Here is a 115343-nt window from a genome sequence, read left to right as displayed (position 1 = left end):
CGCGCGTTTCGGGCTCGTTGCCGTCTGTGGTTCCCAGCTTGTCGGGGAAGACCCGCTCCACGGCCAGTCCGGGCGCTTCGGCCAGGGTCCGGTATACGGACTGCCAGCCGAGCGCGGACAGGGCCGCCTTGTCGCCTCCGGGAATGGTCAGCGCCACGGGCAGCCGACCGCCGAGGTCGGGCGCCAGGGGCTCCGACACGCCATGATACAGGGTACGGGTACCTATGACAGCACCCCCTTACACGCGCTGCATAGTGCGTCTAATCCACGTTTTTGCGAATAAACGCGGGGACGTCGAGGTTGTCTTCCTCGAAGATGAACTCCTCCTCGCCGGGACCGGCCACGGCGCGCTGGGAAACCTGCCGGGTGGGCAGCTCCGTGGTGTTCAATTCGCCGCCCGCCTTGCGCAGGTAGGCCGGGATGTTGCGGTCCGTGTTCAGGACCCGCTGATGCCCGGAGCGGCGCGGCTGTTCGACGGTCTTGTTCACGCCCCGGGGTCCGAGGAGCAGCAGCTTCTGCTGCTCGGCCTTGGACAGGGCCGGTTCCGGCTCCTCCATGGCGGGCTCGATGCCCGTGGCAATGACGGTGATGCGCATTTCGTCGCCCGCGTCCGGGTCGAAGACCGTGCCGAAGAAGATTTCGGCGTCGTCGTGGGCTTCCTTGTAGATGATGTCCGCGGCCTCGGAGACCTCGTCGATGAGCATGTCCGGGCCGCAGGTGATGTTGATGAGCACGCCCTTGGCGCCCTCGATGGACACGTCTTCCAGCAGCGGGCTGGTGATGGCCTTCATGGCCGCTTCCTTGGCCCGGGATTCGCCCGAGGCGATGCCGGTGCCCATGAGCGCCATGCCGGAGCTGGACATGGCCGCCTTGACGTCGGCGAAGTCCAGGTTGATCAGGCCGTGCACGGTGATCAGGTCCGCGATACCCTTGACCGCGTAGTACAGGACTTCATCGGCCTTCTTGAGCATGTCGGAGAAGGAAGCCTTCTTGGCGGCCAGTTGCAGCAACCTGTCGTTGGGGATGGTGATGATGGAATCCACCACGTCAGCCAGGGCGCGGGTGCCTTCCTCGGCCTGCTCCAGGCGGCGCTTGCCCTCGAAATAGAAGGGCTTGGTCACGACGCCCACGGTCAGCGCGCCCAGTTCCTTGGCCACCTGGGCCACCACCGGGGCGGAGCCGGTACCCGTGCCGCCGCCCATGCCGGCGGTGATGAAGACCATGTCCGAGCCATCCAGGGCCTCGCGAATCTGGTCCATGGACTCCATGGCCGCGGACCGCCCGATCTCGGGGTTGGCCCCGGCGCCGAGACCCTTGGTCAGCTTCTCGCCGATCTGGATCTTGTGTTCGGCCAGCGACTTGTGGATGTCCTGGGCGTCCGTGTTGGCGACGATGAATTTCACGCCTTTGAGTGCGGATTGAATCATGTTGTTGACGGCGTTTCCGCCGCCGCCGCCGCAACCCACGACCTTGATTTTGGCGTTGGTTTCATGCTCGATCTCGAAATATTCCATTTCCATGTCCTCCTCAGTTCGTTCCCTGTTGAGTGTTTCCCTGTATCCTCGAAATTATTCCCATCTATGCGATGTCCGAAAACCACTTCTTCATCCGGCCGACGATGCGGTCGAAACCGGAATCGTCGCGGATCTTGAAGGGCCGGACCCTGTTGTGCAGTCCTTCCTCCTCGGCTCCGTGGAGCAGCAGTCCCACGGCCGTGGCGTACTTGGGGCTCCTGACTTCCTCGGCCAGGCCCCCGATGCGTTCGGCGGGCACGCCGATGCGGACCGGCAGGTCGAAGATCTGCTCGGCCAGCTCCTGCATGCCGTCGATGAGCACCGTGCCGCCGGTCAGGACCACGCCCGCGGCAATCATGTTCTTGAATCCGGACTTGATGAGCTCCTGGTCCACCAGGGCCAGGATTTCCTCGCAGCGCGGCTCGCAGATTTCCGCCAGCACGCGCTTGCTCATGCGTCGGGATTCCCGTCCGCCGACGCTGGGCACCTCGATGATCTCCTCGGAGGTGACCAGATCGGCCATGGCGCAGCCGTAGTCCATCTTGATCTTTTCGGCGGACATCATGGGCGTGCGCAGGCCATAGGCGATGTCGTTGGTCAGGTTGTGGCCGCCGAGCGCCAGCACACTGGTGTGCTTGATGGAATCCTTGGAGAAGACCGCGATGTCCGTGGTTCCGCCGCCGATGTCCACCAGGGCCACGCCGATCTCGCGTTCCTCGGCGGACAGCACGGCCTTGCTCGACGCCAGGGATTCCAGGACGATGTTGGACACGTCCAGGCCCGAGCGGTTGCACGAACGGATGATGTTTTGGGCCGAGGTCACCGCGCCGGTGACGATGTGGACTTTCACTTCCAGCCGGACGCCGGCCATGCCGAGCGGGTCGGCGATGCCGCGCTGGTCGTCCACGATGAATTCCTGGGGCAGAGTGTGCAGCACTTCCCGGTCCATGGGGATGGCGATGGCCTTGGCCGCTTCGATGACCCGGTCCACATCGCGCTGGGTGACCTCGCCGCCCTTGACCGCGATGACCCCGTGGGAGTTGAAGCCCTGGATGTGGCTGCCCGCGATGCCCGCGTATACGGTGCGGATGTCGCAGCCCGCCATGAGCTCGGCATCCTCCAGCGCTTTCTTGATGCACTGGACCGTCTTTTCGATGTTGACGACCACTCCCCGGCGCAGCCCCGTGGAGGGAGCGGTGCCGATGCCGATGATGTCAACGCCGTTGTCCGTGGCCTCGCCGACCACGGTGCATATTTTGGTGGTGCCCACGTCCAGGCCCACTATGAGATCGTTTCTAGCCATACTGACTCCTCTGTTGTTCCCGGTGAAATATTTTTGCCGCGCCTAGCCCGCTGCCGGGTTGTCGCGTTTCTGTATCCATATCTTGTCGCCGCTGGCCGCGATGATGGCGGCAGCGTCGAATTCGTTGCGGCGCATGAGGTCGCGCCAGACCACCTTGAGCCGTTCCAACTGGACCTCCCATCGGTCCATGGACAGCTTCACGGTCAGTCCCTTGCCGTTGCCCGCGCCGTCGATGAAGATTTCCAGTTCGTGGGCGCTGGTCAGCTTGACCCAGGCGGTCTGGGACTGGGTGAAGGGGGTCTGCCGTTCGGCCATTTTCGCCAGGATGCCGGAGAGCACCTCGGGGCCGTCGGGCAGGTCCTCGGCCACGCTTAAGACCGGCAGGGACGCCTGCTCGCCGGGGTGCATGGGCGCGATGACCCGGCCCTTGGCATCGGCGAAGTACAGGCCGTCGCCCTGGCGAATCCAGAAGGCCGGAACTTTTTCGCGCACGTCGATCAGCAGCCGATTGGGCAGTTCTCGCCGCACGATCACGGAGTCGATCCACGGGTTGGCGTCCAGCCGGTTTTTGACCTCGCCCACGTTCATGTCCAGGCAGTTGAGGCCGAGGTTTACCTGGGCGGTCTTGAGCACGTCCCCGTAGCTTAGCCGATCGTTGCCCGCCACGCGGATGTCCTGGAGGTCGAAATAGGGGTGGGCGGTGATGTACCGGTACCCGTAGAGCAGCCCCACGCCGAGCACGGCGATGAATGACAAGACCAGGCTGAGCATGACCATCCGGAGGATGAACTGGCCCGCCCCGATCAGACGGCGCGGCGATCGCTCCCTGGCCAGCAGGGTGTTGGCCGGTTTTCTGCGCTTACGGCTGTTGCCGCGGGCGGTGCGCTTCCCGCCGATGTTCAGGCGGCTCTGTTTGCCCATGGTCAGGGTGCTCACAGTACGATGACCTCCGGTTCGAGAGTTATGCCGAATTGTTTCTTGACCCGTTCGCGGCCCATGTCCATGAGCGCCAGCGCGTCGGCGGTCATGCCGTCGCCGAGATTGACCAGGAAATTCGCATGCACTTCCGAGAAGGCCATGTTTCCGAGCCGCATGCCCTTCATGCCCGCCTTGTCCAGGAGTCTGCCCGCGCTCTTTTCGGCCGGGTTGCGGAACACGCAGCCCGCGCTCTGGGCCGTGACCGGCTGGGAGGCTTTCTTTTTCCCGTAGACGTCGCGCATGGCGGCGCGCACCGCCTTGGGGTCGGACTCGCGCAAGGCCAGCTCCACTTCCCAGATCAGGCACTTGCCCGGCCGTTTGATGAGGGAGAAGTGGCGGTAGCCGAAGATGCAGCGGTTGCGGTCCAGCCAGGTCAGCCCGCCGGACGGTGTCCAGACACGCACCCGGGTGACCATCTCGCCGATCTCCACGCCGTAGGACCCCGCATTCATGGCCACGGCTCCGCCCACGGTGCCGGGGATGCCGGCCAGGCCCTCCAGGCCGGAGAAGCCCGCTTTCTGCGCCCAGCCGAGCAAGCCGGGCAGTCGGATTTCCGCACCGCAGCGGACGATGATGGACGATCCGGACCGCTCCACCCGCTCAGGGCCGGGGCAGTCGGCCACGCGGACCAGGGCCAGCTCCAGTGGGCCGTCCGAGGCCAGCAGGTTGCTGCCCGCACCGATGACGAAGGGGGGCAGGGTCTCCCCGGTTAGGAACGTGGACAGTTTGTCCAGATCCGCTTCGTCGCGCACCACGGCCTCAACCACGGCGGGGCCGCCGAGGCGCAGGGTGGTCCGCTCCGAGAGCAGGGGGTTGGCGATCAGTTCCAGGGGCATTTATTGCTCCTCATCTCCATTGTCGGTTTCGGGTTCGTCGGCCTGTTCGAGCCAATTTTCGCCGATGCGCCAGATGGAGCCCGCGCCTTGGGTCATGAACAGGTCGCCGGGCTGTAAAATATCCTTGAGCCGTTTTTCCAGGGACTCGAAGTCCTGGAAGAACTGAACCTTGGTTTCGGAGACCTGCTTGATGCCCTGGGCCAGGGACAGGCCGGACACGCCCGGAATGGGTGACTCCGAGGCCGGGTAGATCTCGGTCAGCAGGAGGATGTCCGCGTCGCCGAAAGCCTTGCAGAATTCGCCGAACAGCGCCTTGGTGCGCGAAAAGCGGTGGGGCTGGAAGGCGACCACCAGGCGGCGGTCCGGGTAGCATTCCTTGGCCGTGCGCAGGTTGGCCATGATCTCGGCCGGATGGTGGCCGTAGTCGTCCACCACGATGACGCCCTTTGCCTCGCCCTTGCGTTCGAAACGCCGTCCCACGCCGCCGAAATTGCCCAGGCCCTGGATGATTTCCTTCTTGTCCAGGCCCACTTCGAGCGCCACGCCGATGCAGGCCAGGGCGTTGAGCACGTTGTGGGTGCCGGGCTGGGCCACGGTGACCTCGCCCCATTCCTCCCCGTCCAGAAAGACCTTGAACAGGGAGCGCAGGTGGGAACTGACGATCTCGCCGCGCAGCTTGTTGTTCTTACCCAGGCCGTAGGTCAGGTAAGGGCGCTTTATGAGCGGAAGCAGCCGCTGCACGCCCGCGTCGTCGCCGCAGACGACGTTCATGCCATAGAAGGGCGTGGAGTTCATGAAGCGCATGAACGACAGGTCGATGGCGTCCTGGTTGTCGTAGAAATCCAGGTGGTCCTTGTCGATGTTCGTGACCACGGTGATGATCGGCGCCAACCGCAGGAACGAGCCGTCCGACTCGTCCGCCTCGGCGATGAGATAGTCGCCCTCGCCCAGGCGCGCGTTGGCTCCGTAGGTGTTCAGCTTGCCGCCGATGATGACCGTCGGGTCCAGGCCCGCCTCGGTGAAGATGGTCGCCAGCAGCGAGGTGGTGGTCGTCTTGCCGTGCGTACCCGCCACGGCGATGCCCGTTCTGAGCCGCATGAGTTCGGCCAGCATCTCGGCCCGGGGGATGACCGGGATGCCCCGTTCGCGTGCCTCGATCAGCTCCGGGTTGGTATCCGGGATGGCCGTGGACTTGATGAGCACGTCGGCCTCGCCCACGTTCCCGGCCCCGTGGCCGATGTAAACCGTGGCCCCGAGTTTTTCCAGACGCCGGACCGCCGCCGACGCGGACAGGTCCGAGCCGGTGATGGTGAAGCCCATGTTGATGAGCACCTCGGCGATGCCGTTCATGCCCGAGCCGCCGATGCCGACCATGTGAATGTTGTTCACTCTGGCCCGCATGGCCGGGCAGGCTTCGCCGCCCACGGTGAGGTAGGGTCCCTGTGCTGCCATATCTATATCTCCTGCCCGCCGGCCATGACGGCCAGCCCGGCCACGATGTCCCGGGCCGCGAACCGCCGGGCCATGCCCTGGGCTGCCGTTTCCATGGATGCGAGCCGCTTGCGGTCGGTAAGCAGCCCGAGTGCCCGGTCGGCCAGCGCCGCGCCGCTCAGCCCCGACTGGGGCAGCAGCATGGACGCGCCGAGGTCCGCCATGGCGCGGGCGTTCATTGTTTGGTGGTCGTGAGTGGCCTGGGGGAAGGGCACGAAGATGGCCGGAACCCCCGCCGCCGCTATTTCGAAGACCGTGGACGCCCCGGACCGGCAGACAACCAGGTCGCAGGCCGCATACTCGGTCCCCATGTCCTCGATGAATTCCCGAACCTGCGCCGGGTCCGCGCCGGCCGCTTCGTAGGCGGCGCGCACGCGTGAAAAGTCGATTCGGCCCGTCTGGTGAATCAGGTCGATCCCGGCTTCCATGAACTTCGGCAACGCCTCGATGACTGCGTCGTTGATGGGCCGGGCCCCCTGGCTGCCGCCAAAGATGAACAGCCGCTTGCCCGGCGTCCGCCCGTGTCGCCGGTCGCCCGCTTTGAATATCTCGGGCCGCACCGGGTTGCCGGTCAGATAGGTCTTTTCCGGGGGGAACGCGCCCAGGGTGTCCGGGAAGCTCAGGAAGACCCGCCGGACCATTTTGCCCAGGACCTTGTTGGTCATGCCGGGCACGGAATTCTGCTCGTGCACGGCCGTGGGGACGCCCAGGATGCGCGCGGCCAGCACCGGGCAAAAACCCGCGTATCCGCCGAAGCCGATGACCGCGTCGGGTTGGAAGCGCCGGACCTCGTACAGGGCCTTGGGTATGCCCGTGCCGAGCCAGCCCAGGCCCGCAAGGACGCCCGTGACGCCCTTGCCCATGATGCCGCTGGCGGGCAGTTCCAGGAAATTCAGGCCGTGCTTGCGGGCGAGTTCGCCCTCGGGGCCGGGGCCGCCCATGAACAGGAGGCGTATGCCCTTGTTGTATTCGCGCAGGGCCGTGGCCACGGCCAGGGCCGGGAAAATGTGGCCGCAGGTGCCGCCGGTGGTCAGAATGACGCGTTCCAGGGTCATGCCGTTACCCTCCGGGAGAGGTTGAGCAGGATGCCCGCGCAGAGGAAGGACACGAGAAGGGACGATCCGCCGTAGGATATGAACGGCATGGCCACGCCCTTGGGCGGTACGGTGCCGAGCACCACGGCCAGGTTCAGGATCATGCCCAGCGCCAGGATGCAGGTCGTGCCGAAGGCCGTGAACCGGTCCTGGAGGTCTTCGAGCTTCATGGCGATACGGAAGGCGCGGTACAGGAACAAGCCCACCAGGATGAAGAACAGGGACATGCCCACGAAGCCGAGTTCCTCGCCGACCACGGCCATGATGAAGTCGTTGTGCGCCTCGGGCAGGAAGAAAAGCTTGCGCTGGCCCGCGCCGATGCCGGTGCCGAAGATCTTGCCCGAACCAAAAGCGTACAGGGACTGGACCAGTTGGTAGCCTTCGTTCTGGGCCGAGGCGAAGGGGTCCAGGAAGGCGGTCCAGCGCTTGAAGCGGTAGGGCGAGGAGGAGATGAGCAGCCAGCCAGCGCCGCCCGCGAAGATCAGCGAAATGAACAGGTAACTGAATCGGGTGCCGCCCACCAGGCACATGAAGAAGAGCAGGCCGCACATGACCACGGCCCCGCCGAAGTCCGGCTGGAGCAGGAGCAGGCCGCACAGGAATCCGGTCACCAGGAAGGGCGGCAGGAAGCCCACGGAAAAGGTCCGCACCATGTCCTGCTTGCGGGCAAAGAAGTAGGCCAGGTACAGGACCAGGGCCACTTTGGCGTATTCCAGGGGCTGGACGTTGACCGGTCCGATGCGCACCCAGCGGCTGGCTCCGTTGACGCTGGCCCCGAGCGGCGAGATGCACAGGGCGAGCAGGACGATGGCCAGCCCCACCCAGAGATAGGTCAGGGAGTAGATGACCTTGAGCGGAACCCGGATGCAGATCATCATGGCGACGAGCCCCGCGCCGGTGAACATCAGTTGGCGCTTGAAGAAATAGTAGGTGTCGCCGTAGATCCGCTCGGCCATGATGCCCGAAGAGGACAGGACCATGATCAGGCCGAATCCGGCCAGGACCAGGGTGGCCGTCAGCAGCCAGTAGTCCATGCGGCCCCGGGCTCCGTCCTTTCTGCCATTGAGGGAATTACTCATGGAGTCCCTCCACCGCGCGTTTGAAGTCCGCGCCGCGCTCGGCCATGTTGGCGTACTGGTCGAAGCTCGACGTGGCCGGGGAGAGCAGGACCACGTCGCCCGGCGCGGCCATCGCGGCCTGCCGCCTGACGGCCGCTTCCAGGGTTTCGTCCCAGGTTACGGGAAAATGCTTGGCCAACTCCGGCTCCAGGATGTCGCGCGAGCCGCCGAACAGGCCGACCGCCGTCACGCGGCCCTCGATGTCTCCGGCGAATTTGGCCACGTCGCCCCCCTTCCACACGCCGCCCATGAGGATGCGCACCGGGCGCTCGAAGGCATGCACGGCCGCTTCGGCCGCGTCCAGGGTGGTGGCCTTGGAGTCGTTCACATAGAGCACGCCGCCCTTCTCGGCCACGGGTTCGATGCGGTGGGGCAGGGGGCGGAAGTCCCGGATGGCCTCGGCGGCCTGCTCCTCGCTTACGCCGAACCGTTTCACGGCCTGCCAGGCGGCCTCCACGTTGGAGCGGTTATGCTCGCCCATGAGGTGCGGGGCCTCGAACCGGTCCGTGGGCCCGAACCATTCGATGCGCGCGGAGGTGAAGGACCGTCCGTCGAGCAGCGGGTGCAGGGATTCGTGCAGCAGGGCGGTGTCGTCCGGGGTCATTTGGCTGAACAGGTGCAGCTTGGCGTCCAGGTATTCGGCCAGATCCTCGTGGTAGTCCAGGTGGTTGGCCGAGAAATTCAGGAACAGGCCGACGTGCGGCTTGAACTGGCGGCAGTTCTGCAACTGGAAGCTGGACACCTCCAGCACGATGATCTCGGCGGGCTCCATGTCCAGGAGATATTCGCACAAGGGCACGCCGATGTTGCCCCCGGTGAAGACGCGGCGGCCCGATTTCTCCAGGATTTCGGAGATGAGCGTGGTGGTCGTGGTCTTGCCGTTGGACCCGGTCACGGCCAGGATCGGGGCTTCGATGAACCAGGAAGCGAACTCCAACTCCGAGACCAGGTTTTGCCCGGGCAGCCCTTTGAGCACCGGGGCGAGCTTCTTGACCGGCACGCCCGGGGAAAAGACGACGATGTCCGCGTCCTCGAAATGGCGTTTCTCATGGGGGCCGGTGACCAGTTCCGCCTTGCCCGCCAACGGGCCGAGCCTGTCCTCGGTGATGGACTCGTCGCGGTCCGCCACGCGCACCCGGGCTCCGAGCGCGTCCAGAAGACGGGCGGCGGCCAGGCCGGATTTGCCTGTGCCGACGACCACGGCCTGCCTGTCCCGGAGGACGGCGTCTTGGATGAATTTGCGGACGGTGCGGTTCACGGTGCTCTACCTCAGTTTCAACGTGGACAGGGCCATCAGGGCCATGAGTATGGACAAGATCCAGAACCGGACGATGATCTTGGATTCCGGGATGCCCTTGAGTTCGAAATGGTGGTGCAGGGGGGCCATCTTGAAGATGCGTTTGCCCCCGGTGAGCTTGAAGTAGCCCACCTGCAAAATGACCGACAGGGTCTCGAAGACGAACACGCCGCCCACTATGGCCAGGAGCAATTCCTGCTTGGCCAGCACGGCCACGAAGCCGAGCGCCCCCCCCAGGCCGAGCGAGCCCACGTCACCCATGAAGACCTGGGCCGGATGGGCGTTGAACCACAAGAAGCCCAGGCCCGCGCCGACCATGGCCCCGCAGAAGACCGTGACCTCGCCGATGCCCTGTATGTTCTGCACCTGGAGGTACTCGGCCATGGTCGCGTGCCCGGACACGTAGATGAAAATGGCGAAGCAGGCCATGGCCACGACCATGGGCCCGATGGCCAGCCCGTCCAGCCCGTCGGTCAGGTTGACCGCGTTGCTGGTCCCCACCATGACGATCATGGCGAAGGGCAGGTAGAACCAGCCGAGGTCCGGGTTGAAATTCTTGAAGAACGGCACGGACAGCCGGGTGGAGTAGGCCGGTTCGTTGATGAGCAGGGCGATGGCCGCGGCCGCCACCAGGCATTGCAGGATGAACTTGGCCTTGGCCGACAAGCCCTTGTTCCGCCGCTTGACCACCTTGATGTAGTCGTCCGTGAAACCGATGGCGCTGAACCCGGCGAAGGCCAGCAGGGTCAACCAGACATAGACGTTGGTCAGGTCGGCCCAGAGCAAGGTGGACACGGCCACGGAGAGGAGGATCATGATCCCGCCCATGGTCGGCGTGCCCTGTTTGGCTTGGTGCTTGGGGCCGTCCTCGCGGATGTACTGGCCGCACTTGATCCTGGTCAGCCAGCGGATCATGGCCGGGCCGAACAGGATGGAGATGATCAGCGCGGTCAACAGCGCCCAGACCGAACGGAAGGTAATGTACCGGAAGACGTTGAGCACGCCCACATCCGTGCTGAACGGAACGAGCAGGTTATAGATCACTTACCGCCTCCTTGGGCTGCCGCGTTCAATTCCCGGCACAAGGCGTTGGCGTGCAGTTCCATCCTGAGGGAGCGAGAGCCCTTGACCAGGACCACGCCCTCGGAGATGCACAGCTCCCGCCACGCCTTGATGAATTCGTCCGCGCTTCCGGCCGTGCGCATGAAGGCGCCGAAGCCGCGTTCCACGTCGAGGAAGTGGTCGCCCTTGTAGAAGACCATGGCGGGCGCGACCTCGCGGATGACCCCGCCCAGTTCCTCGTGGCACCGGATCGCCTCGCCGCCCAGTTCGCGCATGTCGCCGAGGACCAGGACCAGGGGGCCGTCTCCGGCCATTTCCCTGGCGGTGCGGATGGCGTTTGCCATGGACAGGGGGTTGGCGTTGTAGGTGTCGTCCACCACCGTGATCCGGCCGCCGGTTTTGCAGCAGAACCGTTGCGGATCGACGCGCATGTCCTGCACGCCGTTGACGACGTCGTCCCGGGTCAGTCCCAGACAATGCGCCGCGGCGGCCACGCAAGCCAGATTCTCGGCGTAGTGGGCCCCGCGAAACGGAGCGGTCAGTTCGCCGTCGCCGTCCGGCGTTTTCAGCCGGAAGCGTCCCCGGCCGTTGTCCAGGGAGCCGAGATAGACGGCGTAAAAATCGGTGTCGGCGTCCGCCCGGCCCGAGAAGCCCACCGGCGCGTCCACCAGTTCCAGGGCCGCGTTCCAGAGCAGGGGGTAGTCCTTGCAGACCACGGCCCGCCCGCCCTGGCGCAGATAGCGCAGCAGGGAGGTCTTGGCCTGGGCCACGCCCGCCTCGTTGCCGAGGCCTTCCAGGTGGCCTGGGCCCACATTGGTGATGACGGCCAGGTCCGGGCTGGCCACCGGGGCCAGCTCTTCCATGTCGCCCTGTCGGGAGATGCCCAGTTCCATTATCCACAGTTCTTGGTCGGCCGAAGCCTTGAGCATGGACAGGGGCAGCCCGATCTGGTTGTTGAGGTTGCGGTAGTTCTTGGCCGTGGAAAATTTTTGCGAGGCCACGGCGAAGAGCATCTCCTTGACCGTGGTCTTGCCCGCCGTGCCGGTCACGGCCGCGAGCTTCGCCCCGCAGATGTCGCGCCAGCAGGCGGCCAGCCGGCCCAGGGCCGCCCTGGTGTCGCGGACCATGATCACCGGCGCGTCGATCTCGCCGATCATACGCGAGGTCACCACGGCGCAGGCGCCGCCCGCGGCAGCCTGGGCCGCGAACTCGTGGCCGTCGAAATTCTCGCCCGTGAGGCAGAAGAAAAGGTCGCCGCGCTCCACGGTACGGGAGTCGGTCTTCACTTCGGAGACCATGGTCTCCTGGAAGCCTTCATCGGCCAGGGTGCCGAGACAGCGTGCGACTTCAGCCAGGGTCAGGTTCACGAATACACTTCCTCGATGGCCTTGAGCGCGGCTTCCCGGTCCGAGAAGTGGCGCTTGGCGGTGCCGATGATTTGATAGTCTTCATGCCCTTTTCCCGCGATGAGCAGGGCGTCGCCCGGCTCCATCTCGGCCACGGCCATCCTGATGGCCTCGGCCCGGTCCGGGTTCTCCATGATCCGCTTGGCCCCGGCCAGTCCGGGGCGGGCGTCGTCCATGATCGCGACCGGGTCTTCGGTGCGCGGGTTGTCCGAGGTCAGCACGGCCACATCGGCGTAGCGGGCCGCGGATGCGGCCATGAGCGGGCGTTTGGTCCGGTCGCGGTCGCCGCCGCAACCAAACACGGTGATCAGGCGCTTGAAATTCAGTCCCTTCAGGGTTCGCTGCACGTTTTCCAGGGCGTCCGGGGTGTGGGCGTAGTCTACGAAGATGTCCAGGTTTTGGTCGTTCATTACCCGTTCCAGCCGTCCGGGCACGCCGGGGAAGGTGGACAGGGTGCGCATGTCTTTGCAGCCCAGGCCCAGTTGCAGCCCGACGGCCTGGGCGGCCAGCAGGTTCAAGGCGTTGAACGAGCCCACCAGGGGCGATTGGACCACCCAGGTCTTGCCCTTCCAGGAGGTCTCGATCTCCATGCCCTGGCCGGTCATGGACAGGATGCGCCCCTGGACCAGGGGTTTGTCGCCGATCTCGCCGCGCACGGCCTCGGCGTCGCCGATGCCGTAGCCGACGCCGCCTTCGCACTCGGCCAGCAGCCTTCGGCCATAGGGATCGTCGTAGTTGATCACGCCCGCCTTGTTCAGGCGCGGATACTCGGCGAAGAGTTTGGCCTTGGCCCGGAAATAGGTTTCCATGTCGCCGTGATAGTCCAGGTGGTCCTGGGTCAGGTTGGTGAACACGGCGGCGTCGAAGTCCAGCCCGGCCACGCGGTACTGGTCCAGGGCGTGGGAGGAGACCTCCATGACCGCAACGTCCACGTCCGCCTTCTTCATGTTGAAGAGCAATTCGTGGATCATCCAGCAGTCCGGCGTGGTCAGGGGCGCGTCCATCATGAAGCCGGGCCAGCGGTAATTGACCGTGCCGAGCACGCCCACCTTGAGCCCGCTTTGGGCCAGCAGGTGCTCGATGATGTAGGAGGTGGTCGTCTTGCCGTTGGTTCCGGTGATGGCCACCAGTTTGAGGTCGCGGTCCATGACGTGGAAATGGGCCCGGGCCAGTTCGCCCAGGGCGACGGCCGGGTTGTCCACGTACACGGCCACGGCCTTTTTCTCGATCACCGGGGCCACCAGGTCGCGGGCCGCGTCCTGGACCACGATGTAGCGCGCGCCGTTTTCCAGGGCGTTCGGAATGTAGTCGATGCCGCGCACGGCCGTGCCGGGCATGGCCACGAAGCATTCGCCGTCCTGGACCTTGCGCGAATCCGTGTGCACGACCAGTCCCTTTTTCGCTTTTTCCAACAGGGTCTCGAAATCCATGATGCCCCGTACCTTTTCCTTTTCGCTATGAGAGCCAGAGAACAAAAACATCATCCGTCCCCTCCTTGGTGCGGTTGCCGGGCCAGGGCCGCCCCGCGGCGGGTTCCTGGCGCTTGACCGTCATCCCCTGCCCCTTGAGCACGGGAACGATCCCCATTCCCGCCAGGGTCTCCAACGCCCGGCGCACGGGCAGCCCGGCCACGTTCGGGACCGTGCCGTCGTCGGCCCGGGCCAGGGGCGCGGGCACGGCCTCGGTCAGGGGGCCGTCGGACGCGACGTCCTCGGCCATTCCATCCGCCGCGTCCGCGTGCAGGGTCTCGGACAACTGGCCGTGGTAGGCCAGGGTGCGCACGGTCACCTCGCGGCAGACCGGGGCCGCGACCATGGAGCCGTAGTTGGACTTCTGCGGTTCGTCGATCATGGTGATAACCAGCAGTTCCGGGTCCTGGGCCGGAACCAGGGCCACGAAGGAGGACAGGTATTGGTCGCCGTAACCGCCTTCCTTGGATGCCTTCTGGGCCGTGCCGGTTTTGCCCGCCATGGTGATGCCCTGGATGCGGGCGCTGCGTCCGGTGCCGTCCTCCTGGACGACCTCTTCCATCATCTTGAGCACCGTGGCCGCGGTCTCGGGGGTGAAGACCTGGATGGAGGCGTTCCTACGTTCGCTTTTGGGGCTCAGGATCAGATTCAGATCGCGGGTGGACCCCTGGTTGGCCAGGCAGAGGAAGGCGTGGGCCAACTGCACGGCGGTCACGCCGATGGACTGGCCGAAGCTGATGCAGGCCAGGTCCACGGAAGTCCAGGTCCCGGCGGGACGGAGGATACCCGAGGACTCGCCCGGCAGGCCGAGGTGGGTCTTCTCACCGAATCCGAGTTTGGTCAAATAGTCGTGGTAGACCCCGGCGCCGAGGTTCATGCCGATCTTGGCCATGCCGATGTTGGAGGAATAGCGCAGGACCTTGTGGGCGGGCAGCCATCTCGCGGGATGGGTGTCCCGGATGACCCGGCGGGCGACCTTCCAGCGGCCGTTCTCGCAGTCGATAAGGGTGTCCGGGGTGATGGTCCCTTCCTGCAAGGCGGCGGCGATCAAAAACGGTTTCATGGTCGAGCCGGGCTCGTAGATGTCCGTCAGGGGACGCAGCCGGCGCTGGGAGGGCTTGGACGAGCGCACCGTATTCGGGTTGAAGAACGGTTCGCTGGCCATGGCCAGGATGTCGCCGGACTTGGCTTCCACCACCAGGACGATGCCCGCCCGGGCCTCGTATTTGGCGATGGAATTGGCCAGGGCCTGCTCGGCGGCGTGCTGGATATGGGTGTCGATGGTCAGACGCACGTCCGCGCCGTTGACGTCGATCTCCCGGCCGTGGGCGTCGAGGTAGAGCAGGCGGCCAGTGGCGTCGCGCTGGACCACGAATTCGGCCTTGCTCGGGGAAAGCATCTTGTCGTAGACGCGCTCGATGCCCTCGCGGCCCCGGCCGTCGATGTCGGTGAAGCCGAGCAGTTGCCCGGCCAGGTGTCCGTTGGGGTAGATGCGCGCGTGTTCGGTGGTCAGCCGGACGCCCTTGAGATCGGCGCGGCTCAGGGCCGCGGCCTCGCGGTCCGAGATCTGCCGTTTTATCCAAACAAATTTTTTGCGGGATTTGAGCCTGCGGTAAACCTCGCGGCGGGACAGCTTGAGGTCGCGGGACAGGACGTCAGCGGCCACGTCGATGTTTTCGATGTCAAAAGGACGTGCGAAAACGGACTGGGCCTCTACCGAGGTGGCCAGCATTTCGCCGTTGCGGTCGAGGATGCGTCCCCGCTCGCCGTATTCGTATTCGGCGGCCAGGCTTTGCCTGGAGGCCTGATCGGCCAGGGCGTCGCCCTCATGGAGCTGTACCCAGCCGGTGCGTACCCACAGAGCACCGAGCGCGATCGAGAAGAGGGCCATGACGAACCCCATCTTGATCCCGCTGTGATCCGTGCGCCTTGCGTTGTCCTTTGCCATCGTATTCCCTGTTTCCCACTATGGCGGCGCGTTATATGGCGTAAAGCGCGTCGCTATTGCGAAGCTATGCGCCGTATCTGGCCCGGCGCCGCCACTCCCAGGCCGAGCTGGCCCGCAAGCTTTTTCAGTCTGTAGGGCGAAACCAGATTGTTCCTCTCAACCGTCAGTTTCGCGGCCAGATCCTCTTTCCGGCCCAGGCTCTGCTCCATCTTGCGCAGGTCGTATGCCAGGTCCATGCGCTCGATATTCAACCAGACCGCTCCCAAACCGAGGAACAGCGCCATGCCCAGCAGGCTCAGCACCATCCAGAGGAGCGTCTTGTCGGTCTTGCTCATGCTTCTTCTCCGTCGGGTCCAAGCCGTTCCGCCACCCGGAGCTTGGCACTCCTGGCCCGGGGGTTGGCGTCCCGCTCGGCGTCCGAGGCGGCCACCGGTTTCTTGGTCAGCACTTTCATTTCGGGCACGCCGCCGCAGGTGCAGTGGAGTTGATGCGGGGGGCATTTGCACCCTTTGGCGGCATCCCGAAATGCGTGCTTCACGGCCCTGTCCTCCAGGGAGTGAAACGAAATTATGGCCAGCCTCGCGCCTGGTTTCAGGCGTCCGACTATCGTTGCAAGGTAATGTTCAAGTTCCTCAGTTTCCCTGTTGACCGCTATGCGCAGTCCCTGGAAGGTCCGGGTCGCCGGATGGTTGCGGGCCGTGTGCCGCATCTTCGGCGGGTAGGCCAGCCGCACTATCTCGGCCAGTTGAAGCGTCCTTGTGATCGTTTCCTTCTCCCGTTCCCTCACTATTGCCGACGCGATCTTTCCGGCCAGGGGGTCCTCCCCGTACACCCGGATGATCCGCGCCAACTCTCCGTGTTTCAGCGTATTGACCAGCACTTCGGCCGAAGGGCCGACGTCCGGGTCCATGCGCATGTCCAAGGGCCCGTCGTGGATGAAGCTGAATCCTCTTTCCGCTTCGTCCAGTTGCAGGGAGGAGACGCCGAGGTCCAGGACCGCGCCGTCGATCGTCTCCCAGCCGATCTCGTCCAGGGCTTCCTCGTACCGGGAAAAGGGCAGGTGGAAGAGGTGCGCGCGGTCCGCGAACGGCTCAAGCCGTCTGGTTGCGAGCGCCAATGCCTCCCGGTCCCGGTCGAGCCCCACGAGCTCGGCCCCTTCGCCCGCCGCTTCGAGAAGCGCCAGGCTGTGGCCGCCCATGCCCAGGGTGCCGTCCATGTAGCGGCCGCCGGGGCGTGGCCTGAGCCACCGAACCACTTCATGTAAAAGAACCGTGGTGTGGAGCGAGGCGGGGCTGACTTCTCCCGGCTTCATTTAGAAGGGCAGGGAGACGTTGTTTTCGGCCAGCTCCATGGACACGTCATAGTCCTGGTCGAGCAGGTCTTCGAAAGCTTCGGCGGACCAGATTTCCAACCGCCTGCCCGCGCCGATGACCACCACATCCTTGTCGAGCTTGCCGGACTTGCGCAGGTGCGCGGGAATGGCAATGCGCCCCTGCTTGCCCACCGGGGTTTCGGTGTACCCCAGGTTCAGCAGCCGTATGGTGTTCTGCAGCGCGCGGCTGGGCGATTTGATCGACTCCAGTTCGCGTTCAAGCTTGTCCCATTGTTCGGGGGTGATGCCGATGACATGCTTGTCGAAGATGGTCAGCACAATGACCCCGTCCGGCAACTCCGAACGGATCGCGTCCCGGAACTCGGGCGGCAGAATAAGCCGACCCTTGTCGTCCAGGCTTCTATGTGCGTGACCTCTGAACTTCATCAAATCCCCCGGAGCCTCATCTTGCTCCACATCTTTACACTATGTCTACACTAAATTCCACTTCTTCCCACCTCTGCGCGAAATTCAAGGGAAAGTCAACCGTCCCGGCGGTAAGCGGCAGGCGAAATTCACCGAGTTTCATTGATTTTTTCGCGTCCCGCGCCTAGACTTGCACCAATTCCGAATAAGGGCCATTGCCTATTGTTCTGTAAATTCAAACACAAGAAGAGCTTCGGCGGGGGCGCTCCCATGGGGGGCGGGCCGGGGCGGGGAGGCTGTCATGGACAGGCATATAAAGATAATATCCACCTTGGGCCCGGCCACCGGGTCCTATGAGGCGGTCAAGGAACTGGTCGAGTCCGGGGCCAAGATCTTCCGGCTCAATTTTTCTCACGGCGGCACGGAGTTCTTCGCCCAGATGGTCCAGGTCATCCGACAGCTGGAAGAGGAGACCGGTCTGACCCTGACCGTGCTCCAGGACCTGTCCGGCCCCAAGATCCGCACCTGCGACGTGGGGCTCGGGGCCTTTGAGGTGACCAAGGGAACCGAGGTCATGCTGGGTACTCCGGACAAGGTCGAGGGCATCAAAGAGCCGTTCATCTGTCTGGACATCCCCGAAATGTTCCACGGGCTGAAGGTCGGCGATCCCGTGGCCCTGTCCGACGGCATGATCCGTTTCAACGTGGTGGCCGTCGAGGACGAACACCTGATCCGCCTGAAGGCCACAAACTCGGGCATGTGCCCGCCGCGCAAGGGCATCACCTTCCCGGGCACCAAGACCCCGCTGGCTCCGCTGACCGACAAGGACAAGAAAGACCTGGCCTTCGGCATGGAGCTGGGCGTGGACGTGGTGGCCATGAGTTTCGTGCAGAAGCCCGAGGACATCCGCAGCCTGCGCCGGGAGATGGCCCAGCATGGTCGGCAGCTGCCCATCGTGGCCAAGCTCGAACGCACCGCGGCCCTGGACTGCCTGGACGAGATCATCCAGGAGGCCGACGGCATCATGGTCGCGCGCGGCGACCTCGGCCTGGAGTTGGATCTGGCCGAACTGCCCGTGGCCCAGAAGCGGATCATCAAGTCGTGCAACGAGGCGGGCAAGCCGGTCATCGTGGCCACCCAGATGCTCCTGTCCATGGTCAACTCGCCCATGGCCACGCGGGCCGAGACCACGGACGTGGCCAACGCCATCCTGGACGGGGCGGACTGCGTCATGCTCTCCGAGGAAACCGCCATCGGCAATTATCCCGGCGAGACCGTCCGGTTCATGCGCAAGATCGCCTACCAGATCGAGGCCTTCATGTTCGAGCCCGGTCACGCCGAGCTGGACCGGGGCAGCGCCCGGGAGCATCCCTCGACTTTCCTGGCCTACGCCGCGGCCTTGCTCGCGGGCAAGACCAATGCCCGGGCCATCGTCTGTCATTCCACTTCCGGAGCCACCTCGCGGCTGCTCTCCTCCTGCCGTCCCAAACAATCCATCTACGCCCTGTCGTCGGACAGCACGGTCAGGCATTTCACGAACCTGTCCTGGGGGGTTATTCCGGCCATACCGCTGGACGTCATTCATGACCACCAGGAGCGGGCCGAGGTCTTTGTCCGCCAATGCACGGACTTCGTGGAAGGGGACATCGTCATCATCACGGCGGGACAGCCTGAGCGGGGCAAGTCCACGACCCAGACCAACGTAGTCAAACTGTACCAGAAACTGAGCAAGGAAGAGGACTAGCCGACCTATGCGAGCCGACCAGAAGCACGACATCCCCGATGGGCTCAACGAAGAGTACTACCAGGTCAGCGCCGACATCCTGGGCAGCTTCAACAAATACCGCCCCCCTCTGAACATCTTCACCTTCAAAGAGGACGTGGCCCGGGTTATTCCCTATTACAAGGTCGGCGGCAGGCTCTCCAACGACCAGGTCGCCGAGCTGACCGACCTGACCAACCAGGGTCTGGTCTTCGTCTCGCGGGAGGACCATCCTGTCTACGTCAAGCACATCAGCTACCAGTTGGACCTGGTCCTGGTGGACGGGAATCTCAAGGAAAAGGAAATCGCGGACATCTTCACCCAGGCCCTGACCCGCCGGCTGGCCGAGTTCTTCGAGCAGCCGGTCAAGGCGGTTTTCGATAAGCTCTGGGTGGACCTCATGGTCCTGTCCGAATACCTCTACAGCGACATGAGCCGCTCCCGGGCGCTGGTCCGGCGGCTGCACAAGGAGCATTCCCTGGAGAACCACTCGATGAACAGCGGCTTTCTCGGCCTGGCCCTATGGGCCAAGACCAAGGAGAAGGGGTTCGCGGAAGGGGTCAAGCGGCCCACTTTCGACCGCGTTCTGGCGGGGCTCTTCCTGCACGACCTGGGCATGGCCAAGGTGCCCCTGTTCATCCGCACCAAGGACAAGCCGCTGACCGGCGAGGAGCGCGCCAAGGTCAACGGGCACACCAAGGTGGGCTTCGAGATGCTCGGCAAGCTCGGCCTGCGCTACGCCGAGATGGACCAGTGCGTGACCGAGCACCACGAACGGCTGAACGGCTCGGGCTATCCGCTCAAATCGGTCAAGCAGGAGTTTCCCGGCAGACTGACCGCCGTGGCCGATTCCTTCTGCGCCATGGTCACCAAGCGTCCGTATGCGGAGCCCATGAGCCCCGTCCAGGCGGCCACGTCCCTGGCTCAGGACCCCCGCTACGACCCGGAGCTCACCAAGGCCTTGCAAATGCTGCTTTTGATCGACCTGAAAATGAAGTAGCCCGCGCCGTCCGTTTCACGCCGAAGCGCCGAAAAAAAGGCCCGCTCCAATCGGAGCGGGCCTTTGGCGTCGTATTGCCCGGATCATTAGCCCTTGAATATCTGGACCATGTCGCGGGTCATGTCGCGGTAGACGTCGGTGACGTAGACCACGCCCATGACCTTGTCGGCCTCCACCACCAGGGCCCAGTCGCGGCGGGATTTGAGAAAGACGTCCAGGACCACCAGGATGGGATCGTTGGGCCGGAGCAGCGGCGGGTTGGGGATGATGTACTCGTCGAGCCGGAGCTGGGTGCAGATGAGGCAGGCGTTGGCGAACTGCTGGTCCCAGTCCACCTCGCCGTCCATGGTCAGGTTTTCGTCCTTGAGCACCGACTGCTTGACCGCCTTGAACAACTGCCACAGGTTGATGGTCCCCTTGAGCTTGCCGCCCTTGGTCTTGACCACCACCACCTGTGAGTCCGGGGCGTCCACCATGGCCTTGCGCATGACGCGGATGGCCTCGGCCAGGCTGGCGTCTTCCTGTACGGTCGGGTATTCGTCGCGCATCATGTCCCAGGCGCGCTTTCTGAGCATCATAGGGGCTTTCCTCCGGTAACTTGCTGTGAGTCGGGGCTTCGTCTTTCCCTTCCCTATCGCGTGCGCGGGTATTTGTCCATAACAACGGCGTGGTTAGAGGCTCTCTCCTTGACTTGCCCCCGGTTGATGGCGATTATGGCATATGCGCAAAATCCTTTTGGCCGTCCTGTTGGTGATGTTCCTGGTCCTGCCCGCCGGGTCCGCCGGGGAACCGTCCCCGCCTTTCGGGCCGGGCGAGACGCTTTATTACGACATCCATTGGACCGTGATCCACGCGGGCCGTGCCGAGTTGCACTGCCTGGACGACACGGAGATGGACGGCGTGCCCGCGCGCTATTTTTTCGCCAAGGCGCGGACGCTGGGCTGGGTGGATACCTTCTACAAGGTTCGCGACACCATGGAGGCCTGGACCGACCTGGGGGTCAACTACGCCTTGCGCTATCGAAAGGACCAGAACGAGGGCTCCTACCACAAGAAGGTGGATCTGGTTTTCGACAAGAAGACCGACAAGTCCTACCGCTACGCCCGGGGCAAGTTGCAGCATACCCTGGACCAACCCAGGGACGTCTTTGACCCCATGTCCATCCTGTTCGCCTTTCGCAAGGAGGCCCTGTACAAGGGTATGGAGTTCGATGCCAATGTGTCCGACGGCAAGGTCTCCGTGGTGGGCAAGGCGTTCGTGGAGGACCGGGAGACCGTGGAAACCGGCATAGGCGATGTGGATGCCTACCGCGTGCGCCTGGACATCCGGCATCTGTCCGGGGTCTTCAAAAAGTCCAAGGATGCCCGGCTGTACGTGTGGTTTTCGGCCGACGACCGGCGTCTTCCGGTCAAGGTCCGCTCCAAGGTGGCGGTCGGTTCCTTCACCATGACCCTGCGCGAATACCGTCCGCCCGTTCGGGGCTAGGCCCGACGCGTGGCCTCCCGGTCTTCCAGCAGGTGGACCTTGTTGGATCGGGGGAACTCCCGCTTGAGCACGGCCTTGAGCCGTTTTTTGAGGCCCGCCGCGTCTTCTTCGACCGTTTCGTTCCGGTAGCCGAATTCGCGGATCTCGAATCCTTCGCCGTTTTTGCGCACGGCCACGCCACGGTCGCGCTTGAAGGTCAACAGCGTGAGGACTGCGCCGTCGGGCAGCCGTTTCAGGCGGGAGAGGAACGTGGGCAGGGCCGAGCCTAGGTCGATCATATGACCTTGCGCCCCGTGGGCAGGTCCTGGCCGTCGGCCGCGCCCAGGTCGTAGACCCGGATTTTCGTGGAGCGGGGAAATTCCCGTTTGAACAGGACCTTGAGCAGCTTTTTCAAGTCGGAGAAGGGGACCTGGAAGACCTCGCGGCGGAAGCCTTCCTCGGTTACGTGGAACCGGTCCGCGTCCGTGCGCCGGATGAGCACGGATCGGTTGCGTTTGTAAGTGCGCAGGTCCAGGGCGTGGCCCATGGGCAGGCCGCTCAGGCGGCGCAGCAGCGCGGGCAGGGCGGTGGCCTTGTCGAGCATGGCGTAAACCATAGACAGCCGGGAGAATCCGTGTCAAATCCCATTTCCACAACCTATCATTGTATACCGCGTCCCGGCGTGCCATGGTGTGCGCAATCGGAACCGAGGAGGCTTTTATGCCCTTGCAGAAAGACGATATCATAGAATGTTCCATAGAGTCCTTGGCCTTCGGTGGCCGGGGCGTCGCCCATGTGGACGGCATGGCCGTGTTCGTGGCGGGCGGGCTGCCCGGCGACACGGTTACGGCCCGCGTGGTCAAGGCCAAGAAACGGTTCGCCGAAGCCGTGCTCGAAACCGTGGTCGCGCCCTCGCCCCATCGGGTGGAGCCGAAGTGCCCCCATTTCGGGCAATGCGGCGGCTGCGCGGTCCAGGATCTGGAATATGCCGAGCAGGTGGCCCAGAAGGCGGCCCAGGTGGAAAACGCGCTCAGGCGCATCGGCGGGGTGGAGGATTTCGTCCTGGACGCCCCCGCTGCCTCACCCGTGGTCTGGAACTACCGCAACAAGATGGAGTTCGCCTTCGAGCAGCGCGATGATGGTCCGCACCTGGGGCTGCGCGCCGTTCTTCCCGCCGGGGACAAGGGGTTGGCCCCGGTTCTGGACATCGAGGAATGCCATCTGTGCGGGCGGCGGGACATGGAGATTCTGCGCACGGCGCGCGATTTCGTCCGCGCCTCGGGCCTGCCCGCCTACGATCCTGCCGCCGACGCCGGGTTCTGGCGGCATCTGGTCGTCCGTCACACTGCGCTGAACGAGATCATGGTCCACCTGATCACGGCCGAGGCCCCGGGCGACTATGGCCGGGCCGAGGAGTTGGGTGAAATCCTGGCCGACCGCTTTCCGGATCTGACCGCCTTTGTCCACTCTTCGAGGGCCCGCCGTTCCCTGGCGGCCACGGGCGAGAAGATGGTCTTCCGCCTGGGCGCCCGCGCCGTGACCGAGATGGTCGAACACGGCGACCGCCAGGCTCGCTATCATCTCGGACCCAACGCCTTTTTCCAGACCAATACGGCCGGGGCGGGCGAACTCTTCGGGACCGTGCGCGAGTTCGGCGGGTTCACCGGCAGCGAGACCGTGCTCGATCTCTACTGCGGCATCGGGGCCATCGGCATCTTTCTGGCGGATGCGGTGAAGAAGGTCGTGGGCGTGGAGGTCAGCGAAGAGGCCGTGTCCAAGGCATGGTCCAGCGCCAAGTTGAACAAGCTGGACAATTGTGGATTTACCGCCGCTTCCCTGGACAGCCCGGCCGCCCTCAAGGGGCTGCCCAAAGTGGACGTCCTGGTGGTCGACCCGCCCCGCGCGGGCATCCACGAGAATACGGCCAAGGCCATCCTCGCCCTGGCCCCGAAAAGGATCCTGGCCGTGTCCTGCGACCCCACCACCCTGGCCCGCGACGTCAAGCGCCTTTCGGAACGATACGCCCTCAAGCGCGCCAGGGCCGTGGACATGTTTCCCCATACCCATCACGTGGAGACCGTGGCCCTGCTGGAGTTGAAGTAAGGGGAGCTTCCTCTGGGGCGTGGTGCGGCCGGGCGGATCGCGGTGATCCGCAACGCCGGAGAGGGCAGGGCCGCATACAGTCTGTCGGCCGTCATGGCCGGTAAAGGAGTTGGTACCGGTATGCGCAGGATGGCGCTGTTTTTCGCAGCTATGTCCCTCTGGAGCCTTCTGTGGTGTTTTCAGCCTTCGGCGGCTTTCGCCGAGGAGCTGCGCGTATTGGTCGTGCCCAAGGTGGAATCGGGCCATTATTGGCGGCAGGTCCGGGAAGGCGCCCTGGAAGGGGGGGCCGACCGAGGCGTGCGGGTGATCTTCCGGGGGCCCATGGACCATGAGGACCCCCAGGCTCAGGACGGGATCATCCGGGACGGGGTGGTGGACAGGGTCGATGCCCTCGTCATCGCGCCCACCCACGCCACCAAGCTGGCCGAGACCGTGGCCCGGGCGCGGGCGGCAGGCATCGCCGTGGTGATCATTGATTCGCCTTTGCAGGGGGATGCGCGCGACAGCCTCATCGCCACGGACAACGGAGTCGCCGGGCGCACGGCCGCGGACTTTCTGCTGAGCAAGGTGCAGCCTGGCCGCGACCCCATCCTGTTGCTGCGTTTCAAAGAGGGCAATGAATCGACCGTCGAGCGGGAGCAGGGTTTCGCCCACAGGGTCGTGGAGAAAACCGGGGGCAAGGGACTGATCGTCAGCGATTACATCGGCGTGAGCGAGGGCAGCGCCTATCACCGGGTTCTGGGCCTGTTGCGCACCCATCCCAAGGTCCGGGCCGTGTTCGCCCCGGCGGAGGTGGTCACTCTCGGCTGCATCCAGGCCATCGGCGAACTGGGCCTGGCGGGCAAGATTGCGGTCGTGGGCTTTGACTCCACGCCGGAGATACGCGAGGCCCTTCGGGGGGGACTGCTCAGCGCCGTCATGGTCCAACAGCCCTATCGTATGGGCTACCTTGGAGTTTCCACGGCCTGCGACATCCTCAACGGCAAGTCGGTCCCCAAACGCATCGTCACCGAGGCGCGCTTGGTCACCGACGCCGACGACGCGGCATTGGGCGGGGAGCCGTGCGGCAGTGGGGGGCCCCGGCCCTAGTCGCAGTCTCTATCGGGGAGCCCCGGTTCTCCCGGGGGATTACGGCGGTTGCTTCCTAATCAAAATCCGCCAGCAGGGCGCTGACCTGGACACCGGCCACGACCGGACGTTTCCGGTATGTTTGCTGGATGCGGTAAAGCGCGTGGTGGAGCTGGCCCGAGGAAATGCCGTTCTTCAGCGCGGTATGCGCCTCGATGTAGGCGGCGAGGGAGTCCGAGACCTTGAGCAGGGGGCCGTCCTTGGGGTCCAGGGTGTCGTGGTTGTACCGGCCCGCCAGATCGGCGTCCGAGGCCTCGGTGATGACGCCGTCCACGACCGCGGTGGCCTTGAATTCGCTGCCCGCCTCCAGGCCGAGGAAGTATTCCAGCCGGTCGGCAATGTCCGTGTAGCCGCCTTCCTTGAGGGGGTTGAGGACCACCCGGTGCAACTCCAGTATTTCATACTCGTGGATCAGGTCGCTGATGTCGCGGGAGGCCGCCTTGACCGGGGAGATGATGTCCCGGGTGAGCAACTCGGGCAGGTCGTGGAACAGGCCGGAAAAGAAATTGTTCTGGCTGCGGGCGCGGCACGCTCCCACTTCCATGGAGAAAAACCAGGAGTAGGCGGCCACGATGAACATGTGCCCCAGCACCGAGGTTTCGGGTACGCGCGGGGTCTGGGACCAGCGTTTCTGGAACCTGAGCCGTCCGCACATGCGCGCGAATCCGCCGAGGACCGTGCCGTCCTCGTCGAGCAGTTCGGCCACGCCGTTCAAGTCGCGCATGGCCTCCAGCCGGTCGATGAAGCTCTGCTCGATTTCGATCAGTTCGTGGTCCATGCGGTTGATGGACTTGAGCAGCTTGAACTCCGAGTAGCTGGCGTACAGATGGGCGGCATGGAGAATGCGCCGCGCCAGTCCCTTGTCCTCGGGGTGCATGAGGTACTGGCCCATGCGTCGGATGAAGTCCTCGCCCAGGGGCATGATGCGCGGGGTCAGCTCTTCGAGCACCCAGTTGGTCAGGGTCCGGTAGTCCTCGGCATTTTCCTTGATGCGGTAAAAGACCGGCGGCTTGATGTCCGTTATGACCAGCCGGTAGAGGTAGTCGAAGATGCCGCCCTCGATGATGGCCTCGCCCAGGGCCCGCTTGCGGGCCACGTCCATGTCCCGCGAGTTGAGCAGGAAGAGCAGCCAGGCAACGATCATCTTGTGCCCCTGTTTGTCCACCTCCACCAGCTCCATGGGCCGCAGCTTGTCATTCCAGCGTTTCATGAACGCACCGGAGAAGATCAGTTCGAGCAGGCTTTTTCGGATGATGACGGACATGGTCGCTCCCTTTGGTTACCGTGCCGGGCAAGAGTGCCGAAAATGGCCGGGGAAGGCAACACGCCGCTTGCCGCGCCGGGCGCAAACTCCGCTTGTAAAACCAATATGGCGGGTGTATACAAATTTCCAATTGTTAACACGTTGGCGGAATCTCCCTGAAAGTCCGTGGGTTGATTCGTCCGCGATGACGCAAAGCGGGATCTATGCACATATCGGAAGGGGTTCTTTCGGGACCGGTTCTCCTGGGTGGGGCGGCTCTCACCGTGGTCGGCACGGCCATAGGCCTGAAGAAGATCGACTACGACCGGATCATGTCCGTGGCCATCCTGTCCGCGACTTTTTTCATCGCCTCGCTCATTCACGTACCGATCGGCCCGTCCAGCGGGCACCTCATCCTGGGCGGCCTGCTCGGAGTGGTTCTGGGCTGGGCGGCGTTTCCGTCCATACTGGTGGCCCTCACCCTCCAGGCCGTGCTTTTCCAGTATGGCGGGTTGACCTCGCTCGGCGTCAACTGTTTCGACATGGCCGCGCCCGCCGTGCTCTGCTATTATCTTTTCCGGCCCATGCTCATGCGCGGCGCCGGCCGCCGATTCGCCGCCGCCTTCGCCTGCGGGTTCCTGGCCATGCTTCTGAGCGCCACCCTGACCGCCGGGGCCCTGGCCCTGTCCGGCGACGAGTTCGTCGAAGCGGCCCAGGTGCTGTTCATCGCGCACCTGCCCATCATGGCCATTGAGGGCGTCATCACCGGCTTCGCCTACGCCTTTCTGGCCAAGGTCAAACCCGAGGTCCTGAGTTGTTGAACCGGCCCGCAGTTTTCACCCGACAAACCGAGGAGTTGTCATGAACCGCCTGATCATCGCCGTGTGCCTGGCCTTGGCCGCGACTCTCTGCCTGACCGCCGTGTCCGAGGCCCACAAGGTGAACATTTTCGCCTACGTGGACGGCGACCGCATCGTCACGGACAGCGGCTACAGCCGCACCAGCCGCGTCCACCAGGGCGAGGTGGAGGTCTATGACGCCGCCACCGGCATTCAACTTCTGAAGGGCACGACCGACGATCAGGGCCAGTTCGCCTTTGTCATTCCCGAGGCGGCTCGGGAAAAGAAGATGGACTTGCGGCTGCTGCTCAAGGCCGGACAAGGCCATCAGGCCGAATGGACCGTCAAGTACGATGAATTCGCGGACGCCCCCCGGCCCGTGTCCGACATGGTCGCCGAAGAGGCCCCGGCCGCTTTGCAGCCCGCCGCGCCTTCGGCTTCCGCAGCGGCTCCGGCGACCGGCCTGACCGCCGACCAGGTGGAGGCCGTTGTCAGGCGTGAGGTTGAACCCCTTAAACGCATGCTGGCCGAGATGCACGATGCCGGGCCGTCCATGGTCGAGATCCTCGGCGGTATCGGCTGGATTTTCGGCCTGTTCGGCGTCGCCGCCTACGTGCAGAGCCGCCGCAGGCCATGATTCGCCGCGCGCGTTAAGAATCAGACCTGAAAGGTCGCGATTGTTGTCGCGGCCTTTTTTTTGTGCTAATTCCCCTACGGCAAGATACGGGATTACCCGGATGGATGGTTCGGAAGGGGACGGACAGGGGGCTGATTGCGTCCTGCATTCCCATGTCCATTGCCGTGGGCATCCTGCCGTGACGCCCCTGTTCGGGGCGGCCTGATGTTTTTCATGACCGATTGAAAATATATTGGATCACAACCACAGGAGAGGGCACATATGAAATTGACCACACGGAGCCGCTACGGGACCCGCATGATGCTCGACATCGCCCAGAACGGGCAGGACGGCCCGGTGCGCATTCAGGACATCGCGGACCGCCAGGGAGTTTCCGCCAAGTATCTGGAAAAACTCATCCGCAAGCTCAAGGATGTGGGCTTCGTCAAGTCCAAGCGCGGGCCGCGCGGCGGCCATTCCCTGGCCAAGCCCGCGACCGAGATCCCCATCGGCGAGGTGGTCCACGCCCTGGAGGGCGATGGCTCCCTGGTGGAGTGCCGCTCCGGCGACAAGGGCTGCGCCCGCATGAAGGAATGTCTGACCCGCCGGTTGTGGCAGGAGGCGGCCGACGCCATGTACGAGCGGCTGAATACCTTCACCCTGGCCGACCTGATCAACGACGCCGAGCAATGTGGGAGTTCTTCCGTGGAGCCGTGGAGCCGGGGCGGATTCTGACCGGGCCCGCGGATTTCGGCTCGCCGGTCGCCGTGAAACGCTTGTTTGCCGTGAGCAAGTGTGCGATAGTGGCTACATGGCTGAAAAAGCCGAGGAGCCCTTATGACCTTTTCCCTGCGTGATCCCGTCAGCGGCTTGACCCACTGCATCGGCGCGGCGTTGGCCGTGCTCGCCACGGTGCTGCTCATCGTGCGTTCGGTCAACCCGGCCCTGCCGTGGCACATCGTGACCTTCTCCATCTTCGGCGGGGGCATGATCCTGCTCTACACGGCCTCCACCCTGTACCATTGGCTGCCGGTCAGTGAGTATTGGGTCGGTGTCCTGCGTCGGGTGGATCACTCCATGATCTTCTTCTACATCGCGGCCACCTACACCCCCATTTGCCTCATTCCCCTGCGCGGGCCGTGGGGCTGGTCCATGTTCGGGGGCGTCTGGGGATTGGCCCTGGCGGGCATTCTTATGAAGGTTTTCTGGATGAACGCCCCGCGCAAGCTGTCCACGGGCATCTATCTGGCCATGGGTTGGCTCGTGCTGGTAGGCATCTATCCCCTGGTCAAGACGATGTCGCCCGCGTCCCTCGTCTGGCTGGTGGCGGGCGGCCTGGTGTACTCCGTCGGCGCGGTCATCTACGCCATCAAGTGGCCCGACCCGTTTCCCCGGCTCTTCGGGTTCCACGAGATCTTCCATCTCTTCGTCATTGGCGGCTCGTTCTGCCACTTCGTCGTCATGTACTGGTATGTGTAGCGGCGGCTTCCGATAGCGGCGCGTCGGCGCATTCTCCGAGGACACGGCCGATCCTCCCGTATGCAACAATACGCTGCGGCGGCCACCCCTCGAAAAACGCACCGCCACATCACGCTTAAAGCCTCCATGCGTCGGGACGCGTCGGGGCCGCTTCGCTGCGGACGCTGAAAGGCGTGGGGAGGTGACGGTGGAAAGGGAGTTCCCGCCGGAGTCTTTTGGGGCGGTTGGGCGTGCGGGACCGAAGGTGGAGCGGGTCCCGACCGGGGCGGAAAAAAGAAGGGCCGGAACGATGTGCGTTCCGGCCCTTCTTTTGCGTGTGTGTGATTGCCTAGTGGCGGTTGTTCCTGATGGCGAGGCGGACACAGAAGGCGGCGCCGCCCCAGGTGACGCCGAGGCCGATGCACATCATGATAATTGCAGTAGTGGTCATGGCGGGACTCCTTAGTTTTGGCGGGCGAAGCCGTAGGCCGGTTGGCGTCGGCTCAGAACCAGGGCGAGGACGAAGGTCACGGGCAGCAAGCCCCAGCCGAGCAGGACGAGGTCGGGTTGCGCGTAGCCGCCATAGGGGGTGCCCAGGTCGGTCACGATGTTCATGACGAAGGTGTAGCCGAGCACGGCCACGGTGATGAGCTTGAGGCAGAGCCGCCACGCGGTGCCGACATTGAAGTCCGAGACCGCGTTGATGTGGGCGTTCATCTCGTCGAGGCCGATGATGTAGCTCATGAGTATGATTTCGGCCAGGGCCATGCCGAGAATGCACAGGTTGTTGATGAAGTGATCGACGATGTCGAGGATGAGCAGGCCGCCGCCAGTGGTGAAGGCCAGGGTCACCAGGAAACCGAATCCGCAGACCAGGGTGGCGGCCCGCTTGCGGTTGATACCGAACTTGTCGATGAAGGACGAGCTGACGGCCTCGACGATGGAGATGTGCGAGCTTACTCCGGCCATGGTCAGGCAGAGGAAGAACAGGGTGCCCACGAAGGTGGGGGCGGGCATGGTGTTGATGGCTGCCGGGATGGTGATGAAGGCCAGTCCAACGCCCGCTCCGGCCACGTCGGACACGTCCTGTCCGGTGGCGTGGGCCATGTTGCCGAGCACGGAGAAGATCATGATGCCCGCCAGCAGGGAGAAGCCGCAGTTGATGAACACGGTCATGGCCGCGTTGTTGTTGATGTCGGAGTCCTCGGGGAGGTAGCTGGAGTAGGCCAGCATGATGGAGAAGCCGATGGACAGGGAAAAGAATATCTGACCGTAGGCGTCGGCCCAGACCGAGAAGTCGGCCAACTTGGAGAAGTCGGGGTGGAACAGATAGTTCAGCCCGGTCATGGCTCCGGGAAGGAAGATCACGCGGGCGATGAGTGCGAGGACCAGGACGAAGAGCAGGGGGATCAGAATCTTGCAGGCCCGTTCGATGCCTTTGCGCACGCCCGAGGTGATGGCCAGCCAGGTGATGCCCCAGGCCAGGGTGCAGGAGGCCAGGATGGGCCAGCGGATGCCGCCCAGGTGCAGCGGGGCGTCGCTCAGGCCCAGGTAGTCGCCGAAGAAGAACGCCTTGGGATCGGCCCCCCAGGACTGGTTCAGGGCGAAACCGGTGTAGTTGATGGTCCAGCCGATGACGGCCACGTAGTAGATGGAAATGACCAGGGCAACGAGCACCTGCATCCAGCCGATCCACTCCCACTTCTTGCCCAGGGCGCGGAAGACCTTGGGGGCGGAGCCCCGGTATTTCTGTCCCATGCCGAATTCAAGAATCATGAAGGGGATGCCCGCCGTCAGCAGGGCGAAGATGTAGGGGATGAGAAAGGCACCGCCGCCGTTCTCGTAAGCCATGTAGGGAAAGCGCCAGATATTTCCCAAGCCGATGGCGGACCCGACCGCGGCCAGAACGAATCCGGCACGGGAGCCCCATTGTTCACGTTGAGCCATGTTTCACCTGCGTTTTGTTAGCGTGCGCCGCACTGTCATCGCGCGGTTCCGGGGCGGGTGCCTGGACGGACGAACCCGTCACGCCCGGAATGAGGAAAAGAGAATGGGACTCCCCTTGCGGGTGTCCCTTCCCTTAGTCCGCGAACGGATACTGCTGTAAAAGCGCAATATCCGTATGCCAAAATTCCCCGAATGTCCACTTAGGAAAGTCGATTTTTCCGGGGTAAATTCGATTTTTTCGGGGGATAGGTGAACGTTTGCCGGTTATTTGGGCAAAAATGCCGGGAAAAATACGATTCGGCCGTGCGCGCGGCGCGGTCGCGCCGCGCGCCAACCGCGCGATTAGAAGGTCAGAATGGTGTAGCCCTTGGCCAGGTAGGCGGCCATGGACGGGTGCCCGGACATGTCTGCGAGCAGGGGCAGCCCCGCCTTTTCCACGGCGTCGAGCACCCCGAGCTTGGCCGAGCACGCCTTGCATGCGCCCGCCACCAGCCCCGCGTCCTTGGCCTTCCGATAGAGCGCATGGAACGGATTGTCCGTCTTTTCCAGCTCGGGTACGAGGGTGACGGCCATGCCCTCGAAGACGATGATCGCCTCATTGCCCCTTTCCTTCATGTCCAGGGCGTTGAGCAGGACGTGGACGAAGCACATGAGTTCGCCGTTGAATGCGTAGAGACAGTACATGATCGCTCCTTGTGTTGGTCGGACCCCGAAAGGACAGGCATCCGACCGTAGCCGGAGGGCCTGCGCTGCGTCAACCGGGCCGGCTGATCGGGAGCGCGGCGGCCTTCCCGTCCTTTGGGGCCCTGTCCGCCTGTCCTTCCGCCCGGTTGGTTACGACGGCGTGTTGCGGACCGCCTTGCGCAGGCCATTTGCAGGCGGAATTTCGGATTTCAGACCGGCTGCCTTCTTCTCTCCTGCAATGAGCCAATCGCGGGGGTGATGCGGTAACCAACAACGGGCGTTGTGCGAAATATGGTGTTGACATGTGTGTATAGCAGCTATACATAAAGGCATGTTCGTTTACGGAAAAAAGACGGAGCACCTCAGCTACGCCATCTTGCGGGTGGCATGGAAGCTGGTTGAGTCCGAAAAGAAAAAAGGCTGTTACGGGACGGACAAGCGGCTCTATGAAGCTGAAATCCATATGATCAAGCATATCAAGGAGAATCCGGATTTGCATGTCTCGGCCCTTGCGGAAAGGCTCGGCGTCACTCGGGGGGCCGTTTCCCAGACCATCATGAAATTGGAACGAAAAGGGATGGTGGTCAAGGAAAAGGATCTCCGCAACCAGTCGCGGATTTTGGTGCGGTTGACGCCCAAAGGTGAGGTGGCCCATGCCGAGCATGAGCGGCTGCACCGGGAATTTGACGTACAAGTCGAGGGCCTTTTGGCCGGTGCGTCGCCGGAGCAGAGAGCCTTCCTCCGAGGTGTCCTGGCAAAGCTTGAAGAAGTCGCGGACAATATGTGAGCCGTGTTTTTTTTAATCGAAGTGTATAGCTGCTATACAGACAGAAGAAGGAGCTCCCATGTATTCGAATGAAGATAGAGTCAAAATTATGCGTGATGACGCAATCCCGACGGCATTGCTGAAATTGGGGTTGCCCATGATAATGGGGATGTTGATAAATGCGCTTTACAATGTGGTGGACGCCTATTTCGTCGGCGGTTTGGGCACCAGCCCGATGGGCGCGGTCTCGGTCGCGTTTCCCCTGGTGCAGGTCGTCATTGGGGTCGGATTGATCTTCGGATGCGGCGGGGCCATGTGCATTGCGCGGCAGTTGGGGGAGGGCGATTGGGAGCGGGCGAGCCGGACGGCGTCCACGGCGGTGTTCGGCAGTCTTGCCGCCGGATGCGCGGCGACTGTTTTATCGCTCCTGTTTCTCGATGACATCCTGGCCCTGCTCGGCGCGACGGGGACCATCCTCCCGTATGCCCACCTCTATGCCGTTGTATACTTTTCCTTTTGCCTTCTGCATGTGTTCTGCATCACTATGAACAATGTGGTCGTCGCGGAAGGCGCGGCAAACATGTCCATGTTCGCCATGCTTCTGGGGGGCGGGTTGAACGCTCTCCTGGATCCGCTTTTCATCTATGCCTTCGGATGGGGGGTGGGCGGAGCGGCCGCCGCGACCGTCGTGGCCCAGGGAACGACCGCGCTGGTCTATCTCTGGTATATAGTGGGCAAACGGGGGTGCCTGAAGATATCCCCGAGGCTCTTCACGTTGCGTGGCGGCACCTGCTGGGAGATAGTCAGGCTGGGGGTGCCGATCTTCGTCTTCCAGCTCCTTTTCGGCGTCGCCATGGGAATGACCAATACCGCTGCGAGCCGATATGGCGATTCCGCGGTCGCGGCGATGGGGATCGTGTTCCGGGTGCTGGCGTTGGCCGCGTACGTTCTGTACGGGTACGTCAAAGGGTTCCAGCCCGTGGCCGGTTACAACTACGGGGCGAAAAATTTTGCCAGGCTCAATGAGTCCATCAAGGTCTCTCTGCGATGGGTCCTCGGCTATTGCCTTCTTGTCGCGATGCTGCTGCTGGTTTTTCCCGGCGTCATCATGCGCGCGTTCAGCACGAATGATGCGCAGCTTGTGGCGCTGGGCGTCAAGACCTTGCGGGCGAATGCCCTGGCGTTTCCCCTGTTCGGCATGGTCATGGTGTATTCCACACTCTTTCTGGCTATGGGCAAGGCCCGGGTGGGCGGGCTTCTCTCCGTCGCCCGCCAGGGGATCTTCTTCATCCCCGCCATTCTTATCCTTCCCGGGGTGATGGGATTGGACGGTGTGATCTACTCCCAGCCGCTGGCGGACGCGTTGTCCTTCGCCCTGACGATTCCCTTTGTGATCCCGTTGGTGAAGTGGTTGCGTGACGCGGGCGGCCAAGAGGGGGCGCTGCGCGTCGTGGCCGTTGCGGAAGGCGATGAATAGGTCCTGACGCTCCGCCGATGGAGTGGGCCGGGGGATCTTGGGGGTTAATCGGCCCGCCATCCCGGCTGCGCCGCTTGGAGCATCCTCCGTCTCCCGCTGGAAGGGCCCTGCGTTTCGGTCGGCAAGCGCGCAGGGAAAAGGCCCCGAACCGAGGTCCGGGGCCTTGTCTTGCTGGTCGGAGTGGAGGGATTTGAACCCCCGGCATCCTGCTCCCAAAGCAGGCGCGCTACCAGTCTGCGCCACACTCCGTCTGGTGGCTGAGGATTATCCCTGGCTGCGTTGCCGCGAAAAGATCAGCCCTTTGCGTATTGGAATACGCGGTAGTCCTGCCCTTTCCCGGATTCCTGCCGGGGAAAATCCTCATTCTCCGGCAAGGTCCGCCGCCGTAGGCGGCGTTCGCACAAGGTGTGCATACCTACTGAAAAAGCGGGCCGTTTGCAAGCCGGTCAACCCAGGTCCACGCCATGAAGTGGCTGCCCGCAGGCAGCGCACTTGCCGTCCCGGATGCCGTGCACGCGGGCCGAGAAGCCGGTCCGGTCGATCAGCTTCCTGCCGCAGCCCGGGCAGAGGGTGTCCTGTTTGTCCGAGCCCGGCACGTTGCCGATGTAGACGTACAGGAGCCCCTTGGCCTTGCCCATGGCGTAGGCCGCCTTCAGGGAGTCGCCGGAGGTGGGGGGCGCGTCGGTCATCTGATAGTCGGGATGGAACCGCGAGATATGCCAGGGCGTGTCCGGGCCGATTCCGTCGGCCAGAAAGCTCGTCAGCCGGTCCAGCTCCTCGGGCGAATCGTTCTTGCCCGGTATGAGCAGGGTCGTTACTTCGAGCCACCACTTCAATTCGTGCTTGATCTGCCTGAGGTTGTTCAGAACGGGCTGGAGCCGGGCCCCGGAAATGTCCTGGTAGAATTTATCGGTGAAGCATTTGAGATCCACGTTGATGGCGTCGATGTCGGGCCCCAGCGCTTCCAGGCATTCACGGCTCATGAATCCGTTGGAAACCATGATGTTCTTGAGCCCGGCCTCGTGGGCGAGCCGGGCCGTGTCCTGCATCAACTCGAAGAAGATGGTCGGCTCGGAGTAGGTGTAGGAGATGGACGCGGCCCCCTGGCGCACGGCTTCGGCCACCAGTTCTTCGGGCGTGGCGTCCTGCCCCCGGATGGGGCCGCCCGAGCGCGGCGGTTGGGACAGGGACCAGTTCTGGCAGAAGGAGCACGACAGGTTGCAGCCCATGGTGGCGAAGGAGAAGGTCATGGACCCCGGCTGGAAGTGGTAGAGCGGTTTTTTCTCCACCGGGTCGAGGTTGAGGGCCGCGATCTTGCCGTAGTTCAGGGCGTACAAGGTGCCGTCGCGGTTTTCGCGTACTCCGCACTGGCCGCGTTCGTCCGGCCTGATTTTGCAGAAATGGTTGCAGAGGCGGCATTGCACCGCGCCGTTTTTGAGCGGCTTCCAGAGTCTTGCTTCGATCATGACGAAAACCCTCCTGAAGGTTTTGCGGCGGCAGGGCCGGGCTTTGTCATGGAAATGTTCACTCGCTCGATGCGGGCCATTCCACCTTGGGATCCACGGCGATGATCACCTTGTCGTACCAATCCACCTCATCCTTCTTGGGCTGGTGCGAATCAATGGTCGTGTCGCCCGCCTCGTTGATGCCGAAGGAGGTCGTCGGCGCCTCGCCCTCCACGGGGCGGGTGCCCAAAGAGTTAATCCGTCGATCCTTGGCCGTGTCTTCGTTTTTGAATTTGTTTTGGGCCAGGCCCAGGCTCGGCGTCAAAAGGGCAACGGCCAGGGTCAGGGCGGCTATGACGCTGAAATGGCGCATGGTTTCCTCCTCGGCATTGCGGTGCTGCCACATTCCTACAGTATAGGCACCGGATACTCCCTTGGCAATGCAAATGGCGGGTCGCGCACTTGTTGCTTGAACTTGGTCCGCCTTCCATCTATAAGCGACCAAAGTCAATTGAGGAGACACCCATGAGCGACAGCGCCAAGCGATCCCAGGCCTACACCGCGGCCGGTGTGGACATCGAAGCGGGCAACGAGTTTGTCCGCCGCATCAAGGACATGGTCAAGTCCACTTTCACCCCCGGCGTGGCCACGGACATCGGCGGCTTCGGCGGACTGTTCAAGCCCGAGATTTCCGGCATGCAGGCCCCCATGCTTGTGGCCGGGACCGACGGCGTGGGCACCAAGCTCAAGCTCGCCTTCCTGTTTGACAAGCACGACACCGTGGGCATCGACCTCGTGGCCATGTCGGTCAACGACGTGCTCGTCCAGGGCGCGACCCCACTTTTCTTTCTCGACTATTTCGCCACGGGCAAGCTCGAACCCGGCGTGGCCGCCCAGGTGGTCTCCGGCGTGTGCGAAGGGTGCCGCCAGTCGGCCTGCGCCCTGCTCGGCGGCGAGACCGCCGAAATGCCCGGCTTCTATCCCGACGGCGAGTACGATCTGTCCGGCTTTGCCGTGGGCATGGTCGATACGCCCAAGCTGGTGACCGGCAAGGACGTCGCGCCCGGCGATGTGCTCATCGGCTTGGCTTCCTCGGGCGTACATTCCAACGGATGGTCTCTGGTGCGCAAGATCCTGGCCGAATCCGGCCTGGACGGGGACGACGCCTTCCCCGGCACGGACAAGACCGTGGCCGAAGTCCTCATCGAGCCGACCAAGATCTACGTCAAGCCCGTGCTCGAACTCCTGGCCACCCTGCCCATCAAGGGAATGGTCCATGTCACCGGCGGCGGATTCTACGACAACGTGCCCCGCGTCCTGCCCGACGACGTGACCGCTTCGGTCCAGTTCGGTTCCTGGTCCATGCTTTCGGTCTTTGACTGGATCAAGGCGCAGGGGGATCTTTCCTGGCCCGAGATGCTCCAGATATTCAACTGTGGGATCGGCTACATTCTCATCGTGGACCCGGCCTACGCCGACGAGGCCTTGGAGCGGCTTGACGCCCGGGACGACGTGGAGGCTTACCGCATCGGCGAGATCGTCAAGCGCCGGGAGGCCGCTGAACAGGTCCAGGTGCTCTTTCCGTAGACCGTTTTTCAGCCACTGATCGAACCCCTGCCATGTACGCGCGGCAGGGGTTTTTCTTTGGAAAGTACCCCGGTAATTCCCCTAAAAAGGAAAACGGACGTCGAACGCCGCTTGGCGGCAAGAATGGCGGCGGATCGCGCAAGGCGGTTTACCTGGCCGGGCCGGTGGGGTAACCAATCTTATTGGCCGCGCGCCGGGCCGCATCAAGCCCGGCGGCTGATGCCGGATTGTTTCACCCAGGCCTTTTGCCGTTACAGCGAGGTTTGCCATGAGCCAGAAATCCTCCCCCCGCCGGTCGCCTTCACTGAAGCCCAAGCCTCGGCACGTCTGCCGGATCTGCGGGCAGAGCAAGGCTAATATGCTCCCCGTTTCGACCATCCGTCCCGCGATCTTCGACGAGATCGTCAAGGAGCGGCCGGACTTCACCGAGTCCGGCTATATCTGCACGGACGATCTGAATCATTTTCGGTTCAAGTACGTGGAAGACATCATGCTTTCGGAAAAGGGCGAGTTGAGTGAACTGGATCAGGAGGTCTTGCAAAGCCTGCAACGGCATGAGCTTTTGGCCAGCAATCCGGAAGAGGAGATGGACCGGATGCGCACCACGGGCGAGCGTCTGGCCGATCTCATCGCCGATTTCGGCGGAAGTTGGAAATTCATCATCCTGTTCGGCGTGTTCATTCTATTCTGGGTGCTGGTGAACACGCTGCTTCTGGTCTTCCGGCCCTTCGATCCGTATCCCTTTATCCTGCTCAATCTGCTACTCTCGCTGTTGGCCGCCATCCAGGCCCCGATCATCATGATGAGCCAGAACCGGCAAGAGGACAAAGACCGGGCCCGGGCCGAGAACGACTACAAGGTCAACCTCAAGGCCGAGTTGGAAATCCGCCATCTGCACGAAAAACTCGACCATCTCATCTCCAACCAATGGGAACGCCTTCTCGACATCCAGCAACTGCAACTGGATCTGATGACCGAGATCATGGCCGCCCGCACCCGCAAGGGGACCGGCAAGTAACGGTCGGAGGACCGTTCCCGGCGATCAGGACAAGGCTGCGGCTTTACGCGTTCGCACGCCTTTGCCGCAGGCACACAAAAAGTTTGGGAGAGTCCAGAGAGCCCTTTTCAAAGGGTTCCCTGGCCGCCGGAGGCTCCCCGCCTACCCGAGGTACGGGTTGAAGTAGCCGTACTCGATCCAGGGGAGGGCTTTTTTGAGTCGTTTCTTGAAGTTGTTGAAGCCCATGGACGGGGAGTGCCCGAAGGGTTCCATGAGGCGGAGATAAAGTTCGGGGTCGAGGTTGAGATTGCGCAGTTGGATGAAGTCGTAGCGGCAGGTCTCGCCCAGCTCGACCAGGGCGTCATACTCCTCCTCGGTGTCGGTGATGCCGGGGAAGAAGAGCAGGTTCAGGGAGACGTACAGGCCGACGTCGTGGGCCTTGAGGATGGTCTCTCGCACATCGTCGAAGCTGTAGCCGTGGGGACGGTAGTAGGCCTCGTAGGGGCCTTTGCGGGCGGAGTTCAGGCTGACGCGGATGGAGTTCATTCCGGCGATTTTCAGCGCGGGCATGGCCTGGTGGCGTGAGCCGTTGGTGTTGACGTTGACCGTGCCGGTGCCGCCTTCGTGGCGATACTTGGCCACCGCCTCGCAGAGAAGTTCGGCCTCGAGCAGAGGTTCGCCCTCGCATCCCTGGCCGAAGGAAAAAATGGGGCGGCGTTCGCGCGACTCGTGGCGGCGCATGATCTGGACGATCTCGTCCGCCGTGGGCCGGAAGGCGATGCGGCATTGCGGCGAGGGGAAACCGGAGTCCTCGCGCTGGAGCGAGATGCAGCCCACGCACTCGGCGTTGCACGTTCTGGAGGTGGGCAGAGGGCATTCGAACCGGCCGAGGGCCAGGTTCTTGGCCGCCGGGCAGCCGCTGGTCAGGGCGCAGCCCGCCAGATGGTTGACCAGCCGGTTCTCGGGCAGCTCGGACATCAATTCGTGCGCACCGGCCTCAATGCGGTCGGGCTGGATGTGGGTGAACACCTGGCGCTGGTCCTCGTCCACCTTCTTGGCGCAGACCCAAAATTTGCCGTTCGCGTAGCCGATAGCGGCATAGGAGAGCAGGGGCAGGACCGGCGCGTCCTCATCGGACTCGTAGGCGGCCACGCCGGTGACCGTGTGGCCCGGGCAGACGAAGGCGGCTACGGCCAGCTCTTCCATGACTTCGGCCTGTCCGTCCTCCTGGCTGTAGCCCATGGCGTGGCGGCCGGGCAGCATGAAAAATTCGGACTCCTCGGGCAAAGGCATGATCTCATCGGGCCGGGGCAGGCCGAATTCGTCTCCCCGCCGGATCATGAGCAACAGGTCCGGGTGGTCGTAGATCTCTCCGTCGGGCGAAGCGAACAGCATATGCGGCTGCGGTTTTTTCTTGGATGGCATGGTGGGGGCATTCTATGGAGAAACCGGCGTCCGGGCAAGAATTGAATGGTTTTTTGTGGTGATGGGCCACGCTGGACGGGGCTCGCCGCTCGAGGAAGGCCCGGCGGGCCGCCCGGAGCGGAGGGAAACGAGAAAAGGCCGGCACCCTGAGGTACCGGCCTGAGTGGACTGAATGTCCGGTTCTCGGCTTAACGCTTGGAGAACTGGAAGGAAGCGCGGGCGCCGCGAAGGCCGTACTTCTTACGTTCCTTCTTACGGGCGTCGCGGGTCAGGAGACCGGCGGGCTTGAGCACGGCGCGCAGTTCCGGGTCCAGGGCGCACAGGGCGCGGGAGATGCCGTGGCGCAGGGCTTCGGCCTGGCCGGACACGCCGCCGCCGGTGCAGTTGGCCTTGATGTCGAAACGCTCGAGCATCTTGACCAGCTTCAGCGGCTGCTGAACAACCATCTGCAGGCTCTTGCGGGGGAAATAGTCCTCGAAGGGACGACCGTTGACGGTGATCTGCCCGGTGCCGGCGTACAGGCGGGTGCGGGAGATCGCATTCTTACGTTTGCCAGTGGCGTAGGTGAAATCGCTCATGATAATCCCCGATTAGAAATCCAGAGGTTTGGGAGCCTGGGCCGCGTGCGGGTGCTCGGAACCGGCGTAGACCTTCAGCTTCTTAAGCTGCTGGGCGGCCAGCTTGTTCTTGGGCAGCATGCCCTTGACGGCGGCGGTGATGACGTTCTCGGGCTTGATGTCCAGCATCTGCCGCAGGCTCTTTTCCTTGAGACCGCCGGGATGGTTGGTGTGCTTGTAGTATTTCTTGGCGTCCATCTTTTTGCCGGTGACCTTGATCTTCTCGGCGTTGATGACCACCACGAAGTCGCCCATGTCCATGTGGGGGGCGAACTCCGGCTTGTGCTTGCCGCGCAGACGGGTGGTGATCTCGGTGGCCAGGCGGCCCAGGATCTTGTCCGTGGCGTCGACGATGAACCATTCGTGGTTCGCGTCTTCCGGCTTCGGGCTATATGTCTTCATAAAAATGCTCCTTGCAAATTCTCAAGAAGGGGACCTTTACGGGCATCTCGCCCGCCTGTCAACCCATTTCAACTATATATGAGTAGTCACGCGACCAGGCCGCCGAACCTGGGAGAACAGGGTTGTAACGGGGGTGTTCTCCAAAGCCGGTGGTGCTGACCGGGAGGACGTACTTACCTGAAAAGCGGAAAGCCCACAAGCTTTTTATTGCCCCGTGCCGAGCGGTCGGGCCAGGCCCTTCCCGTTCCCGCCGGACGCGTGAAGAAGCGCTTTGCTTGTGCCGGAGGGCGTGATAAGGGAGGCTCGCTCCACGGGACATCCGGTCTCCGAGTCAAGCCATCTGCCTGCGGGCATGACACGAATCCACAATGCGAACCAATTCAGCCGCCGTGCTTTTCTCCCTGTCCGTGGCCATCGGCGTGACCATGGTCGGCCTCGGCATCATCTGGCCGTTGCTGCCGATCCTCGCCGTCCAGATGGGGGCGGGCGGATTCGTCGTCGGCGCGATCATCGCCAGCTTCAACGTTTCCCGCACCGCCTGCGCGCCCTTTATCGGGCGCTTCTCCGACCGCATGGGGCGCAAGGCGTTCATCCTCGTCGGGCTTGTGCTGTATGCGCTCGTGTCCTGCGCCTATCTGGCGGCCGACAGTTCCCGGGCGTTGATTCTCGTTCGCCTGGCGCACGGTTTCACTTCGCTGCTGGTGGTGCCCATCGCCATGGCCCTGGCGGCCGACATCGCCCCCAAGGGGCAACTCGGGGCCTATATGGGCACCCTGAACATGGCGGCCATGGTCGGCCTGGGCCTGGGCCCTACCCTGGGCGGAGTGATCCAGGAGCATTTCGGCATGGCCATGCCCTTTTACACCCTGTGCGCGGTGTCCGTGGTTACGGCCGTCTTCGTCGCGTTCTTCGTCCCCTCGGACCGGGAGAGCGGCGCGGTCACCCGCAAGGGGGGAACGGCCACCTTCCGGCAGATATTGGCCAACCGAACCGCCTTCGCCATTGTCCTGATGCGGTTTTTCAGCGCTTCCGGCCAGGGTGCGGTCTATACCTTTCTGCCCATCTACGCCCATCAGGTCGGCCTGTCCGGTTCCCAGTTCGGCTTCCTGCTGTCCGCCAACGTTTTTCTCATCGCCCTGATGCAGCGGCCCGTCGGACGGCTGGCCGACCGGACCAATCCCAAGCGCGTGGTCATCCTGGGCATGTTCGGGGTGGCCGTGGCGGTTTTCTGCATGCCGTTCAGCACGGATTTCCTCCCGCTGCTCGGCTTGAACATCCTCATGGGCGCGTCCACCGGCTTCATCCTGCCCGGTAGCCTGGTCATCACCGGCTATCTCGGCCAGACCATGGGCATGGCCTCGCTCATGAGCGTGACCGATGCCGCCTACAGTTTCGGCATGATCGTTTCGCCCATCCTGTCGGGGATCATCTTCGACACCCTGGGCATAGCCTACGTCTTCACGGCCGGGGCCATTCTCATCGCCGTGGGCGGCGTCGTGGTCGCCGTATTGCTCCGCAACTACCGGCCTCCCGCGGGGGAGGACGGCGACGGTGAGTGACGGTCCGCTCCGGCTCGTCCGCGCAGCACGGAAAAGGGTCCCCGCACGTCAGTGCGGGGACCCTTTTATTGTTGATAATGAGCCGCGAGTTTATGCCGCGACGAGCTCCCGGAGCTTGGCGAGTGCGTTGTCGATGCCCGCCGGATTGGAGCCGCCCGCGCGGGCCAGGTCAGGACGGCCGCCGCCTCCGCCGCCGACTTCGCCGGCCACGGGTTTGATCAGGTCGCCCGCCTTGAAGCGGCCGTGCAGGTCTTTGGTCACGGACAGGGCCACCGAAACCTTGCCGTCCTCGTGCGGAGCGATGAGGCAGATGATGCCCGAGGGCAGCTTGGAGCGCAGGGCGTCCATCTGTTCGAGCATGACGCCCATGTTCGGGGCGTCCACCCGGGCGGCCAGGACTTTGACGCCGCCGATTTCCTCCACCTCGCCCATCATGTCGCGGCCCGCGCCCGAGGCGAGCTTGGCCTGGAGGGATTTCATTTCCTTCTGCATGTCCTTGACCTGCTGCTGGAGGTCCTTGACCTTTTTGGGCAGATCGGCGGGCTGGGCCTTGAGCATGGCTCCGGCCTCGGTTGCCGCTTCGCGGCGTTCGTTCAGCCAGGCCACGGCATTGTGGCCGGTGGCGGCCTCGATGCGCCGGATGCCCGCGGCCACGCCGGATTCGGAGGTGATGACAAAGGATCCGGCGATGCCGGTGTTGTCCAGATGGGTGCCGCCGCAGAATTCCATGGACACGCCGGGCACTTCGATGACCGAGACCGTGTCGCCGTACTTCTCGCCGAACAGGGCGGTGGCGCCCTTGGCCTGGGCGTCCTGGATGGACATGACCTCGCGGGTCACGGGAATGGCGTCGAAGATGGCCTGGTTGACCAGCTTCTCGACCTCGGCGATCTCCTCGCCGGAGAGGCCCTTGATGTGGGTGAAGTCGAAGCGCAGCCGATCCGGTCCGACCAGCGAGCCCGCCTGCTTGGCGTGGTCGCCGAGCACCTTTTGCAGGGCGGTGTGGAGCAGGTGGGTGGAGGTATGGTTGCGCATGGTGGCCAGCCGCCGGGTGCGGTCCACATTGAGGAAGACCGGGGCGCCGGGCCTGAGCTCGCCTTCGGTGACGGTGACCTTGTGCGCGGTCAGATTCTTGGACGGCTTGACCGTGTCGAGCACGTCCGCCTTGCCCCCGGAGGCAGCGATGGACCCGGTGTCGCCCACCTGGCCGCCGGACTCGCCGTAAAACGGGGTGATCTCGGCCACCAGCCAGCCGGAGTCGCCCGAGGAGAGCCGGTCCACGACCGCGCCGTCCGGGGTCAGGACATAAGTGACCGAGGACTGGTCGGCCATGGTCTCATACCCGGAAAATTCGCTGGTCACGTCCTGTTCCAGCAGGGTCTGGAAGATGCTGGCCACATCCTTTTCGCCGGATCCCTTCCAGGCGGCCTTGGAACGCTGTTTCTGCTCCTGCATGAATTTGTCGAACTCGGCCTCGTCCACGCCCATGCCGTGCTGTTCAGCCACGTCGCGGACGATGTCGATGGGGAATCCGTAGGTGTCGTAAAGCTTGAAGGTGGTCTCGCCGGGGACCACGGCCGCGTCCGCCTTCTTCAACTCGGCCAGTTCCTGCTCAAGCATTTCGAGACCCTTGTCCAGGGTCTTGGCGAAGGACTCCTCCTCGCCTCGGACCACCTCGACCATGAAGTTGCGGGTCTCCTCCAACTCCTTGTAGTGGCCGCCCATGTCGTCGATGACCTTGGAGGCGGTCTTCCACAGGAAGGTGCCGGTCAGCCCCATGAGCTTGCCGAAACGGTAGGCGCGGCGGATCAACCGGCGCAGGATGTAACCCCGTCCCTCGTTGGACGGGAGCACCTGGTCCGGGATGAGGAAGGCGATGGCCCGGGAGTGGTCGGCGATGACCTGAAGGGCGGTGTCGATCTCCTCGCTCTCACGATACTTCACGCCCGCCAGGTCGGCGGTGTACCGGATGATGCTCTGGAACAGGTCGGTTTCGTAGTTGGAATGCACGCCCTGAACCACGGCCGCGATGCGTTCCAGGCCCATGCCGGTGTCGATGCTGGGCCGGGGCAGGTCGGTGCGGGTGCCGTCTTCGGCCTGGTCGTACTGCATGAAGACCAGGTTCCAAATCTCCAGGAAACGGTCGCAGTCGCATTTGCCGATGCCGCAGTTCGGGCCGCAGCCCACTTCCTCGCCCTGGTCGTAGTGGACCTCGGAGCAGGGGCCGCAGGGGCCGGTGTCGCCCATGGACCAGAAGTTGTCCTTTTCGCCCAGGCGGTAGATGCGGTCCTCGGGGACTCCGGCCACCTTCCGCCACAATTCGCCCGCCTCGTCGTCATCCTTGTAAATGGTGATGTACAGGCGGTTTTTGTCCAGCTTGAGCTCCTCGGTCAGGAACTGCCAACAGAAGCGGATGGCGTCCTCCTTGAAGTAATCGCCGAAGGAGAAGTTGCCGAGCATCTCGAAAAAGGTGTGGTGGCGGGCGGTGCGGCCCACGTTTTCCAGGTCGTTGTGTTTGCCGCCCACGCGCAGGCACTTCTGGGCCGTGGTGGCGCGGATGTAGTCGCGCTTTTCCTGGCCCAGGAAGAGCTTCTTGAACTGGACCATGCCCGCGTTGGTGAAGAGCAGGGTCGGGTCGTCCTTGGGGGTCAGGGGAGAGGATTCCACAATGGTGTGGCCGTTCCTCTCGAAGTACTCAAGGAACCGTTGGCGGATTTCGTTGGCTTTCATCGTTTACTGTTCTCCAAAGAAGGGTATTGCCGAAGAAAAACGCCCCGGGGCTGTAGGCCCGGGGCGCTCGTTTCGGGCTGAAAATCAGACTATTCGTCGGCGTCTCCGGCATCCTGCGTCGGTGCGGCGGGGGCCTCGGGAACGTCGCGGAATCCGAGGTGGGTCATCAGGGCCTCTTCGATGGATCCGGCCAGATCCGGGTTGTCCATCAGCAGGGCGCGGACGTTCTCCTTGCCTTGGCCGAGCTTTTCGGAGCCGAAGGCGTACCATGCGCCGGACTTCTCAATGATGCCGTTCTCCACGCCCATGTCGATGATCTCGCCCATGCGCGAGATGCCCTGGCCGTAGAGCACGTCCACCTCGGCCTGGCGGAAGGGCGGGGCGACCTTGTTCTTGACCACCTTGATGCGGGCGCGGATGCCGTAGGCTTCGTCCTTGTCCTTGAGGGTCTGGATGCGGCGGATGTCCAGCCTGCACGAGGCGTAGAACTTGAGCGCGTTGCCGCCCGAGGTGGTCTCGGGGTTGCCGTAGCCGGTCATGCCGATCTTCATGCGGATCTGGTTGATGAAGATGACCACACAATTGGATTTGTGGATGGTGCCGGTCAGTTTCCTGAGGGCGTGGGACATGAGCCGGGCCTGGCTGCCCACCTGGGTCTCGCCCATCTGGCCTTCGAGCTCGGACTGCGGGATGAGCGCGGCCACGGAGTCGATGACGACCACGTCCAGCGCCCCGGATCGGACCAGCAGGTCGGCGATTTCGAGGGCCTGCTCGCCGTAGTCGGGCTGGGAGATGAGCAACTCGTCGGTCTTGACCCCCAGCCGCTTGGCGTAGCCGGGATCAAGGGCGTGCTCGGCATCCACGAATGCGGCCCCGCCGCCCGCCTTCTGGGCCTGGGCGATGATGTGCAGGGCCAGGGTGGTCTTGCCCGAGGACTCGGGGCCGAAAATCTCGATGACGCGGCCGCGCGGCACGCCGCCGATGCCGAGCGCGATATCCAGGCCTATGGACCCGGTGGGGATGAACGGAATGGAATGGGACGCCTCGTCGTCCAGACGCATGATCGAGCCTTTGCCGAATTTGCGTTCGATGGTGGTCAGGGCAGTGCCCAGCGCTTCCTTGCGCAGGACGTCGGGGTCAACGGCTTTACGAGCCATGGGGTATCCTCCGGGATTTGACTGGCGGCAACAAATAAGCAACATGTTCCGATACCAGATACGTCCTTCGCGGGCAACACCCATCATATATGGGAAAACAGGCCGTGCGCGCAAAAGGTTGCCCCTTTCAGGGCGGCCCGGGCGGGCCCACGGAATTGTCCGGCCGCGTGTAGGCTTTTCGGCACGGAACAATACGGAGACATGATGAGAATTCTTTTTGCACGAATCGGCGGGCTGTTGTCCGCAATGGCATTGATCGTTTGTTTGTTCGGAGGGACGGCTCGGGCGGCGGGGCCGGTTTTTGAGGTGGCCGCCTATCTGCTGCCGCCCATGTCCCGGCTGGACCAGGGCGGGGAGCCGGGCGGGACGGCTGTGGAAAAGCTCGGGCGGATCTTGTCCGCCATGGGCTATACGCCGAAGTTTCATATCCTGCCTTTTCGGCGCTGTCTGGAAGCCATGCGGACCGGGGCCATGCCCCTGATGCTTCCTTGTGTGGTCGACATTGAACGGCAGCGCTTCATGCGTTTTTCCGATCCCATGGAGTACATGCACACCGTGCTCTGGAAACTGCGCACGAACACACGGCCTTGTTGGAAAAGCATGGACGACCTGGCGGGATTGCGCATCGGCGTGATCGATGGATACCGTTATGGACCGGAATGGCAGGAGGCCGTGGCCGCCGAGAGATTCCAGTTGGAGGGCAACATAGGGCGAAATCCGAATCGGGCCAACTTCCGTATGCTGCTGGAGGGGCGTCTGGACATGGTCGTTTGCGACCGCCGCCTCGGGGAATACCTGAAGAAAGAGAACGCGCCCTTGTTCGACAATGTGGTCGCCTGCCCCGGCACGATCGGTGAGGATACGCCCCTGTGCGTTCCGGTTTCCCTCCTCTACTTCAAGAATCACGGCCTGTCGCCCGAGGAATTCCTGGCCCGCTTCAACGTCTTGCTCAAAAAGTCGGCCCTCTAGGCGCGGTCCTTCCGGCGCTTGCTCTCGGCCGGAATCTCACATAAGGGTCCCCTCCATGGCGGAACGAAACTCTTACGACGCGCTGGCCCTGCTCTCGGGCGGCTTGGATTCCATCCTGGCCATGCGCACGGTCATGGATCAGGGCCTGACGGTCCTGGGGCTGCACTTTGTCACGCCCTTTTTCGGCAAGCCCCATCTGATCCCCTTCTGGCGGGATCACTACGGCATCGAGGCCGAATCCGTGGACATCCGGCAGGCCTATGTGAACATGCTCCTGGACGGCCCGTCCCAGGGGTTCGGCAAGTGGCTGAACCCGTGCATCGACTGCAAGATCATCATGCTTGAACACGCCCACGGGCTCATGCGGGAATACGGCGCGAAGTTCCTCGTCTCCGGCGAGGTCGTGGGCCAGCGGCCCATGAGCCAGCGCGAGGATGCACTCAACGTGATCACCAAGCGGGCCGAGGTCCGCAACGTGCTCCTGCGCCCCCTGTGCGCCAGGAATCTTCCGCCCACGCCCATGGAGACGTCCGGGCTGGTGGACCGGGACAGATTGCTCGACTGGCGCGGCCGGGGACGCAAGCCGCAATACGCCTTGGCCGAGCGGTACGGATTCACCGAGATTCCCACTCCGGCGGGGGGCTGCTGCCTGACCGAGACCCACGGCGCGGCCCGGTTCGTGCGGCTTCTGACCCATCGCGGGAGGCCTGCCCCCGGCGATTTTTCCCTGGCCCGCGCCGGACGGCAGGTCTGGGCCGGTCCGCATTGGCTGGCCTTCGGCCGCACCGCCGCGGACAACGACCAGATCGCGGCCCTGGCCGAGGACAGCGACTATCTTTTCAAATTGGTTGATTTCCCCGGGCCCCTGGCCCTGGGCAGGCCGCTTTGCGGCGATTGGACTCCCGAAGTCGTCCGGGACGCCGCCGCCCTGATCAGCTCTTACTCGGGCAAGGCGCGCAAGCGGTTTGCGGCCACGGATGAACCCGTGCGGGTGAGCGTCGGACGGCGGGGCGGGACCGAGATCGTGGCCGTCATTCCGGCCCGCGAGACCGCGCTGCGCTGGTCCGAGCCCGTCCCGGACCTGGTCCGCGAATGGAAGCGGGAACAGGCCCAGGCCCAGGTTGCGCCGGTTCGCGCCTTCACATAGAGTCCGGTAATGTTCATCGACATCTTCTCCTTCGCCGCTTCGGCGCTGCTGCTCTGGTTCGGAGCCAACTGGATCGTCACCTCGGCGGCGCTCATCGCCCGCAAGTACAATGTTTCGGAACTGGTCATCGGGCTGACCATCGTGGCCTTCGGCACCTCGGCCCCGGAGTTCCTGGTGACTGTGAATGCCGCCTTCCGGGGGCAGAACGACCTCTCCCTGTCGAACGTGGTCGGGTCCAATATTTTCAACCTCGGCTTCATCCTCGGGCTCATGGCCGTGATCAAGCCGCTGGTTTCCAACCGAACCATCGTCTACCGGGACGGGCTGCTCCTGTTCCTGACCACGGCGGGTATTCTGGCCGTGTCCTTCACCGGCCAATTGAGCCGCCTTTTCGGTGGCTGCCTCGTGGCCCTGCTCATCTGCTACCTGGTCTATCTGGGCGTGAAGCGCGAGGCCGTGGGCGCGGAGGAACTGGAAGAGACACGGGGCCGGGTTGCCACCTGGCGGGATGGGGTCTGGCTCGGGGCCGGGTTCGTGGCCATCGCTGCGGGCGGCGACCTGATGGTCTCGGCGGCCACGTCCATCGCCACGACGCTGGGGGTGTCCTCCTGGGTCATCGGCGTGACTATCGTGGCTGCGGGCACCTCCCTGCCCGAACTGGTCACCTGTCTGGCGGCCTCCGTCCGGGGCAAAAACGAGATGCTGCTCGGCAACCTCATCGGCTCGGATTTCTTCAACTTCGCGGGCGTGCTCGGGCTGACCTGCCTGCTCAAGCCGCTGCCGGTCTCGTCCGAGGCCCTGTCCGGCCTGATCGTCCTAGTCGGCATGGTCGGCCTGGTCCTGGTCATCCTGCGCACGGGCTGGAAGGTCCGCCGCTGGGAAGGGGCCCTGCTCATCGGTATCAACCTGGTCCGCTGGGCCCACGATTTCATGCAGTAGAACGGGGACGGCCTTTCCCCGGCCGCCCCGTCCCGTCCGCGCGCCCGCGGCGCGTCAATAGACCATGCCCATCCGCTCCTTCACCTGGGCGAGGGTTTCCGCCCCGATCGCCCGGACCTTGTCCCGTCCCCTGTCCAGAATCTCGCGCAGGTAACCGGGTTCCTTTTCCAGCTCCCTGCGGCGGGTTCGGATGGGTTCCAGAAAGGCGTTGACGCTTTCCGCCAGGGCGGGCTTGAAGGTCCCCATGCGTTCGTTGGGCTCAACGCCGAATAATTTGCCGTAGGTGAAGAGGGCGTGCCCCTCGCCGGAGTACGCTTTTTTGATTCTGTTGTTCACCGTGGCCTCGTCGTCCGTGAGGTTGATGACGTTGTTCAGCGATTTCGACATCTTGTTTTGACCGTCAAGGCCCGGCAGCCGGGGGGAGGTGGAGACGAGATAGTCCGGCGTGGGAAAGGTTTCGCCGAAGAGCGAATTGAACCGGCGGGCGATCTCCCGGGTCTGTTCGATGTGCGGGATCTGGTCCTCGCCCACGGGCACCAGGTCCGCCTTGGGCAGGAGTATGTCTGCCGCCTGGGACACCGGGAAGGAGAGGAAACCGAGGTTCATGTGCTCATAGCTGGTTCCGGCCTGTTCCATTTCCGCCTTGACCGTGGGGTTTCGCTTGGCCCGGCCAATGGACACCAGGAAGGTGAAGAACATGGTCAGTTCCGCGAGCTCGGGAATTTCGCTCTGTACGAAGAAGGTCACCTTGTCGGGGTCCAGCCCGACGGACAGGTTATCGAGCAGGGCCCGGTACACGTTGTCGCGAATGGACTTGCCTTTTTCATCCTCAAGGTGGTCGTAGAGGACCTGCATGTCCGCGAGGATGATGAAGGTTTCGTATTCGTCCTGCAATTTGACCCGCGATTGCAGCGAGCCGAAGTAGTGGCCGATGTGCAGGTTCCCGGTCGTCCGTTCTCCGGTTAATATTCTTTTCATTGCCGTGTCTCCTTTCCGATGTCTTCGAATTGTGGATGAAGAAAGGGCTGCCGGAAATGCCGACAGCCCTGAAAAGAGACGATGCCGCCGGCCATGCATGCCGACAGCTTGATACCTTGATACTCTATGCTGGTGGCATACTCCGTAAAGTCTGCCACCACCAGCGACGTGTTTTCGTATGATGTTCCGATGAACGCATGGCCTCTCTTAACGGGTGGGCGCAGTCGATGTCAAGAAACGGGCCGCCCTGGGCGGCATCCGGTTCAGGCCGCCCGTTTGTCCCAGATGAGCAGGTCGATCTTGTATTCCGTGCGCTCCAGGAAGGAGCCGGGCGTCTCCTCGAACGCGGACAGATAGGCGCGCAGATGATCCGGCTCGGCGGCCACGCCGTACTGGGAGAGAAACGTGGAGCAGGAGTCGGTCAGTTTTTCCAGGGAGCTTCGGACCTGCCAGACGCCTTCCACTGGGTAGGCGGCGTAGGGGATGCCCCGTCCGTCGAGCCAGTCGCGCATTTCGGTGCCGTTGGCCAAGACCCGGGGCGTCACTCCGTAATGGGCGTACAGGCCGCTCATGACGTCGGATTTCATCAGCCCGGCGAACCCCATGAACACGGTGGCCCCGGCCACGTGACGCAGCAACTTGAGCCGGGAGGCCTCGCTCTGAATGGCCGGAGTCATGGAGCAGAAGACGATGTCGAAGGTTTCGTCGCCGTCGTACTCCATCCATTCCGAGCGCACGTAGTCGATGTTGTGAAGCCCCCTGGCCTCGGCATCCTCGCGCAGGATGTCCAGCATCACGTCGGAGACGTCGAGCGCCGTGACGCGTGCCGCCTCCCGGGCGATCCGGATGGTGTACATGCCGCTGCCGCAGCCCACATCCAGGACCGACGCGCCGCGAAAATCCACACCGTGCGCCTTGATCATCCGCATCACGCCCGCCTCATAGTTATCTTCGCCCTCCTCGAACCGGGGGAAACTCCGGGCATGGTTGTTCCAGTATTCCTTGCTGACAGGCGGGGTCGGTGCGGTCGGTTCCATGGGGGCTCCCTCGGTTTCGTCCGCCGTTTCCCGGCGCGGCCGCGCAGGGGAGGGGGCGGATAATTCAATGAAAAAAGTGGCACGATATGCGTTCGTTTTCCGGGCCAATATTCACTAAACAACGGTCCTTTTCAAGGGGAGCCAGCGAAAAGGCCTGTGCCCGCCTTCGGGATGCACTACTATTCAATAAGAAAATCAAGCGGATCGGCTGTAACGGATTTGTCACCGCCTCGTGACCTGTTGTCCGCCCGGTCACATGCTTCCGTAACGTTCCGGGCGTAGATACTGGGACTTGAAACAACACCAAATGGACCTGAGGAGGGTTTGACATGTTGAAAGTGCAGAAACGGTTTGTCGGGTGTGTCCTGGCGCTGGCCCTGGCCATGGTGTTCATGGCCGGTTCCGCCTGGGCCAAGGACGCCAAATACGTCTTTTTCTTCATCGGCGACGGCATGGGGCTGCCCCAGCGGGCCGCCAGCTCCGCCTATCTGGGCCACAAGCTGGCCATTGACGCCATGCCCGCCCAGGGCATCACCACCACCTTTGCCAACGACCGGTTCATCACCGGTTCCGCCGCGTCGGCCACGGCCCTGGCCTCCGGCGTGAAGACCAACATCAACTACATCGGCGTGGACCCGCAGTTCAGGCCGGTCAAGACCATCGCCGAAATGGCCCGCGACAGGGGCATGAAGGTCGGCATCGTCTCGTCCGTGTCCATTGACCATGCCACCCCGGCCGCGTTCTACGCCCACGTCAAGAATCGCTCCATGTACCACGAGATCGATCATGCCCTGGCCGACTCCGGCTTCGACTTCTTCGCGGGCGGCGGGCTCAAGGACCCGGCGGGCAAGAAGTCCAAGGCCCCCATGGGCGACGCCCTGGAAAAGGCCAAGGCCAACGGCTACAAGGTCGTCACCGACAAGAAGGGCTTCATGGCGCTTGCGCCCGGCGACGGCAAGGTCATCGCCTGGAACGCCTGGCTCCAGGACGGCAAGGCTCTGCCCTATGTCATGGACATGACCGACAAGGACATCACCCTGCCCGAATTCACGGGTAAGGCCATCGAGATGCTCGACAACGACAAGGGCTTCTTCCTGATGGTCGAGGGCGGCAAGATCGACTGGGCCTGCCACGCCAACGACGCGGCCGCATCCATCGACAACACCATTTCTTTCGACAAGGCCGTGCAGAAGGCCCTGGCCTTTTATGACAAGCACCCCGACGAGACCCTGATCGTGGTCACCGGCGACCACGAATGCGGCGGCCTGACCCTGGGCTTCGCGGGTACCAAGTATGGTTCCCACTACGATATCCTCAGCCACCAGAAGGTCTCCTTCCAGAAATTCACCGACGAGACCCTGGTGGACTTCAAGAAGAAGGGCGGCGATTTCAACGCCATGAAACCGATCATCACCGCCGACTTCGGCCTGAAGTTCACCGGCGATGCCAAGACCGACCCCATGGTCCTGGCCGATTACGAAGCCGCCGACATCGAGCAGGCCTTCCGCCGCTCCATGGCCGGGGAAAAGGTCAAGGGCGGGGACTACCTGCTGTACGGCGAGTACGACCCGCTGTCCGTGACCCTGACCCACGTGCTCAACCAGAAGGCCGGTCTGGGCTGGACCTCCTACAAGCACACCGGCGTGCCGGTCTCCACTTCCGCCATCGGCGTGAACTGCCAGGCCTTCAACGGCAGCTACGACAACAAGGACGTGGCCACCAAGCTCATGGCCTCCATGGGCATGCCCGCCAAGGCCGTGTTTGCCGACATCGCCGCCGCGCGCGTGGCCGCCAACTAGACAGCGTTTCATCCAACCTTCGGCGGGCGGGCCTCCACGGTCCGCCCGCCCCTTTTTCAGGAAGATCATGCACGCACTCAACAAGACGTCCCGCGATTGGGCCCTGGTTATCATCTTCATCGTCGTTTCCGTGGCCCTCTATTACGTGCCGACCGGGTTCGAGACCAACAAGGACCGGGACGCGGTCCATTGCACGGCCCGGATCACGGCCGTGGACGACGCCAACATCCAGAGCCTGGGCATGATCCGCGCGGGCGAGCAGGCCGTGACGCTCGAAATCCTGGATGGGCCGTTCAAGGGCGAGACCTTCTCGGCCAGCAACCAGCTCCTGGGCCAACTGGATCGCGACAAGCTCTTCAAGGCCGGGGACACGGCCTACGTCATTCTGACCGTGGACAGCGGGGGCAAGGTCATCTACGTCAACCCGCAGGCCCATTACCGATTGGGGCTGGAACTCTTTCTGCTCGGCCTGTTCGCCGCGCTGCTCCTGGCCTTCGGCGGGCTGACAGGGTTCAAGGCGCTGTTGTCCTTCGTCTTTACCGGATTGCTGTTGTGGAAGATCCTGGTCCCGTTGCTGCTCAAGGGCACGGACCCGGTCTGGCTGACCCTGGGCGTGGTCGCCCTGCTCAGCGCGGTGATCATCTTCCTGGTGGCCGGTGTGAACCGTACCGGCCTGACCGCCTTTCTCGGGGCTTTCCTCGGGGTGGTGGCCAGTTGCGCCCTGGGCGTCTACTTCACCGGCCGGTTCCACGTGCACGGGGCGGTCATGCCCTTTGCCGAGACCCTGCTCTACGCGGGCTATGGTCACCTGAACCTGACGCGCGTGTTCATGGCCGGGGTCTTCCTGTCCTCCTGCGGCGCGGTCATGGATCTGGCCATGGACGTGGCCTCGGCCATGAGCGAAGTGGTGGCCAAGAAACCGGGTATCTCCCGGATGGAGGCCATCTGGTCGGGCATCCGCGTGGGCCGGGCCGTGGTCGGGACCATGACCACGACCCTGCTCCTGGCCTACTCGGGCGGGTTCGTGACCTTGCTCATGGCCTTCATGGCCCAGGGCATTCCGCTGGATACCACCTTCAATTTCATTTACGTGGCCGCCGAGGTCCTCAAGACCCTGGTGGGCAGCTTCGGCCTGGTCACCGTGGCGCCGTTCACGGCCCTGGCGGGCGGGTTGCTCCTGACCTCCGGAGAGCGCCCGGCCGACGTTCTCCGCCATTGACGAACGTGCCGGGATGGGCCAATAGCATGCTTGCACATCAAGCAGAAGGAGTCCCCATGCTTTCGTTTCTCGGTAATTTGATCTGGTGGATCATCGGCGGCGTCTTCATGGCTATCGGCTGGCTGTTCGCCGGTTGTCTCATGGCCATCTCCATCATCGGCTTGCCCTGGGCGCGGGCCGCCTTCGTCATCGCGGGATTTTCGTTCATGCCCTTCGGCCGGACCCTGATCCGCCGCGACGTGCTCACCGGACGGCAGGACCTCGGCACCTCGAACTGGGGCACGCTGGGGAACATCGTATGGTTCGTCTTCGCGGGCTGGTGGCTGGCCCTGGGCCATATCCTGTCCGCCCTGGGCTGCTTCATCACCATCCTCGGCATCCCGTGGGGTTGGCAGCATCTCAAGCTGGCCGCCGCTACCCTGGCCCCTATCGGCATGACCGTGGTCACGGTGGAACAAGCCGAGCGGCTTTACGGCGTCCGCGTGGACCGGTAGCTTCCCGAGACGTTGTGCAATTTCATGCATTCCCTTGCCACGGTCGGGAAAGCTGATTAGATAGAAGCAGTGCCGGGAAGATTCCCGGCCACAAGCACGTCATCAATTCGGAGGAATACCAATGACTCAGTATCCCAGCATGCAACGGACGGAGACCTCCCGCGTCGAGGTCCTGAACGCCTTCATGCGCGGCGTCTACGGCTGGATGAGCGCTGGCCTGGGCCTGACCGCCCTGGTGGCCTTCGCCACTCTGACCGTCCCGGCCCTGACCAACCTGGCCTTTGCCTACAATCCGCAGACCGGCACGTACGCGCCCACCATGCTGCCCATGATCGCCCTGCTGGCGGCCTTCGGCATGGTCTTCTTCATGAGCTTCAAGATTTCGACCATGAATCCCGGCACGGCGACGGGCCTGTTCATGGCCTTCAGCGCCCTGAACGGCTTCTCCCTGGCCCCGATTCTCTTGGCCTACACCACGGCCTCGGTGGTCACGACCTTCGTCACCACCGCGGGCATGTTCGGCGCCATGTCCATCTACGGCATGGTCACCAAGAAAGACCTGACCGGCTGGGGCAGCCTGCTCTTCATGGGGCTGATCGGCATCATCATCGCCATGGTGGTGAACATGTTCCTGCAAAGCCCGGGCATGTCCTTCGCCATCTCGGTCCTCGGCGTGATCATCTTCGTGGGCCTGACCGCCTACGACACCCAGAAGCTGAAGACCATGGGCGAGAACGTGCCCATGGGCGACACCGCGGCCATCCGGCGCGGCACCATCCTGGGCGCCCTGACCTTGTATCTGGACTTCTACAACCTGTTCCTCATGCTGCTCCGTCTCATGGGCGACCGCAGGTAGTCCGCTTTCCGACAGTTACAATGCACCGAACAGGCCGCATCCCTCCGGGGTGCGGCCTTTTTCGTGGTCGGCGGGCGAGGGGTCGATGCTTTGGCGCGATCGCTTCTCGGGGGTGGCGGAAGGGCGCGTGGCGCAACCTCCGACCTCTTGATTTTACCGGCTTGCGTCGCCTTCCAGTGCTGATGGCTGAAGCCCGCGAAGGAGGTGACGCTGGACGTGGTGTCGTCATCGCAATCCAGGGCGAAGCCGGGGGAGGGGCGGCGGAGTTTCGTGCCGGTCGCGGCCGTGTCGCCTCTCCCCTTGCCAGTTCGGTGCGGGGGACGTATGCTTCTTCAATGACGAATCTTTTCCCCGGTGTACCATGTCCGAGACCGTGACCGATCTGCAACGCGCACTGTACCCGTTGCTGCGTCCTTTTTCCTGGCTGTACGCCGGGGCCATGCGCGTGCGCGCCGGGCTGTACGGCCGGGGGCTGCTCAAGCGCTGGGAGCCGCCCGCGTTGACCGTGTCCGTGGGCAATATCGGCTGGGGCGGCACGGGCAAGACCCCGGTGGCCGATTGGCTGCTGGGCTGGGCCGAGTCCAAGTCCATTCCGGTGGCTTTGCTGACGCGCGGCTACCGGGCCAAGCCCCGGCATCTGCCCTATGAGGTCAAGCCGGGCGCCCTGGCCGAGGAGGCCGGGGACGAGCCCCTCATGCTCGCCCGCGCCCATGACAGGGCGCTCATCCTGGTGGACCCGAACCGCACCCGCGCGGGCCGGGAGGCCGTGGTCAAGGCCCGGCCCGAGCTGATCGTCCTGGATGACGGGTTTCAACACATGGCCGTGCAACGGCATGTGAACCTGGTCCTGCTCCGGCCTGACGACCTGCGAGAGGGGTGGAATAGGGTCATCCCGGCGGGCTCCTGGCGCGAGCCCGAGGCCGCGCTCAAGCGGGCCGACGCCTTTTTGATCAAGGCCAGCCCCAAGGAATTCGCCCTGCTCGGGATGCGCATCGAGGAGCGCCTCAAGCGCTTCGGCAAGCCGGTGTTCAGCTTCCGGCTGGTCCCCACAGGGGTGCGCCGGGTCATCGGCGGGGAGCGGGCGCACGATTTCGAGGACGCGCCGTACCTGCTGGCCACAGGCGTGGGGGATCCCGTTCAGGTCCGGGCCACGGCCACGGCGTACCTGGGCTATGAGCCAAAGCGGCACGTGGTTTTTCGGGACCATTATACCTACACCAAGCGGGACGTGACGGCCCTGTCCGAGGAGGCCGCCCGGCTCGGCTGTACGGCGATCCTGTGCACGCCCAAGGACGCGGTCAAGCTCGGTGCCATGTGCACCGACCTGTTCTGGCAGTTTGATCTGACTCTGACGTTCGGGCCGTCCACTTTGGGCAAACGCTCGACTTTTTCAACCTGGTGGGACCGACGTTACGAGTCCTTCCGGCTGCGCCGCGCGGACCGCGCCGAGCTCGCGGCGGATTACCTCATGCGGCACGAGGCGGACGCGTTCGCCAAGGGAGACGACCATGACTAGAAAAAAACGCAACGGTCCCGGACCTTCCGCACCGCCCCTGTCGGCGGCCGCGCTGCTCAAATTGTTCAAGGAGATGAAGCGGCCCATGTCCCGGGCCGAGGTCATCCGCCAGCTCAAGCTCAAGAAAAAGGACAAGGCCGTGGTCAAGGACCTGCTCCGCGACCTGGTCCAGAAGGGCAAGCTGGTGCGCATCCGGCGCGGCTACGGCCTGGCCGAGTCCATGCACTGCATCACCGGGCGGCTGGAGATCCAGCGCCAGGGGTACGGCTTCGTGGTGCCCGAGGACTCCCGGCGCAAGGACGTCTTCGTCAATCAGCGGGACCTGAACGAAGCCTGGCACGGCGACCGCGTGGTCGTCTCGGTGGTGGGCGAACCCAAGGCGGGACGCAATGCCGAAGGGCGCATCGTGCGCATCCTGGAGCGCGGCCGCAAGGTCCTGCCGGTCAAGGTGGTCAAGCGGATGACCGGCGGCGAATGGCTCTGCCGTCCGTCCGACCCGAGGCTCGGTTTCGGGATCATCGCCACTCTCAAGGACCCCTCGATCAAGGTCAAGCCGGGCGAGATCGCCCTGTGCGCGCCCGGCGAGCGCATCGACCCGGCCATGTGGGAAGGGGAGATCACCAAGTCGCTTGGCGAGGAGGCCGACATCGCCGTGCAGGAGGCGCTGGTCAAGTCCAACCACAACATCCGTACCCGGTTCCCGTCCGGGTCCGTGAACCAGGCCGAGACCCTGCCGCCGGAGCCGTCCGGCAAGGATTTCAAGGGCCGCCGCAACCTGTCCGACAAGCAGTTCGTGACCATCGACGGGGCTACGGCACGCGATTTCGACGACGCCGTGCTGGTAGAGCGGCGCAAGGGTGGCTACCGCTTGTGGGTGGCCATTGCCGACGTTTCCCACTACGTGCCCGAGGGGTCGCCCCTGGACCGCGAGGCCTTTGAACGCGGTAATTCCTATTATTTCCCGAGGTCCGTGGAACCCATGTTCCCGGAAAAACTGTCCAACGGATTGTGCTCGCTCAACCCGGACGTGCCGCGCCTGACCATGGTGGTCTGCATGGACACCGACCAGGAAGGGCGCACCCGGCAGACCCAGGTCTTTCCCGCAGTCATCCGCAGCCACGCCCGGCTGACCTATACCCAGGTCTTCGAGGCGGTCATGGAGAAGCGGGCCGAGGCGCGCGCGGGGATGTCGCCCGAGTTGATCGCCATGCTGGAGCTGGCCGAGGAACTAGCCCGCAAGATCAACGTGTTGCGCGCCCAGCGCGGGTCCCTGGACTTCGACCTGCCCGAGCCGGAGATATTCTTCGACGTGCACGGCGAGACCTCGGACATCCGTCCCCGGAAGCGCAACTTCGCCCATCAGCTCATCGAGGAATTCATGATCGCGGCCAACGAGGCCGTGGCCCATTTCCTGGTCGAACGCGGGTTGCCCTGCCTGTTCCGCATCCATCCCCCGGCGGACGAGGAAAAGCTCAAAAATCTGTTCCGGCTGTTGTCGCGCACGGACAAGTCCGTGGTCATGCCCAAGGAGATCACTCCCAAGAAGCTCCAGATGCTGGTGGCCTCCATGGCGGGGACGGACAAGGAATACATCGTCAACCGCATGCTCCTGCGCTCCATGAAGCAGGCCAAGTATTCGCCGGACAACGAGGGGCACTTTGGTCTGGCCAGCGAGGAATACGCCCACTTCACCTCGCCCATCCGGCGCTATGCCGACCTGGTGCTTCACCGGCTGGTCAAGGCCGCCCTGCACGAGGGAGAGGGCGTGCCCGCGCCCGTGCCGGGCCGCAAGAAGCTGCTCAACGTGGCCAACCACCTGTCCAGCCGCGAACGGGTGGCCATGGACGCCGAACGCGAGATCCTCAAGCGGGTGACCGTGCTGTTCATGCGCGACAAGGTGGGTGAAACCTTTGACGCGGTCATTTCGCACATCACCGACTTCGGCTTTTTCGTGGAACTCAAGGAAGTTATGGCCGAGGGGCTGATCCGGCTGTCCACCATGGACGACGATTATTACACCTATTGGCCTCAGCGTGAAATGCTTGTGGGCGAGCGCACCGGACGGTCCTTCTACCTGGGGCAGGCCGTGGAGGTGGTTCTCGAAGAGGCCAGCGTGGAACGGCTGGAGCTGAACTTCAACCTCAAGTCCGTGGCGGCTGCGGCCAAGGATTACAAGGATCTCATCTAGGGAAGAAGGCTCCCCGGGCTGCCGGTGAACGACCATCCTCACCGTTGCCGCGAAAATCCGGATTCGCGCGTGGAATCGACCACGCGTCGGCTCCGGTTTTTTTGCGCGCGGCGTCTGAAAGACGACAAAAATGGGTTCGTTGCTTGACAGTGTCGTTAATCGATAATAAACAATTGTTCAGCAACATTCATTAACCAAGGCGCAACGATGAGCAACGGATTTGAAGCGTTTTTCAAGAGGCTCTGTTCCGAGACGGAGATCAAGAACCAGTCCCAACTGGCTCGCGAACTGGATGTGGGCCGGGCGGCGGTGTCCCTGGCCAAGCGCAAGGGCTCGGTGCCCGCGCGTTGGATTCTGGACCTGTCGGCCCGGTTCGGGTTGAACCCGCTGTGGCTGGAACAGGGCAAGGGCTTTCCCCGGCCCGAGGCGGCCTTGGCCGCCGCCGCCGAGGACGGGGCGTGCTACGAGGAGATCCCCAAGGTGCGCGCCCGCCTCTGCGCGGGCGGCGGCTCGTTTGAGACCGAAGGCCAGGTTGAGGGATACTATTCCTTCCGCTCGGACTGGCTGACTCACCGGGGCAACCCCGCCAACATGGTCCTCATGGAGGTCATCGGCAACTCCATGGAGCCGGAGATCAAGGAAGGGGACATGGTCCTCATCGACCAGTCGCGTACCGACGTCCTGTCTGGCGGCATTTATGCCGTGGGCGTGGAGGACACGGTCATGGTCAAGCGTGTGGAGCGCCTCCCCGGCACCCTGGTTTTGCGTAGCGACAATGTGGATTATTCTCCAGTCCACCTGTCCGGCGACGAGCTCGACAACGTGCGCGTCATCGGCCAGGTCCTGTGGGCGTCCCGGGAATACCGCTAGCTCTCGTTGAAACTCGCCCATCAATCCCCCGCAACGGTGCACGTTGCGGGGGATTTTTTGTATTTGCTTGGAATGACATATGATTCTTTGTTTGTGCATGTTGTCTGCGAAAAAACAACAATTTGTAAAATATTAGTTGACAAAAAGCCTGGAGACTGTTTATTAAAGAATCACGTTCAGTCAACGATTACGACACACGCGCCTCGGCGCTATACACGGCAAGGAGAGAGTCATGCAAGAACGGTTTTGCAAGTGTGGTCACAGGTTGATGGTTCAATATACGCTTGACGGCTTCATTCCCTGGGAAGCGGTTATCCGTGACGATCTGGGCAAGGCCACTCCGGTCAAGGTTTGCCCCTGCTGCGGCAGCTACCTGTCCATTCATTTCCTTCGCTAGTTTTCCCGTCTTCATAGTTCCTTGCGGCCGCCTGAACCTTGCGGGCGGCCGTCCTCATCCCTGTTGAGGGCCATGCGCTTCCCCCCGGAGCCATGGCCCTCTGCTTGTATTCTGGGGCGCGGCTTTCGAGAGCGGGCCATCCGCACATTTTTTCCGGGCGGCTTTCATCCTCACGTAGACGGCTACGCTGCGGTGAAAGCCACCCGGAAGAAAATGCACGGCTGACCCACTCTCGAAAGCCGGACTTCGTGCGGGGACGAGAGGCGCTGTCGGGTGCTGAAGGCACCCGAGTCACTCCAGATTTGGAGAGGGGGAGGGGTGAGCTTTGTGCTTTGGTGACGGGGCCGGAGAGGCGCTGTCGGGTGCCGGGGGCACCCGAGTCGCTCCAGAGCTGAAGAGGGGGGCGGAATTATTGGCGCAGTTGATCGGGGTCGGGAAGGCAGATGGACTCGGTCCGGTTGCGCCCGGATTGTTTGGCCTGGTAGAGGGCGCGGTCGGCGGCCTGAATGAGGTGCTCGGGGGTGGTGTCGCAGGTGGGCACGGCGGCGGCCACGCCGATGGATACGGTGACGGTACAGGATACCCGGGAATCGGGGTGGCGGATGCACGATTTGGCCAGGTTGGCGTGGATGTTCTCGGCCACTACGCGCGCGCCGTCGAACTCGGTGTTGGGCAGGATGATGGCGAACTCCTCGCCGCCGTAACGGGCGACGAGGTCGCCGGGCCGGTTGGTGGCGGCTCGGATGGCCCGGGCCACGCTGCGCAGGCAGATGTCGCCGTCCACATGGCCGAGCGCGTCGTTGTAGGCCTTGAAATGGTCGATGTCGATCATCAGCAACCCCAGGGAATTGTCCTCGCGGCCGTTGCGTACCCATTCGCGGATGAGGGTGTCGTCGAAACAGCGGCGGTTGGCCAGGCCGGTCAGCCCGTCCTGGTTGGACATGCGTTCGAGCTTGCGGGCCAGCCGTTCCAGTTCGTGTTCCCGGAGCATGCGCTTGATCATCTCGCGGCGCAATTGCAGGGCGGAGCGCACCCGGGCGCGCAGTTCCGTGCGCCCCACGGGCTTGACGATGTAGTCCGAGGCCCCGGCTGCGAAGGCTCGGTCCAGTTCGTCCGAATTATCCTCGGCGGCGATGGCGATGATCGGGATGTCCTCGAACTCGCGGTGGGACTTGAGCGTCAGGATGGCGGCGATGCCGTCGATGTCCTGGTTTTCGAGCGCAATGAGCACGAGGTCCACGGGCGTTTCCCTGGCCAGGCTGCGCTGCATGAAGCGCAGGGCGCGGTCCAGGGAGTCCACGTCCGATACATCGGTGTAGCCTGCGCCCAGCAGCATTTCGGTCAACTGGTCCGCAGAGTTCGGGGCATCATCGATAATGAGAATTTTCATGCGGCTTCAACGTAGCAGAGATTGACGGCGAACGCGAGACGGCAAATGCGCGGAGGCGGCAGTGCAGGCCGGTCTCCGTGGGCCGGGATCCGGGCTCGTGGGCCGGGCTGGGGGCCGATTGCGTTCGGCCATGGCCGGAATGATATTCTTTGTTATATTTTTGCAAAAACGGCCAGGGCCGTGTATCTTACAGACTAGGCATTGGCACGTTGTCCCTGCACAATCTCAAATCAACCTCGGAGGACCGATGAATCGGCCAAGCTTTTCCAACGCTCCGCTGCTCGCACTCGCACTCTTTCTCCTCTTTCCCCTGGCCGGTCCGGCACAGGCCGCTGGTTCGGTGTTGGCCGTGTATAATTCCGGTCGGGCCCAAGTGACGGAATCCCGCGTGGTGACGTTGCCCGAGGGGGCCGCCGCCGTGGTCTTCACCGATATCCCGTCCACCCTGGACCCGTCCTCCATCCGGGCCACGGCCCCGGACATGACCGTGGAGGACGTCCAATACGCCTACCGGCCCATCACCGCCGCCAATTTGCTGAACGCCTACATCGGCAAGGAGCTGTCCGTGATCCTGCCCGACCCGGCGGACGCCAACGCGCGCATCCTGCGCAAGGCCAAGCTGTTGGCCAACGCGGACCGGCCCATTTTCGCCATGGGCAAGGAAGTCTACGTGGGCTCCTACGAGGCCTTGCTTCTGCCCGAGATGCCCAAGGGATTCGACGCCGAGCCGACCCTGACCCTGACCACGAGAAGCTCCGTGGCCGGGCGCAAGAACGTGGCCCTGAGCTACCTTATGGACGGCCTGGGGTGGCGCGCGGACTACAACCTGACCGTCGGCCAGGCCGGTGAGACCTGCGATCTGGACGCCTGGGCCACGGTAACCAACAATTCCGACCACGCCTTCCCCGGCGCGGACCTGCGCCTGGTCGCCGGGGACGTGCAGCGGGCGGCCGCGCCCAAGATGTTAGCCCGGGGGAATGCCGTGATGGCCGAGGCCATGGTCATGGATACTGCTCCGGCTCCCGCCATGGCCGCCGAGGAATCCTTTTCTCAGTACCACGTCTATGATCCGGGCCGGTATGTGTCCATCCCGGCGTCCGGGTCCAAGCAGGTCGGGCTGTTCTCGGCCGCGAACATCCCGGTGCGGACCGAGCTGTCCAGCCTTTTTCGCAGCGGACCCAACCAACGCGCAGGCAAGATCAATCAGAGCGTGGAATCGGCTTTGATCCTGACCAACACAGCGGCGAACAACCTGGGCAAGCCGATGCCTGCGGGCGTGGTCCGGGTGTATATGCCGATGGCGAGCGGAACCAAGCTCCTGGCGGGCGAGGCGCGCATCGGCCACGCGGCCGAGGGCGAGGAGGTCCGGTTGGTCATCGGCCGATCCTTCGACGTCAATGTGGAGCGCACGCAGACCAGCTTCAAGCGCATCGGCAAGAACGCCGCCGAGATAAGCTGGAGAATCACCGTGCGCAACGGCTCGGCCGAGTCCCGGGACATCAAGCTCCGGGAATCCCTGGCCGGACAATGGACCATCCTGAACGCGGACACACCTTACGTGCCCACGGACGCGGGCACCATCGAATTCGATCTGAAGAACGTCGCGCCTTCCGCCGGCACGGAGGGAAAGGCGGTCAACTACACCGTACGCTTCGAGTACTCATAAGGAGGGGAAATGGCCGGGATTGATCACGTCGAACTGAGGACGCTAAAGGATTTCTACGCGCTCATGGCCGCTTCCGTCGCGATCCGGCGGCGGGCTGCGGCTGCGTTGCTCGACGGCGAAACTGTTGACGGGGACATCCCGGTTTCACTCTCCAACCTTCTGGCTTCGCTGGAGGAAGTCCCCGATGTGGACGGCGGCAAGCGCCTCGCCCTCGGCGGTGGCCGGAGCATTGCTCTGGACATGGGCTACGAGATCGACGAGACGCGCAAGGATATCTTTTTCCTTGAGGAGGGTGAAGATGCCTTCCTGGATATGCTCGCCGATTTCCATCCCGGCTTCGACGAACACGTGGCCCGGGGGCGCGAGTTGCTTCACGGCGCGGAACTGGGCTGCCTGGTCACGGACCGGGACGGCACGGTCAACAACTATTGCGCCCGCTACCTGACCTCCATCCAATCCGTGTACAACGCGGTATTCCTGACCCGTTTCGCACGGACCCGCGTGGCCAGGCCGGTCATCCTGACCTCCGCCCCCCTGGAGGGACTGGTCCGGATCTCGGTCAACCCGGAAGGCGAGTTCTTTTACGCGGCCTCCAAGGGGCGCGAGTGCCTGGGCCGCGACGGCCGGGTTCGGCGGTTGGCCATCACTCCGGAAAAGCAGGCGGCCATGGATGCGCTCAACGCCCGCCTGACCGAACTGACCAGACGGCCCGAGTATGAGAAGTTCACCCTGATCGGCTCGGGGTTGCAGGAGAAGTTCGGTCAGTCCACCGTGGCCCGGCAGGACATCGGCGGATCTATCGACCCGGCCGAGTCCAAGGCCTTTCTGACCACGTTAGAGACCCTGGTGGCCGAACTGGACCCGTCGGAGGAGAACTTCCGCATCGAGGATACCGGCCTGGACGTGGAGATCATCCTTACGGTGGAGACCGAAGGCGAGGGACTCAAGGATTTCGACAAGGGCGACGGTGTCCGGTTCCTCGACGGCGAGCTGGGCCTGGGCATGGCCCACGGGGCGAATCTCATTTGCGGCGACACCGGCTCGGATGTGCCCATGCTGGAGGCGGCGCTTGATTTTTCACCCGATACAAAAACTATTTTTGTAACTGAAGACAAGGAGTTGGAAGCGCGGGTAACCCGCCTGACCGACGCGGCGCTGATCGTGCCCGAGCCGGACATGCTGGTGACGATTCTGGGTACCCTGTGACCCGGACACCGGAGAATCAACCATTCAAAGGAGTGATCCGTGGCAGCAATCACACTCAAGGGCGTGGTCTTCGACCTGGACGGCGTCATCACTCGGACCGCAAGGGTACATGCTCAGGCCTGGGAAGCATCTTTCAACGAGTTCCTCAAGCACCAGGCCGAGGAAACCGGCACTCCGTTCGAGCCCTTTGACCGCACGAGCGACTACCAGAATTACGTGGACGGCAAGCCTCGCTTCGAGGGTGTGCTCAGTTTTCTCAAGTCCCGCAACATTCGGCTGGCCCCCGGCGATCCGGACGACCCGCCGGGCTTCGACACGGTCTGCGCCATCGGCAACAAGAAGAACGCGCTGTTCCAGGAGATCCTCAAAGAGCAGGGGCCCGAGGTCTTCGACACCTCCGTGGCCCTGGTCAAGGAACTCAAGCGCAACGGCGTGCTCGTGGCGTTGGCCACCTCCAGCCGCAACGGCATGCTTGTCCTCGAACTGGCCGGGTTGACCACCCTGTTCGACGCGCACGTGGATGGCGTGGTCTCGGCCGAACTCGACCTCAAGGGCAAGCCCGAGCCGGATATCTTCGTCGCCGCCGTCCGAAAAATGGGGCTTGAGCCCGGCGAGTGCGCCGTGGTCGAAGACGCCCTGTCCGGCGTCCAGGCAGGCTGCGCGGGCAATTTCGGTCTGACCCTGGGTGTGGCCCGGAACATCGGCGGCGAGATGCTCAAGCGGTTCGGGGCCGACATGGTCGTGTCCGACCTGGGCGAGATCACCGTGTCCGACCTCATGGAGTGGTTCGAGTCCGGCATGGCCACGGACGAATGGTACCTGACCTACCACGGCTTCGAGCCGGGCGACGAGAAGCTGCGCGAGACCCTGACCTGCGTGGGCAACGGCTACCTTGGCTCGCGCGGGGCCTACGAGTGCGAGTGCTCGTCCTATTACTTCTACCCGGGCACCTACATCTCCGGCATCTTCAACAAGACCCCCAGCGACGTGGAGGGGCGCGAAATCTGGAACAACGACCTGGTCAACTGCCCCAACTGGCTGCCCGTGGCCTTCAAGATCGGCAACGGCGAGTTCGTTTCGCCCCTGTCCATGGAGATTCTCAGCTACTCCCATCGCCTGAATATGCGTGAAGCGGTCATGGAACGCCATTTGGTGGTCCGCGATCAGGTGGGCCGCATCACCCGCATCTCTTCCCGGCGCGTGGCCTCCATGGCCGACCCGCATCTGTTGGCCATGCAATTCGATTTCACCCCGCTCAACTACTCGGCCAAACTGACCTTCCGCTCGTCGTTGGACGGCAACGTCAGCAACGAGGGCGTGGCCCGTTATTCCAGCCTGAACACACATCATCTGAACCGGGTGGGCGGCGGCAAAGCCGGGGATGGCATCTACCTGCACATGGAGACCTCCCATTCGCGCTACCAGATCGTCATGACCGCCAAGACGAGGATGCTCGAAGACGCCAAGCCCATCGAGGTGCGCAAGGAAGTGGTCCAGGATCGCTCCCAAGTCTCCGAGGAAATCTGCGTCCAGGTCAGGGAAAACCACTGCTACGGCCTGGAGAAATTCGTCTACGTGCGCACTTCCCTGGACCGTGAGCCCGGCGACCTGCGCGAGATGTGCCTGGACGGGCTCAAGTCCGTGAAGACCTTCAAGGGCGTCTACGGCCCCCATGCGAAATTCTGGAAAAACCTGTGGCAAAAGGCGGACATCCGGGTCAAGGGCGATCGCTTCGTCCAGCGGGTGCTCCGGTTGCATATCTACCATCTGCTGGTCACGGCCAGCCCGCACAACGTGGGCCGCGATGCGGGCATGCCCGCCCGGGGCCTGTCCGGCGAGGCCTATCGGGGACACATCTTCTGGGACGAGGTCTACATCCTGCCCTTCTTCGACGCCAATTTCCCGGATATCTCCAGGGCGTTGCTCATGTATCGCTACAACCGTCTGGACGCGGCCCGCGAATACGCCCGCGAGAACGGCTACGCCGGGGCCATGTTTCCCTGGCAGACCGCCGACGACGGCAGCGAGGAGACCCAGGAGGTCCATTACAATCCCGAGTCCAAGGACTGGGGGCCGGACTTGTCCCGCCGCCAGCGGCACGTGTCCATAGCGGTCTTCGTCAATACCTGGCGTTACGTGTCCTGGACCGGGGATCATGCCTTCCTGCGTGAATACGGCGCGGAATTGATGCTCGACATCGCCCGCTTCTGGGGTTCCATCGCCACCTTTGACGAAGCGACCGGCAAATACCACATCGACGGGGTCATGGGCCCGGACGAGTTCCACGAGAAACTCCCGGGCTCCACGGAGCCGGGCCTGCGCGACAATGCCTACACCAACATCATGGTCGTCTGGCTGCTCGAAAAGGCACTAGGCGTCCTCGATACCCTGCCGCCCAAGGTCAAGAGCCAGATCACCGCGCGTCTCGGCCTGTCCGACGAGGATGTGGCCAAGTGGCGGGATATGACCACCAAGCTCAACGTCATTGTCACCGAGGACGGCATCATCAGCCAGTTCGACGGCTACATGGACCTGCCCGAATTGGACTGGGATTCCTACCGCCAGCGGTTCTACTCCATCCACCGCATGGACCGCATCCTCAAGGCCGAAGGCGATTCGCCCGATAACTACAAGGTCGCCAAGCAGGCCGACACCCTGATGACCTGGTACATCCTCGAACCCGAGGAGGTGGCCCGCATACTGCGCAAGCTCGGCCACGACGTGCCCGACCCCCTCAAGCTGCTCAAGGACAACTACGACTTCTACGAAAAGCGGACCAGCCACGGTTCCACCCTGTCCAAAGTGGTCCACGCGGTCATCGCCCGGTACATCTATCCGAGCAACGTGTCTTGGGACTGGTTCATGGAAGCCATGGAATCCGACATCTACGACACCCAGGGCGGCACCACCGTGGAAGGGATCCACACCGGCGTCATGGCCGGGACCCTCGAAGTCCTCAAGCAGGACTACGCCGGGCTCAATCTGTCCGCCATGCCCATGAAGGTCGATCCCGACCCGCCCGCACACTGGGGCGAGATGCGCCTGTCGTTCATCTGGCGGTCCATCTGGTTTGATCTGGTCGTCGAGCAGGATCGCGTCAACATGACCGCCTTCCACCAAGGCGACAAGATCGTGCCCGTGGAAATCTTTGGCCAATCCTTCGAACTCAAGCCGGGCAAGACCATCGAAGCCCGACGACCGAAGCAGCGGTAGGAAGGAGGGCGGACCCGGGGGGACCGGCGGGCAGGGCGCCGCCCTGCCCCCGCTCAAGGCCGAGGGTCTTGAGAATCCCGGTTCGCTTCGCTCAAGTCTGTGCGGACACGGGAGACCCGGCCGGGGATCCCTTCCGCCTGAAACCGCCGTCTTCTCTTTGCGGGGACGGGAGCGGGCGTTTGGGCTGCCCCCTTTCGCCACCTGCCGCACAAAAAAATCGTGAGAGTCCGGAGAGCCGTTTGAAAAGGGTTTTCCGGTCCCCCCGAAGGCCGCCGGAGGCGCGGTTGTTCCCGCCCTTGCCTCAAGACTGGAAGACGGGTAAGGAGAGGGCCGCGCCGGGGATTTTGTTCCGGCAATCTTTTTTTCGGGGAGTTTTCATGTCGCTGAGTATAGGTATTGTCGGATTGCCCAATGTGGGCAAGTCCACGTTGTTCAATGCGCTGACCAAGGCCCAGAACGCCGAGAGCGCGAACTATGCGTTTTGCACCATCGAGCCGAACAAGGCGGTGGTGCCGGTGCCGGACCGTCGGCTGACGGTGCTGGCCGATTTGGTCAATCCCCAGCGGGTGATGAATTCCACAGTGGATTTTGTGGACATCGCCGGGCTGGTGGCCGGGGCGAGCAAGGGCGAAGGGCTGGGCAACAAGTTTCTGGCCAATATCCGCGAGACCCAGGCCATCCTGCACGTGGTCCGCTGTTTCGACGATGACGACGTCATCCACGTGGCCAATTCCGTGGATCCCCTGCGCGACATCGATATCATCGAGACCGAGCTTATCCTGGCCGACGTCCAGGTGCTGGAGAACCGTATCGAGCGCATGGAAAAGATGCTCAAGGGCGACAAGACCCTGGCCCCGAAGATCGAGGCCGCCAAGCAGCTCATGGCTCACCTGGACCAGGGGCTTCCGGCCGCCACCTTTGAGAGCGATCTGAAGGCCCTGCCCGAGCTGCTCGGCGAATTGCGACTGATTACCGCCAAGAACGTGATCTACTGCGCCAACGTCGATGAGGACGGCCTGACCGAGGACAACGACTACATTCGGGCGGTGCGCGGTCTGGCCGAGAAGCGTGGTGCGGAGTTCGTCAAGATTTCCGCTCGGATGGAAGAGGAGCTTGTGGGGCTTGAGGACGCGGACTATCAGGAGTTCCTGGAGTCCTACGGCATCGCCGAGTCCGGCCTGGACCAGATTATCCGCACCGGGTTCCACTCCCTTGGCCTGATCAGCTATTTCACCGCCGGGGAAAAGGAGGTCCGCGCCTGGACCATCCACGACGGCGACAAGGCCCCCCGCGCCGCGGGCGTCATCCATACCGATTTCGAGCGCGGCTTCATTCGAGCCGAGGTCATTTCCTACGACAACTTCGTCAAGCACGGCTCCGAGGCCAAATGCCGCAGCGAAGGCGTGCTCCGCGTCGAAGGCAAGGAGTACGTCATGAAGGACGGCGACGTGGTCCACTTCCTGTTCAACGTCTAGTCCGGACGTCGGAGGAGAATGCCTCCGGCGGCCGGGGGAAGGGGGAAAGGAAACCCTTTGAAAAGGGCTTTCCTTTCCCCCTTCCCCCGGACCCCCATCTCCCTTTCCTTCCTAAACTTTTTGTCGCTGCTTCGCAGGGTGCGAGGCCGGGCGGCGTCATTTGGATTAGATCGTTCTTTTCCTTCATGGAAAAGCATATGTTTTTGCGTGAGCACGTCCTTGCCGAAGGCACCCAAGAAGTTTTGGAGAGTCCAGAGAACCTTTTTCAAAAGGTTCTCTGGCGGGGTCCGGGGCGGCGCCCCGGCCGCCGGAGGCCGCAAAAGAAGGGCGCTCCCTTGGGAACGCCCTTCTTCTTTTACGTGGTTGGCTGCGCGCGGCTAGTCGTCGAAGTGTCCTTGAGGGCCCTTGTCGGTGTCGATGGCGGCGGCTTTGGCCTTGATCTTTTCTTCGGTCCAGTCGGCGGGGTCCTCGCACCGTTCGGCCTTGAGACCGAGGTCGTAGGAACCGGCTTTGAGGATCAGGTCGCAGGCGATGGGCGCGGTGTCCTTGGCATTGAAAACGTTGACCAGCAAGTCGAAGACGAAGTCCTCGACGGCTCCGGCCATGCGTTCGCGCACGGATTCGCTCTGGCCGAGCCAGCGGCGTTCGAAGACGAGGTTGAGTTTCTTGTAGTTGCCGCCCGTGATGCCGTTGGCGTCGGCGTAGGCGACCATCTCATCCCAGAGGGTGTCTTCCACGCCCTGGCCGGGGATTTTGGCGAATTTGTCGCCGTCCATGATGGCGTTGCCGAAGTCGTTGACCTTGACACCCCAGGAGATCATTTGCAGGGCGGTGGCCACGTTGGCCTTGGTGGTGGCGGTCCTGGCGGCGATTTCACGCAGACGGGCGGAATCGTTGCCCGAGGTGCCGTGCTGCGCGCCGGAGGTGCCGTACGGCTTGAGGGCCGCGTGGATTTCGGCGGTCAGGTCCACCTGGATGCCTTCGCCCGAGGCCTCGATGCCGTGGGTGGTGCCGTTGTTCAGGGCGATCCAGTCCGGGCACAGGCCGTGGGCGTTGAGGCCCTGGATGAGGAACTTGGCCTCCACCGGGCTGGACAGGCCGAACTCGCCCTTGATCTCGCCGATCTCGGTCTCATAGCCGGCCCATGCCGGAATGGACGGGGACACGGCCAGGTTGCCGAGCAGGTTGAGGTCGTCGGTCATGTGCGAGGCGTCGATGGCGATGGAGGTCACGCCGGAGTCGAACACGGACGGGATTTCGGCCTTGGCCACGGCCACGTCGTCCCATTTCTTCATGAAGTAGTGGTCGGCATGCACGGCCACGGGCACGGTGATACCGAGCTTGTTGCACAGGTAGTCCACGCGCCGGGCCACGTTCCACAGGGTGGTCGGGCAGTAGGTGGCTTCGCTGCGGGCGATCTCGATGATGATGGCGGCGTTGGCCTTCTGGGCGGCCCGGAGCGCGCCTTCGATGACGAAGATGTTCCGGCCATTGGCCGCGATGGTCATGCACTGGCCCTTGGCCAGCATGGCGCGGTCGATGACCTTGCCGCTGACGATGAGCGCCTGCGAGTTGGGGAAATTCTTGACGACGTTCGGCGGACGGCCGACGGCGAGTGCTTTTTTGAATGTATCCTGGGACATGCCCTTCCTCCTTGGAACGTTTGTGCTTGCGGCAGTAGAAACCAATCAATGGGCAAAGTCAAAATGAAAGGGGCGGGGGGCGTCCGGTTCCTCACGCGGTACTGCCCGGGCATGGCACGCACGTCCCGGGCAGTGTGGTGTTTTGCCGGATGCGGTTCTCACATGGTCGCTTCCTGCTTGTGAACACGGCGGGAACTGGTCCCCTGCCTGGCGGGCTGGATGGCGTCGAGCGGCCGGAGCGTGTACCCCAGTTCTCTGGCCATGAACTCAAGGACCGAGATGTTGTGTGTCGCCTTGACGATTTCAAACATGGTCTCGACCCCGAGCTTGGCGTGGGCGTCGAACGGGTTGAGTTCCCGAAGCAATGTGGAATACGGCTTCTTGATCAGCTTGGACACTTCCTTGGCCGGGATGTGTCCTTCCAGAACGATGTCCTGCATTTTCTTGGTCAGGTCTTTCTCGAACATGTTTACCCCCCACATGTTGGATATTCTGCCTAGTAATGGAAGTTAGCCCAGTTTTCCCTTTTTCGTCAACGAAATTTGAAAAAGGGGGGGTAAAAATCGAATTCGGCGCGTGCGATGGCCGGGCTATATCGCTATAACATCCTGTTTTTCATGGTTGCCGAGATGACGGATTGCGGGCTTTCCGTCCATGCGTCTAAGGGGCGCATTGGCCCATGAACTGCATGACCAGCATGGTGATGTCGTCGGACTGTTCCGCGCCCCGGGCAAAGGCATGGATGGCCGCCCCCACGTCCTTGACCAGTTCGGGCGCGAGGGGTTCGCGCTGCTCGGCCAGCAGCCTGATCAGCCGTTTTTCGCCGAACAGGGCCCCCTCGGGGTTCATGGCTTCGGTCACGCCGTCGGTATAGATGAAGAGCAGGTCGCCGGGCTTGAGGGTCATGGTCTTGGTGGAATAGCGCATGTCCTCCATGATGCCCGCCACGGGTTCGCCCAGGGGCGGAACGATTTCGGGCGTGCCGCCGCAGGGCAGGAAGACCGGCGGGTTGTGGCCCGCGTTGGCATAGCGGGTCTCGCCCGTCTCGATGTCCATGATGGCCAGGAACAGGGTCACGAACATGCACGACTCGTTTTTGGCGGCCAGGTCGGCGTTGACCTTGGTCAGGATTTCGCCGGGGTCCAGGCCGCGTTCGGCCACGACCTTGAGCAGGGTTTTGGTCACGGCCATGAAGAAGGCGGCGGGCACGCCTTTGCCCGAGACGTCGCCCACCAGGAAGCAGAAATGGGTCTCGTCCACGAAGAAGAAATCATAGAGGTCGCCGCCCACTTCCTTGGCGGGTTCGATGGAGGCGAATACCTCGAATTCCTTGCGGTCCGGGAAGGCCGGGAAGAGTTTGGGCAGGATGCCCATTTGGATTTCCCGGGCGATGCGCAGTTCGGACTCGATGCGCTCCTTGGCCTGGGTGGTGGCGGTCAGGTCGTGGATGAACTCCTTGAGGGAGTTTTTCATATACTTGAAGGAGTCGGTCAGATCGCCGACCTCGTCGTTGGCGCGTTTTTCCGGGAGGGTGAGGTTCAGATTGCCGGAGGCGATTTTACGGGCCGACTCGGACAGTTCGCGCAATGGCTGGGTGATGCGCCGGGCGATGCCCATGGTGACCAGGGCCAGGAGCACAAAGCCGACCGCGCCGATGGCGAGCATGGACTTGGACAGGCGGTAAGCGTCGCCGAGCATTTCGTCGCGGGGGAAGACCACGCCGAGGCTCCAGCCGCCATAGTCGAGCCTGTCGCTGAACATGTAGCTTTCCTCGGGCGAGAGAAGCGTGCCCACCGGGATGAAAGCGGCCTTGCCCGAGAGCATGCGCTGGCCCAGTTCGCGCAGTTCCTTGGAGCCGCGTTCCTCGGCCAGGGAGAAGATGGTCTGGTTCATGACCAGGGACTTGTCCGGGTGGGTGATGAAAGTGCCGTGGCGGGACAGGAGAAAGGCGTAGCCCGAGTCGTATAGCCGAATGGATCTGACCAGATCCTGTAGCCAGTTGAGGGAGATGTCCGCCGTGACCACGCCCGCGAACACGGACTTGCCGTCCACGGTGCGGTAGAAGGGCACGGAGTAGGTGGCCATGGGCACGCCGCCGCCTCCCTCGTCGAAGTAGGGCTCGGTCCAGACGCTGCGGCCCAGTTCTTTGGGAATCTGGTACCAGTCCATGTAAAAATAACGGTAATTGGCGTCGCCGAGCATGGTGAAGCCGATGCGCCCGCCCGAACGGTAGTGGTAGGGCGCGAAATAGCGTTTGTCGCGTTGCACGAAGTACGGCTCGAAGGCGATGGCCATCCCGTATATCTCGGGGTTGTTGGCCAGGACCCGCCGGTCGAGGTCGAGGATCTCCTGCTTGGACAGGGTGGTGTCTTCCATGGAAAAGGCGACGTTTTCGGCCACCTTTTGCACCCCGGACAGGACCGAGTCGATGCGTCCGGCGGTCCCGGCCACGAGGAGGCGGGAATTGTCCTCGGCCTGGCGCAGGATGACGGCTCGCGACGCGACGTAGTTGTAGGCCACGATGGCGGCCAGGATGACCAGGGCGCAGGACAGGATCAGAAAGGTCAGCTTGAGGGCGATGGGATACCGCCTCATTGCATTGCTCCTTTGTAGAAGTCCTCGTAGCTCGGGGGGTGGGTCGCGAACCCGGTCCCGAGCAGGGCCCCGACCACTCGCTTGAAATCCTCGCGGCGGAGCACGCCCATGGCGGCCCCGTCGGGCATGGTTACGTCCTCCATGCGTTCGAGCATCCAGCGCTGGTGCGCTCGGCTTGCCGGGACCCGGGCCGCTTCCATGCGCTTAAGCACGATGGCCAGGGCCTCGTCCTTATGCTCAAAGGCATAGCGCCATCCCTTGAGGGTGGCCCGGACCAGCCCTTGGCACAGCTCGGGGCGCTCGGCGGCGGTCCGCTCCAGACAGTAGATGCCGTCTTCGGGGAAGTTCAGGCCCTCGTTGGTGAAGAACAGGGGCCGCAGGTCCTTCTCGTCCAGTCCGTAGGTCAGGAGCGTGTGGTATTCGTTGTACCACATGCCCGAGCAGGCGGCCACGCCGTCGCGCATGAACAGGTCCAGGGACGAGGTCTGCGGGACCACGGTCGCGTGGATGTTCTCGCGCCGGAACAGGGCCAGGGGCTGGATCTGGAATTCGTTGGCCCACAACCCGACTTTTTTGCCGTCCAGGTCGCGGAAGGTTTTGATGCCGGACGACGCCTTGGCGATGAGCATGAGCGCCGAATGCTGGACGATCTGGCCGATGTTGACCAGGGGCAGGGACTCGCGTCGCTGCAGGCCGGTGGTCAGGAACATGGTGGCGAAGTCCGCCTTGCCGTTCTCAAGTTCTTCGCTGGCCAGGATGTCCGGGCCGCCGGACAAGATGGTCAGGTTGATGCCCTCCTCGGCGTAGAACCCCTTGTCCTTGGCCACGAAGTAACCCGCGAACTGGGCCTGGGGCAGCCATTGCAGGATCAGGGACGCCTTTTCCGGGACCGGCCCTTGGGCGGCCGCAAGGGCCGGGAGCAGGAGAGCGGCGCACAGCACGGCCAACCTCGCTGCGAAGGGGGCTCGGGTCATGCGTTTTTCTCCAAGTCCGCCTTGGCGCAGGCCAGAAATCGGGCAAACTGGACGCATAAGGTTTCGGTGGACTTCTCCAGCCGATGGCCGTCGGCGAGCACGTGCAGAGTCGCCTTGTGGGTCCGGGCGAAGCGGATGGCGTTGTCCACCGGGACCACGTCGTCGTCCCAGCCGTGGACCACGGTGACCCGGCCGGGCAGGCTGGGGAAGACGTGCACGGCGTAGCCGGGGAGATAGAAGGCCGGGGCCAGGAGAAACAGGGCCGGGACCCGGGCGTGCATGGACGCGGCCGCTGCCACGTAACCGCCCATGGACGATCCGGCCAGGATGGTGGGCCGGTCATCCTCGGCCAGGATGGCCAACAGGCGTTCCACCCGTTCGTCCGGGGCGGCGAGATCGCTGAAATCGGGCCCCTCCATGGTCAAACCGAATTCCCCGGCCACATCGGCCAAGGCCAGACTCTTGGTTCCCCAGGGGCTGCTCAGGGAGCCGTGACACCACAACAAGCGGCAACTCGGCGCATCAGTCATGATCCGATTCCTCTCCTTTTCGTGCATTTTTGTCGGCCAGTTTGCGAATGGCTTCGAACAAGGCGCTCTTCTTGACCGGCTTGGGCAGGTGCGAGTCCGCGCCCGCCTCCAGGCAGCGGCGCGTGCCGTCGTCCATGGCAAAGGCGGTCATGACCACGATGGGCACAGGGTCGAGCCCTTGTTCGCGCTCCCACTGCCGGATGGTCCGGGTGGCCTCGAGGCCGTCCATGACCGGCATTTGGATATCCATGAGAACCAGGTCCCAGCCGCCTTTCTTGAACAGTTCGACCCCGGACTTGCCGTCCTCGGTCACGGTCAGGCGGCAGGGGGTGGCGTCGAGGTAGGTCCGGGCCACGAAGGCGTTGTACCGGGAATCCTCGAACATGAGAATGTTCAGCGGCGGCAGGGAGGGTTCCTCGGGCGGCCGGGGCGGCTCGGGCTGAGCGACGTCCCCGGGGCGAGGTGTGCCGAAGCGGGCCGTGAAATGGAAGGTGCTGCCCTTGCCCGGCATGGATTCGGCCCAGATGCGGCCGTCCATCATGTGGACCAATTCCTTGCTGATGGCCAGCCCCAGGCCGGTGCCGCCGAATTGGCGGGTGGTGGAGCTGTCCGCCTGGGTGAAGGCCTCGAAGATAGCCCTGAGCTTGTCGCCGGACACGCCCACGCCGGTGTCCGTGATGGAAAAATGGAGCAGAACGGAATCGTCGTCGCGCGAGGCCGTATCCACGTTCAGGGCCACCGAGCCCGAGTCCGTGAACTTGATGGCGTTGCCCAGCAGGTTGAAGAGCACCTGGCGCAGCCGGTTGGGGTCGCCGTTGATGCGCGCCGGAACCTCCGGGGCGGCGACGCAGCTCAGGCCGAGGCCCTTTTGCGAGGCTTTGGCCTGGATTACGCCGCAGGTCCGGTCCAGGATGTCGGTCAGCGGGAACCAGGTCTTTTCCAGGGTCAGGTGCCCGGCCTCGATCTTGGACAGGTCCAGGATGTCGTCGAGGATTTCAAGCAGGCTCTCGCCCGCGGTGCGGAAGACCTCCACGTAGCGCGCCTGATCTTCGGACAGATCGGTCTCCCAAAGGATGTCGGCCATGCCCAGGATGGCGTTCATGGGCGTGCGGATCTCATGGCTCATGGAGGCCAGGAAGCTGCTTTTGGCCGTGTTGGCCACCTCGGCGGCCTTTTTGGCCCGGCGGACCTGTTCCAGGGCTCCGTTCAGGGAGTCGTTCTTGCGCTTGAGTTCCTCGGTGCGCTCCTTGACCATGCTTTCCAGGCTGTTCTGATGGTTCTGGAGCTTGTTGTTGGCCTCCTGGAGGTCATGGATCAGGTGGCGGACGGACTGGCGCATGTCGTCGATGGCCCGGGCCAGGCTGCCCAATTCGTTGGAGGCCGAGGTGTCGATGGGCGCGTCCAGGTTGCCGTCCGCGATGGTCGTGGCCGATTCCTCCAGGTCCATGAGCGGAGTCAGGAAATGTTTGCGCATGTAGCGGACCGCGGCCAGGGTCAGGGTCAGGATCAGGAGCAGGGCCAGGGCGAAGGTCAGTCCCACGTACATGGCCATTTCCTGAAGGTTGCCCTCGGTGGATACGGCCAAGTTGAATGAGCCGATCCAGTCGCCGTATTTCCGGATTTCCACGGACTTGGTCAGGAACCGCCGGTCCTTGGTGAAGTACTCGAAGCCGTGCCCGGCGAAACGGGGGCGGCTTTTGGCCGCCATGACCTCGCGGCCGGTGACCACCTGGGCGAACGCCACGGTGTCGTCCTGGAGCACGGCGTCGATGAAGTCGCGGGCCGAGGCGTAGTCTACCTGCCAGACCGCGCTGGCCAGGCTGGTCCGGGCCAGGTGGGCGATGCTGTCCGCGCGTTCGGACAGGCGCACGTGCAGCCGATAGGCATTGAACAGGATGAGCGCGCAGGAGAAGATCAGGACGATGGCCGAGATGAAGGCCAACTGGGCCAGCTTGGCCCGGCGGCTGAGCGAATCGGCTCTCGGCAGCCTGTCTCCGGGATGTGTGGTCATGGGGCTCGCGTCCGTCCTCGGGTTGGAGAATACTTCGGTATTTCTAAGCCGAACGGGCGATATTGGCAAGGTGCCAAGCCGTTTTCCCGAGTGTGTGCGACACGGTCGGAAAGGGGCGTGTATGGCTATGGCCTTTTGTGGACGAAAGGCTGCGTGGCGGAAAAATCGCGCCGAAAATGCAGAAAGGGGATGCAAGAACGAGTCGTTGCCCGCCCTCGGCGAGATCGCCTGGATCGCGTCGCGAAGCGGCTTGCACCGTCTGCTGGTTTTCCCCGGGGATTAGGGAATAATCCCCGAAGAAAGGCCGGGCGTGGGGCCCGGCCGAAAATCGATCCCCCAGGGGGATTAAGCGTTGCCTGTTTCCAGGTTGAAGCCCATCTCCGAGGCCATGAACTGGAGCGGACGAATGTCGCGTGTGACCTTCATGATTTCGAGCAAGGTCTCCGCGCCCAGTTTGGCGCTGGCGTCGAAGGGGTTGATTTCCCGCATCAGGGTCGAATACGGCTTGTTGATTTTTTGGGCCACGACCTTGGCCTGAATGCCGCTGTCGAGAATGCAATCCTGAACAACCTTGGTTACGTTTTTCGCAAACATCATGCCCTCCCGCAGTGTTTGAAGTTCTTGGCAAATAGTATCCAGGTATTAGCAACCGGCGTGCCAGCGACACATTATTTGTATTATAATCTGTCGTTCCCACGGGTTATAAAAAGTCTAAAGAATACAGCGCAGCGCGAATTGTGTCGCACGGCTGTCTCATGTGTCGCATTGTGCGACATTGTGCGACACAAGCGTTGCGTGTGCGACACCTGGTGAGCGGCCGGCGTGTCGCGCACGCAAAAAAAAGGGAGCCGCTTTCGCGGCTCCCTTGATACCCGGCTGTGCCGGGGTGTCCGAAACGTATCTGTCAGGCTGTCAGGTGTGGGTTGCGGTCCATTTCTGTGCGCCTTAGGAGGTGTTGATCCGTTCGGGACTAAGGGTGCTGTATTTTGGCCCAGTCTTCCGACCAGGACTTGTAGGAGTCCATGTAGTTCAGCCATGCACGGCTGCCCAGGACGATCTCCAAAATTCTTGCGGCGGTAAGATCCTTGAACATATCTTTTCTCCGTCCGTATTATTGCCGTTCCGTTTCGCTGCACCGGTAAAGGGCCAGCGGATGATCCACGGACGAGCTCTCCGGGATGACGATGATGCTGCGTTCCACGTGGTTGATGGTTTCCTCGAACAGGCCCGTGGAATCGTAAGGCGACAGGAGGCTGGTACGGACCGAGCCGACGATGTTGCCGTAGATGATCAGCGCGGTCTGCTCCAGGGGCAGGGAACGGATGGTCCCGTCCTCGATGCCCAAGGCGACGCAACGCTTGAGCTCGTCGATGAAGATGCTGAACTTCTCCATCACCTTGGCGCCGTCCACGCCAGGTTCCATGTGGCTGAAGGGAGAACAACGCAACAGCACGGGAAAGCGGGTCCGATGTTCTTCAGTGAAATCGAAATAGGCGCTCATGTAGGCCCGGATGGCCTCCATGCCGTTCTTGGCCTTGGCGGTGGCCTCGCTCAGGCGCAGGATCAACCGGTCGGCCATGTCGAACCCGGCGGCCAGGAACAACTCCTGCTTGCTGCCGAAGTAGTGGGAGACCAAGCCGAAGGAAACATCGGCCCGCCCGGCCACGTCCTTGACGGTGGCGGCGTGGAATCCCAGTTGCCCGAAGGCCTCCTGGGCGGCGTTGAGTATGGCTTCCTTCTTGGTCATGCAGGTCTGTTCCCTTCATTGATTGACTGTCCGGTTCACGATCGATTGATTGTGCAATCAGCCGTTGAGAAAGCTATAGATTGACCAAACAATCAATGTCAAGCGAGAAATGGCTTTTTTTTATTCGCCGCGTGCCGGACATAAAAAAAGACCGCGTAACGCGGTCTTTTTGTTGAATATTTGTAATTCAAGGCTAGCTTGATTTTTTTTGGATCTTGGCCCAGGTGTCGCGCAGGGTGGTGGTCCGGTTGAAGATCAACGCCTCGCCCGGCTTGTGGTCGCGCAGGTCCGCGCAGTAGTAGCCGGTGCGTTCGAACTGGAAGTTCGCGCCCGCCTGCACTTCGGCCATGGCCGGTTCCACCTTGCAGCCCGGCAGGGTCTCCAGCGAGTGGGCGTCCACGTAGTCGATGAAGGTCTTGCCTTCTTCCACGGCGTTGGGGTTGTCGGTGGTGAACAGCGAGCCGTAGTTGCGTACCACGGCGTCGAGGGCGTGCCGGGCCGAGACCCAGTGCAGGGTGCCCTTGACCTTGCGTCCGCCTTCGAGCCAGCCGCCCTTGGACGCGGGGTCGAAGGTGGCGCGGATCAAGGTGACCTTGCCGTTCGCGTCCTTCTCGTATCCGGTACAGGTGACGTAGTACGCTCCGCGCAGCCGGACCTCCCGGTCCGGGCCCAGGCGGAAGAATTTCTTGGGCGGCTCTTCCATGAAATCATTGCGTTCGATCCAGAGCTCGCGGGAAAAGGGCACCTTGCGGGTGCCGTAGGACTCGTCTTCGGGGTTGAGGGCGATTTCGAAAATGTCCTCCTGGTCTTCGGGGTAGTTCTCGATGACCAGCTTGACCGGGTCCATGATGCCCATGTAGCGCGGGGCTCGTTTGTTCAGGTCCTCGCGCAGGCAGGCTTCGAGCAGGGCGTATTCGACCATGGAGTCCGCTTTGGCCACGCCGATGCGGTCGCAAAAGTCGCGGATGGACTCGGGCGTGAAGCCGCGTCGCCGGAAGCCGGAGATGGTCGGCATGCGCGGGTCATCCCATCCCAGGACGTGCCCTTCCTTGACCAGTTGGATGAGCTTGCGCTTGGAGAGTACCGTGCCGGTGATGTTCAAGCGGGCGAATTCGTATTGGCGGGGCCTGTCCGTGAAGCCGGGCAGCCCGGCGAGTTCATTATATACGTCAGCGTTCTCGCCGAACAGTTCTGGCTGCTTGAGTCCGGCCATGAGGGTGTCCACGCACCAGTCGTACAGGGGACGGTTGTTTTCGAACTCCAGGGTGCAGATGGAGTGGGTGACGCCCTCAATGGCGTCGGACAGGCCATGGGTGAAGTCGTACATGGGGTAGATGCACCAGGCGTCGCCGGTCCGGTGGTGGGTGGCGTGCTTGATGCGGTACAGGGCCGGATCGCGCAGCATGACGTTGGGCGCGGCCATATCTATTTTGCCCCGCAGGATGCATTCGCCGTCCGCGAATTCGCCCGCGCGCATGGCGCGGAACAGGGTCAGGTTTTCCTCCACGGTCCGGTCGCGGTACGGGGATTCCGTGCCGGGTTCCTTGAGGGTACCCCGGTTTTCGCGGATTTGTTCGGCGGACTGGTGGTCCACATAGGCCTTGCCCATCTTGATGAACAGCTCGGCGATGAAATAGAGCCTTTCGAAGTAGTCCGAGGCGTAGAAGTTGTTGTCCCAGTCGAAGCCCAGCCAGCGGACATCCTCGCGGATGGAATCCACGTATTCCACGTCTTCCTTCACCGGGTTGGTGTCGTCGAAGCGCAGGTTGCATTTGCCGTGGTAGTCGCGGGCCAGCCCGAAGTTGAGGCAGATGGACTTGGCGTGCCCAATGTGCAGGTAGCCGTTGGGCTCGGGCGGGAACCGGGTGTGCACGCGACCGTGGTAGGCGCCGCTCTCCATGTCCCTGTCGATGATCTGGCGGATGAAGTCCTTGCCCTTTTCCGGGGCTTCGGGTTTGGTGCTCATGAAAAACCTCGTTGTATGAATTGACCGTATTTCGGTCGAGCCGTCGCAAATAGGGCAAGATTCCCCATCCTGCCCGTGGCACGGAAATACGGGAAAACCGCTTGCCGGTCAACGCAATGCTTGCCTGCCAGGGCGCAAACGGACACACTGGGCGGACGGATTTCAAGGAGAACCTGCCATGCCGCTATTCACCATAGACGAGACCCGCTGCAAGCGGGACGGCCTGTGCGCCGCCGACTGTCCGGCCGGGTGCATCGTGTTCGAAAAGGGCGGATTGCCCGAGCCTCATGAGAAGAAATGGGCCTACTGCCTGGACTGCGGCCACTGTATGGCCGTCTGCCCGGCGGACGCCATCCAACTGGCCCGTTTCGACCGGAGGAGCGACCCCCTGGACCGGACTCTGGACATCTCTTTTGACCGGGCCGAACAGTTCCTCAAGGGTCGCCGGTCCGTGCGTTTCTTCCGTGACGAGCCCGTGGACCGCGAAACCTTTGACCGGCTTCTGGCCGTGACCGGGTACTGTCCTTCGGGGCACAACGCCCGACCCACCCGGTGGGTGGCGGCCCTGGGCCGCGACAAGGTCGCCGGGATCGCCGGGGCCGTGGTCGCCTGGATGCGCGCCGAGGCCGAAGCGGAATCGGATCTGGCCCGCGCCCTGCACCTGCCCGGCATCGTCCGGGTCTGGGACGCGGGCATGGACCTCATCTGCCACAACGCTCCGGCCCTGGCCGTGGCCGTGGGGCCGAAGTCGGGCATCACGCCCCGGGAGGACGGGGTCATCGCCACTGCCTACCTGGAACTGGCCGCCTCGGCCGGAGGGCTCGGCGCATGCTGGTGCGGGTACCTGCTGCCCGCCACATCGCATGACGCCGGAGTGCGGGCATACCTCGGCCTGGACGACGGCGAGGCGGTCTACGGGGCGCTCATGCTCGGCCGCCCGGCACGCCGTTATACGGCCCTACCCCCGCGTCCGGCCCCGAAGGTGGACTGGCTGTGATCATCCGCCTTTGGCCGGATTCCTTCCTGGACCCACGGTAGGGTCGCCGGATGCTGACGGGGCTGCGTTTCTTTTGGTGTTCGGCCGTGCTGGCCGCCATGCTGTTGAGCGGCTCCGTCGCGGCCCATGCCCGGGAGGTCCGGGTGGGCGTCGGCTTCGCCATCGCGCCCTATGTCCTCCGGGGGCAGGACGCCGGTCTTGAGGTGGATATCATCCGGGCGGCCTTTCGAGCTGTCGGGATGGTGGCGCGGTTCTCCTATCTGCCCAACCTGCGGCTGCCTTTGGCGTTTGCCGGACGGGAGGTGGACTGTCTGTCCACCAGCGTGGGGTACGACATGGCCGAATGCACCAAGTGGCCGGTCTTTTACTCCGCGCCGACCCTGATATTCCAGAACTACGCCGTGACCCTGGCTGACCGGAGCCTGAACATAGGCTCCATCGGAGACCTGGCGGGATACGTGGTCCTCGGTTTCCAGGACGCGGCCCGCTACCTCGGCCCCGAGTTCGCGGCCATGGCCCAAGGCAACCCTCTCTATAACGAGTTGTCCGACCAGTCCCTGCAGGTGCGCATGCTCTTTTCCAAGCGGGTGGACGTGGTCATCTCCGAGAAGCGTGTTTTTCTCTATTGGCGCAACCGTCTCAAGTCCTCCCCGGCGGCCCAGGCCGTGGATCTGGCCCAGCCCGTGCGTTTCAGCCGTATCTTTCCGGTTCAGGAACGGCAGGTGGCCTTTGCCGACAAGTCCCTATGCGAGCGGTTCGATCGGGGATTGGCGACCATCCGGGCCGACGGAGAATACGAACACATCGTCCTGGCCTACGACCGAGCCGAGGACGAACGATAATCAACCGGACGGCGGTCCGTCCGAAAAATTTGTGGAGCGCGGCATGTCGGATGCCTATTTTGCCTTTGGTTCGGTTCAGGTGGAGATCAATTTCGAGGCCATCGACGCCCTGTTCGAACGGGCCCATGCCCAGGGACGCGACTCCCTGTTCGAGTACGAGGTCTACGACCTGCTCAAGGCTTCGGGCGCGGAAACGCCCCCCCCTTGCGTTCTGCTGGAACGGTCGGGCCGGTTTTCGGATGAGCAGCTCTCGGTCCTGTCAGGCGATAAGGTCGTCCTTAAGATCGTATCACCCTCCATCGCGCACAAGACCGAGGCGGGCGGGGTGCGCGTGGTCGAGAACCGCCCGGACGCCATCCGCTCGGCCGTGCGGCGCATGCTCTACGAGGTCCCGGATAATTATGCCGCAGCCTTGGAGCGCGATCCCGGCTCTGCTCCGGAGCCCTATCGCGGGCTCACGGGCGAGCCTCTGGTCGAGGCCGTGACCCGGGACCTGCGCGGGGTGCTCATGGTCCAGTTCATGGAGCCGGACTCCACCGCCTTCGGCAACGAACTGTTGGTGGGCATCCGCAAGACCCGCGAGTTCGGCATGGTCATCACCGCCGGGCTGGGCGGCACCGACACCGAGCTTTATGCCGAGCGGTTCCGCAAGGGCCAGGCCCTGACCATCGCCTCCACCGCCCTGACCGACGGGGGCCGCTTCTTCGAGCTTTTCCGCAAGACCATTTCCTATCGTAAACTGGCCGGGCTGACCCGGGGCCAACGGCGCATCGTCACTGACGAGCAGCTTATCGAATGCTTTTCCTCGTTCATCGACATGGCCAACCACTACTCTCCGGACAATCCGGACGCGCCCTTCCACATAGAGGAACTGGAGATCAACCCCTTTGCCTACGCCGACTACCTGATGGTGCCCCTGGACGGCCTGTGCCGGTTCACGGGCCGCAGCGGAGTCCGCGCCCCGCGCCCGGTGGAACGCATTGCCAAGCTGCTTAAGCCGTCTTCCATCGGCATTGTTGGGGTTTCGGCCTCGCGTATGAATTTCGGGCGGATCATTCTCAAGAACGTGCTTGAAGCCGGATTCCCTGCCGAGGACGTGCGTTTGGTCAAACCGGGCGAGACCGAGATCGACGGTGTGGCCTGCGTACCCGATCTCAAGTCTTTGGATCGGCGGCTGGACTTGTTCGTGGTGGCCGTGGGCGCGGATCAGGTTCCGGCCCTGGTGGACGAACTGGTGGCCCTGGACTGCGCCGAGTCGGTCATGCTCATTCCGGGCGGACTGGGCGAGACCGCGGAAAGCCGCGAACGCGCTGCCGGGGTGATCGCCCGCATCGACGAGGCCCATGCCGCGGGCGCGGGCCCGGTCTTCCTGGGCGGCAATTGCATGGGCGTGGTCTCCCGGCCCGGCCACTACGACACTTGGTTCATCCCCGAGGAGAAGTTGCCTCCCCTGGCCCCGGGCGATCACCAACGGGCGGCCTTTATCTCCCAATCGGGCGCGTTCATGCTCACCCGTCTTTCCCAATGCCCCTTCCTGAACCCGGCCTACATGGTCTCCATGGGTAACCAGACCGACCTGACCCTGGGCGACATGGTCTCGCATTTCGCCGAGGCCGACGACGTGGACGTCATCGCGGTCTATGCCGAGGGGTTCAACGATCTGGATGGACTGAATTTTTGCCGGGGCGTGCGCCGAGCCGTGCTGGCGGGCAAGGATGTGGTCTTTTACAAGGCGGGCCGCACCCCGGAGGGCAAGTCCGCCACCAGCGGCCACACTGCCTCCCTGGCCGGGGACTATGCGGTCTGCGAGTCCTGCGTGCGCCAGGCCGGGGCCATCGTGGCCCACTCCTTCACCCAGTTCGAAAACCTGTTCATGCTGGCCGAGCGCTTGAACGGCAAGACCATCGGCGGCAATCGCCTGGCCGCCGTTTCCGGCGCGGGGTTCGAGGCCGTGGGCATGGCCGATTCCATCCATGGCGATGACTATTCCATGACCCTGGCCCCCCTGGCCGCCGGGACCCGCGAGGCCCTGCAAGACCTGGTGGCCGCCAACCGGCTGGCCGGACTGGTCACGGTGACCAATCCCCTGGACATCACCCCGGCGGCCGATGACCATGTCCATGCCGAAGCCATCCGTCTCCTGGCCACGGACCCGGGCGTGGACGCGGTGGTGGCCGGGCTCGTGCCCATGTCGCCGGTCATGCGCACCCTGGCCGATCCGGACACGCCCATGACCATGGAGGATGAGCGCTCCATAGCCGCGCTGCTCGCCGACCTGCTGCCCCAGCTCGATACTCCGGTCATCGGCGTGGTGGACGGCGGCCGTCAATACGATCCCCTGGTGGATCGTCTGAAACAGGCCGGGCTGTGCACCTTCCGCACCTCGGATCAGGCCGTGGCCGCCCTGGCTCAATACATGGACGGGCGGCTCAACGCGGCCCGGATTCGCGCGCACCAGATCTCGGACGACGTATTGGAGTAACGAATATTATAATTTCTCCGTTAGCGACTATGGCCTAGCCTGTGAGAAGTGGGCGGTCCGTGCCCCGCATGGCCCGCGTCTTCGACCATATTCTCTTGCGGAGGAATACATGAAGCTGGCAGACGTTCGCATCGGGCCGAAGATCATCGGCGGATTCCTGGTCATCGTTCTCCTGTTCCTGTTTACGGGAGTGTACGTGAAGTCGGCCCAGGACGGCATGTTGGCGTCTTCGTCCATCATGGACGCAGCCATGCAATTGAAATACGCCGTCCGCTACGATCAGCAGATGGTCATGGAGTTTCTCGACGCCGAGGATGGCAAGGCGCTGGATGAAAATTGGGCCGAGCACGAGGCCGTGGATCGGGATTTCAATCTGTTCGCCGAGGGCATCCTGTCCGGGCTGGATTCGGCCAGCGGTCGGGTGACGGCTTCGGACGACCCGGAGATTCGGAGACTGGTTTCCGGAATCAAGACGACCCATGCGGACGAGTTTGCGGCGGCCATCCGGCGGACCTACGATCTCAAGCGCGCCGCGTTCGAGGCCATCCGCAAGCGGCGGGAGGCCATGACCGCCATGGCCCGGGCCCACGCCGAGGTCCTGAAGGCCTGCGCGGCGTTCCAGGCCGAGGTGGCGACTGTTCTCGACCGGCGGTTGAACAACGGCGCGGACGCTTTCGACATCCTGTCCCGGGAAGTTTCCTGGGCGGATATGGGCATGCGTCTGGAGGCCGACATCGGCTTGAGTCGCATCGTCCTTGAGGAGTACGTTCAGCCCGACACCGCCGAGGCCCGCGACGCGCTGGCTGCCCGCTATGCGGAGACCGTGACCGCGTTCGACGACGTGATCGGCGTTCTCAGGGAAGGCGGCAGCGTGGACCGCGAGGTGATAACCCCGGTGGACGATCCGGCCGTGGCGGCCCGCGTGGATGAACTGGCCCGGCTGTACCGGGAGGCCTTTCGTCCTGCGGCGCTGGAGGCCATGGCCCGGCATCGTGAATACATGGGGTTCCTGAGCGAGATCGACGATTCGGACACCCGCGTGGACGCGATGGGCGGAAGCATCCTGGATTCCCTGCGCAAGGTGGAGGCCATCGCCGAACGCCGCCAGGCCCATACGATCACGGCCGCGAGTCTGGCCGTGTATGGCGGTGTCGGCGTGTCCATGATCCTGGCCCTGGTCATCGGCCTGGCTTTGTCGCGGATGATCACCCGTCCTCTGGGCGAAACCCTGCGCATCGCTTCGCTCATGGCCGAAGGCGACCTGCGCGACCAGGTGCGGCCGCGCGGTCGCGACGAGATCGGCCGCATGCTCGAAGCCATGGGAGACATGGTCGTCCGGCTGCGCGACGTGGTCTTCGGCGTGAACGGGGCCGTGGAGACCGTGGCCGCCGGCAGCGGGGAGCTCTCGGCCTCGGCCGGGACCCTGTCTCAGGGAGCCGCCGATCAGGCTGCGGGCGCACGGAAGCTGTCCACGTCCATCAATGAAATTTCCGATTCCATCACGCGCAACGCGGGGCATTCCCGCGAAACCGCATCCATAGCCACCGGTGCGGCGAAAAAGGCCGCCGAGAGCGGTCGGGCAGTGGGACAGGCGGTGGGGGCCATGAAGGAGATCGCCGCGAAAGTATCCATCATCGAGGAGATAGCCCGGCAGACCAACCTGCTTGCGCTGAACGCGGCCATTGAAGCGGCCCGGGCCGGGGAGCACGGCAAGGGATTCGCCGTGGTTGCGGCCGAGGTCCGCAAGCTGGCCGAGCGCAGCGGCGTGGCGGCGGGCGAAATCGGCCAGTTGTCCGATTCGACCGTGGAGGTTTCGGACCGGGCCGCGCATATGCTTGAGAAACTGGTCCCGGACATAGAGCGGACCTCGGATCTGGTTGGGGAGATCAGCGCGGTGTGCGCCGAACAGGATGTGGTCATCAAACAGATCGGCGGCACCGTGAGTCAGATGGAGGCCGCCACCCGGGGCAACGCCTCGGCTGCTGAGGAGGTGGCGTCCACGTCGGAGGAACTTTCGGGTCAGGCCGAGTCTCTGCGCCAGATGATGGCTTGGTTCAAGTGCGGCGGCCGGGAAGGGCGGGATTGCCTTCCCCCGGCGGCGGCTCTGGCCTCCCTGCCTCCCGGGGAGGCGCCTCGGGAGGGTCTGAAGCGCTACTGATTTCGTCCCGCACACAGAAAAACCCCGGTTCGCGAACCGGGGTTTTTGTGCGCATCCGCCCGCCGTCAGTACATTAATCCCGGCAGGAAGAGGATGATCTGGGGGAAGAGGAAGAGCAGGGCGATGCCGACCACGATGGAGAGCATGAACGGCAGGATGCCCTTGAACACGTCCTCCAGGGTCACGTCCGGGGCGATCTTGCGGCACATGCCGTAGACCACGTACACGTTGATGCCCACCGGCGGGGTGATCACGCCCATTTCGGTGACCAGGACGATGATGATGCCGAACCAGATGGGGTCGAAGCCCATGCCTGTGACCACGGGGTAGAAGACCGGGATGGTCAGCATGATCAGGGCCAGGGAATCCATGAAGCAGCCGCCGATGAAGTAGATCAGGATGATCGTGCCCATGATGGCGAACGGCGGCATGTCGAAGGCGGACACCCAATTGGCGATGTCGAAGGGGATGCGGGTCACGGCCAGGAATTTGCCGAAGACCACCGCGCCCGCGATGAGCACCAGGACCATGCAGGAGGTCCGCAGGGTCTCGTAGAGGGAGTTGACGAAGGCCTTCCAGGTCAGTTGGCGCTTGATCACGGCCAGGGCCAGCACGCCGATGACTCCGATGGACGCGGCCTCGGTGGGGGTGAACCAGCCCCAGAACAGGCCGCCGATGACCAGGGCGAAGACGAGCAGGGTGTCCATGAGGTTGGTCAGGGACCGGAGCCGCTCGCCCCAGGAGAAGGATTCGCCCTTGGGCCCCAGGGCCGGGTTGACCCGGCACTGGATGTGGATGCCCGCGATGAACAGGCCGGTCAGCAGGATGGCCGGGAGTATGCCCGAAACGAACAGCGCGCCGATGGATTGTTCGGTGAGCACGCCGTAGATGATCAGGACCACCGAGGGCGGCATGATCATGCCCAACCCTCCGCCCGAGGCCACCGAGGCGGCGGCCAAGGAGTTGGCGTAGCCGTAGCGCTTCATCTCCGGTATGCCCACTGTGGACATGGTCGCGGCCGTGGCCGGGCTGGACCCGCAGACCGCGCCGAAGGCGGTGCAGGCCGAGACCGTGGCCATGGCGAGCCCGCCCCGGGTACTGCCCAGAAAGCGGTAGGCTGTGTCGTAGAGCCGCCGCGAGATGCCGCTGTTGAAGGCCACTTGGCCCATGAGGATGAACAGCGGGATGGTGGACAGCTCGTAGGAGGCGAAGGCGTCGTAGACGTTCCGGCTCATGAGATTGAGCCCGCCCCTCCATGAGGTCAGGAGCGAAAAACCCACGAATCCCACGAGCATCATGACGAAGGCCACGGGCATCCGGGTCATGAACAGCAGGACCATGACGCAGATGCCGATGATTCCGGCGGTGGTCGGATCCATGGCTAGGCCCCCCGTTTCCTGAAGAATTCGGCCACGTCCGCCAGCAGGCAGAGGGCGTAGACGAAGAAGCCGAAGGACAGGACGTAGACCACGTAGTACTCGGGCAGCTCCAGGTTCATGGAGACCTCGCCGGACTCGGCCAGGGTCCCGGCGTAGAGAAACATGCGCCAGGTGATGATTCCCACCAGGCACAGGGTGGCCAGGTTGGTCAGCAACCCCAGGACCTCGCGCGTTCGCCTGGGCAGGCGGCGGACCAGGATTTCCACGCCGATGTGGCTCTTCTGGTAGTGGGAGTAGGGCAGGGCGAAGCCCACGGCGATCACGCCGAGGATGGCCACGATCTCCTCGCAGCCGAAGATGGGGGTGTTGAAGGCCCCGCGCAAGAACACGTCCGCGCCGGTCATGGCGGCCATGCCCGCCAGGCAGGCGGCCGCGATGATGCGCATGATTTTTTCGGTGATATGGAGCGGCCCTCTGGCTTCTTCCATTGTCTATCCCTTTTCACGACGGACGGGGCGGACCATCGCCCGCCCCGTCCGGTTTCGGTTGTCTGTCGCCCGATGGGCGGGGAGGCGGTCGCCTACTGCGCCTTGGTCATTTCGGCCTTGATGAATTCGACCACGGCGCGGCCGTCCACCTTCTTGCCTTCGCCGTCGGCGTAGCCGTCCAGCACGGGCCGGGCGGCCTGCACCCATCGCTCGGCCTCGGCGGGCTCAAGCTCGTAGAAGTCGCCGCCCTTGGCGGTCAGGAACTTGCGCCCCTCGGCGTCGGAGGCGTCCCAGGCCTGGCCGTGCTTGATTGACCATTCCCTGTTGATCTGTTCGATGATCTTTTGGTTCTTGGGGGAAATCTCGTTCCACCTGGCCTTGTTCATGACGATGAAGAAGGTGGTGGTATAGCCCACGGGCACGGTCATGGTGCAGTGGCGGACCACTTCGCCGAGCTTCCAGCCTTTGTTGGATTCCATGGGGTGGACGGAGCCGTCCACCACGCCTTTTTGCAGGGATTGGTAGGAAGCGGGCATGGGCTGGGCCACCGGGGTCCCGCCGAGGGCTTCGATGAGCTTGGCCGAGTTGCCGGTGGAGCGGATCTTGAGGCCGCGCAGGTCGGCCAGGGTGTGGACCGGCTTGTCCACGGTGAAGAGCAGGCCCGGGCCGTGGGCGTGGAAGTACATGGGCTGCACGTCGTCGAATTCGGCGGGCGAGAACTTGGCGTAGACCGTGTTGGCCACGGCCGTGGCCTGGACGCCGTTCTTGTAGCCCATGGGCAGGTCCACGGCGGCCATGACCGGGAAGCGCCCGCGCGAGTAGGCCAGGGCGGACTGGCCGATATCCGAGATGCCCTCGACCACGCCGTCGTAGCACTGTTTGGCCGGGCTCAGGGTGCCGCCTGGGTAGAAGTCGATGATGACGTCTTTATTGGTGCGCATCTCGACCTCCTGGCACCACTGCTCGGCCAGCTTGGACTGGATGTGCGTGGGCGGGAAGAAGCTCGAATAGGTCAGGCGCACGGACTCGGCGTGCGCCGGGACGGCCAGGCCCGCGGCAATGAAGGCCAGGGCCGCCAGGGTCAACAGGATCTTACGCATGGTGCATCTCGCTTGTAATGAAGTGATATGGGCTCGGCGGGACTTAGTCCCGCTTGGTTCCGTTCTTCACGGCCAGGTCGATGGCCGCTTCGCGCACTTCCCCGAGGGTGAGGGTCTCGGTGCCGAGCGCCCGGTGGATGAGGAATCCCTCGAACAGGGCGGTGTTCAGGGCCCCGATCTTCTCGGGGGGAAACTCGCTGGTCACGTGGCTGCGAACCAGTTCGGCAAAGACCCGGTCCGAGAGCCGGTAGTCCGATTTGTTCAGGAGCTTGCGCAGGGCTTCGCTGGTGGCCGCGTGGATGGTGAACTCCAGGAAGATGGCCGACCAGTTGCGGTCCGCCACGATGGTTTCCAGGAAGTCCCAGATGATGTTCATGGCCTCTTCAAGGTCGGCGGCCTTTTGCACCCGGTCGTGGCGGGTGGCCCGGTACTGTTTGAATTTCTGTTCCACGATCTGGAGAAAGAGCTCGTCCTTGGAGTTCCAGTGGCGGTAGAAGCTTCCCTTGGCGTAGCCCGCGTGGTCGGTGATCTCGGACACCGAGGTGTTGGCGAACCCCTTGGTGCCGAACAGCTCGATGGCCGAAGCCATAAGCTCCTGCATGGTCTGTTGGGATTTTTCCTGTTGCTTGGTCGCCATACTTCGTCCTTGTTCCCCGGAATCGCTGGGTTTTATTGCGACCTACGGTCAGCTTGCGACTTGCGGTCAAAAAGTGACCGACGGTCACGTCGGTAAAGCGAGAGGTAGCAGGGGGGCGGCCAAGAGTCAACCCCGGCCCGGTGGAAAACGGCAAAAGACCGGAGGAAAATCAACGGGAACGCTTCGCCGTGTCTTCCGTGGCGTGGCCGGGGGAGGCGGCGGAGGGCAAAGCCCGGACAAAAAGGGAGCGGGAGCCCGTTGCACCGGGCTCCCGCTCCCTTTTTGTCGCCCCTCGGGGCGGTCTATTTTTTCCAATAGGGGTGCGAGATGTCCTCGAAGGCGGACATGGCGGCCACGGAGCCCTCGCCGATGGCGGTGACGATCTGTTGCAGGCCGCCTACCAGGTCGCCACAGGCGTAGACGCGCGGCACGTTGGTGCGCTTGTCCGGGCCCGTCTGGACGTAGCCCTGGTCGTTGAGAGCCACGCCCATGGCCTGCGCCAGTTCGGTGGCGGCCTTCTGGCCGATGGCCATGAATACGCCGTCCACGGGCAGTTCGGTCTTGGCCTGGGTCATGCGGTTGCGCAGCTTGAGGGCGGTGACCGTCCGGCCGTCGCCCTTGATCTCCTCGACCTCGGTGTTCCAGAGGACCGGGATGCCCTCGCGCTCCACGGAATCGACAAGCGGCTTCTGGGCCCGGAATTCGTCGCGCCGATGGATGATGGTCACATCCACGCCGAGGTTCTTGAGGTGCAGGGCGTCGGTCAGGGCGGTGTTGCCGCCGCCGACGATGGCCACTGCCTTCCCCTTGTACAGGTAGCCGTCGCAGGAGGCGCAGTAGTTGACCCCGCGCCCGAAGTAGGTTTCCTCGCCGGGGACGCCGAGCTTGCGGTAGGAGGCGCCCGTGGCCAGGATGACCGCCTTGGCAGGGTATTCGCCGCGCGCGGTGGTCACGGTGATGGGTTCGTCCTTGGCCGGGTCGCCGACGGTGACGGACTCCACGCCTTCGCCCTCATGCACGGGCACGTATTGGCGGGCGTGCTCGCTCATGATGTCCATGAGCTGTTTGCCAGGCACGGCGGTGAAGCCGGGATAGTTCTCGACCACCGGGGTCAGGGCCACCTGGCCGCCGACGATGGACTTTTCCAGGACCACGGCCTTGAGTCCGGCGCGCACGGCATAGATGCCGGCGGTCAGTCCGGCCGGGCCCGCGCCGATGATGACCAGGTCCACGGCTCCGGGGTCGATGCTGCCGTAGCCCGTGGCGGTCTGCATGCCTTCCGTGCCGGGCAATTTGCCTTCCTTAAGCAGTTCCTCGGCGGATTTGAGGTGGACCATCTCGACCACGAACCGCTCCTCGGGCATGAGTCCCAGGCCGTCGTGCTCGCCCTGGTTGATGACGGTGTGCGGCACGGAGCCGACGTTGTAGCGTTCGGTCAGCTCGCGGTTTTCGTTCATCTCCACGCACTCGGCCTTGACCAGGCCGGGCCGGGCGATGGCGGCCTTTATGGCGTGCATGGCCTGGCCCGGGCAGTAGGGACAGGAAGGTGAGACGAAGACCTGGACCAGCCGTTCGGTGTCCAGGGGATCGAGCAGGGCCAGGGAGGCCTCGGACAGCCCACTTGCGCGCAGGGAGACGAGCATAATGGCGGTGATGAAGGTCTTGCCTTCCTCGCCCAGGGGAGCGCCCAGGAAGCGGATGTGGTATTCGTCCGGGTTGAGGCACAGGGTGGGCGAGGCGGTCACGCCCAGGTCCCGGGCGCGGTCGGACGGGATGTCCTGTTTTTTGAAAGTGATCTTGTCGTTGAGCCGGGCCAGGTCGGCGCAGAATTTGGCGGTGTAGTCGGAAAACTCGTCGTTGACCCCGGGCTGGATGAAGAGTTCCAGTGAAACCGGTTTATTGAGAGCCTTGAAGGTCTCGGTCAGTTGTTTGCGGACGTCTTCGGGCAGGAACCAGTCATGGTCGCTTTTAGTGGATATGGACATGAAGAACCTCGCATTGGTGACGGTAATCGTTATCGGAAAATGTAGGAAGGCGAGGGAGGCGAGTCAAGGGGTCAGAGCACTATGACCCGGTTCCGCCCGCTTCGCTTGGCCTGGTACAGGGCGTCATCGGCCCGCTTGAGCAATCCTTCGATGGACTTGTCGTCGTCGGCCAGGGCGGTCACGCCGATACTGATGGTGAAGGTGATGGCTTGGCCGTGGGTCTTGACCTCATGCCGCTCCACGCGTCGCCGCAGCCGCTCGGCGGTGTTCTCGCCCGCGCCGATGCGGGTCTGGGTCAGGGCGGCCTGGAATTCCTCGCCCCCGACCCGGCCGAAGAGGTCGGTGGTGCGCAGGGTTGACTTGCACAGGGCGACCAGGTCCTTCAGCACGTCGTCCCCGGCCGGGTGGCCGTAGGTGTCGTTGATGCGCTTGAAGTGGTCGATGTCCAGGGAGAGGAGGACCAGGGAGGTGTTGTATCGCTTGCAGCGTTCGAATTCCTCGTTCAGTCGGGACATGAACTGGCGGCGGTTGCTGGCCCCGGTCAGGGGGTCGGTGGAGGCCAGGGTCCGCAGTTCGTCCTCCATCTGGCGCTGTTCGGTGACGTCCATGCTGATGCCGATGAGCCGGATGGGCATGCCCCTGTCGTCCATCTGGACCAGTCCCTCCAGGCGGATGTGGCGGGTTTCGCCGTCCTTTCGGATGATCCGGAATTCCAGATAGAGCGGCTCCTTGGTCTCAATGGAGCGGGCCAAATGGTGTTCGGTGGCGGCCAGGTCGTCCGGGTGGATGCAACTGCGCCAGAAGTCGAAAAGCTCCTCCGGAGGCAGGGGCGCGGCTTGATAGAGATCGAACATCTTACGGTCCCAGAGCAGGTCGTCGGTGCGCAGGTCCCATTCCCAGATACCCAGGTGGGCGGCGTCCGTGGCCAGGTCCAGGCGCTCGGCGATGGCCTTGAGGTCCTCTTCGCTACGCTTGAGGTCGGTCATGTCCCGGGCCTCGAAGGAGACGTATTGGGTGTCGTCGTTCTCCACCCGCACGGGCTGGTAGGTGATGGACATGTACCGGTCACCCCGGTCCGGGAGGTTCAGCCAGGTGGCCTTGGTCAGGGTTTCGCCTGCCAGGGCCCGGTCGATGGCTGGCTGGAACTGCTCCTCGAAGGCTTGGCTGCCGAAAAGAATGCCTACGGACTGCCCCACGATGGCCTCCCGGTCCAGGCCGAAGATGCGGGTGTAGGATTGGTTGACGATAACGTAGCGGTATTTGTTGTCGATGAGCGAGATGAGGTCCGGGTTGGTCTCGATGATCCGCTGGTAGCGCACAAGCTCCATGCGGGCCTGTTCGCGTTCCTGATCCTTTTTCATCAATTCGAGATTGAGTCCGGCCAGTTCGCGGTTGACCTGCTGGAGGCGCTCCGTGCGACGCCGGACCTTTTCCTCGAGTTCGGCCCGGGCTGTTCTCAGTTCCGCCCGGGACCGGCGGCGCTGGAGGATGCGCCAGGTGCCGTTCATGATCAGTTCGATGTGCCGGACGTCGTCTTCGGTGTAGTCGCTATGCTTGTTGCCTACCCCGGCCAGGTAGATGATACGGTTCTCGTCGAGGATCGGGACGCCCAGGTGATTGCGGACCGGAACGTGCCCCGCGGGGCAGCCCCGCTTGGATTGCAGGTTGGGGTAGTCGTTGGTCAGTACGGGCTTGCGCTGCCGCACTGGATCGCCCCAGAGGCCGGTGTCCCGGACCAGGTAAACCTCGGGGGGATTTTTCATGGCGCACTGTTTCAAGACGTTCTTGGACCACGCATAGAGGTGCAGTTCCGACTCGTCGTCGCTCAATCGGTAGATGTAGCCGATCTCGCTGTCGGTCACCTCGGTGATCGCCTCCAGGGCGAAGTCGAGGATCTCGCTTTCCGGTCGCTGAGTCATTTCGGACAGGGCATAGAGCTTTTCGAAGCGGATCTCGTCCAGCTCCAGCCGGTGCAGGGCCTGGCGGTACTCGGTAATGTCGGTGAAGGAAATCAGGTTGGCCCGGACTCCGCCATAGTCGATGGACCGGGCGCTCAGGCTGGCCCACATGGGCGTGCCGTCCAGGCGGCGCATGGGCACGGGGAAATTGCGGATGTGCTGCTTTTCCCGAAGTAGTTCGATGAGCTGATCGCGGTCGTTGACGTTGACGTAAAAATTCCGGGCGTCGTGCTTGCCGTCGGGCCCGGACAGGCCGAGGAACCGCTTGGCTTCGGCATTGGACAGGAGGATGTCTCCTCTTTCGGTGATGATGGCCATGCCGCCGGGAGCGTGGTCGAAGACCAGATGGTAGCGGTCCTCGCACGCCTCCTCGGCGGCACGCGCAAGGTCGGCTTCGAGTTCCGCGATGCGCTGTTGCGCCTGTTTCAACTGCCTGCGTGCCGAAGTATCGTCCATCTGAATCTCCCCTCCAAAATGTCCGGCGACTTCTGATTATCAATATCGCGTTTTTTTTGCGGAAGGTCAATGTGTGCGAGATTTTGGGCGGGACCGGAACAAAAAAAGGGGGGCGAGTGCCCCCCCGGTAACGGTTTTCCGGATGTCGTCCTACTGCTTGCCGAAGATCTGCGCCGGGCGGGTTGTGTCGCCGGTGGCGTTGGGGAAGTCGGGATAGCGGTAGGCCTTGGTGTTGGTCTCGATCAGGTGGCGGGCCTCTTCCATGAACCGGTTGTAGCGGTGCTTGCACTCGTAGAAGCCGTGCCACCAGGCGTAGTCCGGGGCCATCATGGCGGTGCCCATGCGGGCCCGGCGGCCTTCGTGGTGCCACAGTTCGTAGAACTCCACCTCCAGGTGCTCGTCGAAGTACTTGGTCTTGTCGAGCAGTCCCTTTTCATAGAGTTCGTCCAGGGTCTTCTTGGCGGGCTTGAAGTAGACCTCGTTGTACTCCTTCACCGAGGTGTCGAGCTGGGTGTAGAAGTCGTCGATCCACGACTGGCCGTGGCATTGGCTGCAGATGTTCTTCATCTTGTCGCGTTCGACCTTCCAGTCCGTGGCCGCCGGCAGCGGCTTGAACTCGGACGGCCGGACCGTCAGCGGGGCCTGGGTCTCCCAGGATATGCGTTCGGTCACATCGTGGGTGGTGGCCACATCGCCCGATCCGGACATGTGGCAGGCGGCGCAGGTCGGGGCGCGGTAATCCACGCCCGGGGTCCAGGCGCCGGGTGCGGAGTCGAAGTTATACTCCTGCTTGAAGGCTTGGTAGATGTCGCCGTGCTTGGACTCGTTGTAGATTTCGATCTGCGGATGGTCCGGGCCGAGGTGGCATTGGCCGCAGGTTTCGGGCTTGCGCGCCTCCATGACCGAGAAGCGGTGCCGGGTGTGGCAACTGGTGCAGGAGCCGAGGGAGCCGTCCATGTTCAGGCGGCCGACGCCCACGTTGGGCCAGGTGTCGGGATCGAGCTTGCCGTCCTTCATCTTGAGCACCGTGCCGTGGCAGTAATAGCAGCCGGTCTTGCGTTCGTTGTCGGAGTTCATGCCGCCGTTGAGCCACGGGTCGAGCTTCCAGATGATCTCGATGGTGTTGGCGTGCTTGCTCTTGGCGTATTGCTTGGCCTCGTCCGGGTGGCAGCGGGAACAGTCCTTGGGCGTGACCGCCGCGGCAACGGGCACGAAGTACTGCTTTTCGCCCATGGGCAGGTTGCCCATGGAGTAGTATTTCTCATGGGCCACGCTGATGTCCTGTTCGCCGGGCTGGGCCTGGTGACAGTCCAGGCAGGTGATGCCTGCCGAGGCGTGGCGGCTCATGGCCCAGTCGGCGAAGATGCCGGGGGTCTCCTGTTTGTGGCATTCGATGCAGGCCGTGCCCTGGGGCGGGGTGGCCCGGTCCATGCGCAGTTCGCGGACTTTGGGGAAATTCTGCGCGCCGGACGCGATGGCGGTCAGGGCGATGACGGCCAACACGGCGGCGAGGGTGAACGTCATTCTGCGATACATACACTACCTCCTAGATACCCAGGTTGGGCAGCCCCTCGGCCCGATAGGGGGCGCGGAACTGCTTGTACTCGAAGAACTGTCTGTCGTTGTGGACCAGGTGCCGATGGCAGTCGGTGCAGCGGTATTCCTGGCCGTTTTCGGCGTAGAGCACCCGGCGGTGGGCCAGCATGGCCCCGCGCTTGCCCGGCAGGTGCAGGATGTTCCGGTGGCACTTCATGCACTGGTCGTTTTTCATGGTCGCCCAGATGCGCTCGCGCATGACCGCTCTGTCGTAGTCCTCGGCTCCGCCCGTGAAGTGGGCGAACACGTCCTTCATCCCGTGCATGGTCTTGGTGAAGAAGAAATCGACGGTGTCCTGGGGCGCGGGCAGGTGGCAGTCCATACAGTCGGCCACGAATCCCTGCGCGTTGTTGACGTGCGTCGAGCTCTTCCAGGCCATGACCGCCGGACGGATCTCGTGACAGCTCCCACAGAACTCCGGGGTCGAAGTCCTGACCATGGTGTAATAGGTCATGCTGAAGATGGGGAAGGCGATCAAGATGCCGAACAGGACCAGCAGGATCGACTTGGTTTTTCGCTCCATACCTCCTCCCGGTTGTTTCCCCGCCTTCGGTCCATTCGCCCCCGGACCGGATGGAAGGGATGGTTTAGGCCCAAGTAGCATAAAAAAAGGAAAAGAGGCAGAAGGAAAACGTTATATTCCGCATTCGGCTTCGCGTTTTCGCGCATCCGCCGGAAAATTGGGCAGAAAAAAGGCCGGGAAGCTATTCCCGGCCGGAAGAGGCGCCTGGGGCCGAGGCGGCTACAGCCCGCACTCGGCCCGGGGGAAGGCGATCTCGAAGCAGGCGCCACCTTCCTCCCATGCGTCGGCCCGGATCTTCCCGCCGTAGTCGGTGACGATGCCGTAGGAGATGGACAGGCCGAGCCCTGTGCCCTTGCCCACGTTCTTGGTGGTGAAAAATGGCTCGAAGAGGCGTTCGCGGATGGCCGGGGGGATGCCCGCGCCCGTGTCGCAGATGCGGAAGACGATACGTTCGGGCGTGCTGAAGGAACGGAGCAGGATGCGCTTGTCCGCGTTCTTGTCGTCTTTCCAGCGATCCGCAATGGCGTCGCGGGCGTTGAGCAGGAGATTGATGACCACCTGTTCCAGCCGGTTCGAATCGGCCATGATCAGGGGCAGGTCCTCTTCCAGTTCCCAGACCACCCGGATGTTGTGGACCTGCAATTGCTGGCTGAAGAACTCGAAGCCGCGTTCCAGGACCTCGTTGACCTGCACCGGCATGGTCCGCAGGTCGGCCTTGCGCCCGAATTCGCGCATATGTTCGATGATCTTGGCCGCCCGGTCCACATGGGTGGAGATGCCCTCGGCCAGTTCGCGCATGATCTCCGGGGAGACTTCGGCCCCGTTCTCGGCCCGGTGCGAGAGCAGGTTGGAGATGGCCTGGAGGATGGTCAGGGGCTGGTTCAGTTCGTGGGCCACGCCCGTGCTCATTTCGCCCAGCGTGGTCATTTTGCTGGCCTGGATGAGCTGCTGTTCCACCTCGACCTTGCGGGTCACGTCCGTGCAGGTGACGATGAGAGTATCGTTGCCCTCGAAGCGGGCCGGGGAGATGCTCAGGAAGACGAAAAACGGCCTGTCCGACTTGTCCACGTGGGTGCACAGCTCGATCTCCGCCTGGGTGCGTACGGCCTCCTCCCAGTCCCGGGCCTCGTCCTCGCGGAAGAAGGTCATGAAGGACCGGCCGCGCAGTTCAAGCTGGCTCCAGCCGTACATCTCCTGGGATGATTCGTTGCTGTTGAGAATCTCCAGCGTCTTGCGGTTCAGGACGAAGACCGCGTTGGGAATGGAGTCGAAGATGGCGTGGTAGCGGTGCTCGGAGGCGGCCAGCTTGGACTCCAGCTCGCGCCGGTGGGTGATGTCCACCATCATCTCCATGGCGGCCACCACTTCGCCCCGCTTGTTCTTGACCGGCGAGGTGTACACAATCCAGTGGATCGGGTGGCCGTCCTTGGACATGCCCGATTCTTCGGACATGTGGGACTGGCCGTCGCGGAGGGTCCGGTCCACGGGGCAGGCCTTGCATTTTTCGAGGCGGCCCTTGTTCACCTGCCAGCAGCGCTTGTTTCCGGGGCTGCCGAAGTGCCATTCGTAGGCCAGGTTGTGGCGGAGAATCCGGTATTCGGCATCCACCACCGAAACCAGGCAGGGCACGTTGTCGAACAGGTTGCGGTACTCCTCGCGCTGTTCCAGAAGTTCTCGGTGTTTGTCCGCGACCCGCTTGCCCATCATGTTGAGGGCCTGGCCCAGGGTGCCGATCTCGTCCACCTGCTCGATGTCGATGTCCGTGTAGTCGGAATCCCCGCTGATGCCCCGGGTGGCGGTGATGAGCCGTTTGATGGGCCGGAAGATGAACCGGTACGTGAAGGCGAACAGGGCCAGGAAGGTGGCGGTGAAGACCATCGCGGCGATGCCCATGTTGGCCCGCTCGAACATCCGGATCATGGAATTCTTGGCGTCCATGTTCACGGTGACGTCCAGCAGGCCGAGGACCTGCTCGTCCTTGGAGTGGACATGGCACGGGCCGGGGGAGCACCCTTCGGAGTTGGCGATGGGGGTCATGATGGCCATGAGCTGGCTGTTGCCCGACTCGATCATTCGGGTGCGCTTGGGCAGGGGCAGGGCCGGGGGCGGCGGCTCGTACTGGTGGCAGGCCCGGCAGGCCGGGGCCCCCTGGCCGATGACCGTGCCGATTTCGCCCGGGATGTTGGAGAAGACGATGCGTCCCTTCTTGTTGTAGACCCGGATGTTTTCGATCTCTTCCTGCTTGGCGATGTTGTTGATGTTCTCTTTGATGTCCTCTTCATCGTCGAGCATCATGGCGTAGTGCAGGGCGAGCATGATCGTGTCCGACACCATCTCGATGTCGGACATGACGTTGGAGACCACGTTGTTCTTGAAGTAATAGACGTTGAATCCGGCCCACAGGAGGATACACAGGGTCAGCGTCACGCCGCCCGACAGGATCATCTTCGCTATCAGGCTTTCGCGGAATCGCTTGAGCACCTTCATGTTTTTCTCCCGCCCGTCCGGGCCGGTCAGGCTAGTCGGCACGCCTGGGCGGGTTCACGGGACAGAGGTAGGCGTCCTTCATCAGGTCGGCCAGGGAATAGGAATCGAGCATCTTGTACATGGCCAGGGAGGCGTCGTCCCAGATGGACCGCTTGAGGCAGACGGCCGCGCGCGGACAGGTGGAAGGGTCGCCCTCGCAGCCCAGGACCTGTTCCTCGCCGTCCAGGATGCGGGCCACCTCGCCGATGGAAATGTCCTCGGGCTCACGCACCAGGACGTTGCCGCCGTTGGGTCCGCGCTTGCCTTTCACATAGCCCGCCTGCTTGAGCATCTTGATCAATTTTTCCAGATACTTCAGGGACAGCCCTTCGCGTTCTGCCGTATCTTTGCTCGGGACCGGACTGCCGTTCTCGGAGTGGAGGGCGATGTCCAGGAGCAATCGGGTGCCGTAACGGCTGCGTGTGGTCAATTTCATGGTCTGTGTCCCCGGCGGTGAAAAGTGGTGGGCGCGCGGTGCGCGTCCGGGAAGCATAGGGAAAAACACCGCGACAATCAATCGAGCCGTCTCCGACGGGCCCTCCTTCCCCCGCTATTGCCCGGCCCGGGCGGGCAGGGTGATGATGAAGGTCGAGCCTTGGTTCGGGGTGGACTCCACCCGGATGGACCCGCCGTGCTGCTCGATGGTCTGGTTGGAGATGAACAGCCCGATGCCCGTGCCCCGCTTGCCCTTGGACGAGAAGAACAGGGTGAAGATCTTGTCCCGGGTCTCCCTGTCCATGCCTGCGCCGTTGTCCGTCACGGTGATGACCAGGCCGTCCTCCCCGCGCCGGGCGGACAGGGTCAGCCTGCCGTTTTCCCGCCCCTCGCAGGCGTCCACGCCGTTCTCCAGGAAATTGACCAGGGCGGCGGACAGGGCCGCGGTATCGGCCTGGACGGTGCCCAGGTCCGCGGGGATGTCGCGGACGAATTCCACGCTGTGGGATGCCGCCCGGGCAGCGCCCACGTCCGCCGTGTCGTTCAGGAACCGGGCCGCGTCCACGGTCTCGGTTTCGAGTTCGCGGGACTTGGCGTAATAGAGGATGTCCAGGACCATCTTCTTGACCCGGCCGATCATGGACTTCAAGGTCTTGGTGGCTGCGTCCACGCGCTCGGCGTCTCCTTTTCGGAGCCCCGATTCCAGGCGGTAGATGCCGCCGTCCAGCGAGGTCAGCATGCCTTTGACTCCGTGGGACATGGAGCCGAGCATGATGCCCAGCGAGGTCAGGTGGTCCTGGAGCTTGCGGATTTCGGTGATGTCCGTGGACAGCTCCATGGCCTGGAAGATGCGGCCCGAGGCGTCGTGCAGGGGCGCGGCCTGGACGAGCATGTGCTTCTGCTCGCCGGACAGGGTGGTGACCACGGTCTCCCGCTGGCGCGATTCACCGTCGAGCAGGGTTTTATCCACCAGGCACCCCTCGCACGGCTCGTCGCGGTGCTTGTACGCCTCGAAGCAGAAATGCCCCTCGACCTCGCCGAAGTCCCGCTTGAACAGCCGGTTGGCTTCGACGATGTTCAGGTCCGCATCCTGCACGGTGATGTAGCAGGGGGCCTCGTCGAACAGGCGGCGGTATTTGTATTGGGTGGTGTACAGCTCGTCCTGCAGGCGCTTGAGCTCGGTCATGTCCACGGAGATGTCCAGGACCAGTTCGATCTCGCCGTCCTTGTTGGGCAGGGGCGCGGTGTAGACCGTGACCGGAATTTCCTCGCCGTCCTTGCCCAGGAAATTTTCCTTGCTCCGCTGGCCCTTGCCAGTCTGGAAGGTGCGCTGCACCGGGCAGGCGTTGCCCGGCGAGGTGCGGTCCGAGTAGATGTCGAAACTGTTGTTGCCCACCTGATTGCCCAGCCGTTCCTCGAACAGTCTGTTGTGGGCCACGATTTCCAGGTAGCGGTTGTGGACGGACACCAGGCAGGGCAGTTCGTTGAACACTCCGTAGCTCGTGTCCGCCTCCTGAGCCGCGTCGAACAGGGCCGTGGACATGCTCTGGACCACCTGGCAGGCGGCGTTTTGGCGCTCCAGCTCCACGATGCGGTCGGTCTTTTCCTCGACCAGTTTTTCCAGGTTTTCGGTGTACTCTCGCAGTTGCAGCTTCATGCTGTAGCGTTCGCGGGCGCGCTCCAGCGAGATTTCGAGGACGTCGTTGTTGATCGGTTTGGTGATGAAGTCCGAGGCGTCGAATTTGAGGGATTCGATGGCCAGGTCCATGTCCCCGTGCCCGGTGATCATGACCACCTCGGTGTCCGGAGAGCGTTCCTTGACCGCCTTGAGGAGCTCGATGCCGTCCATGACGGGCATCTTGATGTCGGTGAAGATGATATTGGGCTGGAAGGAATCGAAAAGGTCGAGGGCTTCCCGGCCGTTGGCGGCGGTTTCCACCTCGTAGCCAAGATCCATCAGCGAGAGACCGAGGAAGCGACGGACGCCTTCCTCGTCATCCACGAGCAGCAGTCGTTTGAAGTCCATCATACCCTCCGGGAGAGCGTTCCCGTCGGCCGCCCGCGCGACCGCTTTCCTGCGGAAAGCTCTTCAGTCCAGGATTACCGGGCCGGGCTATTCCCCCAGCGCCTCGTGTACGATCTGGATCACATCCGCCGGGTCGAAGGGCTTCTTGATGGTCGCCACGGCCCGCCGTATGGCCAGATGGATTCCCGACAGCCCGGAGATGACGATCACCGGGATGTCCGAGAACTCCTTCTCACTGGTCAGCCGACGGTAGAAACGCGGTCCCCATTCATGGGGCATTTCGATGTCCAGCGTAATGAGGTCCGGCTTTTCAGCCATGGCCACCTCGAACGCGGATACTCCGTCGGAAGCGCGGCAGGTCTTGTATCCGTGATCTTCGAATACGCTGACGAGGTAATCGACGATGTCCGGATCGTCGTCCACCACCATGATTTTTTTTGGCATGAGCTCAACCTGGTTTCGAGTGGCGGGACAATCCCGCTACGCCTGCAAGGGTATACTCAACCTGCGCGCGAGTTCAAGTCGGAAAATTCGGCCCGCGAGCCGTGTCCGGCTCGCGGGCCGACGGGGCCGTGTCCGGCCGCCCCGCTAGCCGATGGCGTCCTTGACAATCTTCAGCAACTGAGCGGGCTCAAAAGGCTTCGTCAGGCTTGCGATGGCCTTCGGAATAGCGTATTGGATCGCGTTGAGGCCGCTGATGACCACCACCGGGGTGCGCTTGAGCGCATCATCCTGGCTGATCTTGCGGTAGAACCGCGGGCCCCATTCGTTGGGCATCTCCAGGTCCAGCGTGATCAGGTCGGGTTGTTCGGCCTTGGCGATCTCCACGGCCTCGGCGCCGTCGTTCGCGGTTACGGTCGCGTAGCCGTTGTCGCCCAGCAATTCTGACAGGTACGAGCGGATTTCCTGGTCGTCGTCGACTATGAGAATCTTCTTGGACATGATGTTCCTCCTGGTACTCGCGAATCAATTCCTTGATTCTTGATTTGCCGCAGTCGCTCCCGCCAAGGCCGGCTGCGGCATTTATATTTCACTCGACGCGCCCGGCACACGCCGGGCGCGTCTCTTTCAACTGTCTAGACCTTGTCCGGCTTGCTCACGCTGACCACCGGGCAACCGGCGCGCAGAATGACCTGCTCCATGGTGGAGCCGATGCGCGCCTTTTCCGGGTCGAGTTCGAGCGAGTGGTGGGCCAGGACGATCAGGTCGGCGCTGCGCTCGCGGGCGATCTTGACGATCTCCACGTAGGGCACGCCTTCCCAGACCTCGATGTCGAAGTTCTTGAAATCGCCCATCAGCGGCACGTAGGCCGCGCGGATGCGGGCCCGGGCGGCGATGAGCCGGTCCTCAATGGCGTTTTGGTCCAGGACCTTGCCGCTGATGTCCAGGGCGTGGAACAGGGTCAGGTCGCAGTCCAGCTCCCTGGCCGAATTCAGGGCGAACCTGAAGGCGCTGTCCGCCTGCTTGGAGAAGTCGGTGGCAAAGACGATGTTGCCGAATCCGCCCCAGTAGGAGGCGGTCTCGCGGTGCACGGTCATGACCGGGCAGCGGGCCGCCTTGGCCACGCGCTGGAGGGTCGATCCGGGGTAGCCCTTGCGGTAGGCCGACGAGTCGCCGGAGCTCGCGCCCATGACGATCAGGTCGGCGTCCTCGGACCGCGCCGCGCGCAGGATCTCGCGGCTGGGCACGCCCGTGGTGGTCACGATCTTGGCGTACTGGACCGACTCGATCTGCTTCTCGAAGGTGGATTTCAGTTCCTCCTCGACCCAGGCGCGGTACTCGTCGTCCACCTCGATCTCCTCGCCGGTGCGCACGTCGTTGACCACCTGGGAGTAGGCCTTGGTGGGCACGCCCATGACGTGGAAGACGACCACCTCGGCCCCGTAGCGTTTGGCCATGTCGAAGGCCACCCGTGCGGCGCCGAAGGTGGACGGAGCACCGCTGGTCGCCAGTAGAATCTTCTTGAACATAATTCACCTCGTCCTTTGGTTACACGGTCTCCGGGTTATTCCTCGGTGGGGCGCAGGTGCTCGGGCACGTCGAGCATCTTGATGATCAGCGGCTTGAGGAAGGACCAGCGGATGCCGATCTTGTACTCTTCCTCCAGGTCGCGGATGGCGTCCCAGCAGTTGTGGCACGGGGCGATGACCAGCTTGGCGCCGGTGTCGAGGATCTGTTCCATCTTCTTGCGCAGGGCCACGTTGCGCTGCGCTCGGTACAGGCCGATGCCGTTGAACCCGCCGCCGCCTCCGCAGCAGTAGTTGTGCTCCTTGTTGGGAGACATCTCCACGAAGTAGCCGGGCTCGACGATGTAGCTGAGGATCTCGCGGGTGACGTCCTTGAGCCCCTGGTTGCGCACGTAGTTGCAGGAGTCCTGAAGGGTGACCAGTTCCTTGATCCGCTTGGACGGGTCGATCTTGAGCTTGCCGGAGCGCAGGGCCTCGGCCAGCCATTCGACGTAGTGGATGTACGGCACGGGCGGCTGTCCGTCGGGACGGCCCGCCCAGTAGGGGCCCTCGATGACCGTGGCGCGGTGGGCGTGGCCGCATTCGGTGCCGATGGCACGCTTCGGCTTGAGGCGCTCCAGCGCGGAGTAGACGTTCAGGACGTTGTCCTTGCAGCACTCCCAGTCGCCGGCGAACATGGACAGGGAGGTCTGTTCCCAGCCCTCCGAAGGCACGGTCCAGTTCTCGCCCGCCACGTGGAAGAGGATGGCCGCCTCGGCGATGTCCTCGGGGTAGTGCTTGGGCTCGCGGGCGTTGCAGGTGTACATGATGTCCGCGCCGACCTTGTCCACGGGAATCTCCAGGCCCGGCCAATCTTCCTCGTTCTCCTCGGCCATCCACTCGCAGGTCTCCACCCAGTCCTCGGTGGTCACGTCCATCTGGGCGCGGTAGACGCGGTGCATGCCCGAGCCGATCTTCAGCTCCCACGGTACGAAGCCCTGGGAATAGAGCAGGCCGCGCAGGTAGCTGAACATGACGCCCACGTCGATGCCGTGGGGACAGTACATGCCGCAGCGGTTGCAGCAGGTGCACTTGGACCAGGCGGTCTCCATGCACATCTGCATGAAGGCGTTGTCCACCTTGCCCTTCTTCTTGACCATCACCCCGAGGGTGGACTGGATCTTATAGGACGGGACCTGTTCGGGCACCCGACCGTTGACCTGGTACAGGAAGCAGGACTCGGCGCACAGGCCGCAGTGGGCGCAGATGTCGAGCCATGTCTTGGTCCGGGATTTCATGGTCTTCTGGATGGTGGACCAGAGCTTGTCCGTGTCCACATCCAGGTGGTTCATCTCTTCGTAATATTGCTTGCCGCCCTTATCGCCGAGGGTCGCCTTGAGCTGTTCCTCGGTGTTGATCGGCGTCTTGTTGCAAAATATACCTTCAGGCATTTCGGTTCTCCGTTATGTAAGCTGAAGCCCGGTTACCAGGCCATGTCCGTACCCTTCATGCCGCCGCGCTTGATGCCGTAGTCCATGCCCAGCTGCATGCGGGACATGAAGAACAGCACCACGTGGCTGAGCTTGGTGAAGGGCAGGGCCAGGAGCCAGATTTCGCCGCTCGCGATGTGCGCGGCGAGCCAGAAGTCGTAGTTCCCCATCTCGTACCGGGCGATCAGGCCGGTGATGAAGGGCATCACCGAAATGACCAGCAGCAGGTAGTCGTAGAAGGTGGTCAGGATGCGCACCTCGGGGAAGGCTATGCGTCGCAGCAGGAGGAACAGTCCCCCCACCAGGCAGACCCAGGCCAGTCCGTCGGCCACCCCGGTGGGCAGGGCGGGCAGGCTGAAACCGAAGGCGTTCCTGAACATCACGTTGTGCGCTTCCAGGAAGACCGGGGTGACCAGCAGCCCGATGTGGAAGGCGAAGAAGAGAAGGGTGAAGCCGGGGCGGGTCTGCCACAGCCGGGCCTTGAACGGGATGATGAAGGCCAGGATGGAGCGCACGCCCCCCCGGATGCCGTATTTCATGTTGGGACGGTACGCCACGCGGTCGAGCTGCCAGTTGAGGCCCTTGACATACATCACGGTGCGAACGAGCAGGCCGCCAAAGCTGACGATAAACGTCGCCCAGAGCATCGGCCCGGTCAGGAAATCATACATTTCCGCTACTCCTTGATTGTCAAATCGTTGGTTTTTAAACGATGGCCCGTGAGGCTAGTCGTCCTTCTTGTTGCCGCCCATGAGGAAGCGCCAGTACAGCGTCGCCGCCACCAGGATGCCGCCCATGATCAGGTACACGGTCCCCTTGGTGAACGTGTAGTAGTCTTGGAGAGTGTAGAATTCCATGGCAACCTCCTAGTGTTCGCCCTTGTAGTCCGGATGCTCATAGAAGATGGGCATCTTGGTGGAAATGAACCGGAAGGCCAACACGCCGATGGTCACCACGAACAGGGAGATGGTGATCTCGCCCCAGCTCGGGAAGTACCGCTGGGCGGCAGGGAGCTGGTAGTTGAAGGCGACCATGGAGATGTTGAACCTGTTGACGATGATGCCGAGCACGGTCAGTCCGGCGGCCCAGCGGATCACGGTCAGATTCTTGTCCCGCACGCCCACGGCGTACAGGAAGGACGGCAGGGCCACGAAACCGAGCATCTCCACCAGGAACCACGCGCCGTAGCCGGTGGCCAGGTAGTGCCAGTTGTTGTCGTAGGCCAGGCCGATAACCTTGATGGCGAAGTACCCGAACAGCACGAGGGAAGCGGCCTTGCCGAAACCCAGGATAAGGCCATCGTGGTTGTCCAGGTACTCCTTGTCCATCAAGTGGTGCATGGGCTTGTGGGAGAGGGTGCCCTCGAAGATGACCATGGACAGGCCCGCGCAGATGCTCGACACGAAGAAGAACACCGGGAGGTACTGGGAGTACCACAGCGGGTGGAGCTTCGAGGGGACGATGGTGTACAGCGCGCCCAGGGAAGACTGGTGCAGCGTGGACAGGATCACGCCCAGGATGGTCAGGGCCAGGGTCGCCTTGACCACGATGTTGCGGATCTTCTTCATGCCCAGCCATTCGAACAGGGCGGGCGTGAATTCGACAAACAACACGCTCAGGTAGATCATGACGCACAGGCCCACCTCGAAGAGCAGGGACGTGGTGCCCTGCTGGACGAAGATGGGATAGGGCAGCCGCCAGGGGCGGCCAACGTCGTAGCCCAGGGCGAAGACCACCAGGGCATACCCCAGGAAGGCGGTCAGAATGGCCGGGCGCACGCCTGCGTGGTAGCGCTTGAGGCCGAAGAGATAACAGGCGGCGGAGGTGGTGTATCCACCCGCGGCCAGGGCCACGCCGCAGAGCAGGTCGAAGCCGATCCAGAGGCCCCAGGGGTTGTTCTGGTCCAGGTTGGTGACGGTCCCCAGACCGCCGGTGAAGCGCATCACCGTGACCACCAGCCCGGCGATGAGAATGACGGTTGCGATAAGATTGAACGGCGTGAAGAGGGACTTCTTCGCCACCGCAGTGGTTTCGACAGACATCTAGGACTCCTCCTCGTTGGTTCCGGCGTCCTCTTCCTTGGGAGCGAGCGCCTCTTCGACGGCCTTCTTGACCTCGACCTCGATGCGCCGCTGGCTGGCCTGCTCGGCCTTGCCCAGCTCCTCGTGAAGCTTCTTTTCGGCCTCGTCGCCCGCCCGTCTGAGGGCGTCCTTGACGGCCTTGACGCGTTCTTCGTTGGCCACCTTGGCGTTGCGCTGGCTGACGGCGTAGATGCCACCCAGGAGCACGGGCCACAGGCCGACCACGATGGGAACGGCGGCCAGGGGACCGGCGGTCAGTTCGGGGGCCGAGGCGGTGCCCAGGTCCTCGCGCATGCCGATCTCGGAGAACGGTACGCCGGACAGGTACATCCAGCTCGTGCCGCCCATCTCGTGCTCGCCGTAGATGTGGTCCACGTAGCGGTCGGGGTAGGTCTCGATGCGCTTGCGGGCGATTTTGATCAACTCCTCGCGCAGGCCGAAGGTCAGGGCCTCCTTGGGACACCGCTCCACGCAGCCGGGGAGCTTGCCCTCCTGGAGGCGGGGGTAGCACATGGTGCACTTGCGCACCCGGGGGGTCAGCGGTTCGTCATATTCATAGGTCGGGATCGAGAACGGGCAGGCCACCATGCAGTAGCGGCAGCCCACGCAGACCGAGGCGTCGTAGGTCACCGCGCCGTTGGGTTGCTTCTTGAAGGCCTTGACGAAGCAGGCCGAGGCGCAGGCCGGTTCCAGACAGTGGTTGCACTGGTTCTTGCGGAAGAACACGCCCTTGGATGTCTGGTATTTGTTGACTACGGTATAGGTCTTGTCGTCGGTCCGGCGTTCGACGTCGAGCACGGTCAGATCGTCGAACGGCTTGGCCGGAGCGGGCAGTTCGTTGACCTCGTTGCAGGCTTGTTCGCATTGACGGCAGCCGATGCAGCGGGTGGCGTCAAAGAGCACGCCATGGGTGTCGGGGTGCGGGCCGAAGTGCTTGTTCGCGGCCTTGGCCGGGGTGGCCAGCGCTGCGCTCGCGCCCGCGGCGCCCAACAATCCGAGGAAGGTTCTGCGTAACATCGTGTACTCCTTCGGCTAGTTGGTTTTCTTCTCGTGGCACGCGACGCAGTTGGTGGCAGCGGGCTTTTCGAGCTTCATTTCTTTATGGCAATTCATGCACTGGCCGTGGTAGGCGGCCTTGAGTCCCGGCCTGCCTTCGCTTTCGAAGGCCTTGCCGTGACAGGAGGCGCACTTGGGCGGCGTCAGGGTAGCCGGGGCGTTGTGGTGGCAACCGGCGCACACGGCCTCGGGGGTCGCATGGAAGGTCGCGGCCAGCTTGCTGCCCCGCATGCCCTTGTACAGGCTCATGACGATCTTGCGGTGGGGCATTTTGCTCGGCTGATACTGATCGGCCAACGCGCCGATGTTCACGAACTCGGGGATGTCCTTCTCGGCGACCATGGCCTGGGTTTCGGAACGGTCCGCGATGACCCTGGCTGCCTCGGCCGCCCGCTCTTCCTTGGACATGGCGGCGGGATTCAGGGGCGCGCTCGCCATGAGCGGAAGCACGGACTTGCCCGCGCCCGCGTTGTGGCAGGTGGCGCAAGAGTCCTTGGACAGGGCCTCGGCGGCCGGACGGGCGTCATGGCAGCCCGCGCATTCGGGCTTCTTCTGCGCCTGGGCATGGCAGCCCACGCAGGTGGCCGGGTCGCTCACATCGTGCAGGGCGTCGAAGGAGGTATTCAGCTTGGCGTTGACGCCGTCCTTGTGGCAGGTCAGGCAGGACGCGGTCTCGGCCTCGTGGAGTTTGTGGTCGAAGGCCACCGGCGCCATGCCGGACGGCTTTTCGGCGGCGGCCCCGGGCTTGGTCTCGGGGGCCAGGAGTACGGCGTCGGGCTGCTTGCGCGGCAGGCGCGGCAGGGTGCCGCCCATGGCCTTCAGGTTCTTGGCCAGCTCGACCGCGCGTTCGGCGGTCTGCTTCTCGCCGTGGCAACCGGCGCACTGCACCGGGCCGGAGCGGTCGGCCTTCTTTTCTATGTAGGTTTCATGGCAAGTCACGCACTGGTTGTGGAAGACGTCCTTGAGGGGCTCGGTCTTGGCCGTCTCGGAGAAGCGCCAACTGTCCTCTTCGCCCGCCTTCTTGTGGCATGCGCCGCAGTTGGTGTCCTTGCCCGCGTCGGCCGGGATGAGCTGGGAATTCCAGTGGACGAAGTGAAGCGCGTTGTCCATGCCCGCCGCGACCCGGTCGGCGGCCTCGGGCCGCTCCTGGTGACAGCTGCGACATTCGCCCGCCTTGGGGCCGGACTTGAAGCCCTTTTCCTCGCTGGCGACGTGGCAGGAAATACAGCCGTTGTGGTAGAGATCCTTGAGCCCGGACGCGGTCGTCTCCGGGGACGCTTCGCCTTCCCGCCGGTCGAAGGCCAGGATCAGGTTGCCCTTTTCGTCCTTCCTGTGACAGGATTCGCAGCTCATGCCCTGATCCTTCAGGGCCTTGGTATGCGCGTCGTGCCGGAACACGGCCGCGGGTTGCTCCAGTGTCTCCAGTCTGGCGATGGTGTCGATCTTGATCACGTCAGGTCGCCCGGCGGCCTGGTCCGCCGTGTGGAGCATGCCCATGGCTTCCAACTGGAAGCCGAGCACACCGGCCAGCGCGATCACGATGACGGTCAATCGCAATATCCGTTTACCGTTTGCCATGTGTCGATCCCTTTCTCAAAAGCGTTGATGGCAATGAACCGGCCTCCTCGGCCCGTTCCCCCTGGTCCCGTTTGCGGGAACCTCCGGCCCCCAAACGCGGCATTTCCCGCCGCGCAAATATCCGGTCTTAAATTCCCCCGGTTGGGTAGGTTAAAATACCTACTCAACTACGAGGTATTAATACCTACTTGCCCGGTATGTTAGATGTCAGGGATTCGTCAAGCATAAAATACGAGATGGGAATAGTTCTCAAACACCATTCAACAGCCTGAAATAAAACAGGAACCAGTTGAGTGGGTTGTTTGAAAATCGTTCTCATGACAAGGGGCCAGGCCAAGGCTGGCAAGGGCTTTGCGAGGGAGTTCACATACCCGTCGGCAGGGCGTGAAAAAAGAGGAGAATCGCTCGGGAACAAGAAAATCGGACCCTACTCCCATCAGGGAGAAGGGCGGATCAAGGGGGCACCGGGCGGAAAGGGGAGAAGAGGGGAACGGGACCGGCCGAAGAGTCGGCCCGCCCGCCGGAAGGGGCTAGGGCTTTTTCACGATTTCATGGACCCAGCGATTCTCCGAGACCCGCTCGGAGATCACATAGCCCTTTTCGCGTAGGAAACGCATTTTCCGTCCGCCGTCGCCGGTGGAGAAAAGTCGTTGGCCAACCTGATGCTGGGAAAGAAACTTCATGGCCGCTTTTTTATAATTGGTGAAGAAACCAAACATGGAAAGACCTCCAATCTTGCCGGGGGATGAAACCTAGCACCGACATGCTGTACAGTCCACCACAACTTGCCACTCCTTTCAAGTATTGCACATGGTTGCACATCCTCCCGAAAATCACGACGGAACCGGCGGTTCCACTGCCCCCCCTATCCGCCGTCCGCCTGCGGCGCGCAGGCCGAAACGAGGCCGCCGGGAGTTGACCCGGCCCCGCCTGATGCTCTCGCCCCCGGAGCTTTGCCCCATGTAGACGCCCAATGCCGGGGGAACGGTCGTGAACCGGTGCTAAAAGCCGGGTTGGGCAACCCCGGATGGAGCGAGGAAAAGGAGTTGGCGCGCGGTAAGGTATGAATATTGACTCATGCGTCGAAATGAAACAAGCAGGAAGGATGATTACCCACAGGAGGTTCGTATGGAAAAGATTCTTATCATCGGATGCCGCAACACCATGGACGACGTCTGTATCGGCTGTTCCCGCTGCCTGGTGGCCTTCAACCGGCGCGAGGGCCAGTTCGCGCGCTATGCGGGCAAAGAGGCCGAGGTCCTGGGCATTCTCAACTGCGGCGGCTGTCCGGGCGCGTCCATCGTCCAGCGGCTGGCCCAGGTCAAGCTCTGGAATGTCCCCCTGAAGGAGCAGCCCACCGTGGTACACATCGGCCCGTGTCTGTCGGACCATTGTACTCACGCCGACGACGTGATCACCAAGATCCAGGCCAAGTCCGGCCTGGAAGTCGTCGAGGGCACCCACCCATACATGCCCGAGAAGATCTGGGGTTGATTTCCGCGTGGCGCAATGAAAAGGCGGCCGCCGGAGCGAATCCGGGGCCGCCTGCCGGTGCGTGGGAAGGTCGGGCCTAGGAATCGACAAGCTCGATCTTGCTCTGCATGAATTCAGACCCCTTCCAGGTCCCGTTCAGTTCACGCGACAAGGTCTTGCCGCCCGGCAGGGACAGCGTGCCTGTCGCCGTGAAGGGTCTAGTGACGGGCCGCATTTGGGCGCTTATCCGGGCCAGATATTTCGTGCCCTTCTGGAAATCGATGTTCAGGGACGCCGTGTAAGTTACATTCCGGGTGAAGGAGTGAGTGGTCGATGTTGTCTCGGACTTGGAGTCCTCCTGCTTTGAGGAATGGGAAAAGCCCCCGGACGCCTTGCCTTTTCCTTTGTCGCCGCCGGCGGAGAAACCCAGGCCGATTTTGAAGTCGATATCGACCGCCTTGCTTGTGCTCTCTGCCCCGGAAAATTCCAGGGACGGGGAGACCGAAACATGATCCTGCAAGCTGATTCCCGACAAGCCGGTGACGTCTATCTTGTTCGAAAATCTTCCTTGTGCCCGTATATTCTCGTGGGCTGCCCGTATTGAGGCGTCCCGGACGTGATCGTCGTCGTGCCTGCATGGTAAGCGTAGCAATCCGGGATTTCCATGTCATCGGAGATCTTCCCGCCCGGCGACAGGTCAACAGTGGTATAGAGGATATTCATATGATCCATCGGGCGGCGTGCGGATCCGACGACAATCTCCAAATCACGGCCCAAAAACGGCGGGCAGCCGATGTATTTCCTCTGGCGGCTGTTTTTCCGGCGTATGTTGGCTGAAACGCTGTTTTTTCAAGATGACAGACTCCGTGCGGGGGCATATGGGTAGAAGTGCCGGTTCCCCTTCGGGAAGGCGGCCACGGCATGGTTCCGGGGTTGCGTTGCAACCACCAGGGAGCCCTTTGGCCGTGGCGTCGTCGGCGAGGAAAAGCGAGAGGTTTCATGTCATATATAATGGATATCATCAGCAACGATTGGATTTTCGTCGCCCGCTTACTGGTGGCCATGGTCTTGGGCGGTTTGGTCGGGTTGGAACGTCAGGTGCGCGGACGGGCTGCGGGACTGCGGACAAACATTCTGGTGTGCATGGGGTCTGCGGCCATCATTGTGACGTTCCAGAAGCTTTCCATGGAAATGAACATGGATGCGGAGTCGGCCATCCGCATGGATCCCGCCCGCACGGCGGCAGGCGTCATCACGGGCATCGGTTTTCTCGGGGCCGGAACCATAGTGAAGAGTCAGGATTTCGTGCGCGGATTGACGACCGCCGCGTCCATCTGGGTTGTTTCGGCCATCGGTGTGACGGTCGGTCTGGGGGAATACGTCATCGCCGTTCCGCTGACCATGCTGGTCCTGGTCGCCCTGTACGCGCTCCATCGCCTTCCGATCCGTGGGGACCACTTCTTTTCGCTGCGACTCGAATGGACGGGCGACCTCGCCTTGCTCGACGAAGTGATGGATCGAATCCATGGGGAACAGGGCGAGATCATCGAGCGTAGCGTCTCCCGCCAGCCCAATACGGGGAGATGCCGGGCGAATCTGAGCCTGAGGATGAACAACAAGCGGCACCATGTTTCGTTCTTCGACAACCTGCAAGCCGACGAACGCTTCACTGAGGTCGGTTTGAGTTGAGCGTGCCCGGTGGGCGTACCGGGCCCCGTGCCCGGGAGGGTCGCGATGCCTCGGTCCTTTCGCCGTTGTTGAGGTCTTTTTCGATCCCCGAAGACGCCCGTCGCAGGAACTTTCCGGCCACGGGCCACCGTCTCCCCCTCGTGAAACATCCCGGGGGACCTGAGCCGCTTTCCTGGGTTTGGATATTTTTTATAAATATTTTTATTTTTATTGAATATGGCTTGACTTGAAGCAATAAATAGTCGATTAATGCACCTTGCACCAGCCGCACCCGTGAAGGCGCGGTCAAATTGTGGCCAGCGCTGGTTTTAAGTTTACAAGTCTATCGAGGAGCCGTGTACGCATCTTGTACGCGGCTCCCTTTTTTCGGCGCACGGGCGCCATACATCCTCATTATTTTGGAGAATTTGCATGTCTAAGAAGCTTTATGTCGGCAACCTGTCCTGGACCTCTACTGAAGCCGAAGTGCGTACCGCCTTCGAAGCGTTTGGCGAAGTCACTTCTGTCAAGCTGGTCGAAGATCGTGAAACCGGTCGTCCCCGTGGCTTTGGTTTTGTGGAAATGGACGATGCCGGCGCTCGGGAAGCCATCGCGGCTCTCGACGGCAAGGAATTCGGTGGCCGCAATCTGAAGGTCAACGAAGCCAAACCCCGCGAAGAACGCCCCCGCTGGTAGTTCGCGAACTACGCCCTGAACGGCATGAGCGCCTGTCCTTCTTTTGAAGGACAGGCGCTTTTTCGTTGTTTTCGGACACCGTTCGCCGTAACCGACACCTTTACCCGCAGGTGCGGCGTCCGACGGCTTTTCCTGATCCAGAACCCATTAACCCGCTTCGCCGAGATCGTTTTTGCCTGCGTTGAGGGAACGCCCAAGGTGAAACAGGTCTACAAACTGTCGTAAGCAAAAGATAGGGACATGGCTGCTCCCCCATGGGGCCTTTCAGGCTGCGCTCTAACGGAAAGGGGGAAAAGACGAACGCCTTGCTAACGTCCCGACACGGCAAAATGCAAGCCGCTCTATCGAGATCTCGGTAGGGCGACTTTTTTATTTATCTTTCGGATTGCTACGTGAGGGGGAGCGTAAAAACCAGGCCAAAACGGGGACGGCTATTCCAACCCCAATGAGCATCCATGCGAACAGCTTCGGATACATAATAGAGACATCGTAATGGTGCATAGTTCCATTCAATAATCCAAACGTTCCTGCTGCAACCAGGGTCAGCCCCAGACCTATTTCAGACACTTTCACTCGCATTATTTCTTCTTTCTCCAATCGTTATACTCATCATACGCTTTACGTGTCCCGCTGCCCCAATAGCCAGGCCAAGACGCAGGAGGCGGTCCCGGCTCCAAAGCACCGGAGGCGAAGTCTGCTGCCGCTTTCGAGCCCGCTGCCAACTTATCCGGATGCTGCATCGCAGTAGCCGCTGCCGCAGTAGCCGCCTTTGCCGCACCTGCCGCGCCGACAATGCCGGAATTGATCCCGATCACCTTGTCCATGGCATCATGGACGCCTTCGGTGGCCGTGGGCTTGTCCTTGCCGTAATCCTTGTCGGTCTTCTTGCCGAACCAATCCGCAGCCTTGGCCGCCAGGTACGATCCGGTGGCACCAATGGCGGTCGCGCCTGCCATGCCTGCCGCAAAGGGCAGAAGAAACGGCAGCAGCCCTGTCGGATCGTTGGCGTTCACCGGATCATCCAAACAATACCCATACCAGTCCGGATCGCCGCCCCTGTCCCCGATGGGATCGGGCGCGGTCCACCTGCCGGTGAAGGTGTCGTAGTCACGCCAGCCGAAGCGGACAAAGCCCAGGTCCCGGTCATGCAGGCCACCTGCAAAGCCTATGCCCGCGCGCAGGCCCGGATTGGTGTCCTCGATGATCCCGCCGAAGGGATCGTAGAGGACTTCCTTTATCACGTCGCCGTCCGCGTCGGCAACCACGCGCAGGGAACCGACTT

The 115343-nt window shown here is 63.2% G+C and carries 103 protein-coding genes and 1 tRNA gene (1 of these 104 running past the window's edge); 36 read left to right on the top strand and 68 right to left on the bottom strand.

Annotated features, from left to right (window positions below):
- From J0909_RS07315 to J0909_RS07240, 16 genes are all read right to left on the bottom strand, one after another.
- Positions 1-199 carry the beginning of a radical SAM protein gene (locus J0909_RS07315; protein WP_353616743.1) on the bottom strand. It extends 1442 nt beyond the left edge of the window, so only the first 199 of its 1641 coding nucleotides appear in the window; the start codon lies at positions 197-199; its stop codon lies beyond the left edge, outside the window.
- A gap of 61 nt (positions 200-260) precedes the next feature.
- Positions 261-1514 carry a cell division protein FtsZ gene (ftsZ, locus tag J0909_RS07310; RefSeq protein WP_207261706.1) on the bottom strand — a complete coding sequence of 418 codons (1254 nt, stop codon included), beginning with the start codon at positions 1512-1514 and terminating at the stop codon, positions 261-263.
- Between the two features lie 64 nt (positions 1515-1578).
- Positions 1579-2817 carry a cell division protein FtsA gene (gene ftsA / locus J0909_RS07305; RefSeq protein WP_207261705.1) on the bottom strand — a complete coding sequence of 413 codons (1239 nt, stop codon included), beginning with the start codon at positions 2815-2817 and terminating at the stop codon, positions 1579-1581.
- 42 nt (positions 2818-2859) lie between these two features.
- A complete protein-coding gene (locus J0909_RS07300) occupies positions 2860-3753 on the bottom strand; it encodes a cell division protein FtsQ/DivIB (RefSeq protein WP_207261704.1) in 894 nt (297 codons plus the stop codon).
- Complete coding sequence (murB, locus tag J0909_RS07295) at positions 3750-4631, bottom strand: UDP-N-acetylmuramate dehydrogenase (RefSeq protein WP_207261703.1); 882 nt, start codon at positions 4629-4631, stop codon at positions 3750-3752. The genes J0909_RS07300 and murB overlap by 4 nt, the downstream gene beginning before the upstream one ends.
- The gene (gene murC, locus J0909_RS07290) at positions 4632-6032 is read right to left on the bottom strand and encodes a UDP-N-acetylmuramate--L-alanine ligase (RefSeq protein WP_207261845.1); all 1401 of its coding nucleotides are present in this window, start codon (positions 6030-6032) and stop codon (positions 4632-4634) included.
- Between the two features lie 53 nt (positions 6033-6085).
- Positions 6086-7171 carry an undecaprenyldiphospho-muramoylpentapeptide beta-N-acetylglucosaminyltransferase gene (gene murG / locus J0909_RS07285; RefSeq protein ID WP_502757434.1) on the bottom strand — a complete coding sequence of 362 codons (1086 nt, stop codon included), beginning with the start codon at positions 7169-7171 and terminating at the stop codon, positions 6086-6088.
- Positions 7172-7173: 2 nt separating this feature from the next.
- Entirely contained in the window at positions 7174-8295 is a 1122-nt protein-coding gene (ftsW, locus tag J0909_RS07280) for a putative lipid II flippase FtsW (RefSeq protein ID WP_207261693.1), read from the bottom strand.
- The gene (murD, locus tag J0909_RS07275) at positions 8288-9592 is read right to left on the bottom strand and encodes a UDP-N-acetylmuramoyl-L-alanine--D-glutamate ligase (RefSeq protein ID WP_207261692.1); all 1305 of its coding nucleotides are present in this window, start codon (positions 9590-9592) and stop codon (positions 8288-8290) included. Before murD ends, ftsW begins: the two co-directional genes overlap by 8 nt.
- A gap of 6 nt (positions 9593-9598) precedes the next feature.
- A complete protein-coding gene (gene mraY, locus J0909_RS07270; RefSeq protein WP_207261691.1) occupies positions 9599-10675 on the bottom strand; it encodes a phospho-N-acetylmuramoyl-pentapeptide-transferase in 1077 nt (358 codons plus the stop codon).
- Positions 10672-12060, bottom strand: a complete 1389-nt coding sequence (locus J0909_RS07265) for a UDP-N-acetylmuramoyl-tripeptide--D-alanyl-D-alanine ligase (RefSeq protein ID WP_207261690.1) — start codon at positions 12058-12060, stop codon at positions 10672-10674. The genes mraY and J0909_RS07265 overlap by 4 nt, the downstream gene beginning before the upstream one ends.
- Positions 12057-13580 carry a UDP-N-acetylmuramoyl-L-alanyl-D-glutamate--2,6-diaminopimelate ligase gene (locus tag J0909_RS07260; RefSeq protein WP_207261843.1) on the bottom strand — a complete coding sequence of 508 codons (1524 nt, stop codon included), beginning with the start codon at positions 13578-13580 and terminating at the stop codon, positions 12057-12059. The genes J0909_RS07265 and J0909_RS07260 overlap by 4 nt, the downstream gene beginning before the upstream one ends.
- Entirely contained in the window at positions 13555-15516 is a 1962-nt protein-coding gene (locus tag J0909_RS07255; protein ID WP_207261689.1) for a penicillin-binding transpeptidase domain-containing protein, read from the bottom strand. Before J0909_RS07255 ends, J0909_RS07260 begins: the two co-directional genes overlap by 26 nt.
- Before the next feature lie 53 nt (positions 15517-15569).
- Positions 15570-15851: a hypothetical protein gene (locus J0909_RS07250; protein ID WP_207261688.1), complete on the bottom strand. Its 282-nt coding sequence runs from the start codon at positions 15849-15851 to the stop codon at positions 15570-15572.
- Entirely contained in the window at positions 15848-16828 is a 981-nt protein-coding gene (gene rsmH / locus J0909_RS07245; RefSeq protein WP_207261687.1) for a 16S rRNA (cytosine(1402)-N(4))-methyltransferase RsmH, read from the bottom strand. Before rsmH ends, J0909_RS07250 begins: the two co-directional genes overlap by 4 nt.
- Positions 16829-17275 carry a division/cell wall cluster transcriptional repressor MraZ gene (locus J0909_RS07240; RefSeq protein WP_207261686.1) on the bottom strand — a complete coding sequence of 149 codons (447 nt, stop codon included), beginning with the start codon at positions 17273-17275 and terminating at the stop codon, positions 16829-16831.
- A 280-nt stretch (positions 17276-17555) separates the two neighbouring features.
- On the opposite strand from J0909_RS07240, the gene pyk reads away from it, so the two are divergent.
- Positions 17556-18998 (top strand): pyruvate kinase, encoded by a 1443-nt coding sequence (gene pyk, locus J0909_RS07235; protein WP_207261685.1) that lies wholly within the window; start codon positions 17556-17558, stop codon positions 18996-18998.
- Positions 18999-19005: 7 nt separating this feature from the next.
- Complete coding sequence (locus tag J0909_RS07230) at positions 19006-20016, top strand: HD-GYP domain-containing protein (RefSeq protein WP_207261684.1); 1011 nt, start codon at positions 19006-19008, stop codon at positions 20014-20016.
- Between the two features lie 86 nt (positions 20017-20102).
- On the opposite strand, the gene J0909_RS07225 is transcribed toward J0909_RS07230, so the two are convergent.
- Complete coding sequence (locus J0909_RS07225; RefSeq protein WP_207261683.1) at positions 20103-20594, bottom strand: CBS domain-containing protein; 492 nt, start codon at positions 20592-20594, stop codon at positions 20103-20105.
- 142 nt (positions 20595-20736) lie between these two features.
- Here J0909_RS07225 and J0909_RS07220 point away from each other — a divergent pair, with 142 nt between their 5' ends.
- Entirely contained in the window at positions 20737-21501 is a 765-nt protein-coding gene (locus J0909_RS07220) for a DUF3108 domain-containing protein (RefSeq protein WP_207261682.1), read from the top strand.
- On the opposite strand, the gene J0909_RS07215 is transcribed toward J0909_RS07220, so the two are convergent.
- Both J0909_RS07215 and J0909_RS07210 read right to left on the bottom strand, forming a co-directional pair.
- Entirely contained in the window at positions 21498-21779 is a 282-nt protein-coding gene (locus tag J0909_RS07215) for a hypothetical protein (protein ID WP_207261680.1), read from the bottom strand. The two genes, J0909_RS07220 and J0909_RS07215, sit on opposite strands and share 4 nt — an antisense overlap.
- On the bottom strand, positions 21776-22084 hold the full coding sequence (locus J0909_RS07210) for a hypothetical protein (RefSeq protein ID WP_207261841.1): 309 nt from the start codon (positions 22082-22084) through the stop codon (positions 21776-21778). The genes J0909_RS07215 and J0909_RS07210 overlap by 4 nt, the downstream gene beginning before the upstream one ends.
- Before the next feature lie 116 nt (positions 22085-22200).
- On the opposite strand from J0909_RS07210, the gene rlmD reads away from it, so the two are divergent.
- Both rlmD and J0909_RS07200 read left to right on the top strand, forming a co-directional pair.
- Positions 22201-23583 (top strand): 23S rRNA (uracil(1939)-C(5))-methyltransferase RlmD, encoded by a 1383-nt coding sequence (gene rlmD, locus J0909_RS07205; RefSeq protein ID WP_207261678.1) that lies wholly within the window; start codon positions 22201-22203, stop codon positions 23581-23583.
- Positions 23584-23703: 120 nt separating this feature from the next.
- A complete protein-coding gene (locus tag J0909_RS07200) occupies positions 23704-24672 on the top strand; it encodes a substrate-binding domain-containing protein (protein WP_207261676.1) in 969 nt (322 codons plus the stop codon).
- A gap of 55 nt (positions 24673-24727) precedes the next feature.
- Here J0909_RS07200 and J0909_RS07195 read toward each other — a convergent pair whose 3' ends face one another.
- A complete protein-coding gene (locus J0909_RS07195; protein ID WP_207261674.1) occupies positions 24728-25975 on the bottom strand; it encodes an HD domain-containing protein in 1248 nt (415 codons plus the stop codon).
- A 203-nt stretch (positions 25976-26178) separates the two neighbouring features.
- Between J0909_RS07195 and cbiM the strand changes: the two genes are divergently transcribed.
- The 4 genes from cbiM to trhA all read left to right on the top strand — a co-directional run bounded on the left by cbiM (position 26179) and on the right by trhA (position 28888).
- Entirely contained in the window at positions 26179-26775 is a 597-nt protein-coding gene (cbiM, locus tag J0909_RS07190) for a cobalt transporter CbiM (protein ID WP_207261672.1), read from the top strand.
- Between the two features lie 40 nt (positions 26776-26815).
- The gene (locus J0909_RS07185; RefSeq protein WP_207261670.1) at positions 26816-27430 is read left to right on the top strand and encodes a NikL family nickel/cobalt ECF transporter subunit; all 615 of its coding nucleotides are present in this window, start codon (positions 26816-26818) and stop codon (positions 27428-27430) included.
- Between the two features lie 261 nt (positions 27431-27691).
- Positions 27692-28144, top strand: a complete 453-nt coding sequence (locus J0909_RS07180; RefSeq protein WP_207261669.1) for an RrF2 family transcriptional regulator — start codon at positions 27692-27694, stop codon at positions 28142-28144.
- Between the two features lie 102 nt (positions 28145-28246).
- Positions 28247-28888 carry a PAQR family membrane homeostasis protein TrhA gene (gene trhA, locus J0909_RS07175; RefSeq protein ID WP_207261667.1) on the top strand — a complete coding sequence of 214 codons (642 nt, stop codon included), beginning with the start codon at positions 28247-28249 and terminating at the stop codon, positions 28886-28888.
- A 328-nt stretch (positions 28889-29216) separates the two neighbouring features.
- Here trhA and J0909_RS07170 read toward each other — a convergent pair whose 3' ends face one another.
- From J0909_RS07170 to J0909_RS07160, 3 genes are all read right to left on the bottom strand, one after another.
- On the bottom strand, positions 29217-29318 hold the full coding sequence (locus tag J0909_RS07170; protein WP_207261665.1) for a MetS family NSS transporter small subunit: 102 nt from the start codon (positions 29316-29318) through the stop codon (positions 29217-29219).
- 11 nt (positions 29319-29329) lie between these two features.
- On the bottom strand, positions 29330-30814 hold the full coding sequence (locus J0909_RS07165) for a sodium-dependent transporter (RefSeq protein ID WP_207261663.1): 1485 nt from the start codon (positions 30812-30814) through the stop codon (positions 29330-29332).
- Positions 30815-31156: 342 nt separating this feature from the next.
- Entirely contained in the window at positions 31157-31498 is a 342-nt protein-coding gene (locus tag J0909_RS07160) for a DsrE family protein (protein WP_207261662.1), read from the bottom strand.
- A 331-nt stretch (positions 31499-31829) separates the two neighbouring features.
- On the opposite strand from J0909_RS07160, the gene J0909_RS07155 reads away from it, so the two are divergent.
- Positions 31830-32285 (top strand): MarR family winged helix-turn-helix transcriptional regulator, encoded by a 456-nt coding sequence (locus J0909_RS07155; RefSeq protein ID WP_286181859.1) that lies wholly within the window; start codon positions 31830-31832, stop codon positions 32283-32285.
- Between the two features lie 58 nt (positions 32286-32343).
- Positions 32344-33741 carry an MATE family efflux transporter gene (locus J0909_RS07150; RefSeq protein ID WP_207261658.1) on the top strand — a complete coding sequence of 466 codons (1398 nt, stop codon included), beginning with the start codon at positions 32344-32346 and terminating at the stop codon, positions 33739-33741.
- 172 nt (positions 33742-33913) lie between these two features.
- Here J0909_RS07150 and J0909_RS07145 read toward each other — a convergent pair.
- The 3 genes from J0909_RS07145 to J0909_RS07135 all read right to left on the bottom strand — a co-directional run bounded on the left by J0909_RS07145 (position 33914) and on the right by J0909_RS07135 (position 35559).
- Positions 33914-33990: transfer RNA gene (locus J0909_RS07145), tRNA-Pro, on the bottom strand.
- A gap of 197 nt (positions 33991-34187) precedes the next feature.
- Entirely contained in the window at positions 34188-35207 is a 1020-nt protein-coding gene (amrS, locus tag J0909_RS07140; RefSeq protein ID WP_207261656.1) for an AmmeMemoRadiSam system radical SAM enzyme, read from the bottom strand.
- A gap of 58 nt (positions 35208-35265) precedes the next feature.
- Positions 35266-35559, bottom strand: a complete 294-nt coding sequence (locus tag J0909_RS07135) for a hypothetical protein (protein WP_207261654.1) — start codon at positions 35557-35559, stop codon at positions 35266-35268.
- 152 nt (positions 35560-35711) lie between these two features.
- On the opposite strand from J0909_RS07135, the gene purM reads away from it, so the two are divergent.
- Positions 35712-36773, top strand: coding sequence for a phosphoribosylformylglycinamidine cyclo-ligase (gene purM / locus J0909_RS07130; protein ID WP_207261652.1), 1062 nt, complete (start codon positions 35712-35714; stop codon positions 36771-36773).
- Positions 36774-37041: 268 nt separating this feature from the next.
- Positions 37042-37791, top strand: coding sequence for a DUF1003 domain-containing protein (locus tag J0909_RS07125; RefSeq protein WP_207261650.1), 750 nt, complete (start codon positions 37042-37044; stop codon positions 37789-37791).
- A gap of 141 nt (positions 37792-37932) precedes the next feature.
- Here J0909_RS07125 and J0909_RS07120 read toward each other — a convergent pair whose 3' ends face one another.
- From J0909_RS07120 to rplM, 3 genes are all read right to left on the bottom strand, one after another.
- Entirely contained in the window at positions 37933-39195 is a 1263-nt protein-coding gene (locus J0909_RS07120) for a radical SAM family protein (RefSeq protein ID WP_207261648.1), read from the bottom strand.
- A gap of 188 nt (positions 39196-39383) precedes the next feature.
- A complete protein-coding gene (rpsI, locus tag J0909_RS07115) occupies positions 39384-39773 on the bottom strand; it encodes a 30S ribosomal protein S9 (RefSeq protein WP_286181855.1) in 390 nt (129 codons plus the stop codon).
- Positions 39774-39785: 12 nt separating this feature from the next.
- Positions 39786-40214: a 50S ribosomal protein L13 gene (rplM, locus tag J0909_RS07110; RefSeq protein WP_207261646.1), complete on the bottom strand. Its 429-nt coding sequence runs from the start codon at positions 40212-40214 to the stop codon at positions 39786-39788.
- A gap of 368 nt (positions 40215-40582) precedes the next feature.
- Between rplM and J0909_RS07105 the strand changes: the two genes are divergently transcribed.
- Positions 40583-41773, top strand: a complete 1191-nt coding sequence (locus tag J0909_RS07105) for an MFS transporter (protein ID WP_207261645.1) — start codon at positions 40583-40585, stop codon at positions 41771-41773.
- 90 nt (positions 41774-41863) lie between these two features.
- Here the strand turns inward: J0909_RS07105 and alaS are convergent, their stop codons facing one another.
- The gene (alaS, locus tag J0909_RS07100; protein WP_207261643.1) at positions 41864-44503 is read right to left on the bottom strand and encodes an alanine--tRNA ligase; all 2640 of its coding nucleotides are present in this window, start codon (positions 44501-44503) and stop codon (positions 41864-41866) included.
- Between the two features lie 89 nt (positions 44504-44592).
- Positions 44593-45660: a recombinase RecA gene (gene recA / locus J0909_RS07095; protein ID WP_207261640.1), complete on the bottom strand. Its 1068-nt coding sequence runs from the start codon at positions 45658-45660 to the stop codon at positions 44593-44595.
- Positions 45661-45966: 306 nt separating this feature from the next.
- Between recA and J0909_RS07090 the strand changes: the two genes are divergently transcribed.
- Genes J0909_RS07090 through J0909_RS07080 form a run of 3 tightly spaced genes read left to right on the top strand, consistent with a single transcriptional unit; the run spans position 45967 to position 48715 of the window.
- Positions 45967-46629 (top strand): substrate-binding periplasmic protein, encoded by a 663-nt coding sequence (locus J0909_RS07090; RefSeq protein ID WP_207261638.1) that lies wholly within the window; start codon positions 45967-45969, stop codon positions 46627-46629.
- Between the two features lie 55 nt (positions 46630-46684).
- Positions 46685-47776, top strand: coding sequence for a tRNA(5-methylaminomethyl-2-thiouridylate) methyltransferase (locus tag J0909_RS07085; RefSeq protein ID WP_207261637.1), 1092 nt, complete (start codon positions 46685-46687; stop codon positions 47774-47776).
- Positions 47777-47785: 9 nt separating this feature from the next.
- Positions 47786-48715, top strand: a complete 930-nt coding sequence (locus tag J0909_RS07080; RefSeq protein WP_207261635.1) for a calcium/sodium antiporter — start codon at positions 47786-47788, stop codon at positions 48713-48715.
- A 54-nt stretch (positions 48716-48769) separates the two neighbouring features.
- Here J0909_RS07080 and trpS read toward each other — a convergent pair whose 3' ends face one another.
- Both trpS and J0909_RS07070 read right to left on the bottom strand, forming a co-directional pair.
- On the bottom strand, positions 48770-49693 hold the full coding sequence (gene trpS, locus J0909_RS07075; RefSeq protein WP_207261633.1) for a tryptophan--tRNA ligase: 924 nt from the start codon (positions 49691-49693) through the stop codon (positions 48770-48772).
- Between the two features lie 263 nt (positions 49694-49956).
- Complete coding sequence (locus tag J0909_RS07070; protein WP_207261631.1) at positions 49957-50730, bottom strand: class I SAM-dependent methyltransferase; 774 nt, start codon at positions 50728-50730, stop codon at positions 49957-49959.
- Between the two features lie 329 nt (positions 50731-51059).
- On the opposite strand from J0909_RS07070, the gene J0909_RS07065 reads away from it, so the two are divergent.
- The 8 genes from J0909_RS07065 (at position 51060) to J0909_RS07030 (ending at position 60069) form a co-directional block, all read left to right on the top strand.
- The gene (locus tag J0909_RS07065; protein ID WP_207261629.1) at positions 51060-52529 is read left to right on the top strand and encodes an alkaline phosphatase; all 1470 of its coding nucleotides are present in this window, start codon (positions 51060-51062) and stop codon (positions 52527-52529) included.
- Between the two features lie 67 nt (positions 52530-52596).
- Positions 52597-53748 (top strand): YibE/F family protein, encoded by a 1152-nt coding sequence (locus J0909_RS07060; protein ID WP_207261627.1) that lies wholly within the window; start codon positions 52597-52599, stop codon positions 53746-53748.
- A gap of 56 nt (positions 53749-53804) precedes the next feature.
- The gene (locus J0909_RS07055) at positions 53805-54242 is read left to right on the top strand and encodes a YccF domain-containing protein (RefSeq protein WP_207261626.1); all 438 of its coding nucleotides are present in this window, start codon (positions 53805-53807) and stop codon (positions 54240-54242) included.
- A gap of 121 nt (positions 54243-54363) precedes the next feature.
- Positions 54364-55098 carry a Bax inhibitor-1/YccA family protein gene (locus J0909_RS07050; protein ID WP_207261625.1) on the top strand — a complete coding sequence of 245 codons (735 nt, stop codon included), beginning with the start codon at positions 54364-54366 and terminating at the stop codon, positions 55096-55098.
- A 361-nt stretch (positions 55099-55459) separates the two neighbouring features.
- Entirely contained in the window at positions 55460-56614 is a 1155-nt protein-coding gene (gene lpxK / locus J0909_RS07045; RefSeq protein ID WP_207261624.1) for a tetraacyldisaccharide 4'-kinase, read from the top strand.
- A complete protein-coding gene (gene rnr, locus J0909_RS07040; protein ID WP_207261623.1) occupies positions 56607-58802 on the top strand; it encodes a ribonuclease R in 2196 nt (731 codons plus the stop codon). The genes lpxK and rnr overlap by 8 nt, the downstream gene beginning before the upstream one ends.
- 207 nt (positions 58803-59009) lie before the next feature.
- Positions 59010-59672, top strand: a complete 663-nt coding sequence (locus J0909_RS07035; RefSeq protein WP_207261622.1) for a LexA family transcriptional regulator — start codon at positions 59010-59012, stop codon at positions 59670-59672.
- 232 nt (positions 59673-59904) lie between these two features.
- Complete coding sequence (locus tag J0909_RS07030) at positions 59905-60069, top strand: hypothetical protein (protein ID WP_207261621.1); 165 nt, start codon at positions 59905-59907, stop codon at positions 60067-60069.
- A 409-nt stretch (positions 60070-60478) separates the two neighbouring features.
- Here J0909_RS07030 and J0909_RS07025 read toward each other — a convergent pair whose 3' ends face one another.
- Positions 60479-61459, bottom strand: a complete 981-nt coding sequence (locus J0909_RS07025) for a diguanylate cyclase (protein WP_207261620.1) — start codon at positions 61457-61459, stop codon at positions 60479-60481.
- 247 nt (positions 61460-61706) lie between these two features.
- On the opposite strand from J0909_RS07025, the gene J0909_RS07020 reads away from it, so the two are divergent.
- The 4 genes from J0909_RS07020 to ychF all read left to right on the top strand — a co-directional run bounded on the left by J0909_RS07020 (position 61707) and on the right by ychF (position 69019).
- The gene (locus J0909_RS07020; RefSeq protein WP_207261616.1) at positions 61707-63125 is read left to right on the top strand and encodes a DUF4139 domain-containing protein; all 1419 of its coding nucleotides are present in this window, start codon (positions 61707-61709) and stop codon (positions 63123-63125) included.
- A 9-nt stretch (positions 63126-63134) separates the two neighbouring features.
- The gene (locus tag J0909_RS07015) at positions 63135-64331 is read left to right on the top strand and encodes a trehalose 6-phosphate synthase (RefSeq protein WP_207261615.1); all 1197 of its coding nucleotides are present in this window, start codon (positions 63135-63137) and stop codon (positions 64329-64331) included.
- 39 nt (positions 64332-64370) lie between these two features.
- Positions 64371-67544 (top strand): HAD-IA family hydrolase, encoded by a 3174-nt coding sequence (locus J0909_RS07010; RefSeq protein WP_207261613.1) that lies wholly within the window; start codon positions 64371-64373, stop codon positions 67542-67544.
- 377 nt (positions 67545-67921) lie between these two features.
- On the top strand, positions 67922-69019 hold the full coding sequence (ychF, locus tag J0909_RS07005) for a redox-regulated ATPase YchF (RefSeq protein ID WP_207261611.1): 1098 nt from the start codon (positions 67922-67924) through the stop codon (positions 69017-69019).
- A gap of 377 nt (positions 69020-69396) precedes the next feature.
- Here the strand turns inward: ychF and J0909_RS07000 are convergent, their stop codons facing one another.
- From J0909_RS07000 to J0909_RS06960, 10 genes are all read right to left on the bottom strand, one after another.
- Positions 69397-70662, bottom strand: a complete 1266-nt coding sequence (locus tag J0909_RS07000; protein WP_207261610.1) for a class II fructose-bisphosphate aldolase — start codon at positions 70660-70662, stop codon at positions 69397-69399.
- Between the two features lie 158 nt (positions 70663-70820).
- Positions 70821-71129 (bottom strand): phage regulatory CII family protein, encoded by a 309-nt coding sequence (locus J0909_RS06995; protein WP_207261608.1) that lies wholly within the window; start codon positions 71127-71129, stop codon positions 70821-70823.
- 193 nt (positions 71130-71322) lie between these two features.
- Positions 71323-73257: a SpoIIE family protein phosphatase gene (locus J0909_RS06990; protein WP_207261606.1), complete on the bottom strand. Its 1935-nt coding sequence runs from the start codon at positions 73255-73257 to the stop codon at positions 71323-71325.
- Positions 73254-74231 (bottom strand): ABC transporter substrate-binding protein, encoded by a 978-nt coding sequence (locus J0909_RS06985; protein WP_207261604.1) that lies wholly within the window; start codon positions 74229-74231, stop codon positions 73254-73256. The genes J0909_RS06990 and J0909_RS06985 overlap by 4 nt, the downstream gene beginning before the upstream one ends.
- Positions 74228-74761, bottom strand: a complete 534-nt coding sequence (locus J0909_RS06980; protein ID WP_207261602.1) for a YqiA/YcfP family alpha/beta fold hydrolase — start codon at positions 74759-74761, stop codon at positions 74228-74230. Before J0909_RS06980 ends, J0909_RS06985 begins: the two co-directional genes overlap by 4 nt.
- Entirely contained in the window at positions 74754-76772 is a 2019-nt protein-coding gene (locus J0909_RS06975) for an ATP-binding protein (protein ID WP_207261600.1), read from the bottom strand. Before J0909_RS06975 ends, J0909_RS06980 begins: the two co-directional genes overlap by 8 nt.
- 345 nt (positions 76773-77117) lie before the next feature.
- Positions 77118-77366: a phage regulatory CII family protein gene (locus J0909_RS06970; protein ID WP_207261598.1), complete on the bottom strand. Its 249-nt coding sequence runs from the start codon at positions 77364-77366 to the stop codon at positions 77118-77120.
- Between the two features lie 376 nt (positions 77367-77742).
- A complete protein-coding gene (locus J0909_RS18365) occupies positions 77743-77865 on the bottom strand; it encodes a hypothetical protein (RefSeq protein ID WP_286181854.1) in 123 nt (40 codons plus the stop codon).
- 18 nt (positions 77866-77883) lie between these two features.
- Positions 77884-78519: a TetR/AcrR family transcriptional regulator gene (locus tag J0909_RS06965; protein ID WP_286181853.1), complete on the bottom strand. Its 636-nt coding sequence runs from the start codon at positions 78517-78519 to the stop codon at positions 77884-77886.
- 193 nt (positions 78520-78712) lie between these two features.
- Positions 78713-80485, bottom strand: coding sequence for a glutamine--tRNA ligase/YqeY domain fusion protein (locus tag J0909_RS06960; protein ID WP_207261596.1), 1773 nt, complete (start codon positions 80483-80485; stop codon positions 78713-78715).
- A 178-nt stretch (positions 80486-80663) separates the two neighbouring features.
- Between J0909_RS06960 and J0909_RS06955 the strand changes: the two genes are divergently transcribed.
- The 4 genes from J0909_RS06955 to J0909_RS06940 all read left to right on the top strand — a co-directional run bounded on the left by J0909_RS06955 (position 80664) and on the right by J0909_RS06940 (position 86964).
- Entirely contained in the window at positions 80664-81482 is an 819-nt protein-coding gene (locus J0909_RS06955; protein ID WP_207261594.1) for a nitroreductase family protein, read from the top strand.
- 50 nt (positions 81483-81532) lie between these two features.
- Positions 81533-82324, top strand: a complete 792-nt coding sequence (locus tag J0909_RS06950) for a substrate-binding periplasmic protein (RefSeq protein ID WP_207261593.1) — start codon at positions 81533-81535, stop codon at positions 82322-82324.
- 43 nt (positions 82325-82367) lie between these two features.
- The gene (locus J0909_RS06945; RefSeq protein ID WP_207261591.1) at positions 82368-84806 is read left to right on the top strand and encodes an acetate--CoA ligase family protein; all 2439 of its coding nucleotides are present in this window, start codon (positions 82368-82370) and stop codon (positions 84804-84806) included.
- A gap of 109 nt (positions 84807-84915) precedes the next feature.
- Entirely contained in the window at positions 84916-86964 is a 2049-nt protein-coding gene (locus J0909_RS06940) for a methyl-accepting chemotaxis protein (protein WP_207261589.1), read from the top strand.
- Between the two features lie 65 nt (positions 86965-87029).
- On the opposite strand, the gene J0909_RS06935 is transcribed toward J0909_RS06940, so the two are convergent.
- From J0909_RS06935 to J0909_RS06835, 21 genes are all read right to left on the bottom strand, one after another.
- A complete protein-coding gene (locus tag J0909_RS06935) occupies positions 87030-88343 on the bottom strand; it encodes a TRAP transporter large permease (protein WP_207261588.1) in 1314 nt (437 codons plus the stop codon).
- 2 nt (positions 88344-88345) lie between these two features.
- The gene (locus tag J0909_RS06930; RefSeq protein WP_207261587.1) at positions 88346-88831 is read right to left on the bottom strand and encodes a TRAP transporter small permease; all 486 of its coding nucleotides are present in this window, start codon (positions 88829-88831) and stop codon (positions 88346-88348) included.
- Between the two features lie 92 nt (positions 88832-88923).
- Positions 88924-89931, bottom strand: a complete 1008-nt coding sequence (locus J0909_RS06925; protein ID WP_207261586.1) for a TRAP transporter substrate-binding protein — start codon at positions 89929-89931, stop codon at positions 88924-88926.
- Positions 89932-89974: 43 nt separating this feature from the next.
- Positions 89975-90568: a TetR/AcrR family transcriptional regulator gene (locus J0909_RS06920; protein ID WP_207261585.1), complete on the bottom strand. Its 594-nt coding sequence runs from the start codon at positions 90566-90568 to the stop codon at positions 89975-89977.
- A gap of 302 nt (positions 90569-90870) precedes the next feature.
- Positions 90871-92553 (bottom strand): FAD-dependent oxidoreductase, encoded by a 1683-nt coding sequence (locus J0909_RS06915; protein WP_207261584.1) that lies wholly within the window; start codon positions 92551-92553, stop codon positions 90871-90873.
- Positions 92554-92624: 71 nt separating this feature from the next.
- Entirely contained in the window at positions 92625-94967 is a 2343-nt protein-coding gene (locus J0909_RS06910) for a diguanylate cyclase (RefSeq protein ID WP_207261583.1), read from the bottom strand.
- Positions 94968-95117: 150 nt separating this feature from the next.
- On the bottom strand, positions 95118-96503 hold the full coding sequence (locus tag J0909_RS06905; RefSeq protein WP_207261581.1) for a multiheme c-type cytochrome: 1386 nt from the start codon (positions 96501-96503) through the stop codon (positions 95118-95120).
- A gap of 10 nt (positions 96504-96513) precedes the next feature.
- Positions 96514-97086: a NapC/NirT family cytochrome c gene (locus J0909_RS06900; protein ID WP_207261579.1), complete on the bottom strand. Its 573-nt coding sequence runs from the start codon at positions 97084-97086 to the stop codon at positions 96514-96516.
- A gap of 219 nt (positions 97087-97305) precedes the next feature.
- Positions 97306-99573, bottom strand: a complete 2268-nt coding sequence (locus J0909_RS06895; RefSeq protein WP_286181852.1) for a PAS domain-containing protein — start codon at positions 99571-99573, stop codon at positions 97306-97308.
- A gap of 31 nt (positions 99574-99604) precedes the next feature.
- Complete coding sequence (locus tag J0909_RS06890) at positions 99605-100048, bottom strand: RrF2 family transcriptional regulator (protein ID WP_207261577.1); 444 nt, start codon at positions 100046-100048, stop codon at positions 99605-99607.
- A gap of 114 nt (positions 100049-100162) precedes the next feature.
- Positions 100163-102073, bottom strand: a complete 1911-nt coding sequence (locus tag J0909_RS06885; RefSeq protein ID WP_207261575.1) for a hybrid sensor histidine kinase/response regulator — start codon at positions 102071-102073, stop codon at positions 100163-100165.
- Positions 102074-102160: 87 nt separating this feature from the next.
- Positions 102161-102517, bottom strand: coding sequence for a DVU0259 family response regulator domain-containing protein (gene divK, locus J0909_RS06880; protein WP_207261573.1), 357 nt, complete (start codon positions 102515-102517; stop codon positions 102161-102163).
- A gap of 144 nt (positions 102518-102661) precedes the next feature.
- Positions 102662-103015 (bottom strand): DVU0259 family response regulator domain-containing protein, encoded by a 354-nt coding sequence (gene divK / locus J0909_RS06875; RefSeq protein WP_207261571.1) that lies wholly within the window; start codon positions 103013-103015, stop codon positions 102662-102664.
- A gap of 134 nt (positions 103016-103149) precedes the next feature.
- A complete protein-coding gene (locus tag J0909_RS06870) occupies positions 103150-104043 on the bottom strand; it encodes a universal stress protein (RefSeq protein ID WP_207261570.1) in 894 nt (297 codons plus the stop codon).
- 35 nt (positions 104044-104078) lie between these two features.
- Positions 104079-105470, bottom strand: coding sequence for a sulfate respiration complex iron-sulfur protein HmcF (gene hmcF, locus J0909_RS06865; RefSeq protein ID WP_207261569.1), 1392 nt, complete (start codon positions 105468-105470; stop codon positions 104079-104081).
- 32 nt (positions 105471-105502) lie between these two features.
- Entirely contained in the window at positions 105503-106180 is a 678-nt protein-coding gene (gene hmcE, locus J0909_RS06860; protein WP_207261568.1) for a sulfate respiration complex protein HmcE, read from the bottom strand.
- Between the two features lie 54 nt (positions 106181-106234).
- On the bottom strand, positions 106235-106366 hold the full coding sequence (hmcD, locus tag J0909_RS06855) for a sulfate respiration complex protein HmcD (RefSeq protein WP_207261567.1): 132 nt from the start codon (positions 106364-106366) through the stop codon (positions 106235-106237).
- Positions 106367-106375: 9 nt separating this feature from the next.
- Positions 106376-107551 carry a sulfate respiration complex protein HmcC gene (gene hmcC, locus J0909_RS06850; protein ID WP_207261566.1) on the bottom strand — a complete coding sequence of 392 codons (1176 nt, stop codon included), beginning with the start codon at positions 107549-107551 and terminating at the stop codon, positions 106376-106378.
- On the bottom strand, positions 107552-108607 hold the full coding sequence (gene hmcB / locus J0909_RS06845) for a sulfate respiration complex iron-sulfur protein HmcB (protein WP_207261565.1): 1056 nt from the start codon (positions 108605-108607) through the stop codon (positions 107552-107554).
- Positions 108608-108622: 15 nt separating this feature from the next.
- Complete coding sequence (gene hmcA, locus J0909_RS06840) at positions 108623-110224, bottom strand: sulfate respiration complex hexadecaheme cytochrome HmcA (protein ID WP_207261564.1); 1602 nt, start codon at positions 110222-110224, stop codon at positions 108623-108625.
- 530 nt (positions 110225-110754) lie between these two features.
- Positions 110755-110943, bottom strand: coding sequence for a hypothetical protein (locus J0909_RS06835; RefSeq protein ID WP_207261562.1), 189 nt, complete (start codon positions 110941-110943; stop codon positions 110755-110757).
- A gap of 409 nt (positions 110944-111352) precedes the next feature.
- Between J0909_RS06835 and J0909_RS06830 the strand changes: the two genes are divergently transcribed.
- The gene (locus J0909_RS06830; RefSeq protein WP_207261561.1) at positions 111353-111718 is read left to right on the top strand and encodes a CGGC domain-containing protein; all 366 of its coding nucleotides are present in this window, start codon (positions 111353-111355) and stop codon (positions 111716-111718) included.
- Positions 111719-111794: 76 nt separating this feature from the next.
- Here J0909_RS06830 and J0909_RS06825 read toward each other — a convergent pair whose 3' ends face one another.
- The gene (locus J0909_RS06825) at positions 111795-112217 is read right to left on the bottom strand and encodes a hypothetical protein (protein WP_207261560.1); all 423 of its coding nucleotides are present in this window, start codon (positions 112215-112217) and stop codon (positions 111795-111797) included.
- Between the two features lie 479 nt (positions 112218-112696).
- Here J0909_RS06825 and J0909_RS06820 point away from each other — a divergent pair, with 479 nt between their 5' ends.
- Both J0909_RS06820 and rbp read left to right on the top strand, forming a co-directional pair.
- Positions 112697-113386, top strand: coding sequence for an MgtC/SapB family protein (locus J0909_RS06820; RefSeq protein WP_207261559.1), 690 nt, complete (start codon positions 112697-112699; stop codon positions 113384-113386).
- A gap of 411 nt (positions 113387-113797) precedes the next feature.
- Complete coding sequence (gene rbp, locus J0909_RS06815) at positions 113798-114061, top strand: RNA-binding regulator (protein ID WP_207261558.1); 264 nt, start codon at positions 113798-113800, stop codon at positions 114059-114061.
- 369 nt (positions 114062-114430) lie between these two features.
- Here rbp and J0909_RS06810 read toward each other — a convergent pair whose 3' ends face one another.
- Positions 114431-114658, bottom strand: coding sequence for a hypothetical protein (locus J0909_RS06810; RefSeq protein WP_207261557.1), 228 nt, complete (start codon positions 114656-114658; stop codon positions 114431-114433).
- Positions 114640-115343 (bottom strand): RHS repeat-associated core domain-containing protein (locus J0909_RS06805; RefSeq protein WP_207261556.1); only part of this gene is annotated, 704 nt, incomplete at its 5' end. The genes J0909_RS06805 and J0909_RS06810, both read right to left, overlap by 19 nt.

Origin of the sequence: Desulfovibrio sp. Huiquan2017 (genome assembly GCF_017351175.1) — a bacterium.
GTDB lineage: Bacteria > Desulfobacterota > Desulfovibrionia > Desulfovibrionales > Desulfovibrionaceae > Pseudodesulfovibrio.
The sequence above is the reverse complement of the archived record's forward strand: the minus strand, read 5'-3'. Positions and strand labels throughout refer to the sequence as shown.

Excerpts from the sequence above, each read along its gene's own strand:
- J0909_RS07250 (WP_207261688.1), bottom strand. The coding sequence starts at position 15,851 with ATGAGCAAGACCGACAAGACGCTCCTCTGGATGGTGCTGAGCCTGCTG.
- J0909_RS06950 (WP_207261593.1), top strand. The coding sequence starts at position 81,533 with ATGCTGACGGGGCTGCGTTTCTTTTGGTGTTCGGCCGTGCTGGCCGCC.
- J0909_RS07200 (WP_207261676.1), top strand. The coding sequence starts at position 23,704 with ATGCGCAGGATGGCGCTGTTTTTCGCAGCTATGTCCCTCTGGAGCCTT.
- pyk (WP_207261685.1), top strand. The coding sequence starts at position 17,556 with ATGGACAGGCATATAAAGATAATATCCACCTTGGGCCCGGCCACCGGG.
- J0909_RS06980 (WP_207261602.1), bottom strand. The coding sequence starts at position 74,761 with ATGACTGATGCGCCGAGTTGCCGCTTGTTGTGGTGTCACGGCTCCCTG.
- J0909_RS07165 (WP_207261663.1), bottom strand. The coding sequence starts at position 30,814 with ATGGCTCAACGTGAACAATGGGGCTCCCGTGCCGGATTCGTTCTGGCC.
- J0909_RS07035 (WP_207261622.1), top strand. The coding sequence starts at position 59,010 with ATGAGCAACGGATTTGAAGCGTTTTTCAAGAGGCTCTGTTCCGAGACG.
- J0909_RS07150 (WP_207261658.1), top strand. The coding sequence starts at position 32,344 with ATGTATTCGAATGAAGATAGAGTCAAAATTATGCGTGATGACGCAATC.
- J0909_RS07080 (WP_207261635.1), top strand. The coding sequence starts at position 47,786 with ATGTTCATCGACATCTTCTCCTTCGCCGCTTCGGCGCTGCTGCTCTGG.
- J0909_RS07230 (WP_207261684.1), top strand. The coding sequence starts at position 19,006 with ATGCGAGCCGACCAGAAGCACGACATCCCCGATGGGCTCAACGAAGAG.
- recA (WP_207261640.1), bottom strand. The coding sequence starts at position 45,660 with ATGGCTCGTAAAGCCGTTGACCCCGACGTCCTGCGCAAGGAAGCGCTG.
- divK (WP_207261571.1), bottom strand. The coding sequence starts at position 103,015 with ATGTCCAAGAAGATTCTCATAGTCGACGACGACCAGGAAATCCGCTCG.
- J0909_RS07120 (WP_207261648.1), bottom strand. The coding sequence starts at position 39,195 with ATGCCATCCAAGAAAAAACCGCAGCCGCATATGCTGTTCGCTTCGCCC.
- J0909_RS06960 (WP_207261596.1), bottom strand. The coding sequence starts at position 80,485 with ATGAGCACCAAACCCGAAGCCCCGGAAAAGGGCAAGGACTTCATCCGC.
- rnr (WP_207261623.1), top strand. The coding sequence starts at position 56,607 with ATGACTAGAAAAAAACGCAACGGTCCCGGACCTTCCGCACCGCCCCTG.
- murB (WP_207261703.1), bottom strand. The coding sequence starts at position 4,631 with ATGCCCCTGGAACTGATCGCCAACCCCCTGCTCTCGGAGCGGACCACC.
- J0909_RS06985 (WP_207261604.1), bottom strand. The coding sequence starts at position 74,231 with ATGACCCGAGCCCCCTTCGCAGCGAGGTTGGCCGTGCTGTGCGCCGCT.
- trhA (WP_207261667.1), top strand. The coding sequence starts at position 28,247 with ATGACCTTTTCCCTGCGTGATCCCGTCAGCGGCTTGACCCACTGCATC.
- J0909_RS06885 (WP_207261575.1), bottom strand. The coding sequence starts at position 102,073 with ATGGACTTCAAACGACTGCTGCTCGTGGATGACGAGGAAGGCGTCCGT.
- J0909_RS07060 (WP_207261627.1), top strand. The coding sequence starts at position 52,597 with ATGCACGCACTCAACAAGACGTCCCGCGATTGGGCCCTGGTTATCATC.
- rbp (WP_207261558.1), top strand. The coding sequence starts at position 113,798 with ATGTCTAAGAAGCTTTATGTCGGCAACCTGTCCTGGACCTCTACTGAA.
- alaS (WP_207261643.1), bottom strand. The coding sequence starts at position 44,503 with ATGAAAGCCAACGAAATCCGCCAACGGTTCCTTGAGTACTTCGAGAGG.
- J0909_RS06915 (WP_207261584.1), bottom strand. The coding sequence starts at position 92,553 with ATGTCCATATCCACTAAAAGCGACCATGACTGGTTCCTGCCCGAAGAC.
- J0909_RS07025 (WP_207261620.1), bottom strand. The coding sequence starts at position 61,459 with ATGAAAATTCTCATTATCGATGATGCCCCGAACTCTGCGGACCAGTTG.
- J0909_RS07085 (WP_207261637.1), top strand. The coding sequence starts at position 46,685 with ATGGCGGAACGAAACTCTTACGACGCGCTGGCCCTGCTCTCGGGCGGC.
- J0909_RS06905 (WP_207261581.1), bottom strand. The coding sequence starts at position 96,503 with ATGTATCGCAGAATGACGTTCACCCTCGCCGCCGTGTTGGCCGTCATC.
- J0909_RS07105 (WP_207261645.1), top strand. The coding sequence starts at position 40,583 with ATGCGAACCAATTCAGCCGCCGTGCTTTTCTCCCTGTCCGTGGCCATC.
- J0909_RS06970 (WP_207261598.1), bottom strand. The coding sequence starts at position 77,366 with ATGTTTGCGAAAAACGTAACCAAGGTTGTTCAGGATTGCATTCTCGAC.
- rlmD (WP_207261678.1), top strand. The coding sequence starts at position 22,201 with ATGCCCTTGCAGAAAGACGATATCATAGAATGTTCCATAGAGTCCTTG.
- J0909_RS07225 (WP_207261683.1), bottom strand. The coding sequence starts at position 20,594 with ATGATGCTCAGAAAGCGCGCCTGGGACATGATGCGCGACGAATACCCG.
- rpsI (WP_286181855.1), bottom strand. The coding sequence starts at position 39,773 with ATGAGCGATTTCACCTACGCCACTGGCAAACGTAAGAATGCGATCTCC.
- trpS (WP_207261633.1), bottom strand. The coding sequence starts at position 49,693 with ATGAAAAGAATATTAACCGGAGAACGGACGACCGGGAACCTGCACATC.
- murC (WP_207261845.1), bottom strand. The coding sequence starts at position 6,032 with ATGCGGGCCAGAGTGAACAACATTCACATGGTCGGCATCGGCGGCTCG.
- J0909_RS07050 (WP_207261625.1), top strand. The coding sequence starts at position 54,364 with ATGACTCAGTATCCCAGCATGCAACGGACGGAGACCTCCCGCGTCGAG.
- J0909_RS06830 (WP_207261561.1), top strand. The coding sequence starts at position 111,353 with ATGGAAAAGATTCTTATCATCGGATGCCGCAACACCATGGACGACGTC.
- J0909_RS07215 (WP_207261680.1), bottom strand. The coding sequence starts at position 21,779 with ATGATCGACCTAGGCTCGGCCCTGCCCACGTTCCTCTCCCGCCTGAAA.
- J0909_RS07065 (WP_207261629.1), top strand. The coding sequence starts at position 51,060 with ATGTTGAAAGTGCAGAAACGGTTTGTCGGGTGTGTCCTGGCGCTGGCC.
- J0909_RS07135 (WP_207261654.1), bottom strand. The coding sequence starts at position 35,559 with ATGCGCCATTTCAGCGTCATAGCCGCCCTGACCCTGGCCGTTGCCCTT.
- J0909_RS06910 (WP_207261583.1), bottom strand. The coding sequence starts at position 94,967 with ATGGACGATACTTCGGCACGCAGGCAGTTGAAACAGGCGCAACAGCGC.
- J0909_RS06920 (WP_207261585.1), bottom strand. The coding sequence starts at position 90,568 with ATGGCGACCAAGCAACAGGAAAAATCCCAACAGACCATGCAGGAGCTT.
- J0909_RS06895 (WP_286181852.1), bottom strand. The coding sequence starts at position 99,573 with ATGAAGGTGCTCAAGCGATTCCGCGAAAGCCTGATAGCGAAGATGATC.
- hmcE (WP_207261568.1), bottom strand. The coding sequence starts at position 106,180 with ATGTATGATTTCCTGACCGGGCCGATGCTCTGGGCGACGTTTATCGTC.
- hmcA (WP_207261564.1), bottom strand. The coding sequence starts at position 110,224 with ATGGCAAACGGTAAACGGATATTGCGATTGACCGTCATCGTGATCGCG.
- J0909_RS06935 (WP_207261588.1), bottom strand. The coding sequence starts at position 88,343 with ATGGATCCGACCACCGCCGGAATCATCGGCATCTGCGTCATGGTCCTG.
- J0909_RS06925 (WP_207261586.1), bottom strand. The coding sequence starts at position 89,931 with ATGCGTAAGATCCTGTTGACCCTGGCGGCCCTGGCCTTCATTGCCGCG.
- hmcD (WP_207261567.1), bottom strand. The coding sequence starts at position 106,366 with ATGGAATTCTACACTCTCCAAGACTACTACACGTTCACCAAGGGGACC.
- ftsA (WP_207261705.1), bottom strand. The coding sequence starts at position 2,817 with ATGGCTAGAAACGATCTCATAGTGGGCCTGGACGTGGGCACCACCAAA.
- J0909_RS07015 (WP_207261615.1), top strand. The coding sequence starts at position 63,135 with ATGGCCGGGATTGATCACGTCGAACTGAGGACGCTAAAGGATTTCTAC.
- J0909_RS07260 (WP_207261843.1), bottom strand. The coding sequence starts at position 13,580 with ATGTTTTTGTTCTCTGGCTCTCATAGCGAAAAGGAAAAGGTACGGGGC.
- J0909_RS07220 (WP_207261682.1), top strand. The coding sequence starts at position 20,737 with ATGCGCAAAATCCTTTTGGCCGTCCTGTTGGTGATGTTCCTGGTCCTG.
- hmcC (WP_207261566.1), bottom strand. The coding sequence starts at position 107,551 with ATGTCTGTCGAAACCACTGCGGTGGCGAAGAAGTCCCTCTTCACGCCG.
- J0909_RS07185 (WP_207261670.1), top strand. The coding sequence starts at position 26,816 with ATGAACCGCCTGATCATCGCCGTGTGCCTGGCCTTGGCCGCGACTCTC.
- J0909_RS07255 (WP_207261689.1), bottom strand. The coding sequence starts at position 15,516 with ATGGCAAAGGACAACGCAAGGCGCACGGATCACAGCGGGATCAAGATG.
- lpxK (WP_207261624.1), top strand. The coding sequence starts at position 55,460 with ATGTCCGAGACCGTGACCGATCTGCAACGCGCACTGTACCCGTTGCTG.
- J0909_RS06820 (WP_207261559.1), top strand. The coding sequence starts at position 112,697 with ATGTCATATATAATGGATATCATCAGCAACGATTGGATTTTCGTCGCC.
- purM (WP_207261652.1), top strand. The coding sequence starts at position 35,712 with ATGAGCGACAGCGCCAAGCGATCCCAGGCCTACACCGCGGCCGGTGTG.
- J0909_RS06890 (WP_207261577.1), bottom strand. The coding sequence starts at position 100,048 with ATGAAATTGACCACACGCAGCCGTTACGGCACCCGATTGCTCCTGGAC.
- J0909_RS06990 (WP_207261606.1), bottom strand. The coding sequence starts at position 73,257 with ATGAGGCGGTATCCCATCGCCCTCAAGCTGACCTTTCTGATCCTGTCC.
- amrS (WP_207261656.1), bottom strand. The coding sequence starts at position 35,207 with ATGATCGAAGCAAGACTCTGGAAGCCGCTCAAAAACGGCGCGGTGCAA.
- J0909_RS07000 (WP_207261610.1), bottom strand. The coding sequence starts at position 70,662 with ATGTCCCAGGATACATTCAAAAAAGCACTCGCCGTCGGCCGTCCGCCG.
- divK (WP_207261573.1), bottom strand. The coding sequence starts at position 102,517 with ATGCCAAAAAAAATCATGGTGGTGGACGACGATCCGGACATCGTCGAT.
- J0909_RS06945 (WP_207261591.1), top strand. The coding sequence starts at position 82,368 with ATGTCGGATGCCTATTTTGCCTTTGGTTCGGTTCAGGTGGAGATCAAT.
- J0909_RS07020 (WP_207261616.1), top strand. The coding sequence starts at position 61,707 with ATGAATCGGCCAAGCTTTTCCAACGCTCCGCTGCTCGCACTCGCACTC.
- J0909_RS07030 (WP_207261621.1), top strand. The coding sequence starts at position 59,905 with ATGCAAGAACGGTTTTGCAAGTGTGGTCACAGGTTGATGGTTCAATAT.
- J0909_RS07055 (WP_207261626.1), top strand. The coding sequence starts at position 53,805 with ATGCTTTCGTTTCTCGGTAATTTGATCTGGTGGATCATCGGCGGCGTC.
- J0909_RS07195 (WP_207261674.1), bottom strand. The coding sequence starts at position 25,975 with ATGTCCGTCATCATCCGAAAAAGCCTGCTCGAACTGATCTTCTCCGGT.
- J0909_RS06940 (WP_207261589.1), top strand. The coding sequence starts at position 84,916 with ATGAAGCTGGCAGACGTTCGCATCGGGCCGAAGATCATCGGCGGATTC.
- J0909_RS07180 (WP_207261669.1), top strand. The coding sequence starts at position 27,692 with ATGAAATTGACCACACGGAGCCGCTACGGGACCCGCATGATGCTCGAC.
- J0909_RS07125 (WP_207261650.1), top strand. The coding sequence starts at position 37,042 with ATGAGCCAGAAATCCTCCCCCCGCCGGTCGCCTTCACTGAAGCCCAAG.
- J0909_RS07070 (WP_207261631.1), bottom strand. The coding sequence starts at position 50,730 with ATGGAACCGACCGCACCGACCCCGCCTGTCAGCAAGGAATACTGGAAC.
- J0909_RS06955 (WP_207261594.1), top strand. The coding sequence starts at position 80,664 with ATGCCGCTATTCACCATAGACGAGACCCGCTGCAAGCGGGACGGCCTG.
- ychF (WP_207261611.1), top strand. The coding sequence starts at position 67,922 with ATGTCGCTGAGTATAGGTATTGTCGGATTGCCCAATGTGGGCAAGTCC.
- hmcB (WP_207261565.1), bottom strand. The coding sequence starts at position 108,607 with ATGTTACGCAGAACCTTCCTCGGATTGTTGGGCGCCGCGGGCGCGAGC.
- J0909_RS07170 (WP_207261665.1), bottom strand. The coding sequence starts at position 29,318 with ATGACCACTACTGCAATTATCATGATGTGCATCGGCCTCGGCGTCACC.
- J0909_RS06930 (WP_207261587.1), bottom strand. The coding sequence starts at position 88,831 with ATGGAAGAAGCCAGAGGGCCGCTCCATATCACCGAAAAAATCATGCGC.
- J0909_RS06965 (WP_286181853.1), bottom strand. The coding sequence starts at position 78,519 with ATGACCAAGAAGGAAGCCATACTCAACGCCGCCCAGGAGGCCTTCGGG.
- J0909_RS06995 (WP_207261608.1), bottom strand. The coding sequence starts at position 71,129 with ATGTTCGAGAAAGACCTGACCAAGAAAATGCAGGACATCGTTCTGGAA.
- ftsZ (WP_207261706.1), bottom strand. The coding sequence starts at position 1,514 with ATGGAATATTTCGAGATCGAGCATGAAACCAACGCCAAAATCAAGGTC.
- rplM (WP_207261646.1), bottom strand. The coding sequence starts at position 40,214 with ATGAAGACATATAGCCCGAAGCCGGAAGACGCGAACCACGAATGGTTC.
- J0909_RS06870 (WP_207261570.1), bottom strand. The coding sequence starts at position 104,043 with ATGTTCAAGAAGATTCTACTGGCGACCAGCGGTGCTCCGTCCACCTTC.
- hmcF (WP_207261569.1), bottom strand. The coding sequence starts at position 105,470 with ATGCCTGAAGGTATATTTTGCAACAAGACGCCGATCAACACCGAGGAA.
- J0909_RS06900 (WP_207261579.1), bottom strand. The coding sequence starts at position 97,086 with ATGGAGCGAAAAACCAAGTCGATCCTGCTGGTCCTGTTCGGCATCTTG.
- J0909_RS07160 (WP_207261662.1), bottom strand. The coding sequence starts at position 31,498 with ATGTACTGTCTCTACGCATTCAACGGCGAACTCATGTGCTTCGTCCAC.
- ftsW (WP_207261693.1), bottom strand. The coding sequence starts at position 8,295 with ATGAGTAATTCCCTCAATGGCAGAAAGGACGGAGCCCGGGGCCGCATG.
- J0909_RS06835 (WP_207261562.1), bottom strand. The coding sequence starts at position 110,943 with ATGTTTGGTTTCTTCACCAATTATAAAAAAGCGGCCATGAAGTTTCTT.
- J0909_RS07240 (WP_207261686.1), bottom strand. The coding sequence starts at position 17,275 with ATGAAGTTCAGAGGTCACGCACATAGAAGCCTGGACGACAAGGGTCGG.
- J0909_RS06975 (WP_207261600.1), bottom strand. The coding sequence starts at position 76,772 with ATGACCACACATCCCGGAGACAGGCTGCCGAGAGCCGATTCGCTCAGC.
- J0909_RS18365 (WP_286181854.1), bottom strand. The coding sequence starts at position 77,865 with ATGTTCAAGGATCTTACCGCCGCAAGAATTTTGGAGATCGTCCTGGGC.
- rsmH (WP_207261687.1), bottom strand. The coding sequence starts at position 16,828 with ATGAAGCCGGGAGAAGTCAGCCCCGCCTCGCTCCACACCACGGTTCTT.
- cbiM (WP_207261672.1), top strand. The coding sequence starts at position 26,179 with ATGCACATATCGGAAGGGGTTCTTTCGGGACCGGTTCTCCTGGGTGGG.
- J0909_RS07155 (WP_286181859.1), top strand. The coding sequence starts at position 31,830 with ATGTTCGTTTACGGAAAAAAGACGGAGCACCTCAGCTACGCCATCTTG.
- J0909_RS07210 (WP_207261841.1), bottom strand. The coding sequence starts at position 22,084 with ATGCTCGACAAGGCCACCGCCCTGCCCGCGCTGCTGCGCCGCCTGAGC.